Below are 115343 nucleotides of genomic sequence, written 5' to 3'. Positions count from 1 at the left end.
CGGTGAATGGTTACCACTTGGCGTGTTTGCACCCACAAAGACCGCTGGTACCCGATCCGACGTGTCGATCCAATTAGCGGTCAACAAAGAAGGCATCATTCGCGGCAGCTACACCGATACTGCGACCGGCGAAACGCAAGTCGTTCAGGGTGCCGTTGATCAAGAAACCCAAAGGCTTGTGTTTTCGGTCGGTAGCAACCAATCCAATTTGATCGAGACGGGATTGTACAACCTGACCAAGGATGAAGCCCCGGCACTAATCCACTTCGGAAGCGACAAGACCGAGCAATGGTTGCTCGTGAGTTTGAAAAACAATCAGCTTGCCGCTGAATAGTTTTGTCTCCACTCTTCCCTTAAGCTGTCCATCACAACACGACCAATCCGATGAGAATGATACGCATCACCCTTTGCATAATTGCCGTCGCAATAACCGTTCTGGCCGCAACGCCGAGCTTCGCCCAAACGCCAACTCCCGGGTACAACTACCCCATTCCCGCGAAGGTCATGACGCCTGACCGTGTGGAAACTCGGATTGGCACTTTGGAATTTTTCGACGGGCGACCGCATGAGGAAACCGTCGAGAAACTGTACGACAACCTGCTGCATATTCGCGGTGTGGAAACTTTTCTTAGTGGGATCCCCGCCACTTCGATCGAGGGCTTGCGGTTGGGCCACCTTGATCTGGGAGTCGATGCATCGCACAAGGTGGTCGTGTTTGACAAGCTCGCGGACTCCGCGCCGTTATTCCTGACCGCCAACACCGACACGGTCTATGCCTCTGCATTCCTCAACCTCGAAAAGGACGGACCCACCGTGATCGAGATCCCGGCCAACTGTGGTCCCGGGACGGTCAATGATGCTTACTTCCGCTTTGTAATCGACATGGGAGTTCCTGGGCCGGACGCAGGAAAGGGGGGCAAATATCTAATTCTACCTCCGGGTTATCAAGGCGACCTGGAAGGTCCCATCGGTGGCAAGGCCGCAGAGATCGACGGCCAGACGTACTTCGTTGTCAAATCCCCCAGCTACGTCAACTGGTTGATCCTCCGCGGCTTTCTGGTCGATGGAAAGCCGGACGCCGCGACGGCCATGTTCAAGCAGGGGCTCAAGGTTTACCCGCTGGCCAACGCATCGAACCCGCCCAAGATGGAGTTCACCTCGGGGTCGCAGCGGTTCTGGAATACGGTTCACGCCAACAACTACGAATTCTACGAGGAACTCAACCACGTCATCCAGCGAGAGCCGGTTTCGTTTCTCGATCCGGAATTGCGTGGTTTGTTCGCTTCGGTCGGCATTCACAAAGGCAAGCCGTTCGATCCGAACGCGCGTCAGAAAAAGATCCTCACCGACGCCGTTGCCGTCGGCAATGCCACCGCCCGCGCTATCGTCTTTCAGCCGCGACTCGAAGGCGTTCAATATTATCCCGACAGCAAGTGGGGCACGGCGTTTATCGGCGGCGATTACCAATGGCTCGCCGACAACGGGAAGGGTGGTCGCAACCTCGATGCCCGCACCCTGTTCTTCTATCAGGCAACGGTGAACACACCCGCCATGGTACTGAAGATGGTCGGCAAAGGCTCGCAGTACGCCTACATCACCACCGACAAAGACGGCGATTACCTCGACGGCGGAAAGAAATACACATTGAGGATCCCCGCTAACGTACCGGCCAAAGATTTTTGGTCGGTGGTGATTTACGATCCTCAAACTCGCTCCGAGTTGCAGACCAGTCAGCCTTTCCCAAGCAAAAACAACAAACGAGACAATCTTGTCGAAAATGAGGACGGATCGGTCACGCTGTATTTCGGACCCGAGCCACCAGCCGGCAAGGAACATAACTGGATTCAGACCGTTCCGAACAAGGGATGGTACCCACTGCTTCGCCTCTACGGTCCGCTCGAGCCCTGGTTCGACAAGACCTGGCGTCCCGGTGAGTTCGAACCGGTGAACTAGCTAAACCTGCTCTTCTCGCTTTCCAATACGCGAGCGACACCATGGATGAAACCAAATTGTTTGCAGCGAGCTAGACCCTGCTATCCGCGGCGGTGAAGAAAAGGGGACAGGAGTCTTGTATCTTTATCGGAACTTGTTTCTTGGGGACTCAGCGGGGCCGGAGGGTGGATTCGAGGTCTTGCTGACGAGCGATCGATTCTGCCCAAGTTGGCAAACGCCGGATAGCCGTCGGTTAGCGTTGCCGGAGTGATGGTGGGTATGGTTTTCACCACGAAATACACGAAGGCCACGAAAGTGGTGGGTGGTTTTCTTTCATGTGGGGCGTGGTTGTGAATCGCCCCTGTCTTGCTAGCGGAACGGCGCGAGCCGTCCGGTGTCACGTTGGGAAAGAGACTGTTGCCGTAGAGGGTGCTGCACCGTTTTCTTTCTCCGTGAGTAGCCCATCGGTTGACGTCGCCGGAGTGATGGTGGGTGTGGTTTTTACCACGAAATCGACGAAGAACACGAAAGTGGTGGGTGGTTTTTTTTATGTGGTTCGTGGTTGTGAATCGCTCCTGCCTTGCTAGCGGAACGGCGCGAGCCGTCCGGTGTCACGTTGGAAAAGAGACTGTTGCCACAGTGGGTGCTGCACCCTTTTCTTTCTCCGTGAGTAGCCCGTCGGTTAGCGTCGCCGGAGTGATGGTGGGTATGGTTTTCACCACGAAATCGACGAAGAACACGAAAGTGGTGGGTGGTTGTTTTCGTGTGGTTCGTGGTTGTGAATCGACCCTGCCATGTTAGCGGAACGGCGCGAACCGTCCGGTGTCACGTTAGAAAAGAACTTAAGGTGGTAACGGAGTACCGGCACCCTTGCTTCGCCGCCGCGGCGATTCTTGCCGATGCGGGCATGGGGTACACAAGCACGATCCCGAACACCACAGGCTAGATCGTTGGGCACGCCCACCGGCCTTCTTGACGCATGGCCTTGAGTATCGGCTCCGCTCGTACCTCGCTCCTAGATGTCAATGCCTACGTTGTTTTGCACCTTTCTTAGTTTGAGGTATTGGAAGCCAACGCTCCGTGTTGCCGCAGCACTTTTGCGACAGCATCGTTTTCGTTGTCGATCGCTTCATCCAACGGGGTTCGATGCTTATTGGTCCGCCGGTTGATGTCGGCACCATTGCGGATCAGAATTTCAGCCGTTCGTTTATACGCATTCGGATCCCCTTTACCTTGCGTTGAACCACCCATCGCGACCGCGTGAAGGGCCGTTGTTCCTACAATTGCATCTTGATTGACATCAGCACCGTATTTGAGTAGTACTTCAACGGCTTCGGCGCTCCCAGCGTCGGCGCCCCACGAGAGTGGTGTCAGCCACCAGGCACTCGCCGAATCGTTCACATTTGCGCCGTGTTCGATGAGACATTGGCACACTTCCGGGGCATTGTGATGTGCGGCCCAATGAAGTGGTGAAGCGCCGTGAAGTTCTCCCGGTCGATCGGAGTGTTCCGTGGCCAGCGCTGGAGACGCCTCGAGCATTCTTAACGCGTCCATGCTCCGATGGTCACGGATCAGTTCAATGAGTGTGTCGACAGCTGGCATTGTCTGGTCGGATGATTCCAAGGTGGAGTGTCCATATTGGTGCAGAGGAACGCCGATCAAGGGGCGGCGGCGAGGAATAGCCAGTTGTTGCAACCACCGGAATTCGCCGGCCACGTGCATCGGGATGTTTCGGGCAAACTCCAACATCGCGGGCTGGATGGTCGAGTCCGCCAACCGGCCTTTTAGAACCAAGGCCTTGAGCGTCGGTTGCGCTCATGCGTCGCTTCGTGATGTCAAAGCTTGAATCGTTACGTCTAACCGGCACGTAACTATTGCCTTAGGGAGATCTTTTTCTCCAGTTTCTCTTTGACTTCTTTTGGGACGACGGACGCACTGGCAGGGACAGCCATCGAAGGCGACTCGATCGTCACACGATACTCACGAAGGTACCCATCTCGAAGCATCTTTATCTCGCCTTTGATGGGAAGGCCCGTTGCGGCATCAAACTGCAGCGTGCCGGTTAGTTCGAGACCGCGTTCCTTCATGTTTTTCCAGTACTCATCGTTGGGAGTGTCGGCAAACTTCAGCGAAAACACTCTTTGCTTTCCGTCATCAGCAACGGGTTCAAGAAAGAAGTTCGCTAGCAGGAAGTCTGCGTTGCTTGCCGTCGGTATAAACCAGAAGACGTTGTGATTTCGAGTGGACAATTTGCTGTACCGTTCATCCTTCGTTTCCAAAATCCGAACCAGTTGCACGTCGGTGACAGACTCATTTGTGGTCCAACCCGCTTCACGATCAGGCTCCGATCTGTACCACAAGCGATCCGTATTGATGACCACCACATCCTCTTTTGGCATTAAGTAAACTCGACTGGTCGCCTTCGACTCACGTTCCATATCACCGCGTTTCGCAAAGGTGACTGTTGTGACGACGAATGATCGGTTTCCGGACATCTCGGACTGTGTAAACAAAGCACGCAAGGGATGTGGCGATTCAGGTTCATCGCCAATTGCCGGTGCTTGAAGCAGGCAGAAGCAGGCAATAGATGTGCAGAGAAGTCGTATCATGCTTTCGTCCTCATTTTTGGAATAACGTTGCCGGTCTCGTGCGTCAAAATATGGCAAGCAAAACCCTAGCACCGCGGGTTGAATCGTCGAGTTATCCGCCTTCTTCGGGGGCTTCGGTAGCGAGCATTTTACGAAGCACGATCGCCGTAAAGAATCGCATTAGATCGTCATCGTTAAAATCACCAGTAATCACCCCTTGCTTCTTGATGCCTTGCAGGATGTTCGGTGCGGAAACAACCCTGCCGTCAAGCAGAATAGCGAGTTTCTTGCCAACGTTAGTCGATGTGGCATTCCAAAAACGCTGGCTGCCGTCATCGGTCAGGACAAACCCGACCAGTGGTTGGCCGTTCGGATCGTCGTAAAACGATACCTTTTCGATATCGATGCCTGTCGCAACCGTGTCGGGAGAAACATAGATAGTCTCGTCTTTCGACGGCACTGTATGTTTCGTGTATCCATCGGTTGGTTCTATGACCGCCAGCCGAAACTCAAGTGTCGATTTTGGGCTATCTGCACATGCGCAGGGGGCAAGGACAAGTGTCGCAAGGGCCAAGACAAAGACGTGGAAAGGTGCGTTCATATCTGGTGACCTGTCGTATGCGTGGTGTGTTTTGAGTCAAGTAACAACGGCGGTAACCGAGCCTCCGCTAACCACCGTTGACTTCAGAAGGCGACACGTAGAAGAAAAGGTGTGATCGATTCTACCCAAGTTGAATGTTCTAGGGGGCTGCCTCGGCTGAACTGATTCGGCGAACGCGGGGTCGCCCTTGGTGACAGTGGCTGTGGTAGTGGTTCACTGTTTCGGAAGCAGCGATACAGCGATCTCATCCTCATGAAAAAGTCGCGACAAAGTTTCTCTTCCGAGCACCAACGCGCCGGAGTGATGGTGGGTGTGGTGTTCACCACGAAATACACGAGGGACACGAAAGCGGTGAGCGAGTCTTCGTTCGTATGTTTCCTGGTTGTGAATCGCCCCTAACCTTGTTAGCGGAACGGCGCGAGCCGTCCGGTGTCGCGCTCGATGAGATCGCAAGGCTATGAAAAATTCTGGCGCCTTTTCTTTCCTCCGTCGGATAGCCGTGGGGTGGCGTCGCCGGAGTAAAGGTGGGTGTGATGCTTACTATGAAATACACGAGGGACACGAAAGCGGTAAGTGAGTTTTCTTTCGTGTGTTTCCTGGTAGTGAATCGTCCCTAACCTTGTTAGCGGAACGGCGCGAGCCGTCCGGTGTCACTCCGGCAAAATGCGTGTTGCCGTAGAAGGTGCTGGAACTTTTCTTTCTCATATCGTCGTCCATCGAAAGCATTTCGGAGAAAGAAGGAAATCAATCCGTTGTTCACTCTTGCGATGCATCCGGAGGAGACTCACGTGGCGAGAGAACCAATCGAACCCCATGCGCGACCATGAATACGGATCCAACAATGACCCCACCTACATATCCCCAGAAAGCACCAAAGAACAAACCGAATGCAATCATTGAAGGTAGTGCGTTGATCGCCCGTCCGCGTTGGCCTAGCATGCATTCGGCAATCAGCATGATGACAAAGAAGGCAGAACCAACTAACGCCGACGCCGAGCGAGGATGTTTGGCACCAAAGAGAACCGCTTGCCCCAATGCGACCGATGTGAAGAATGCGACCAAGAGAAATGCTGCCATCGCGGGAAAGCTAATGGCGCGCAGCAATGCAAACACGGCGGCATATGCGGTCGTCACCACAATCGCTGTCGAGAGGTCGTATTTGCGAGGTGCCGAAAAGAGGTCGGCGCGATCCGTTGGCTTTGCGGTGTCGGTCATCAATTGCCTGTCGGTTCCGACCGGTGTCACCGGTCGCGGCCATTTTGGTTTGTATCTTCAATTGCTTGTTTCGTCCGCCGGTAGATAGCATGGCGGAACCAAAGTCTTCAACATCGGCTGCGCTCCTCCGTTGCTCCGCGACGTCGATGCCTCTGTGATTATCCGCCGATCAGTCGATTCTTTTAAAATGCATTTTGCGCTCGAAGAGTTTTCCACTCGAATCCGATTGAATGTATTCCCGTAGTTCAGCTGGCTTAGCTGTAATCGTTGCAAACTTGCTCGGCATGTTGTCGTCAGGGGAAAGCTTGTCGATTCGAATAGTTCCCTTGAGAGAGTTCAATTCGATCTGAGAGATAACATAGCTGGTGTTGAGGAACTCAATGTCGATGTCGTCACTCGACCTGCTCACTCGAAATAATGAAAAATGACGAACGCTTTCAGAATCCCAGCCACCTGGGAATTGTTGAAAGCTTTGCGGCTCTTCGAGTTCTTCGCTTATTTCTGGACATGGCAGGTGCAGATAATAATGATCGTCAATTTTCTCAAAGAAGCCAACAAGCGGCACCGATATCAGACCAAAGTCGCCGAACTCCGCCACCCAGACGATCCTGTGGAATCCGGACGGAAAATCCCTGCCTGCCGATCCGATATGAAGCCAAGACGTCTTCTTCGTGCCAGATTCGACGCACTTGAAAGCGCCGTCGAGTCCCGGAAATCGCGTCGCTTTCTCTGGATCGACAAGTGGAGATTCCAAAACCGCGCTATCGCAGCCGGCACTTGCCATTAACATAAGAAGAGCGACAAGGAAAGTTCGCAGAGATCGCAAATTTGTCTCCATGAGTCGGATAAAGAATCGATGTAAGTCTGAGGAGTGATGCGCGTTCGTCATTCCTCCAAGATAAACGACTAGCCCTGCATCGATTGTCGCCCATTTGCTCAGCAAATGGATGGCTTTGTGGGGGCCATTTGCGGAGCAAATGGGAGACGATGGACAGTGAACTGGTTTTACTTGGCGAGCAGTCTTGCCGTGGCCGTGCAAGTCCCGGTACTTGCGCGTGTCCGGTTAACCCACCATTTGCCCCCTTTGAGGGCGTGATTTGAGCTGATCTCAGATTCTGGTATGCGGTGTGCTGTCGAACCATGCTGGCGTTTCACTTCATCCCAGGCACCATTTTATCGATCAGCATGGCGCGAATCTCTTTCTTCTTTCGCTTCGCGGGACAAGACCGCGTTCATCGCCTGAGTGAAGTCGGATCACGCCGTCCTCTTTCTAGTAGGAAATGGTGACATGAGCACCAGCGACTCAGCTTATTCCAGATGGCGTCGGGACGCCAAACTCGCTGCTGGCGCTGGGCTGTCGGCAGCCATTTGTATTGGGATCACCACGTTTTTTCTGGGTTACGTCGGCCAAGCCGAAGCTCGCCAATTGATCGAAGCGATGATGCCTAATAGTCGTCTGCTGTGTTCATCTGTATTGACGGTCACGGCGACGATTCTTGCCTTGATGCTGACCATGTTGAGTCTGGGCAGCAGCAGTGATATCGATCTCGACGACATTCACTACTATCGAATCAAGTCGATCGCGTTGTACGACGCCATCGTGTTCGGCCTCACGACGGTCCTGTTTTTGATGCACTGTGTGCCGATCCACAAATCCGAGAAAATTCCAGAGTGGTGGTACCCGACTGTCTACTACGGCGTTCTCAGCGCGGCAGCAATTGTTGCTGGATCCATAGTCGGAATTGTCGCGATGCTTTATCTGGCTGTCCGTGATCTAGTCGATTTGATCGGGCTGCGCGATCGGGCAGACAAGTCCGATGCTCACCCGGAATCGGAACGGGCGCCCACAGCCGAACTGGAATGAGCAATGATGTCGATTGAGGACATGAAACTTTTCAATTCGACGACACCCTACCCGCAATCGTTGAAATTTTCCTTTGACCACCAGCAATCTTCTTCCGACCAACTTCCTGGCTCAAACCATTGAGAGTGCGTCCAACGCCACGACGGATGGTGGAGCGATCCTGACCGCGCGAATGTTGTTCGTGTGGGTAACGACGTGATCTCGGCGATCAAAGGAGCGTTGGACGAAGCCGGTGTCGACATGCCATATCCAACTAACGTGACCTTATTTCACGATCAAACCGAACCAACCGATGGTGATCGTACGAAGCAGCGTGAAGGTTGGCCCGCGGGAGACGCTCCCCCGAAGCCGCGCCCATTGGGTGCAGGCGTCGCGGCAAGCCAAAGTGAGTCGGAACAAGCTTGATAAGCCACGCCATGATGTGGCCGTTCGCTCCGCGAACGAGCGTTCCCGCAAGCATCGTTTGCGGAGAACGTCGATCGTTTCAGTGCTCTTTTTAGCGGAACGGCGCGAGCCGTCCGGTCCCGCGTCACCGGCCGGCTCGCGCCGTTCCGCTACTTTTGAAATCCGTCAGTAATACAATCGACGTCCCGCGGCGAATAGATTTACAAACTCGGAGAGACCGACCTTCGTGGGGCTGGATCAGGGATCGATGAAGAGGCGGGCAACGGTCTCACGTAATTTGTTTGTGTCGACGGGTTTGGCGATGAAGCCGTTTACGCCCAGGTTCTGTAGCTCGCCCAACGTTGCCAAGTCTGCCTTCGAACTGACGACCAGGATTGGCAGGTCGCTAAGTTTAACATCGGCTAAACTACGAACTCGATAGATCAATTCGTCACCGCCGACGTTCGGCATTTCCAAGTCTGTGACGATTGCATCGGGATGGAATTGATCCAGTGCCTCGATGGCGGCTTTGCCATCGGAAGCCATCACCGTCTTATAGCCCATCCCCTCCAACGTGCTGGCCACCAGCACGCGTGACATGGCGGTATCGTCAACGACTAGAATCGTGGCCATGTGATTGGTTGCCGGTGGGAGAAAACAGGAAGGCTGATGGCGGGTTTCGTACGCCAGGAAATTAGGCATGATCCGTGCCAAAAGAGCTGATTCGGGATGTTATGGCGCGCGAAAGCTGGCGGACGAGGCGGGGATGTGAGGGTTGCTCAATATCCGAACTCGTGGATTTCAATACAAAAACCCTCAAACAAGAGTTCTGGTACCTCTCTTTACCGAATCCCATGGGAACGCGACTTGCGTCACGATTGATTCGTCCATGACCTTTTTTCCTTGCCCAAAAGTACCGCTTTGTCTGATTCGCCACCAAAACGATTCGCGATCGAGAATTTTGAGTGGTTAGAACCATTCCAACCTTCATTGCTTTGGCGTGGGGGCACGCTGCAGACGCTTTCGATCAAGTCATTGCGACCGGAGTTAGATACCAACACGTATGAAGGTTGCGAATCGTTCGATGTGGAGGGAGATCAAACGCCGCCGGACGTGATGAGTGGGTACTATCTTCCTACGCCAGATGAAACCGATCGTCCCACGGTCATCTTGTTGCACGGCATGGGCGGTCATGCTAGGAGTGGGTACATGCGGAGCATGGCGGAGCGGTTGATCGCGGCTGGCTATCCGGTGATTCTCTGGAACAACCGCGGTGCCGGTAGTTCGGCGCGCAATTGCAGACGCTTTCATCATCCCGGTTACACGGACGATCTCAACCGTTTGGTCGATTACGTGCGAGGTGAGCGAGGGACGTGGAGTCAGAACGGCCTCAATGTCATTGCTTTTTCGCTCGGTGCAAACGTGCTGTTGCGATACCTGGCCGAGCGTGGGGCGGATTCACCAATCACCGCTGCGGCAAGCGTCTCAGCACCTTTGGACATGGAAATCACGTCGAAGAACTTGCGACGTGGGTTAAATCGCTTGTTTGATCGCTATTTATTAAAGAAGCAACGCGACGAACTGCTCCGTGATGGTGCGGAGTTGACTGGCGATGAGCGTAAGGCGATCAATGACGCCCGATCGGTTTGGGAGCTCGATGATACCTTTACCGCTCCGCATCTTGGTTACGATGACGCGTCGGAATTCTATCGCGAAAATTCAGCGATCTATGTGCTGGATAAAATTAGGACACCGACGCTGTTGTTTCATGCTTCGGACGACCCGGTCGTTGACGACGAAGTCTTTGAACAGCGGGAATGGTCAGCCGATGGGCCGCTCTTTCCGGCACTTGCCGAATCAGGTGGGCACACCGGATTCTTAGACAAGAACGGCAACCGCTGGCACGAACGGGCGAGCGTGAGGTTCTTCGACTGCATGTGCGACCGCTCCTAATTGCGATCGGGCACAGATGCTTGGTTGCCTTGCCGGCGCAGGCGATTCAGTAGCTGGTTTAAGACCTGAGGTAGGCGATAGCCGCCACTTTTGGTTTCAGTAATGACCAAAGGCAGAGCCGGTGGGCTTCCAGCGGCTGACGTACGACGGATGGCGGCTGGATGCCACCAGTACTAGTTCGCGGCACCTATCGTATTTGACAATGCTCAAAACGAATTTTGCAACTGGAAACCTAGAGTTTGCCAGCAACCAGCAAGACGATTAAGACAAGTAGGATCAAGCCGCCGACACCGCCGATGGCGACGTTCTGCATGATGGCGGCGACGATTAGGATGAGAAGGACGAGTCCAATAAGGCCGAAACGCATTTGATTTCTTTCGAGAGAGGGTGTTGCATCAAACGGAAGAGCGAAGCTACCAGCCCCCGACATTTGACGGTTGATGGTTTGGTGTGCCGAAAGCCTTCGCGCCACCGCGATGTTTGTTTGGGGTGAGTGCTAACGCAATCCTTATGCCAAGTTGGAACGGCGATTGCTTCCTCACCTTCTAGTGCTTTGTCTTGCCAGGCGTGTGGGGGGATCGAGGGACATCGAGTGATTTACTGTTCTTCTTAGCGGAACGGCGCAAGTCGTCCGGTAACGCGGGGCCAGACGGCTTACGCTGTTCCGCGACATTTGAAATCCCTCAGTATTTAAATTGACGTCCCAAGAGGCCGGCTTATGTCGTTCCGTAGAGTCGCTTAGCGGCAGGACGCAATAACTCCGGTTCAGCCCGTCCACAAGTTCAGGTGAGACAAAGCACTCGTATGGCAGTGCTGCTTTCTGGCGGACGTATCGGGTTTTTCACTTCTTACGTAGCTGAGTCTTATCGAGGTTCCGAGAGCGGGTAACGCTCGCAATTCTTCGTCTCCGAGAGATCGAGCTGTGTGAAAAGTGACGCTGTCCAATCAGGCAATTCGCAACTCACGAGGAAACAGGACATGAGCGACAGGAACAGTGAAGAACGGTCACCAGTCCCCAATGAATTGCAGCCGAGACGCCGCTTGGACATCGGATCGCCCGATCTGGCATCTCAATCACCGGCTGCGCGGGTCGAAATGCACCGCGTCCGCGTCCCGAGCGAATACTCACCGCAATCGGTAACTCACGACAATTGGACGCGGGCGATGGTGACAACGATCGCTGCGTTGTTGGTCATGGGCGCTTTGTACTTTGCTAGCAGCTTACTCGTCCCGGTTGTCATTGCCGCGCTCGCCTATTTGTCCTTGCGGCCGATTGAAACCAAGATGTGCGGATGGGGGATCCCGCAAGTTGCGGCAAGCGGGTTGTTGATTGTCGGCTTGTTCTCGATGCTCGGTCTGATCGTTGCTCTGCTTTACTCGCCGGCTCAGCGGTGGATTGCCGCCGCTCCCGAGAGCCTCGCGGAGGTGCGGGGAAAGTTTGAGTCGATTGCAGAACCACTGACCACGCTCGATCGCGCAGAGGACACGGTGGATGATGCGACCGCTCCACTGAAAGCCGCTCAGCAGCGGATTGAGGTGGCCTATGAGAAACCGTCGATGGTCGACGAGGCAACGCTAATCAATCAGACTGTCCAAATGCTCGCATTCGTCGCCGCGATTGCGGTCTTGACGTTTTTCATGCTTTCAACGGGAGATGATCTGCTCAATCGCGTGCTCGGTGTTCTGCCATCGATTTCCGCTCGCGAAGAAATGCTTGAAAAGATTGGGGATATTCAGCACAGCGTGGGGCGATACCTCGCGCAGATCACTTGCATCAATATCGGTCTCGGTGTCGCGGTAACACTCGTAATGTGGTTGGTCGGAATGCCGACGCCTGTCTTGTGGGGCGTGATGGCAGCGTTATTCAATTTCATTCCCTACGTTGGTCCTTTGGCCGCCACATCGATCGTTTTCCTTGCGGCCGCGAGTTACTTCGACACCATCGGCCGCGCCGGAGTGGTGTCGTTTGCCTTTTGGCTGACCACGGCGGTTGAAGGTCAATTCGTTACACCCGCGATTCTGGGGACGACACTGCGTGTCGGGCCGGTAGCTGTGCTGATCGCGGTCGCGTTTTGGGGGTTCTTATGGGGGCTGCCTGGAGTCTTTCTCTCGGTGCCATTGCTGATCGTGCAACGAAAAATCTTTGCAAGCTTTGAGGCCACGCACGCGTTTGCCGTGGTACTTGGTGAAGATGCGTGTGAGGCCGATGACGATTGCGAACCGATCCAGGAAGACCAGCCCATCGCGGAAACCGCAGCAGTTTAGTAACGAGTTTTCTAAAAACGCTTTGCTTGCCCCAGGCACTTACACACAAATGGAGACTGCGTCTGTTGTCGGCATGATTGCGCTCCACGATACGGCAAGTCACGGGAGAGTTTCGGTGATGGGCAGTGTGATCAAGACACCCTGTAAATTTCGCTACAGTTCTTCGGCGAAGATCCTTGTCATGACACCGAGAAACTTTCGTTTCAATGTGTCTTTAACTGGTCCGTCGACACATCGTTTGGTCAGTGTCTCGATCCAATTCGCAATTTCATCGACTTTCGACTGATTGAAAATTCCAACAACCAGTTCGTAGTTAAGAAAGAAGCTTCGCAAGTCGAAATTGGCTGAACCGGCGTAAGCGACTTCCCGATCGATGAGCAAGAGTTTGGCGTGCACCATCCTGTCAGGAAGGAGATGTAGCTTCGCACCCAGGTTATCGAGATCGACGACGTAATCTCGTCTTGCATAGTCCGCCAGTCCCATGTCGGACTCATTTGGATAGATGATCCGCACGTCGACGCCTCGGCGGGTGGCCATCGCTAGCGAACGCATGGCCATCGGCGGTGGAACAAAATAGGGCGTGACGATCCAGACACGATCTTTCGCTCGGTTGATCGCCGTCAACCAGAGATCGTCAAGAATTTCAGGTGGTCCGTCGGGACCTACCGGGATGACTTGCAGCGTCGACCGATCGTCGGCCGAATCCGAAACTTGCGGGACGGTGTCTGTCGTTCGCTTTACTTCTTCGCCGGTGGTGAAGTTCCAGTCTGACACGAAGACCGCTTCCACTTGTCGCGCGGCAGTCCCTTCAATCGCCATTCCGTAGTCAATCCAAGTATCGTCATCTGGTTCAGGCGTCATCTCGTATTCGACAAAGTTCGTGCCCCCAAGAAACGCACGATTACCGTCTGCAATTGCGAATTTGCGATGATTGCGAAAATTGAGGTATGCAAATCGAGCGAATTTTGAAAGCGGTTTGAATCGAGTCACATGTCCCCCGGCGTCGGATACCTTGTCCAACAAGTCGTCGGAGAAAAGGAATGATCCGAACCCGTCGACCATCAATCGCACCTCCACCCCAGCACGAGCCTTTTCGCATAAGCGATCAATCAGCCGGTTTCCGACGTCATCATCGATCAGGATGAAGGTATGGACGAACAATCGCCGCTCGGCAGATTCGATCAACGCAAAGAGCGAGTCATGCATTGACTTGGGAGTCGTCAAAACATTGAGCCGATTGTTGCGGCTGGGTTTCGGAATGCCGCGGATAGTTGCGATTTCGGCGATCGAGCTTTCGACTTCCGCATCGGACTCGTCCGGTTTTGGCAGAACGATTGTCTCGCGGTTGGCATGCTCGGCGGAGACCTTCTTTCCACCGAAGATCAGAAACAGAATCAACCCGATTGGTGGCGTTAGTAACAACAGTAGCAGCCAGCCAAACTTCCCCACATTGTGCTTTTCGCGGCGACGCATCGCGGTCAAAGCAACGATCGTGCAGAGCGCACCGACGAGCATCGCGAAATAGATGGAGAAGTAAAACATGGTAATGAGATTCGCCAGCATTCCTTGTGATAAGAGTTGTAAGAGGGAACCCAGGCGAGTCCCACTTCGATCGAGGTTCTGCTGGACAACGCCAAGTTCTGGCAGGCGAATTGGAGTTTTCGCCTCTCACGAAACTGAGCCTCGCGGGACGTCGATTTCATTACTGCGGGAGTTCAAATGTAGCGGAACGGCGCGAGCCGTCCGTTGACTCGGGACCGGACGGCTTGCGCCGTACCACTAAAAAAGCACTAAAACAATCAACGTCCCCCGAGGCTCAAAAAGTGGGTAACGCGCGCAATACTCCGTCTCGGAGAGACTGAGCTACGTGAAAGGTGGCCCCCATCCAGCTAGGTTCCTCTCAAGCGGTTTTTGATGTGCGGCTTTATCGAGCTTGCCGAGTACTTCTTCTTCGAGTCTTTCGGGACGCAAATCCGATGCCGTCGATCAATTTGTCAGGATCCTTTTGAATAAGCGGTTCAGCGTGAGCCATCCAAAGACAAGGAACTTCACTACTTGCGTCGCTCTGAGCATCAATGGGCCGTTTAAGTGTCGGCTCATCCGGCGACGTGGTCGTTTAGCAGCCAAGTGGAATTTGAAAGGCTGTCAGCGCTGGGTTATGAGTAACGCACGATATTGCCCGCGAGTTAGCGAAATCGGGCTCAAATTCGGCAACGAACTGCCGCTTCGCAGGGGCGATCATCGCATCGTCAGCGATTTGGGAATCTGGTGGTGTGATACTTACCAGCTTAGAAAAGATCGCGATTGCGCTTGCCTCGCGACGATTTTGCAATCAACCTAATTGCGTGCGGGGGGAGATCTACTGGTGAGATGTGCTCACAGCTTCCTGCAACGCGACACTCAGGGTTGAACGCTAAGGCGGCAACTCGCATTTCGATTTTGGAAGGAAGTTCATGTCCCCTCGACTTGCAGCCTGTTTCGTGGCCATCGCGATGACTACCGCCATGACATGCGCGATCGATTCTCACGCCGCCGAAAAGGACAGTGACGGCTACCTGCCACTCTTCAACGGCAAGGACCTGACTGGTTGGGAAACCACCGGAACCTGGGTCGTCGAGGAGGACGGTGTCCTGGCGCTGAAACCCAAGCCGGGGAAAAGGGGCATCTTCAGCTACCGATTGTTTCTCTGGACAAAGTGGACGTTCAGTGATTTCGAACTCGACTTCGAATTCAAGCTCGCCAAAGGTGGTGATAGTAGCGTGTTTCTACGCTCTCAATCTTTGGGGGGTTTCATCGAAGTGGAGCTCACGGATTCCCACGGTAAGGAGGGGCCTCTGACGACAGACGATTGCGGTGCCGTTCAGAAGGTAACGCCTCCCAGCAAGAACATGGCAAAGCCCGCCGGGGAGTGGAACCGGATCACCATCAAATGCAAAGGGGAACTGTTGCAGGTGGAACTCAATGGCGAGCAGGTCATTGATTTGGATTATGACAAGTTGGGAATATCCGTGCCGACATCCGGCAAGATCGGTTTGCAGGATTGGGGACACCCCGTTTGGTTTCGCAATATTCGCATCAAGAAACTTTAGTTGACCACATCTGGATGCTGATGCGTCTCGGCTTACTCGATCAACAAGCCGCTCAACATCGTGTCGTTCGAGGATCCATTGCGTACTGCATTTCAACATGAACGACCGTGTGTTTGCGATCTCTTAGCAATGACTGCGTCGCCGGGGCGTCAGCCGATGCGAAGCTGAGTCTACTGGCTGAGACCAACGAGCCCCGCTCCGATGGCTGCCATCACAATCGACCCCGGTATGACGGCGATTGCTGAACACCAAACGAAACGGCTGAGATGAACACCGGCAGCGCCAGGCACGAAGGCCGTCAGGTGGCCGCCCAGCCATGGAATCTGCCGGGCACCTATCAGGAAGACAGGGTGGTTCACGGGGACCCTACGGACCCAGCTGGGCGCGTTCTTGATGGCGAGCTCCAGATCGAAATCCTTGCGGGCACGATAACCCAATCCGAATTCCAAAATGGCGGCGATCCACCAAGCAAACCAACTGAGCGCCGCACCGGCGTAGAACCCGTACACGGCACCGTTTGCGATCGAAATGAAATCGGAAGGAAAGGGGGTGATTGCAACGACAATGTGCACGGGGATCGTCACTAACGGGGCACGCATGCCATATGCCTCCCGCACGGCAGCGGGCCCGCCCATGGCCGTCATCCAATTCAACAACCAAACACTCAGCACAACCAACAGCACGATCACGTAGACCGTGGGTGACGTGATCGTGCGTTTGACCCAGGATTGTTTCTTTAGCACCGGTTGGCTCTCTGTGGGCAGGAGTGTTCTCCCAAATGGTTGCGAGGGCGTCGCTGAAGACAGGAGAGCTGACGAAACAAAGCCTCTCTGACGACTCTTTAACTAATGCGCACGATACTTCTTGTCAACGACATACCGGCAGGGAGTTTGGTCTTGCTGCCGGTCAGTTCCACCGCGACCGGCATCTGAGCGGCGAATGAGCCGAAATAACGATGATTAGCATGAGCGGTCCCAATCGACGTTTCGCAGCGTAGGATCAGCCACCTCGATTACCGCCGGGGTGAAACACAGCGGCCGATAATAGCGAATTAGCGGTGGCTTGTCGGTGTTGAACTCGACCCGTAGCGGCTGGGGTGGATCATCGAAACCGCTCGCAGGCAGCCGTCCCGCAAACGAAGTACGGAGCAAGCGGGTAGCGTGAACCGAGCAAATTCCAATCCCACCATCATTCCCATTGTGCAAACAAACGGGATAGAATCGATCGCGCGTCGTTGAGGCCTTGAATCCGCACGCTCTTGGCGCTCGCGGAAGACTAAAGAAACGGGGCCGATGTCCAGAGTCTTGGTTGATGTCCTTTGTGTGATGGAACAGTGACGCACTGGGTGCGACCGGACGGCTTGCGACGTACCGCTAAGTTTTGTAGCGGCGGGACGCGAGCGTTCCGGTTCAATCAAGAACCCTGACGTTTCGGTTAGACATAGCACTAGATTTCAAACTACGATTGATTGACCGAAAAGGGGAAGCGAGTGACTACCAGCTGGGCTCATGATGCGATTGCGCGAATCGATGCGGACTTCAATCGATCTGCTGATACACATTTAATTAAGCTGCCACTTGCCGCGTTTCCAGGGATTGATATCTATCTGAAAGATGAATCGATTCATCCCTCGGGTAGTTTGAAACATCGCCTCGCAAGGTCTCTTTTCCTGTATGCAATTTGCAACGGTTGGATCAGCGAGTCGCAAGCGATTGTGGAAGCTTCCTCCGGCAGCACCGCGATCAGTGAGGCCTATTTCGCGAAGTTGCTTGAGTTGCCTTTTCACACGGTGATTCCGGCGACAACAGCCAAAGAGAAGATCTGCAAGATTCGTTTTCTCGGCGGGCAGTGTCATTTGACAGATCAGTCAGACATCTATTCTGCGGCGGCTGGCCTCGCAACGCAGTTGGATGGGCACTACATGGACCAATTCACGTTCGCCGAGCGGGCCACGGATTGGCGTGGGAACAACAACATCGCCGAGTCACTGTTTCGGCAGATGGAGCTCGAACAGCACCCTGAACCGAAGTGGGTTGTGATGGGAGCGGGAACCGGAGGAACCAGTGCCACGATCGGCCGCTACATACGCTATCAAAAACTGGCCACCAAATTATGCGTTGTCGATCCAGAGAACTCGGTCTATTACGACTATTTTCATGCCGGAGATGCCAGTCTGACGACGCCCGGTCGCTCGAGAATCGAAGGGATTGGACGTCCCCGCGTGGAACCCTCGTTTGTTCGTACCGTGATTGACCGCATGGTCCAAGTTCCCGATGCCGCTTCCATTGCTACCATGCGATTGCTCGAGGGGTGGCTGGATCGTCGTTGCGGTGCCTCGACAGGAACGAACCTGTGGGCAGTCATTAAGATTGCCGAAGAGATGAGGGCGGCGGGCGAGACAGGGAGCATTGTGACTCTCATTTGTGACGGCGGAGAGCGTTACACCGAAACCTACTACAACGATGCGTGGCTGGAACTGCAAGGGATCGACCCCTCTCCGTTCTCGGCAAAATTGCAGAGCATTCTCGAGCTAAGCGATGAGTATCCCTGTTGAGTTTTTGAAAGACAGGATCGTCTTCCTCGCACTCATCGAAAATGTGTCAGTGTGGATGGACACGGGATTAAGCGATGCTTGATCTGAGCCGGTGGCTAGTGCCCCGTGCTGGCTACCTGCTAGCTGGGCGGTAGCCGTTCTCGTGGCGTGAGGACGCGAGCCCGGCGATATGTCACGCTATTTTGCAGCGCGACACCGGACGGCTCGCACCGTTCCGCTAGGAAAGGAGGATGGCTCACGCCGTTGCACGAACAACGTCGCCGGCATTGGAAGGGTGGTCGGTGCGCTGAGCCCGCCGGTCGATTGTTGCTGGGATTCCGGTGCAGGAGGTGGTTTCTGCGGAGCGTGAACTCCATCCAACTCAGCGGCGAGAGAACTGGACCCACATCAATTCTTCCCTGAAGGTGCGTTTGTTCCAGACGAGGAGTTCCGCCCAGCCGCTTGCGTCGGCTCCGTAGTCCATGGCCATGGAAAGCGGATAGTATTGTCCTTGGTATTCACCAACCACGTAGCCGCCGACGTCTAGGATGTAGTCGCCGACCTCCATCCCAAACCGGCTCGCGGCTGAACCATTGACAATTCGAGCGAGGCGAACACCACGCGGTGCTCGTTCAGGGTAGACGCCGAAATACCAATTCCGACTGGTCGGTGCCACATTGGGATCAATCCGTATCGTCGCTCGGGCTTCACCGCGAATCGTGCGTTCCCCCTCGGCCCGTCGTTGTCCGGGCTGACGCAGACGAGGCCAATCCGCTGCACCGGAGGAGGCACCGGGGGATGTATCGGGTAAGACGCTTGGTGAAGCACCGGGTTGTGGGGTACCTCCGGCGTCTGGTCGGGTTTGCGGCGGCTGTGCAATTAACACCGAGCACATGCCGACTACGAGGGTAAACGACAAGATCATTTTGTTCATGTGATTCACTCCCAGTCAAAGTGCCAATGGATGTTTCAGCTCGGTGCACGCGAAGGCACCATCAAGCTGTTTTTTAGAGGTGGTTTGTTGTCTCGTTCTTTTGCTTTCGTTGTAGCCGCTGTCGCTCAGCGCGGTCAACTTTTTTCGTTGGATCGCTCGACCCTGCGTCCGTTTGGGATGCCGTCGGCGTCCCTTCGCCTCACCGCGAGACGATCAGGCTTGCCGCGCGATGACGAACCATGCGAGCGGTGTCTTGTATTTGCGGAACGGACTTTTGGGGGCAGCGATAACGAGGCTGCGTGAATTGTCGTTGGTCCTGTGGAATCCGGCGTTCGGTCACTCGTTGACTGTTCAAAAGACGCGTTGTCGTTGGGTCGAAAACGCGCCAAACACTCCAAGCCTTGCCCTGAGGTTGTTTCTTGAGCGTGAGTTAAAGCGTGCCCCTAAAATGGTGCGATACTCTCTGTAGGCAGGTCTTGATAACGTTTTGGGAAAGCATTTTTTGAATGCGGGGCAATTTCCCGGGGCAAACGCTATCAATCGATTTGGCGGGTTCTGTGCCCGTCGTGTTTTGAGGAGCGTGGTCTCGATAGAGACTGCTCGACTCAACACACGCGGGCCAGAACGCCTGCCAGGCCTTGGGTTAGGTACGCAGGTCAGTCTCTCGGGACGTCGGTTTAATTACTGCGGGATTTCAAAAGTAGCGGAACGGCGCAAGCCGTCCGGTATCGCGGGATCGGACGGCTTGCGCCGTTCCGCTAGAAGTAGCACTAAAACAATCAATGCCCCGAGACTGATCTCTTCTATCCAGTTTCGGCCACTTGGCTTGCGTGCTCGGCCAGGTGTGTGAGCCAGGGATGGGCGATGGTCCCTTGCTCAGTTTTGACGTGGCGCATTTCGGCTGATTTCACTCGGTCACAGGCCGTGGCTTCCAAAGTCTGGGGAAGCGGCCCGTTTCGCGATCACATCTCGGCGGCATGGATCGCCAGTTTGACGTCTTCGTTGCCGTAGATGATCGACAGGAACGCGGGAACGTACCGATCGATCATGGCGCCACCGACATACAGGATGTGGTCGATGACATCATCTTCGGGGAACGAATCACCCAGCGGCAGGGCGGTCTGGTAACGCAGTTCTCCGTCCTCAAAATCCATTTCGAACTTACCGAGTTTCAACCCGTAATTGGCTCGGGTGATCGCTTCGGCGATGAGTTGTCGGTGGCTCTCGGGAACCTTGTTGGCGGGGTGGGTGAACACCTGCAACATGGTTTCGTCGATGATCATCATGACCCGGAGGTCTCCGTGTTTGCCTTCGAAAAGCATCCGGAACAAACCGCGTTCTTCGTCTTGGTCATAAACAATCGCGCCGCGATCTAAATACGCACTGAGATGATCGACTTGGGCAGACATGTCGGTGACTCCGGGGCTAGCGATCTAAAAAGAGAAGAGCGATCCGCGGGGGGGAATCGGCAGGACAGGATTTGAAGACACGCAGAATGACGCCATGGTTCGCATGGGTGAGGGCCGTTCGTCTGGTTTGATTGTACTGAAAAATCGATGATGAGGCTAACCAGGACGCCCGCTCCGGGCCGGGCGAACTATACTTCCAGGGTGGATGCGAAATATTGATGTGTTCACGCCTCGGTTCCCCCTTTTTCCGTCCGTACAGATTCGACCGGCTGCTGCCCTGTGACTCGCGTCCTTTTGACCGCTTTTGAACCCTACGATCGCTGGCCCGACAATTCGAGTTGGCTGGCGCTGATCGAGTTAACGCGTTGGCACGATGGCCCGATCGAGCTGGTGACACGTCGGTACCCGGTTGAATTGGGTAAGATGAGCGAGAAGCTGAGGACCGACTTGCAGGAGGATTATGACTTCGCGTTGCATTGCGGACAGGCTCCCGGATCGTCTCAGCTCCGGCTGGAAGCGGTCGGATTGAATTTGCGGACCGATGGGAGCGAGATCCTCTCCGAGGCACCGGCAGCGTATCGCAGCCCGTTACCGTTGGCTGCCGCGGCGACGCGAATTCGCGAGGCCGGTATTCCGGCAACCGTTTCGCACCACGCGGGTACTTACCTTTGCAACGCCGCGCTGTTTCTGAGCCAACATTACATCCGATCCTTCGGGATGCGGACCGCCTCGACGTTCATTCACATGCCGCTGGCGCCCGCCCAGGTCGCCCGTGAGAACTCGGATTCTCCCAGCATGAGCACACCGATGGTCAGTGCCGCTCTGGCGATCCTGATTCAGGAATTATCGGACAGCCGACGGACGGTTTGAGAGCCTTCCGCCATCGATTAACGCGGTCCACGTCGAGTTGGCCCGTCCGCGGTTGAGAAGAATCAGCGGTCGCGAAACAGACGTCACCCCGGACTCCCCAGCAATCGGGTATCACGCCGCAATCGTGCAGACGTAGAGCTTCGGGGAGTTTGATCGATCCCGCGAAAGCCACCCATACCCCAGCTTGGCGGGCGTCCGACAGGAGGGAGGCGAGTTGGGCGGTGGGGAGGTGCTCGGACAGCGATTGGCCGTTCTTGCAAAAGGTGTCAATCAATAGCCGTCGGCGGTTGGTGGTGATTGCCGATGCGAGCACTCGAGAGGCATCGAGACAGTCGGCGGCCTTGTGGTCGGCATAGGCGACGGGGACCAGTTCGACATTGGGAGGCAACGCCAGCGACCGCCAAACCCGTTCCAGCTGCGTGGCGGATTGCAGGCCGCTCGGGCCGACTTTGGCAAACCGAAAATTCGGTGGAACGCGGGCCGCAAGTGCCAACGCCGATCGGGTTTCGCCGAGGGCCGCCGACAGCGATGCGTGCGGGAACAATACGGAGGCTGACATCCAGATCGCCGGATCGACCGGGGCGAGTGGTCCGTCATGGGGTTCTTTGAAATCGATCACGTCGATGCCCGTCGACACCACGAGAGAGGCTTCGGAGATGTCGCGCACGCTCACCAATAGCTGCGCGATCGATGCTGGGGCGGTGTTCGGTGCGATCATGGGGGAAGTCTAGACGAAATCGTGGGGCGATTGGAACGTTGGTGTGAGGATGATTTCGGTCGGCGGCATGGTGCGATCGTCGTTGGGTCGCGACATGAAAAAACCACTCTACCGGATCGGCAGAGTGGTTCGGTCGAACGTTCCCGCGGGTGATGAGTCACTCGCCGGTTTCGCGTTTCGAGAGTTCTACTTTTGTTGCTGTTGCAAGCCTGGACGAACTCGTTTGTTGATGTCGGTTTCGAGAACGCCGAACACCGATTCGTGACGAGCGACCGACATTTGCAACGCAGCAAGCAGTCGTTTGGCGGTGAAAAAGTTCACGATGATGCGTTGTTTGACTTGGATCGGATCCTTTGGCACACCGATTGGTTGTGGGTTCAGACCGAAGTCGATGATCAGCTCTTCGGGTGATCCGGTAACGCGGCAAAAGTTAGCGTAGGTAGCGAGCGCGTCGCGATCTTCCACTTGAACCTGAACAGGTTGTTGTGGAGGCGTTTGAGCCTTTGCTGCGGGGGATGTCGGTTCGGCGGTTGCGGTCGCGGTTGCCGATTCTGCTTCTACCGAATCGTTGCTGTTGTCGTCTGCCATCAAGTATTCTCCAAAAGGTGAGAAAGGGGGAAGGGTGGTTTGATTTCGCGTTGGGTCACATGGTAAAGATCCCCCCCGGACTCGCAACGCGAAAGCGGTCGGTGTGGGATAATAAAACTGATTTTTCAATCAGTTCGTGTCTTGAAAAGCTTTAAGCTGCGTGGGCTGCAAAGGATAGGTTGTTCGTTCGTTGGGTTAGAAATCAAAGTTAAATGTCTTGATAATGACACGCCATAATCGTTGGCCGAGCGACATCGGATCGACATGCACTTTGGCTGCACCGCGGTATCCGGGACGCAAGATCATGTCGGAGTTATCAATCGGAACGCGTGCTTGATATGAGACGCTCCGTGGACGAACTTGTCCGGTCTTGGGATCAATTTCGGTTTGCAAGTCACCACCGGTTTGGCTGGACATCGACGCGCTAGCGGCGTCCATTGGTTTCTTGGAAATCTCTTCGATGCTGCCGTGGAAGGTTTTGAGACGCAGCGAATCGAGTTTGAGATCAACCAATTGTTCTTCGCGGACGAGTTGTCGGTCGCCTTGATCGATAATCAACACGGCTTCGAAAGCATCGGGGGCGCCGATCTCGCAGATCATGTCGTCTGCGGTCAGCAAGGCGCCGCGGTTTCGTTCTTGGAGTGGTGTTCCCGTCCAACCGGGCAATCTTCCGTCACCGGGATCATTGGAGGGACGTTCGGGCGGCGGCAAAACAAACCCGTCCTGTTTTGCTTTGATGGTTAATCGATCGATCTCTTCTTGCGTCTTCTGTTTGAGCGATCGAATCGAGTAGACCATTTCTTCCTGAGTTTCGAGCTGTGCAACGACAGCGGGATCTTCTTGGGCACGTCGTTTGAGGTTCGCCAATTGCACCGATGCAAAGCGTTCTTCGCCTTGGAGGTCGGCCAATCGGATTTGCAATTCAGGGTTTTCGAGAACGGCGATGGGTTGTCCTTGGCTGACGCGTGTACCAACCGGTACGGTTTCGACGACGCGTCCGACGGTTCCCGCATAAACGGCACCCGCGCGACTGGGGCGGATTTCAAAGGCGGCGTCGATATGGTGTGGCAGTGGGATGTAGCACACCGCTGCGATCACCGCGCCGGCAACTGCCAAAGAGGTCAGGAGTGGGCCACGTTTCACTTTCGATAGTCTCCCAGGTGTGCGAATGAATTTCCAAGTTTGGATCACCGGTTGGGCGACCAATCCTGAAAATCCGATTACGGCCAAGATGCGTCCGAGTGCTTGCAGGCCGTAGGGTTCGAGAACCTGCATTACAAACCATACGATGGAAAACACCACGACCCAGCGATAAATCACGCTGGCGACGGTAAACATTCCAAACATGAACTGGTTGCGCTGCGGCAAAAACGGATCGTCCTGCAATTCCAGACCGAGGCAGGTCTTTTGAAACCAGCGTTTGAGTACTTCGGTACTCTTTTGACGCAAGTTCGGAATCTCGAGGTAATCCATCAAGATGTAGTAACCGTCGAAACGCAACAGTGGGTTACCGTTGACGAGCACGGTGCTGATGACGTTGAGGAACATCATGTTGAGACACAAATCGTTGATCGTGGTTCCCTGCTCGCTGAAGAACCAGACGAACGCAGCGATCGAAGCGAGGATCATCTCGACGTAGATTCCGCCGGCGCCGATCCAGATGCGTTTCCATTTGTTTGGCAACATCCACGAGTCGGACACATTGCAATACAAACAGGGCGTGAACACGAGCAGCATGAAGCCGATCTCGTGGCATTCACCGCCGAATTTCTTGCAACTCAGACCGTGCCCGAATTCGTGAATGACCTTCACGATCGCCATCGTCGCGGCCAGAATGATCCACCGATCGGCGGCGAAAAACTGGTGGAAGGTGGGCAGTTTCGCGTATACGGTTTGGTACTGCGTCGCCAGCAACAAGGAAGCGGCGATCAGTAGCCCGATGAAAAAGATCAACGCGGGAACGGTGAAAACCCAGCCGAAAATCGGTAGCAATCGATTGAGGATTTTTTCCGGGTCGATCCCACGGAAGCGGACGGCAAAAACGTTTGAAAGTTTGCCGAGCAGTTCTTTGTTCTTTTTGGTGCGTCCACGTTCGCGTAGTGATTTGCCCTGGCCCGGCGAGTTGCTGATCACCAAACCGCTACGGTGGAGCATTCCGATGAACTGCTGCAGGTCGCCGAAGGTGATTTTTTGTGGGGCAAACCGTTGCTCGAAACCGTCCTTGATCTGTTGCAAACTGACATGCCCGTCGAGCATGTTCAGGATGAAGTATTCCTCGTCGTGAAAACGGAAGTACTGCAACCCGACGGGCTCTTTGAGCACCCAGAAGCCTTGGCCTTGGTAGTGGTGCCGGCTCGCGGTCAGGTCAGGACGGCGGCGCACCGTGAGTGCACGCGACGAGCTGCTTACCAGTGATTCAGCAAGGGTGGCCATGAATTAAGAGACGTGGGTGTTTTGTTGGGGAGGTTGGAAATCGACTTGGTGATCGTTCTCGATCACGTTCTTGTTCGGGCAGCGTTCCTACTCAAACAGGATTTCCGCTTGCATGCCGGGTTTGACAATCCAGGCTCCGTTTTCGTCTTTGACATTGTCGATATCGATCCAAATTCGGACTTGCCGACGGAGGTTCAACTCGCTGCTGACAAAGCCGAGTTTGCCTTGGACGACGACAGGTCGTTCGCGGTCGCTCGAGGCGAAGACGCGGACCGTAACGGGAAGTCCGGCACGTACCCGACCGGAGAAAGCGAGTGCATCGACGACGCCTTCGACACGGACACGGTCGAGTTGCACGAGGGTGGCAATCGGCGATCCCGGTTGAACCCATTCGCCGCGTTGGGCGATTCGTGTTTCGACATAGCCATCAAAAGGGGCAAACACTTGCCGGCGTTGTTGTTCGTATTGGGCGATTTCGCGTTCGCTACGTTTGGCGATGTATTGGGCGCTGGCGATCTTCTTTTGCATCTCGGCCAGGTCAATCCGCAATGCCGCGCGGACCGCTTCGAGCACCTTTTTCTTCATCTCCCAGAATGGGATGGCCTGTTCGTCGTAGAGCTTCTTGTGTGATTCGGCTTCCGCATCGGCGAGTTCGCGGCTGTTTCGCGCGTCTTCGAGGTTGACGTTGTTGTCGGCCTCGAGCATGGCTTGCTTCTCTTCGGCACGTTTCAGCTCGAGCGCGAGTTTTGCGGCGGTGTCATCGACGACCGCGAGCACGTCCCCCTCGGAAATATTCATTCCTTCTTCGACGTTCAACTCGATGAGTTTGCCTTCGACTTCGGCGGGAATGTTGACATTGCGGATGTACTTTACGCTGCAATTGTCGGCAACCACTCGTTGCCCAGGAGACTGCAGTTGTGTGGAGTACGACTGTGCGAAAACACGGTCCGGCATCGTCGACCACGTGGCGATGACGGCGATCGCCGCGAGCAGAACGTTTCGTTTATTGGGCGGGGTGAAAAACATGGGCGTGTTCGCGTTGGGAGCAATGACTAGAAGGAGGAGAAGAGAAGAGAGCTCTCAGTAATGCGGCAGTCTAAAAATGGGAGCGTTGGCGTTTAGAAGATGAATTTGGCAAACCATTCGTAAACCTCGTGCAGTAGTACAAAGCCGCTCGCTCGGCGGCCGACTTTGACGTCGGCGGTCAGTTTCGTGCCGGGGCTCGGAGAGAGCTTTCGCAATTCGGTTTGATCGGGAATGACTCGCATCTTGATGATCGATCCGTGTTCCTCGCTCGCTTCGGCACGCAGCGAGATGTTTTCCACCGGCAACGTCGCAGGCAGCGGATGATCGGGGTCAGACGCCAGGATGTAGGTGACTTCGAGTTCTTTGGCGGAGTTGGCACTGATGAATTCGTCCAAGTGCCCTTCGCGTTTTTCAGGCATCTCGATTTCGAGATACATCGGTTTGCTCAGGTCAGCGATTTCCATGAGCACTTGGCCCGTCGAGATCGGGCGATTGAGCAGTAGTTTTTCGACTTCCCAAGAGACCACTCGGCCATCGATCGGTGAGCGAACGATGAGGTCGTCGGCTCGTTTCTTCTTCAACGCGAGTTTGGCGTTTTGGGCGTCGAGTTTGGTTTCGAGTTCGAGTTCTTCGCCTTCGAGGGCACGCAAGTCGGTTCGTTTTAGCGAGTCGCGTTTGGTCAATTGGCCGCGGACGCGTTGCAGTTCGGCTTTCGTGGTGTAGATCTGGCCTTCGAGTTCGGTGATCTCGACTTCGACGTCCGGATTGATCATTCGCACGAGTGGTTGGCCGGCTGTGACCATCGAGTTGTGATCAACCAACACTTCGCGAACTTCACCGTCGATCCCGGCAAAAATCTCTCGTCGTGCTTCGGGTTTAAGGGTTCCGTCGGCTTCAAGGTCGAAGTCCATCGGGACGAAAACGCCGGCAGCGATGATGCCGCAGATGAGTCCGATCACGGCGAGGGTTTTGGGCAGCGTCCGGGCGCGAAGCACCCAAGTGGCGCGGCCGAGTGTTCGCCACAGCGGCATCAGGAATAGATTGGTGTGCGCCTGCGAGTTTGCGATCGCACGGGTGCCGTGTTCGTATACCAAATCGCAACGGGTGCGGAACACGTCGGGCGGGAGGTCGGTTTCGATCTGTTCAACGATCAATGCGCCGATCACTTCACCCCGGTGTGCGTCGTCACGGTCGACCTCGCCGGCGGCGCCGTGTTCCTTTTCATGACCGAGTTTGCGTTGCGGTTCGCGAAGCGGCAGGACGGCGATGTTTCGTCCGTAGGACAGGTCGACGTAGTCTTCGAGGGCCTCTTCGATTTGAGGCGGCAAGTCTTCGGTGGTTCCGTCGTGCCAGAGCGGTTCACCGGCCGCGACGACCCGGGTGGCGAGAACGTTGAGCGCCGAGACGATGTTGGATCGATTTTCGATGGTGTCTTGGCCGCTGATCGCTTCGACGGTGCACTTGCGGCCTTTCTTGATCGCCACGCTGACGCGGTCACATCCGATTAAACGGCGACCTTCGTTGGCGACGATGTAGGCGGTTTCTTTGAGGTCGAGTGATTCGTGGGCGGCGCGGGCGAACGAATCGGCTTGTTGCCAAAGGGTTTGGCGATCACCGAGCTTGATCAGCTTTTGGCTGCGGAGCCATTCCGCGGCGAGTTCGCACATTTGTTGCAAGAACCGCAGGTAGCCCTTCTGCGTTTCCGGTGCGGTGTCGGGGCGTTGGAAGATTTCGATCAGCCCGTCTTTTTGACCGTCATGCTGCAACGCACCGAGGACGAGCAGGTACCGCGTCGGGTTGCCTTCGGCGTCGCCATCGGTCGTGCCGCTGTAAGGCGGAATCAGGATGGATTGGCCGGCGTTGGCGGCACGTTGGATCAACCGGCGGTGACGCGTGGCGTCGTCGCTGTCGTCGGCCAGGATCGAGGGTTCGGCGTTGATCTGGTACTGCAACCGCAATTGTCGGTCTTCGTCGAGCAGCCAAATCGCACCGCCGGCGGCCGCGAGTGCCGTGATGATCCGGGAAAGTAGCTCGGGGTAAAACTCCGAAGCCGTCGCTCCGCTCTTGGTCAACGCTGCGATTTCGTTGACAAGACCGCGGATCTGAGCCTTGGTTTCTTCGACCGTTTGTTGGTTGACCGACATAAGCCTAGTGATCTGGAGCGGATGAGGACGCGGGAGAAGTGAGATTCTTGGTTACGGGACGACGTTAGTTGAAACCTGCTTCCCCCCGCCACAGGAAGTTATTTCGAAACTTAGCTTTGGTGGGGTCTCTAGACCGATCACAACGTCTGTCACGAACGGGCCGTCTGTGATGAAGCGGCGATTTGCGCCGAAGCATCGGGTCAGAGCGGTCGAGAAACCGATTTGGGTGCCCTTTTTGAAAAAATCGACCAACTGAACTGGACTAGTTATACAATTTGTATAACCTGGTGTCCAGTGTTTTTTTGCGGCGAAATTCTTCGGCGACGAAGTCCGCGTTTCTTTTGGGAGCTATTTTGAACGCACCGTTGGAGCAACTCGCCGCGCTGCGGAAATCGTCTCGGCCGGGAGATGAGGCGAAACCGGTCGGCGATGCTAGCAACACGGGCGAATCAAAAGATAGGCAGGAAACGCCTGATCTCGCTGAGACCGCCGAAGCCGGCGAGACTTCTGAAACGGGCAAGGTTCTCGACGCCGAAGTGCCTGCGGAGCAGTTGCTCGAGTCGTTGCAGCAGGAACTCAATCGCATCCAACGTTCGATGCGTTTGACGTTGCAAGCCAAATTGCAGGGGCTCGTCGGTCGATCGCTCGGTTCGCTCGAACACAACCGCGCCTTAGCGGCGGCGATTCAGACGATGCTCGACCAGCACGGGTTCCGTTTGCGGTGTCAGCAGTGCGGCCATGCCGCAATCCTGCGGGTGAGTCCGCGGAAGGGGATTCCTTCGGGTGCCTTCGTGCTCGATCACACGATCGATGGCAAACGAACGTTCCACGGAGGTGGTGCGATCGTTCCGCCGATCCATTTGCTCGCGAAACCGCAACGCAAGCCACGCGGCGGGTAAACGGTCGTACCGGGCAAGAGTGAGGGAACGCGGCGACGTGTCGCCGTCGCGGTGTGTCGACGAAATGGGAATGAGAGAGATCTGTCCATCACACGGGCACTCACCCTCCGCTCCTCCTCGTTGGGCGGACTTGGTAAAACGACCGTTCGAAAGTCAGAACGTACTTTCTCGGTTCTGCCGTGTGCCCTCAACGCGTATCCCGTTTTCGCCGATGAACTCTAATCCTGAATCGACTCCCAAGCCCGCCTGTGAATTGCGGCAAGCCTTACCGACTGACGCGGCCGCAATTCACGCGTTGATGCGGCCGTTTGTTTCGCAGCATTTATTGCTCGCACGGAGTGAAGCCGAGATCATCGAATTGACGCGTCACGGTTTTGTCGCGATGCAGGGCGAACGGTGCATTGGGTTTGCCGCGGTGGAAATTTACTCGCCCAAGCTCGCTGAATTGCAGTGCTTGGCGGTTCATCCGGAGGCCCAGCGTTTGGGTCTCGGACGCCAATTGGTCGCTCAGTGTATCGATCGGGCCCGATCGTTAGGCGTCATGGAAGTGCTCGCGATCAGTTCATCGGAAGACTTCCTGCGTTCGTGCGGGTTTGACTTTTCATTGCCCGACCAGAAGAAGGCGTTGTTCTATCAGATTCGCGAACGACCTTTTGACGATCGATAGCGGGACTCCCTTTTCGCTGTTCTGACTCACCCAACCTGCTCCATCCTTCCACTGAGATTGAATCACCATGGCCATGTCACCACTCGAGTTTCTCGAATCCGCCATCAAAACGCCAAGCCCTTCGGGCTACGAAGAGCCGATTCAAAAGTTGATTGCGGAGTATCTCAAGCCTCATACCGACGAAGTATCGATCGACGTACACGGCAACTTGACCGCGTGTGTCGGACCGGCGGATTCGCCGCGATTGATGCTGGCCGGGCACTGCGATCAAATCGGTATGTTGATTTCGTACATCGACGAAGAAGGTTTTCTCTATGCCCAAACGATCGGCGGGTGGGATCCTCAGCAACTGATTGGCCAAGCGATGACCGTATGGACGGCCGATGGTCCGGTATCGGCTGTGATCAGCCGCAAGCCGATCCACCTGTTGTCGCCGAAAGAGCGCGAGGAAGTCGTCCGGTTGGAAGACATGTGGCTCGACATCGGTGCGACAAGCGGCGAACAGGCGGCGAAGGTGGTGCGAATCGGCGATCCGGTGACGTTGGATTTGCAATACCGTCCGCTGCTCGGCGATTTCGTCAGTGGTCCTGGGATGGATAACAAAACGGGTATGTGGACGGTGATCGAAACCGTCCGCCGCAGCGCCGCGGAGCAGTCGGAGCAACCACTGCAATGTCAGGTCTTCGGGGTCGCGACGGTCCAAGAAGAGATCGGACTGCGTGGTGCAAGAACCGCAGCGGCCAGGATTTCGCCTGATGTGGCGATTGCGGTCGATGTCACGCACGCGTCGGATTGTCCAACGATCAGCAAGCAACAGCAGGGCAACATTCGACTCGGCGGTGGTCCGGTGATCGTGCGTGGGCCGAATATCAACGCGAAGGTTGCCGCGAGGTTGATCGAATTGGCGGAGGCCAACGGAATTCCTTATCAGCTCGCTGCACTCGGCCGCGCCGCGCCGAACGATTCCAACGTGCTGCAAATCTCCGGTGTGGGCGTTGCTACCGGACTCGTCGCAGTTCCCAACCGATACATGCATTCGGCGGTTGAGACGATTTCAACGTCGGATATCGAGGCGGTCGCGAAATTGTTAACGCTGTTTGCCCAAAGCCTCACGCCGGCGTGTTCGTTCATCCCCGGTTGAGTGGTGACACTCAGATAGCGATTGACGCCAAACGGTTGGTGCTCAGGAAAACGGCCGTCGAGCTGCTTAGCTCAACCAGCCCTTGCGATAAAGGAATGCGAGGAGACCGCCAGCCATCAAGGCCATGAGGCCGAGGGCAAATGGATAGCCGAATGCCCAGTGGAGTTCGGGCATGTTGAGCTCCGACGCTTTGGGGTCGAAGTTCATGCCGTAGATGCCGGCCACGAAACTCATCGGGATGAAAATGGTGGCGATGATCGTGAGGACTTTCATCACATCGTTGTTCTTTTCGCCGAGCATCGCGAAGTACAGTTCGCGGACCTCGCCACAGGTTTCGCGGTCCGTGTCGGCGGCTTCGATGATTTGTTGGACATGATCTTGGCAATCGCGAAAGTACAACGCGGTGTCAGGGGAGATCAGTTCACCCTCTTCTCGCAACACATTCATGATTGCGATGCGGTGTTGGTTCATGACTTTGCGGATCAATAGGAGTTCGCCGCGGATGCTGTGTAAATGCAGCGGCAACTGGCGATTGCCACCGCTCTCGAGCATCACGCCGGCTTCATCAAGGCGTTCAGCGAACTTCTCCACTAACGGGAAATAGCCGTCGATGATCGCATCCATGATGGCGTAGGCGAGGTAGTCCGCTTTGCGTCGCCGGATGCGCCCGAGTTTGTTTGCGATCCGGTGTCGCACCGGTTCGAGACAATCGCCGGGGTGTTCCTGAATGGTGATGACAAGTCCATCGATCAGGAAGATGCTGACTTGCTCGGTTTCGAAGCCGTCGTCGCCGGTGGGCATTCGCACGACGAGGAACAGCATGTCGCCATAGATGTCGGTCTTGGCATGTTGGTGTACGTTCGCGACGTCTTCCATCGCGAGCGGGTGGATCCCAAACATGCGGGAAAGTTCTTTGAGCATCTTGGCATCGCCGACTCCATCGACGTTGATCCACGTCACATGGTCTGGACGCTCAATCGGTACGTATTCCGCGGATTCGTGCGCGGCGGCATCGGCCTGGGCGGACTTCTTCTTCGGCACGAACTGGTTGAGTTCGCTGACCGTTTCGAACTTTTGGTCCGTGTGTCCTTTCGCGTCGTAGTGGATGACGCGAATCTGTCCTTTCACGCTCCCCTTTTGCGCCACGATCGATCCCGGGACCTTGCCGACGGTATTGAGGGCGCGGCGACGGCGGCGAGACAGGAGCATGAGTTTAACGTTCAAAGCAATTACGCAGCTTCTCGGGATAGGTCGCCATTGGCTGATTCGTTGACACTCGTCGTTTCGGATGAAAGTCCGAGGGCAGTGGCTCCGGCGACCGAAGTACGGATGTGAAGGTCTCGTTGTGGGAAGGCGATTTCAATTCCTTCGGCACGGAAGGCCCGATTAATTGCGGTGTGCAATTGATGGATGACTTCGAGTCGATTGTCTAACGTCGGCAAATACACTCGCAACACCATGTTGAGAGCACTGTCGCCAAACCCTTCAAACGTGGCGTTTGGCGGAGGATCGTCCAAAGTCAGAGGGTGTTCTTTGGCGACGCTCTGCAAGATTTCGCGGGCACGTTCGGTATCGGAACCGTAGGCGACTCCGACGTTGACGACGATGCGGTTGATTTTGTCTGACAACGTCCAGTTTAACAGACGCCCGGTGATGAATTCTTTGTTGGGAACCACGTATTCCTTGCGATCCCAGTTGGTGATTGAGGTGGCCCGGATGCGGATGCGAGAAACCACACCGCTGACGTCATCGACGGTGACAATGTCTCCGACGCGGATCGGTCGTTCGAGCAAGATGATCAATCCGGCGACGAAGTTTGCGAACATTTCCTGCAGACCGAACGCGAGTCCGAATGTTAATGCCGTTGCCAACCATTGGATCTGAGACCATTGCAATCCGATGGTTGAGCAGGATGCGATCGTTCCGATCAAGACAATCGCGTAACTGACGAGAGTCGTGATCGCGTAGCGGACCGATGCGTCGACGGGGAGTTGTTGCAGCACGGACATCTCAAGAAGTCCCGGGCCGTTTCGGAACAATACGAACGTGACCGCAACGATCAACAGAGCGAGTGCGAGGTCGGAAAGGGTGATCACCGACGCGTCACGGATATCTCCGTATGAATTTCCAGTCATGTCCGCGCCGTCGTCGGTCGCTGGCATCATTGATGCGGCAATCGAGGGTACTGCGGCAGCTGATTGGACCGATGCGGTTGGTGCTGTCTTCCAAACCGGGTAGTTGTCGAGCATGCTCAACGCGGGCAACACCTGCACCCAAATCATCCACAGTCCAACCACGGAACAGGCGATCATGGCCGAGTTGATTAACCGTCGTGACTGCTGGCTTTGTGCGGTGATGTCGGCTTTCGGATCTTCGGTGACGATCCCGGCAACCAAATGCGAGGATGATTCTGTCGTGCTGACCGATGCCATGGCACGTTGTCGCGATTGCTCCATGCTGAGGTAGCGTCGACGGAGCATGAGCATGCGGAAGAACAGCGAGCGAATGATCAACAGCGAGATCACGAAACCGAACGTCGCAAACAGACGCCACGAGAGCACTTCGGCGGTGTAGTAATAACCGGCTATGGCTAAGGCGGCCAACGAAAGAGGCACGCTTGTTCCGAAGATCGACCAGAGGTGTTTGATCCGGCCGCCCCAAGGCGATTCATCTGATGAGAAGTACTCGCGAAGCACTCCACCGGGCGTCAGCAGTCGGAACATTCCGTAGGCCGCTACGACCATCACGAGTAGAAAGAACACCCGCTCGAGTGAATCACGTCCGTGCGATCGTTCGCTGACGGATAGAGTGGCGGTGACAAAAACCAGAGGCAAGGCGATCATGGTGATCGTGCGAAGTCCGCCCCGCAGCGATTCGGTGGCATGCGTGGACCAGCGGAAATGGGCTTCGCCCAGACCCATGGGGCGACAAATTTGTCGAACGAATTCCAGCACGATCCACAGCAGTGCGACGCACAGGAACCCGTTGCTAAGTGCGGCGATGAATTCGGAATCGCCCGCGACGCGGTGCAGTCGCCACGCAAACAATGCACAAAACGCAGGCCAGACCCCCGAAACCAGTGCGGTTAAGAACACGGCTTTCAAGGTCGGCAGAATGGACCGGCAATTCGCGCGGTAAGCGGTGTCACCAAAGCGTCCGATGGCGTCACGGATTTTACGGCCACGAACGAGGAGTACTGTCCAAGGCAACAGGATCAACAAGTATAGGTAGTAGCGGTTTTGAATGTCGGCGAGCAACGCGGTTCCCACTTCGACCCATTTCGCGGGACTGATCAACCATGAATCCGATGCGTCGAAGCTGAAGTCGGACATGAGAGGGCGACCGCTGCGGATCCATAACACCCGTTCGTCGATGTAGTTTTCGTAGTCGGCGACGAGCTTGATGAGTTGTTGGTCTTTGGTATCGAGTTCGATCAACTCGTCAAAGTATTGCCCGTCGCTCTTGATGAGCGTGTCGAGCGTTTCGCTGCGCCGCTGGATCAATTCTTGCGCGGCGGATTCCAGCAACGCCAAATCGAGCGCCGCGCTGTGTGCGGATTGCGTGTCGGGTTTGGGTTGGGGTTCACCGACGGTTTCGGCGAGCAATGATTTCGCATCGCCGACTTCTTGGCGTTGATCCTCGAGATCAAAGATCTCGTATTGGATGTCGTTGATCAGCGGTTGACGGAGCGAGACGGCGGCGCGTCGCTCCGACACATCGGGCAGATCTTGCTTTTGTTTGCGAAGGTGAGCGCCGATCGAGCTGGTCAGCCCCACGGTTTCAACCTTCTTGCGGGTCAGGTTGAACTGCCGGACGAGACCCTCGTAGGCTTCCGCAGCGAGTTTTTGTTGTTGTTCGGCCTTGGCTAGCTCTTCGGCGATGAACTTGGTTTTTTCAGCGAGCTTTTGATTGGTTTCGGCATAGTCTTTGAGGGACGGTGCCGCAGCGATGGCTTCGAAGCGGGCTTGTTGGATCGACAATTCGGCGGCTCGTTCGCGTGCCGTTGTGATTTCTTTTTGAAGCAGTTCGATACATTTTTCACGATGAGCCGCGTTTGCGTTGGCTACATCGATTCGCAGTCGAAGGATGTCGGCCGACTCTTCGGCGTCGTACTTTGCGAGTTCCGCTTGGAGGGCCGGGAGTTCTTTGACGAGCGTCATGCGGCGCGTGATCAATCGAACCGCGAAGGAATTCGACTGAGTCGACGTTTCCGACGAGGTGAGCAATTTTAATTGTGACGTGGTATCGGCAATTCGCTGTTCCTTGCCCACCATGAGGGTGCGGATCTCTTTGCGTCGCTGCGAGCGTGTTTGCTGATCCAATTCGGCGGCTTGCCGACTCTTCTTATGATTGGCAAGAAGCAGCTCCCATTGCGGCAGAAGCTGTTCCATCTCCGCGAGGCTGAGCCCCGGTTCGACGTTGGGCTTTTGATCTTTGAGTTCGGCGCGTTGTTGCTTGAGTTGCTCGACACGCAGAGCGACCGATTCGGTTTCGGCGGCGAGTGCGCGTGCCGTCGCTTCGTTTTCAGTAGCCGAACGAAGGTTGTTCAATGCTGCGCGGTAGTTATCGATCGCCTGCGCACGTTGTTCGGCATCGATGTCTTTACGATTCTCGAGATCGGAGATCGTGCGTTCGATCGACTCGATCGAAATCGATTGTTCAGTCGGCGCGGGGCTCGGTTCGGAAGTATCTTGGCCGACCGCGATGGAGGAGAGCGTGAGGCCGGGCTGAAGCGAGAAAAAGAAAACGAAAACGAGCGACTGAAATGATTTCAGCGTACACAAGATGGGTCACCTGGGGTGCGGGGGGAAAGGCCCCGTGACGCTAGAAAACTGCTCCAGATGGCGTCAACACTGATCCGGCGAAAACGGATTCCCGGGAGACAATATGTCGCTCGCTGGGGCTGTCTAGGAGGCCAAAAACCCGCGTCAGATGCCCGTATCGACGTGTGCGGAGTGACGTCAAAGTGTTCGTCGCAAATTTATGATTGGGAATCGTTTTTCTCTTGACCCCTACATCGAAACGGGCGTAAACAGTGGTGGATGAGTGCTCACGGCTAAGCCGCCCGAGCAAGCCGAAAACGGAATTTCGGGTTTTTCCACTCAAATATTCACGGATGATAACTCCAATGGCCCATCAAGACCAAGCTCCCAGCGGTGTACCGCTACTCGACGTCAATCGCGATAACGCTCCTCATCGCGAAGAATTTATCGAGGCCCTAACCGAGGTGCTCGACAGTGGACGGTTCCTTTTTGGGCCCGACGTCACTGAGCTCGAAACAGAGCTCGCCGGTTACTGCCAAGTTCCAAACGTGGTCGGTTGTGCATCGGGAAGCGACGCGTTGTTGCTCGCTCTGATGGCACTCAATATCGGCCCTGGCGACGAAGTCATCGTGCCTTCGTTCACGTTCTTTGCATCAGTCAGCTGCATCACCCGGCTCGGTGCGACTCCGGTTTTTGCAGACATCTGTCCCGGTACGTTTAACATCGATCCCGAATCCATTGAATCGCTGATTACGGATCAAACCAAAGCGATCATCCCGGTTCATCTATTCGGTCAATGTGCCGAGATCGATCGCATTTGCCAAATCGCCAGCGGGCATGACATCCCGGTGGTCGAAGACGCTGCCCAAGCAATTGGTGCGGCTTACAACTCGCGTCCGGCAGGTAGCTGGGGAACGGTTGGTTGTTTCAGCTTCTATCCGACGAAAAATCTCGGCGGCATGGGAGATGGTGGCATGATGACCAGCTGCGATGCCGCGTTTGCGGATCGCTTGCGGTTGTTTGCCGGACATGGCATGCGTCCGCGTTACTACCATCAAGTCGTCGGCATCAATAGCCGGCTGGATACGTTCCAGGCCGCCGTTCTGCGGGTGAAACTACGCCACCTCGGTGATGCGATCGAAAATCGCTCAACCATCGCCGACCGTTATGATCGGTTGTTGACCGAGAGTGGATTGGTCGACAACGGCGAAATCACATTGCCCGTTCGTGATTCGAATGCGTTCCACGTTTGGAACCAATATGCGATCCGAGTCGAAAACGGACGCCGCGACGAACTCCGCAGTTATCTCGCCGAACGGAAGGTCGGATCGGAAATTTACTATCCGATTCCGATGCACCAACAGCAATGCTTCGAGGGCATGGATTTCCGTCATAACGGATTGGCTGAGACTGAAAAAGCCAGTCTCGAAGTGCTCAACCTGCCGATCTTCCCCTCGTTGACCGAAGCGGAACAGTGTCGCGTGATCGAAGTGATCGGTTCGTTCTACGCTGTGGCCGCAAAAGCAGCAGCCTAGTTGACGGACGCTTTTATTGAATCGTTGCACCTCCCTGACAAACCGACGGCGTGAGCCTCGGTTTGTTTGGCGGTAAGAACCGAAGTTCCTTTTTGTTCGGCAAACTCAATAACACGTTTCACGTTGATATTCGCTTCTCATGCTCGGCTCTACGAGCCGGGCCGATCCGAATCCATTCACGGCCTTACGGCCGATCATGAAACTTTCCTTCCGCGAGTAACCACGATGGCGCGAACGGACCACTTGTCGTATTGGCCCCTTGCTGCTGCTGTCCGTTTTCGCGGATTGCTGGGGATTCTCATTGCCACGTTTGCGTTGGGGTTCCCGTGCCAAGTTGATGCCGACGGCGCGGACAATTCGTCGGTCGCAACTGAATTGATGCGAATGCTCGATGACGGCGATATCGATGCCGCCGTCGATGCGGTTTCGCAGATCGAGGTATCGAGTGCTGTGTCCTCGCGGACGCTGGCGGCAATCATTCAAACGGCCCGCAAGTGTTCGAGCGAAGGTCGCAACGAAGACGCCGCGGACGTATATCACACAGCCGCAGCCATTTGCGGGAAACTTTCGGCCGACTCCCCGGCGGAGCTGCCAGCGGAAAAAGCCGTTGCGATCTGGCACGCCGCTGCCAGCGGTTTGACCGTTGTCGGTCGCGACGCTGAGGCCCTTCGTTGGCTCCGGCTCGCGGCGAAAGCGTCCACGAACCCCTATGCGGGGCAACGTGTCGGAGACGCTCTGCTTGCGGTCGCATCAGGGGCTTTGAACGGGGCCGACAAACTGACCGCGGGCCATGCCTATCAACTCGCCATTGAGCTATTCGAGAAATCGGAAGCCGAGCATCCCAGTCCATCGATGGCGACGGCACGATTGGGTTATGCGTGGACTTTGGTGATGGCGGCCAGCGAGAGCGGTAATGCCGATCACATCCGACAATCACTGATTGCCGTTGATGAGTTTCTTCAGCGTCATCCCGACCACGACGATGCGTCGTCGGCATTGCTATTAAAACTGAGTTGTCAGACGCGGTTGGGTGAACACGACGCGGCGGATTCGACTCGGGATGAAATCATGCAAAAACATCCGCGAACGGAAGCGATGTGCGAAGTCGTTCAGCTCGCCTGTGCTGTTCGCGGTGATGACGGAGAGCCGGCACCGCTGGGTGAACCGATACGGCAGTATCTCGTTGAACATTATGACTACGTTCTTGCATCGCGACGACTGCGGGCGAATCTTGATGTGGTCAAAGCCGCGTTGATCGCGGCGGCGGTTGCGGGATCGCCTGAAGCGGAAATCGGGTACGCGGTGGCTTTGTCGTTGTGTGATCAAGTCGGAGATGCGGCCACCTCGGCACTCGAGGAACTGCACCAAAACGGTCACGACGCCGCGGCGCAGAGGATCGCGATGCGTTGGTTGTCGGCACGCGATGAGAGCACGGCCCAGCCGAATTCGGTCATCGCGAAAATGCAAAATCAATCCGGCATGTTGATCACCGGACCCGTTCGCGAAGCGGCATGTCGATGGGCCGGTCGCACGGGGCTTTGGTCGATGCTTGCGATGGCGGCGGAGGAAGAACCCGGGCTTTACGCGTCAACGAGTGATTCGTCCGCCGAGGATGAAGCGTACCGACGTGGACGATCGTTGCATGTGGAGCGACTGTTTGCCGAAGCGTTGTTGCAAACGGGCAAAACGAAACAATCCCTTAAATTATGGGAACGCATCGTCGACGGTCACGGCGCCGATGATTTTCCCACCCTGTTGCGGCTGGCTGAAACTGCCGTGGCGGTTGGTTCGGTCACTCAGGCTAGCACCCGCATTGTGGCGGCCCAATCGGCTGCAATGCAACAAGGAACCGCCACCGGTGGAAACGGCAATTCGTCGCCGGAAGTCGCGCTGACGAACTTGCTCGCCGCGTCGTTAGAGGTTCGGCAATTGAACTTTGACCGGGCCCGTGGGTTGCTTGAGCGAGTCGTGAGATCGTCGCGGGCCGATACCGACGTACGCGGCCGGGCTCAATGGTTGATCGGTGAAACTTTCTTCATGCAAGAAAAGTTTGTCGATGCGATCGCGGCCTATCGGCAGGTCGAAGCGATCGGCAGCAGCGACCAATGGACTGCCGCGGCACTCGTGCAGGCGGGGAAGTCCTTTGAACAATTGGGGAGGACACGTGAGGCCACCGTGTGTTATTCAACGCTAGTCAGTCGGTTTGGTGATTCGCCTCACGCCGGTGGCGCACGCCGACGACTCGCAGCCATGACGTCAGGCGGTTCTTCTGCTCCTAGCACGATACGACGATGATCCCCACAAAATTCTCCACACTCCAACGATGTCGCGCGGGCGGTTCGGGCAGGTTGTCCGACTCACCGACGATGCCGAAGAAACGTCCCGATTTTGCTGCGCGGTGGTGTGCCGCATCGCTGCCCTTGAGGGCAATTTGTTGGTCGTTAATCGTGGCCGCGTCCATGTTTTCAATCGCGTCGGCTCAGACGCCGCAGTTCAACTACAACCCCGGTAACGGATACAACCAAGGCGGGTATAGCGGTTCGTCTCAACCGAACACGTATTCCAATCCAGGTGGATTCGGTGCCCAATCCGCTCCTGCGGCACGCATCGCGGCGGCGGCGCCTCAGAACGGCACAGCAAATCAGTTTTCGATTCCTGCGGCGCCGACCGAAGCAGAGGCTGAACCCGAGGCGGAGTCGGCTCCATGGGAAATGCCCGCGATGATCCGAAAGATCACTGAGGGTGGTTGGCTGATGATTCCCCTCGGAGTTTGCTCTTTAATCGTGATCGGATTGTCGCTCGAGCGGATGATCGCATTGCGGCGGTCGCGAGTGATTCCCAAACCGTTCGTCCGTCGCTTCACCGAATGCGTGGAAGATGGTCAGTTGAGTTACGAAGAAGCGACGTCGATCTGCGACGAGTTTGATTGTCCGGTCGCCGAAGTGTTCCATGCTGCGGTTCGCAGATGGGGACGTCCGATGATGGAAATCGAGCAGGCCGTGATCGATGCGGGCGATCGAGTGGGTGATTCGCTGCGCCGTTTCCTACGAGTCTTTCATGCGATCAGCAACGTGACACCATTGATCGGATTGCTCGGTACGGTCTTGGGCATGATCCAGTCGTTTGAGAATCTGAGTCCGCAAGGCGGAGGCGGTCAAAGTGAGCAGCTCGCCGCAGGGATCAGTACCGCATTGATGACAACGGCGGGTGGGCTCAGCGTCGCGATTCCGGCCTATTTGGCATACATGTACTTCAGCGCGAAATCAGATCGGTATCTCGGTGAAATCGACAAGCTCTGCCAACGCGTGATCGACTGCATTTCCGCCGAAGGGCTTGAGAACGCGGGTGCGGCGAAGACTCCTCGGAAACGCCGGGCCGCTTAAACCCGATTTACTTGCCATACCCTCCTCTGAACTCTGTCTTCGATGATCCGTCGTTCGCCACCTGAAACCGCGACCATTAATCTCACGCCGATGATCGACGTGGTGTTTTTGCTCGTGATCTTTTTCATGGTGGGTAGCAAATTCGACAACGGCGAAGATCACCTGCAGGTCAACGTGCCTGGTGTGGCGGAGATGCGTTCGATGGCGAGGTTGCCCGATGAACGGATTGTTGAGTTCACATCTGCCGGAGTTTTGAGGCTCGACGGGGCGGAAGTCTCCCCCGAACAGCTCACCGGGTTGCTCCGGTCGCAACACCAAAGCTATCCGGCGCTCAAGGTTGCCGTTCGTGCTGACGACAATATTCCGTATGGCCAAGTCGCCGAAGTTCTTCAAAGGGTGCGTGCTTCCGGAGTGGATCAAATCGGAGTCGCGACCCAGAAGCGGTGAGGGCTATCGCACGACCGGATAGCTGACCACCCATCCTCATCTCACGGTCTTCTGCTCTGATTCCTTCGACTCTTCCATCAGCGGATCACTTTTGGCACAACCCGACTGCGGTTCGGTTGGTTGCTCTGCTCGCTGTTGGATTGTTGGTAGCGACGGTGATGTTGTTCCGTCGTCGCAAAAGCAGCGGCCGTGGTGCAGCGATCATCTGTCTGATCGTATCGATCGGACTGCACGTTGCGATTCTCGTCTGGGTCCCGCGACTGTCGCTGTTCTTTTCAGGCGGCGGCCGCGTCGCAGAAACGGGGGATGCGGCAGGGGAGTCACCGGTTTCGGTCGCCGTGTTTGATCCGAGTTTCGTCGAAGAAGATTTTTCGGATGCCGATTCGCTCAGCGATCAACTTTCCCGGGGCGATGAATCGGAATCGGATGATACGGCCACTTTAATCACGCCACTTTCACTTGGGCAACCGATTGCGGAGTTGCAGGTTCCGACGACGGCGCCGACGACTGCGGCAAGCGATGACGCGTCACCGCCGGAGCCCGCGGCAGATGCATTGGTAGAAGCGTTCCCGAAGAAGGTGCCTGCGTCGCTGGCGTCGACATCGAAAGCATCGCCAAAGACGTCTCCGAGCGATGTCGAGGATCTGCTCGGCGATTGGCTCGACGAAACACTCGCGGTCCCGGAAGTGCAACCGGATCCGGCGCCCGAACAAGTCGCTTCGACCGATTCGGCGGTTCCCCCCGCGACCGCACCGCCGCGAGAGACCGTCGCCGCGTCGGCGGAGACGAGAGCTCCTTCGCACGCGGAACGAGCCGACGATTCGCCAAACGCCGCGGCTCCCAAGACGCACGTCCCGGGACAGGTCGATGAAGACTTTGCCGCCCGACAAGGTGCCGCCAAATACGAGGCGCTTAACGCAACCGGCGGCGATGCTAATACGGAAGCTTGCGTGGCAGCGGCGCTGAAGTTTCTCGCTGAGCAGCAACGGCCTGATGGAGCCTGGGATCCGCTCGCCAGCGGCGCCGGACGAGAACGAGCACCGCTCGGGTTGCAACGAGGTTCAGCCGGTAAACGTGCAGAGACGGGATTGACCGGGTTGGCGTTGTTGTCGTTGCTCGGTGCCGGAAACACTCATCAATCCGGTGAGTACCGCGACAACGTTTACCGTGGGCTTGTGTATTTACTGGGCCGCCAACGCAGCGACGGATCACTGGCCGGAGACGCGTCGATCTATGCGGCCCACTACTGTCATGCGATGGCGTCGCTCGCGCTTGCCGAAGCGTCCGCAATGACGGGCGACCCTGCGGCGATCGAGGCAACCCGCCGGGCGGTGGCTTACTCGCGATCGACGCAGCATCCCGTGACCGGCGGTTGGCGTTACACACGCGGTGATGCCGGCGACCTCAGCCAGCTCGGTTGGCAAGCGATGCTGCTCGACGGTGCGCGGCGGGCGGGTGTGTTTCGTAGCCGTCACGAACTCGAAAACGATCAACGTATGCAGGACGGCGTCGCTCGATTTTTGGCGAGTGTTCGCAGTGGACGGGCAGGCGGTTTGGCGAGCTATCGTCCCGGGGAACGTGCCACACCGACGATGACAGCAGAAGCACTCGCGACGCGTCTGTTGATCGGAGAGAAGGTTCCACCGGATACGATCCGTGAGGCCGAAGCGGTGTTGTTGTCTGCTCTGCCTGGACGCACCGCAGGGCCGGACAATTTGTACTACTGGTACTACGCAACGCTCGCCCTCCATCAACTCCAGGACGACGCCTGGGAAACGTGGAACGATACGATGAAGCAACGCTTGCTCGCCACCCAGCTGCCCAGCGGCAGTTGGCCCGACTCGACGTTATGGGGCGGTTACGGAGGAACGGTTTACACGACCGCGATGGCAACGTTGTGTCTGGAAACGTACTACCGGCACCAACTGCGCAGGTAGTTTCGACTGCCGGGAGTTGGAGAAGCGGATCAGCTTTCGGGCAAATCAAAAGGTACTCTGAAAGCGATCGATCTCGACACCGATCGCCATTCAGAAGGGCTGAGGTTCGATCGCCGGCAGCGGGCTGTCGTCGCGGGCGAAGAACATCAGATGTTGCCATGGCAACGCGTTGTACTCGCGGACGAGTTTGAGGTTGGACGCCGCGTACTCTTTCATGATCTGATGTTTGGACATCTTGTGCAGCGGTTTGATCGGCACGTCGGGGTCTTCGGCGCGGTATTCCAATAAGGCGATCACGCCATTCGGTTTCAGGCTCTCGCGGATCTCCCACAGCATCGATTCCGGGTGCGAAAACTCGTGATACACATCAACGAGCAAAACCAAGTCGACTTCACCGGCAGGTAAGCGGGGATCATCGACTTTGCCGAGGATCGGACGGATGTTGTCGACGCGGGCACGAGCCATGTTTTGACGCAGCTTCGCGAGCATTTCGCGTTGGATGTCGACCGCGATCACTTGCCCATCCCAATCGTCAACGTCGTTCGCGTCACCTTGGTTTTCGCCGGGGAGTGTCTTGCGAGCACAGGCTTTTGCCATCGGCAGCGTCCAGAATCCATTGCCGCATCCCAGGTCGACGACGGTCATGCCCGGGCGGATGCCGAGTTGACCGAATGCTTCGACGGCGCTCTCTTCATCGTTTCGTTCTGGGCGGACCAACCATGAGGCACCGAGGTGCGACATCGGTTGAGCGACGATGCGACCCATGTAGGTCTTCCGCGCCTTTTCTTTGGGACGCGGGTAGGATGGGGTGGTCGTGTCGGGCCCAGAATCAGGTGTGCCCTCTGCGGATTCCGAGGCGACTGCGTTTCTAGCAGTCCCGTCATCGGCGCATAAGCACGTGGGCGGCGGGGTGAGCAGGAGCGTTGCCAAGATAGCGACAACGAAACAGCGATGGTTTGCGAGGCGACTATTCGGCCTCATCAGTGACCAGTTCGAATTGCGGTTGGAACGCTTGATCGAACGAATAGACGTCATCGAAATCTTCACGGCGATCGGTCTCGCTCTTTCGCATTTGTTCGATTCGAATCAGGTTGTACACCAACTCGCCGAAATCGCCCGTTGATTGAAGTCCCCAACGTCCTAACACCATTTTGGCGAGGTAACCATATTGATCGATCGCATAGAGTCGACACGCTTCGCAGAGTTGTTGACCGGTCAGGTGGCGGGGAGCATCGACATCGGGCTCGTCGCCCTCGCAATAACCTAGCGGTCCGATCTGATCGAGATTTTCATGAGCGTACTGCAGCGATTCGCGAATGAACTGGTACGCCTCGAGTTTGTAACGTGGGTCGTCACGAAGGAGATCCCGCATGGCTTTGAGTGGCGAGGTCATGGGCGTGCGTTTTTGGGAATTAGCGAAAATTAATTTGTTCTGAAATATTCCTCGGTCGGTGAGCAAACCACAGGCCGGGTGTATGAATTGTACTCCGCAATTCGGTTTACGGCACCGGCTGGTTTCCGATTCCGGCTCCCGAAAATGGGAAGTTTTTCTTTGGGAAAATTGCGTTTAGTATCTTTTCTTCTTGCGGTGCGGGGGCCCGTCTCCCGCTTTGAGAATCTCAATGACGTCACTCGCTGGGATCATGATCCGCCTTTTGTCCTCGGTCGTGACGATCAGCTGGCCCGCCAGGATATCTTGGGCAGCGACCCGGCAATTGCCGTCGCGGGTGAGCACCTTGCTGCCAATCGGCGGTAATTCCGAGGCGAGCGACTCATAGGTGTCAAATTCGTAGCGCAAGCAGCATTTCAGCCGTCCGCAGCGGCCCGAGATTTTGCTCGGATCGAGCGATGCCCGCTGTAGTTTGGCCATTTTCATGGACACAGGAGGCATCTTGGACAAAAAACGGCTGCAGCAAACTTCTTGGCCGCAGTCGCCGAAATCGGCCAGCAATTTTGCTTCGTCGCGGATTCCGATTTGCCGCATTTCGATGCGAGTTTGAAATTCGCGGCCGAGCAATTTGACCAGGGCACGGAAGTCGATCCGGCCTTCGGAGACGAAATACACGATCACACGTTCGCCGCCGAGCAACCGCTCGACGTCGATTAACTGCATCGGCAACCCCAATTTATCGACGTGCGGTTGGCAGGCGGCGAGGTCACGACGCGTCATTTCCGACATCTGCGACCAATCGCCCCGATCGGTCGAATCCAGGCGGCGAAGGATCCGGCCGTGGGTCGGATCCGACAATCCACCCACCGCCGCGGGAGTCGCTTCGCAGAGGACGGTGGCGATCTCCGTACCCCGATCGCTGTGAATCACAACTTCGTCGCCGTAGCGGAAGGCTTGTTTCGCCGTCATCACGCCCAGATGTCGCATGCTGCCATACCGGCATACATACTCCAGAGCGGATTCGTTATCAGAAGGCGAGGTGGGAGGAGACAAGTTCGACTCAGTAAATAGGGTTCCGAAACCATTCGCGGTTTCTAACGGAACAAGCGATTAAACGCTTCGATCGTTTTTTCAGCCGCGGTTTTGGAATCCGGCAACGGGAATGCTTCGGCGCACAAGTAACCATCGTACTTGATGTCACGCAATGCCGCCGCGATCGGTTCGAAATCGGTATGCCCCAATCCGGCCGCTCGGCGGTTCGAATCGACGAAGTGAATATGGCCGATCGCGTCGGCACCCTGCCGGAGTGCATCGGCCACATTGGCCTCTTCGATGTTCATGTGGAATAAATCGGCCAACAGTTTGACGTTCTTGGTCGAAAGACGATCGAGAAACGCGACCCCTTCGGCAATCGTTTTGATCAGGTTGGTCTCATACCGGTTGAGCGGTTCGTAAATCAGCGGAACGTTGTAAGTTGAAGCGTGAGGGGCGAGGGCTTCGAGGGATTCTGCGAGCAGATCCAATGCCTGGTCGTGATTGATTTCGCCACCAAACCGTCCTTGCATCGAACCGATGATCGCGGGGGCACCGAAGGGGCCGCCGAAGTCGATCATCGAGCGAACAAACTCTTGGGCGGACTTCCGCTTGGAAGGATCTGGATCGGTCAAGCTCAAGCCGTGTTTGACCATCCCTGCTCCGGTACCGACGGCGGCGACTTTGAGGCCGCTATTTTTGACGAGATTCTGCAATTCAGATTGTGGCACTGCATCGGGACCGGGGGCGAATACTTCGATCGCATCGTATCCGAGTGACCGTGCGTTCTCGAAAGCATTTTCGAGTCCGTCCCAATAAACAAATGGACCGCCGCGGGCTTCTTCGACGAGACTGACGGTGATTGCAGAACGGATCATTAAGTCGAGTGGGGTGGTGGGGAGAGGGGGTGGGATATGGCCGCGAGTTATACACGACTTCTCTTCAGGAGGCGAGTTCCACTGGCTCTGTAGATCGGTTAAACTCCTTCGCTCGCTCGCCCTCGTAGCTCAGCTGGATAGAGCAGCTCATTCCTAACGAGCAGGTCGCAGGTTCGAATCCTGCCGGGGGTATCTTCCGTCGTGTGTCCGCAATGATTCGACGCGGATACAGTTGGCAAATCTATTGATCGCAACGGGGCGATTGCCCCGCCTCAAGCTCCGTGAGCCCGATTCACTTGGTGACTCAGCGATCGGCTACGGCGTCTGATTGCCGGCTGGTCAGCACACCCATGCCAAGACGATTGCTGAGTCGCAATGCGTCGACACAAAACACGCGTTTGCGCACGAATGAATCACCGGCAACCGCACCGGCATCTGTCATCGCTTCGCGACTTGGGTTGCGTGGAGGCGGCGTCGAACCCGGACTCGCGTTCGGGGCTTTCGCCTGCCGTCGCTATCGCGATTAAGAATGGAAGCGATACTTGCGTGGTCTTGGCGTTCCATGACTTCGCGGTGATTCAGCAGCCCAGGATTTAGCAGCCCAAGCTAACGCCCCAATGGCTCATGAAATTCTGCCGAATTGTTTCTGACGACGTGCCAAGACCGATAGACGCGGCTGTCGTTATGCAGCCTCTCAAACATGGGAGAACGCGTCGTTTTATAGGCAACTGTCCGGGAACTCTTGCAGCATTTCGAACGGTGGCGGTTGTCTTAGACGCTACCGCTGACCGTCTGGGATACCTGCGCCTTGCTTGGGTGTCCCAGCGGCGCGGACAAGGCGACGGCGACGATCGCTAGTGTTGCGACCAAAACGAATGCGATGATGAGCGGTAGGTCACTGGAGGGGGCGAGATTGTCTTCGTTCATGAGGTTTGATTGACAGGGGACATAAAGCAAGGTCATCCAAGTGGTTTACCGGGTGGCGGAGTCGACCTTACAAGCTCCAATTATTTCTAATGGTATTTTTCCGTTTTGACGGACAGAGTTTTTTGGCAAAATTCGATGAGGGGATGAAATACCCCGAAATGTAGAATTTGCGCCACGGTCCGCCAATCCATTGCCCTGCTCAGCTTCGCCTAAAATGCGGCAAAGGAAATTGGTGAAAGTGGGATCACCCCACCGCGCGGGCGATTCCGCTGCTCTCCCGCGGGCGAGGAGTTATAATCCTGAGGCCCGCATCCCGGCCTTTGAAACGCATGAACTTACGCAATGATTTCCTACCCCGCCCGTGTTGTTGTCGACGTCTTTTTTTTCTTGGTCTGCCTCGCGGTTGTCGTGCCTTCGGCACCGGTTGAGGCCGCGGACACGCCACCCAATGTTGTGTTTGTTCTGGTGGATGATCTGGGGTATGCGGATGTCGGATTCAACGGATCCCAGTTCTACGAAACACCTCATATCGATCGACTTGCAAAACAGGGGCTAGTGTTCGATTACGCCTACATGTATCCGACCTGCTCGCCATCGCGGGCGGCGTTGGCGACAGGCAAACAGTCGTTTCGCACGGGGGTGTACACCGTGCCTGTGCTCGAAAAAGGTTCGAACCGTGAAAACATCTTTTCGCGTTGGACCGTGGGCGAGGAGCACACGATGTACAGCCAACCGCTCGCCGACGCCGGATACCGATCGATCCACATTGGCAAATGGCACCTCGTCGGGCCCTATCCCCAAGCTGAGATGGCGGCGAATTATCCACTGAAAAAGAAGCTGGGGCAGCCCAGTCCCTCTGACTTCAGTTGGGTCGAATATCACAAGTCCGAGGCGTGTCGAAAGTACTATCCCGAAGGCCGTGGTTACTTGAAGAACGTCGCGGGCACCTATCGAGGCGATCCGGCACTCGAGGTGGGCGGATACGACAGCGAAACCGGAGGGTATTTCGCACCGTTCAGCAATCCGTTCTTGGAACAGAAACCGGACGACGAATGGTTGACCGATCGACTCACCGACGAAGCGATCGAGTGCATGGGCGTTCACAAGGAAGGTCCGTTCTTCATCAACCTGCACTACTACACGGTTCACCGGCCATTGCGAGCCCGTAGCCAGAGTTTGCTAGAAAAGTATCTGAACAAACCGGGTGATCCTGTCACCGGACAAGGAACGAACACGGGAAAACAGAAGGTGCTGGAGGCCGAGTACGCAACGATGATCGAGTCGCTCGACGATAACATCGGTCGCATCGAACAGTTTCTCGTCGAGAACGACCTTCGCGAAAATACGTTGATCATCTTTACGTCCGACAACGGTCAGAACGGACGCAGCAACAATCTCTTACGCGCATCCAAAGGGCATATTTACGAAGGTGGAATCCGCGTTCCCACGTTCATCAATTGGCCCGGGAAGATCAATCCACGGCGAACGGAAGTGCCGATCATGGGGTTGGATTTCTTTCCGACGTTCATGGATTTGGCGGGTATCGACTATGACGGAGTGCTCGACGGTCAATCGATCACGCCGCTTTTTAAAGCCGATGATGCGACGTTGGAAAATCGGCCGCTGTTTTGGCATTTGGCGAGCCAGTACAAACACGGGACTTGCTCGGTCATCCGCAAAGGTTCGTACAAGCTGATTCAGTTTTTAGCCACCGGGAAACTGGAACTCTATGATCTCAGCCGGGATCCGAAGGAAGAACACAACTTAACCGCGACCCAACCTGAGACGGCGGAGCGGTTGCTCGCCGAATTGGTGCAGTGGCGGGGCGCCAATGATGTTCCGCTGCCACCCAATGCCGTGGTTGAGAATTAGTCGCGCCGGCTCGCCGGGGGCCTCGGAGCAAACGGCGAAGTTGTTCGCGATCGTTGTTTTCATCAGCCTCGCAAGACAGCACGCTTGCAACGTCGCCTCGATTGCGGGTTGGTGCCGATTGAGGTGACGGAGCTTCGCAAGACCTTTGCGGTTCCCGGTCGCGTTCGGTGTTGAAACGAGAAGATGCGCCGCGGCGGTTCTTGTCCTGCAACATGCTGGCACGCCAAACATAAATGCCCTCGTCGATAAACTTGCGTGTTCGAGCACAGTGTGTGGCAATGTTGCGATGTTACGAGGCGATTCCGTTAGTGCTCTATACAGTTGGCGTGCTGGTTAAGGGCTAATGCCAACGTGCGGGTGACAGTATTCGAAATTATGGCCAAGTCTATATGGTTTGCGTTTTGGTTCATCACTTCTGATCGTTTGCTATTTCGTCGCGGCAGACTGCCAAGGTGCAATTCGGACAAGTTCCGCTGTCTCGATTCAAGTAAGATGGTTGGCCCGGCAACATCGAAAGAAGCGAGCGTGTTATGAAGTCACCATGCGTCGTGGTTGAGCGACAGAAGTAAAGAGCAGGTCGTGTCGCTTGTCCGCGAGAACGCCGCGTGGTTGCTCGGACGAACGTAAACGATCGAACTTGAGAGTACCAAACGTTTTCATGAATATCGCAGCGCCCGTTTGCGGACTCCTCCTTGTTTTGGCATTGCCTGCAGTTTCAGTAATCGCCCAAGATGATACCGCTTGGCATGAACTTAAGTTGCAGGTTCAAGAACGTGCCGACGCACTCGATGCTCTGATCCAAAACGCGGAGCGAGAGGGAGTTTGCACGGACTACGCGTTGGTGTCCAAGCATGTCATCGCGACCTATCTGATTGCGGCGCAGCATGACAAGGACCATGTCGAAGACGTTCGCAAGATCTTTCAGAAGGTTTGGTGGTTCAAGAAGACGGATCCGAAAGAAGCCGATAATCTGCCTTGGAACGAACTGCGGTCGTGTCTCGATGTGGCTGACAACGCCATCGCCGAACTGACGCGGCAGCTCGACGGTTCGGTCACGTTATCAACGCCTCCGGATTTTTCGAGCGGGAAGATGACCTTGGACGCTGGAGCGTATCGACTCGACGGCAAGCCTGTGTTTCCGCATTCATTGGTGTGGTTGCCGGGGACGCCCGAATACATGCAGGCATTCGGTCACATCGGTGGAGCCTACTATCAGTTGACTCATCTTCGAGAAGATGGAACGGTTGCTCCGTGGACGGCGAAAGGCTTGGTTGAACGAACCCAAGACGACGTCGCCAACAACGCCGCGCCCCTGGTTCACTTGATCGGGCACGCGCCTGCGAAATGGATGGTGGAGAAATATCCTGAAGTTCAGCAAGGTGCCAGGAACTTTACGAAATACGACATTGACAACCCACTGATTCGCAATTGGATGGATCAACTCTGCGCGGGCGTCTTGCCAAAGATCACCACCGCGGCAGGCGATCAGCCGCAAGTGCATTTGCTCGCCAACGAGCCCCACTTTGCGACTCAAAAAGGCGGTTGGCTGGCGAAAAACGGCGTCTCCGATTTGACCATGCAGAAGTTTCGCGAGTGGATGGCGGCGAAGTACGTGTCTATCGTTGCGGTCAATCAGTCCCACGGCACCGTGTACGTGAGTTTTGCGGATGTGAATGTCGACATGCCGATCGATCCCGCTTTGCGAGGAACAGCGATTTGGTACGACTGGTGCCGATTCAACATGGACCGAGTGAACGATTGGTTCACCTTTTTGAAGACGACGACGCAACGGCATGATCCGCAACGGTCACCCGTTTCGATCAAAACGCTCGGACACACCTTGGGCAGTTCGGAGCGTGACGGCGGCATGGACATTGAATACCTCACCAAGCTTCAAGAGATTCCCGGATCCGACTTGCGTGTCGTTCCGCAGGGGACAACCTTCTACGGCAAGAATGAAGACGGGCGTGATACCGAAACCGGATGGGCATCACGATACGCGTACCTGTGGGTCGATCAATCGATGGTGTTGGACTTTACCAAGTCATTGTGTCCAGATCGTCCGTTTTATGATTCTGAATGGCATGGTTTCGGTACGGTCAGTTGGCGGCACTACCACATGAATCGACCTTACGTGCGATCGGCAATGTGGCTGGCGTTTACTCATGGGATGAGCATGATCAATCCTTGGCTCTGGGGTCGAGGACTCGATGGCGGGCTCAATGACAAGGCAGATCACATTGGCGAATTGGCAACGCAACCGATCGCCGTCGATGCGTACGGACGAGTGATGAAGGAACTTAACGCCCACGCCGAAGACGTGATTGCCTCGGTTCCTTCCCAACGCGATGTCGTGATTTTCTATTGCGAGGACTCCGCGATTCAAGATCCTGATTACATGCCACAGGTTGCGGACATCTACGAGGCCTTGAAGTTAACGAACATGCGAATCGGCTTTGTGACCCCGTCGGGATTGGAGCAATTGAACGAGGCGTCGCAAACTCTCGTCGTACCACCGACGCCATTCATTGCGGACGAGACGCTCGCGAAGGTCGTCCGGTTTTGCCAGGCAGGGGGGCGAAGCGTATTCGTCGAGCAAGAGAAGAGTTTTGTGAAAAACGAACTCGGATTTCAACGCGATGATGACTCCTCGATCTCTCCAACCGCCGCGATCTCGACAAAACCCGTGCTTGAATTGGCGGAAGAGTTGGAGCAGTTGTTGATGCCGTCACAGGTCGAGAGACCACTCGATTTCAAGATCACGGACGAAAACGGTGCGAAGGCATATGGAGTCTTCTTAACTCAGTCCGTGGATCCTGCGAAGGGAATGATCTCAGTCGCGATGAACAACGTTAGCAAAGATCCGCGAGTCGTGAAGTTGCGTCCGAACAAAGGCAAGTCGGGAGTCATGATCGATGCCATTGACCAAAACCGAGTCAGTGGAATCGTCAACCTCCAACCGTGTGAAGTTCGCTTGTTAAAGGCCACCTTGAAATAATCCCGCGAGATGCCGATGCCGGCCTGCGTTCGGATGCCGATCCACTGAAAATCGGGTTATCGAAACCCTAACGATATTTGAGAAGACAAACGAGTGAAAACCACCTTTTTCATGCTGTTAATCCTGTGCTGTCATTCCTGCGTTCTGCAAGGTTTGAATGCCGAAGAGGTGATCTACCTATCGGCCGCCGATACTGACATGACTCCGGTGATTCGCAAGGCGATCGAAGTCGCCGACAGCGACAATGTAAAGATTGTGTTGGAGAAGGGAACGTACTACTTTCGTCCCGACTATGCGTTTGAAAAGGACTGCGCGATTACGAACCACGGAAACGGGAGGAAACGTATCGCGTTTCCGTTTCGCGATTTGGGTTCGATCGAAATCGAGGGGAACGGCAGTGAACTGATCTTTCACGGCCAAATGATGCCGTTTCTGTTCGAAAACTGTGGACGCGTGAGGGCACGCGACATCACGATCGATTGGGATATCCCATTCACATTTCTGGGTGAAGTGGTTGCATGTAATCCTACCGAGCAGTGGCGAGACATTCGGCCGATGACGGATGGGTTTTCATGGCAACTGCACGACGGTCAATTGCGTTTTCCGGATGTAGATGGATTCAGCTATCCGTATTTGGGAAGCACGTTGGCGTTCGATGCGAAAGAACGACGCGTCGCTCATGGTGCGCTCGATTTGGAAAGCCGACCTCGGTTAGTTGAAAAACGTGCCGGAGGTGTGCTGCGTTTTCATGAAAAACTCCGGCAATATCCCGCGATCGGAACGTTGTTGAGCTCGAAGGGAGATCGCGAGCATGACCGTTATGCACCGGCAATTCACGTAAAGTCGTCGAAGGATATCCATTTCGAAAACGTGATTATCCATCATGCGCTCGGAATGGGATTTCTGATGGAGCGGTCCGATACCGCGACACTCACCGGGTGTGGTGTCCACCTTCGCAAAGGAACCAATCGCGTCATTTCATCCACCGCTGATGCGACCCATTTTTGTAATTGCCGAGGCGACATTCTTGTGGAGAACTGTCGCTTCGAGAATATGCTCGACGACGGTACGAACGTGCACGGCACCTACGTGAGCGTCGATGAAGTGATCGACACGCATGCCGTTCGAGTCAAGCTGATGCATTTCGAGCAGTCAGGATTTGAATTTGCGGGCGTCGGTGATGAGATCTGGTTCGTGCATCAACCTGATCCGGGGCGTGCATCGGTAAACGAGGTTGCTGCGGTTACGCCGATCAATGGACAGTTCGTGCAATTGAAGTTCGCAAAACCGCTGCCTCGTGACCTTGTTCCTGGTGATGTTCTCGAGAACAAAACGTGGAACCCGAAATTTACGATACGTGGATGTACCATTCGGAATCACCGGGCCAGGAATATTGTTCTGAAGACTCCTCTCAAAACCGTTGTTGAGAACAATGAGTTTTCGTCGATGATGTCTTCCATTTTCTTTCGTGGCGAAACGTACTTTTGGTTTGAATCGGGCGCCGTGAACGATGTGCTCATTCGCAATAATCGATTTCAGTATTGTGCGTACAGTGCAATGGAGCATGCGGTGCTCACGATCACACCGCGGTTGGGGGAAACGTTCGACCAGGACGTGCGGTATGACCGAAACATCCGGTTCGAGAACAACACGGTCGAAACGTTCGACAATCGGATCGTTTGGGCAGATCGCGTCGACGGATTGGTGATTTCCGGCAATACGATTCGCCAGAGCGGTGATGCGGAGTCGCTGCATCCGACGGCGGCCGCGTTCGACTTTGCGAATTGTCGCAACGTGAGTGTTATCAACAACACGTACGAAGGTGAACACACACCTCGTTTCGAAGTCGATGCGATCACCGAGAAAACGCTTGTCGCCAAAGACAACCAGGGCTTTTGATTTCTAACTCTTTCACTCGATTTTCGTTAGTCGTTGACTGACGAACTTTTACAACTCTTTTGCTTTTGTAAGTCATGATTAGATCTGCCAGTATTTTCTTGTTCGTGGCCGTGCCACTGTTGATCGCCGTGGGGTTGGTGCCGATGAAGGCCGGTGCCGAATCGCCGAACATTATCGTGATCTATGGCGATGATATCGGGTATGGCGACTTTGGTTGCTATGGTGGTGTTGGGGTAGACACGGCGAATATTGATGCCCTCGCGGCCAGTGGGATCCGGTTCACATCAGCATACTGCACTGCCGCGACCTGCACTCCATCGCGATACTCGTTGCTGACTGGGGAATACGCGTTTCGCAATCAATCGGCGCTTATCTTGCCCGGCAACGCGCCACTGATCATCTCAACCGAACGACCCACGATCGCAACCTTTTTGCGTGACAACGGCTACACAACCGCTCTGGTTGGTAAATGGCACCTGGGGCTTGGTTCGGCAGACAGTCCATTGGATTGGAACGGGGTGATCGCACCGGGGCCGAAGGAGGTTGGATTTGAATACTCGTTTAACATGGCGGCGACGGCCGACCGTGTCCCTTCGGTTTACATCGAGAACGGCCGTGTCGTGGGGCTCGATCAATCGGATCCGATCGAAGTGAACTATGAATCGATGGTTGGCGATGAGCCCACGGGTGTGTCGCATCCGCAATTGTTGAAAGTGCAAGCAGACGAGCAACACTCCTGCACAATCGTCAACGGCGTCAGTCGCATCGGATACATGACGGGAGGCCACGCGGCACGTTTTAAAGATGAAGACATGGCCGACACGTATCTGAACAAGGCGATCGAATTTATCGCCGAGCATAAAGACGAGCCGTTCTTTATGTACTACGCACCAAACGAAAACCACGTTCCTCGCGTCATTCATCCGCGTTTCCAGGGATCGTCGAGTTTGGGGCCACGCGGTGACGCGTTGGCGGTTTTTGATTGGTGCATCGGTCGATTGGTCGATGAATTAAAGAAAGCCGGCGTTTACGAAAACACCTTGATTGTGATCTCGTCGGACAACGGTCCCGTCTTGTTTGATGGGTACTGGGACGGCGCTCTTACACGGCAAGGTGATCACCAGGCGGCGGGACCCTTTCGCGGCGGCAAATACAGCCGTTGGGAAGGCGGGACGCGGATGCCTCTGATCGTTTCATGGCCGGGTAAAGTGACACCTCATGTTTCCGATGCCATCGTCAGCCAAGTCGACTTGTTTGCATCGATCGCGGCGTTGATCGAAAAACCGATGCCCGACAACGCGGGCGCGGACGGCCAGGACATCTTGCCCGCGTTGCTCGGCCGATCGGACATCGGCCGCGAATACGTTATCCAAGAGGCGTTGACTCAGATCGCGGTCCGTAAGGGAGATTGGAAGTACATTCCACCAGGAAGTATCACTGAACGCGGTGGTGTGGGAGAGTGGAAGGAAACCAAAATCGACGAACCCGGTCTTCTGTTTCATCTCTCCGAGGATCCCGCGGAACGACACAATGTTGCCGATCAATATCCAGCGAAGCTTGAAGAGCTTCGGGGGATCATTGATGACGTCGCTCCCGAAAAGGCAACCGGGAACAAGAACCTCGACAAGAAACAGCTGGGCTTCTAGCAACGCCGGCTGATTGATGTCACCGCGACAATCACGGTCGCCGTCCCTTGTTAATCATTTCCTCCATCCCAACCCGTTCCAGAAAAGAAAGGCCCCACATCGATGGAATTCATTAGAACGAACACGTCAACGACAACGCACCTCGTGTTGTGTGCTTGTATGTTGTTGGTCGCACCTTTGGAAGCAAAAACGATCAATGTGGCCGATCATGGCATCGTGCCCGGCAAGGATGTGACCTATGCGGTCAATCAGTTGCTCGAATCGGTTAAGGATGAAGCGGGGGTCACGTTGGTGTTTCCTCAAGGTCAATACGACTTTTATCCGGAAAACGCGATCGAGATGTATCGGGCGGTGGCAAACCACGATAACGGGCTGAAGCGGATCGGCTTTCCTATCTTTGATTGTGAAGACATTACGATCGATGGTGGAGGTTCGACGTTCATGTTTCATGGTCGATTGGTGCCCGTAACGATCGAACGGACCCGAGGCGTTGCCCTGAAAAATTTCACGATCGATTGGGTGCGGTCTTTTCATGCCGAGATGACGGTGGTCGACCGAGACGAATCCAACAAGAGCTTTGAGGTTGAGACTGATCCTAAAAAATACCCGTACACGATTTCAGGCGGAGAACTTCTGTTTCAACGTTATGGGCAGGACGATCCGATCGGGGCGAATATGGTGTTTGATCCAGCAACCCGTTCACCGATTTTTGAAACCAATCAGTACTCAGTGAATTCGAATAGGGCGAAAGTCACCGCGACAGGCCAAAATCGGTTTCGGATTGAAAATGCGGTCAAGCGAGCACCGCCCGTGGGCAGCGTGTTAGTTGCTTACGGGGTTCATCCGACGAGCCGTTTGTGCCAAGCGATTCACGTCACCAATTCAGCGGACGTTCGACTCGAGAACGTGACGATTCACGATGCGGGAGGCATGGGGCTGATTGTGGAACGCACCGACAACGTCACGTTGGATCATTTGGTCGTCACGTCGACCGAGGATCGGATCGTATCGACGCGTGCGGACGCGACTCACTTCATCGGTTGCAAAGGAACGATCCAGCTCGAGGATTGTTTGTTTGAGCACATGCTTGACGACGGCATCAACGTTCACGGTGCGTACGTCAAAGTCGCTGAATACTTGGGTGATCGCGAGTTTCTTTGCGAGATCAGTCACTTTCAGCAATGGGGGCTGACGTTTGCTGAGCCAGGAGACAAGATCGCATTGCTGTCGCGAACGACGATTTTGCCCTTCGCGGAGACAACGGTGGAAGACGTGAAGGTGCTTAACGAGCATCGGTTCGTGATGACGGTCGCGGAGGTACCTGAGTCCATGCCGGAGGGACCGTTGTCGGTTGAAAACCTAACGTGGTATCCCGATCTGATCATGCGGAATAACACGATCCGCGAGAACCGCGCGCGAAGCGTGTTGGTGACGACGAAGGGCAAGGTGCTGATTGAGAACAATTACTTCTCGTCGCAAATGCATGGAATTTTGATTGAAGGGGACAACAATAAGTGGTACGAATCCGGTGCCGTGGAAGATGTCACGATCCGCAACAATGTTTTTGATAACATCGGGTACGAGGCGACCGCTCGCTATCCGCTCGTCGCTTCACCATTGTTTACGTCGGATCAGCATTGGGGTGAGGCGCGTTATCACCGCAATATCAGTTTCACCGGCAATACGCTCAAAAGCTTCAACGGTTTGATTGCGAGTGCCAAGTCCGTCCAAGGGCTGGAGATTTCGGGCAACAAGATCGAATTCAGTACCGATTATCCAACCGTTGATGTTGGCGAAGCGATCGTGCTGGAGTATTGCGATGACGTGACGATCCGCGACAACAAGGTGATCGGTTTTGATCACGAGTTGAAGGTGAATGTGTCCTCCGACACCACCAACGTTAGCATCAGCAAGAACGATGGGTTGGGAGGTGGGAACGCCAAACAACCCGAAGCGAACGTCAATGATGTCGGCGCGAACTCACGGAGGCCGAACATCTTGTTGTTGTTTGTCGATGATCTCGGCTGGAACGATCTGGGTTATCGGAACTCGAAATTTGAGACGCCCAACATCGATCGCCTCGCAGCCGAGAGTGTTGATTTTCAAAGAGCCTATATCGCCAGTCCGACGTGCAGTCCCAGTCGTGCGACGTTATTAACGGGAAAACATCCGGCGCGATTGCAGATTGTTCGTCATATTCCCAACGAGACCAAATACGGGTTCGATCCGTCCGGCCGAACCGATGAAGAGTTCCATTTGTGGGCTACCGACCCGGCACAGTTTCCGTGTCGCAATTGGCTGCCCTTGGAACACACGACCTATGCCGAGGCATTGAAGAATCTCGGTTATCACAACCAATTCTTTGGCAAATGGCATCTCGGACACGAACCGTTTCATCCTATTCGACAAGGTTTCGACGAACAGTTTGGGACGAGCAACGCGGGGCATCCGAAATCCTATTACCCGCCGTTTTTTAAAAACTCGGATGTTTTGGCCGATGTGAAGGACCGGTATCTCACTGATACGCTCACCGACGGCGCCGTGAAATTCGTTGAGCAGTATGAGCGTGACCAGCCGTTTATGTTGTCCATGTGGTACTACAACGTGCATCGTCCACCGGTCCCTCGACGCGACCTCGTTGAGCATTTCTCCGCGAAGGGGTATGGGAAGGAGGATGCGGTGTACGCGGCGCAGGTCAAAGCGGTTGACGAATCGGTTGGACGTTTGCGTGATGCGTTGGCGCGAAAAGGGATCGAGGATGACACCATCGTTATCTTTTTGTCTGATCAGGGAAGTTGGTATCAGAATCTGCCACTTCGGGGCAGCAAACGAGTTGACACACTTTGCGAAGGCGGAGCACGTGTGCCGATGATGGTTTACTGGCCGGGCGTTGCGAAACCGACTCAGAATTTCAGTCTTGTCCAGTCGACGGATTTGTTTCCGACGTTGGTCGAGATCGCGGGCGGGGATCCGTCGCGATATGAAGATCTCGATGGTGTCTCACTTGTCGAAACCATTCGCCAAAACACGAAGCTCAATCGTGGCGAGCCGTTGTTTGGATACCGTGCTTATGAAGATTTATACGCATCGGTTCGCGAAGGCGATTGGAAACTGTTGGCGTATCGAAGCGGCAATGTCAGTCTCTACAATATTCCCCAAGACGAGAGCGAAGAAAATGATGTCGCCCAATCTCACCCTGGAATTGTGAAATCACTTACGCAGCGGTTGATTGAGTGGGAGAAAAGGATGAATGTGGAATCCTATTCCGGTGTGCAGTGAGATATCGACGCGATCGGAAATCTATTGATTGCTTCACTGCATTCGGCAGTGTCGAAAGAGACCCACAACGGCGAGCAACCGCTCTCATTGTGTGTCGCATTTACAAAGAGTTTTGTCGTAATCGCCACTGTGTCGAATGTTTTGCGATGTTAATATGTTGGCGCCCGAATAGTACCCTCAGGCAAATTTCACTCTATCCTTCCGTTGTGTTCTGGCGCAGGCACCTTCTGGGAACATGAAAGGATCGTTTCTTGGCGAGGCGGGTAAGGAGTGTGGGTGTTGGTTGGCATGATGCATACGACGGGGCAATCGCGTCATGCACACGCCAAAGAAGATTCTGCCTTTCCATTTCAACTTACTACGGATTCATAATCGGCATGTCTTGCAAACAACTTTCGGCTCTCATCCTCATGATTGCGATGATCGCCCCGGCAAAAGCGGAGCAGGTCTTGGTTGAGGCGGAGAGTTTCGACACGTATGGCGGTTGGAAGCTCGATACGCAGTTCATCGACACAATGGGGTCGCCGTATCTGCTTGCTCACGGCCTCGGTAAACCCGTCGCAAACGCCTCCACCACGGTGACATTTCCGAGTACTGGTGAATATCGCGTTTTCGTTCGTACGAAAGATTGGGTTGCCCGTTGGAAAGCACCCGGCCAGCCCGGGCGATTCGAGGTCGTCGTGAATGGGAAACCCATAAGCGAAACCTTCGGAACCAAAGGGGCCGAGTGGTTCTGGCATGACGGTGGTGTCGTTCAGATCGATCAACTGAAAACCACCGTCGAGCTCAATGACCTGACCGGGTTTGACGGACGTTGCGACGCGATTTTGTTCACGCAAGATGGCGCGCCACCGCCAAACACGTCGGACATCCTGCCCGGTTGGCGTCGCGAACGGTTGGGACTCAAAGAAAAGCCAACCGAAAAAGGTGGTTATCACCTCGTCGTGATCGGAGGCGGTTATGCGGGGATGGGGGCGGCCATTTCTGCCGCGAGAATGGGATGCAAGGTTGCTTTGGTTCAGAACCGACCGGTGCTAGGCGGGAATGGATCGAGCGAAATCCGTGTGTGGGCGATGGGAAACATCCGGCGAGGAAAATACCCGCGGATCGGCGAGATTGTTGAAGAGTTTTCTGATCACGCGACGAAGTCGCCGGGAACGTACGAAGAGTTTGAAGATGCTGAGAAGGAGGCGATCGTTCGCGCCGAAGAGAACATCGACCTGTTCCTCAATCATCACGCGTTTCAAGTTGAAATGGATCTCGATTCGATCCAAGCGGTGCATGCATTTGATACACGAACCGGTGAAGTCAAGCGGTTCACCGGTCGGTTTTTCGCGGACTGCACCGGACATGGCACGATCGGGGAACTCGCGGGTGCAGATCTGGAGATGACCCCCAAGGGGCGGATGGGCATGAGCAACATGTGGGCATGGGGCGAATCCGATGCCGCAGTCGACTTTCCCGAAACATCATGGGCGCTCGATCTTGAAATGGATGATTTCCCCTACCCGCGTGAACATCACGGCCAGTGGTTTTGGGAGTCCGGTTTTGACAAGGACCCGATCGATGGTGCCGAGGCGATCCGCGACTGGAATCTGCGGGCCGTTTTTGGTGCATTTAATGCAATGAAGAATCGCGAGGGTGCCGACGAGCACCGCACCGCCTTTCTGACTTGGGTGGCTTACGTCGGCGGTCCGCGTGAATCGCGTCGTTTGCTCGGCGACGTTGTGTTAACGAAAGAGGATGTGATCGAAAAACGTGACTTTAAAGATGGCTGCGTTCCGACGACTTGGTCGATCGACTTGCATTATCCCAAAGAAAAATACGCCGAAAAGTTCCCCGACAATCCGTTTATATCGAAGGCGGTTCATGATCGCCGCATCGATCGCAACTATGGCTATCCGGTCCCGTACCGGTGTTTTTACTCGCGCAATATCAACAACCTGTTTATGGCGGGGCGTAACATCAGCGTAACGCACGAGGCGCTCGGCACGACGCGGGTGATGAAAACGTGCGGAATGATGGGCGAAGTGGTTGGGCGGGCCACCAGCCTGTGTATCTTGCACGATTGCCTGCCCCGCAGCGTCTACGAACGCTATTGGGACGAAATGCACGAACTGTTGTTATTGCCTGGGAAAGCTCGCCGTGACACCGTCGATGCAAAAATCGAGATCCCAGACGATGCGATGACGGCGGCCAATGATCAAGGGATGTCGACAGGCATTGATCCAGCATCGCTTCCGGGAATCGTGATCGATGATAGCCAAGCGAAGAAAACGGGACCGTGGCGTCCGAGTATCAGCCTGGAAGGGTTCGTCGGGGCGAGCTACGTGTTCAGTCACGCCAACGACAATGCGACGATCAGGTTTGCGGCCGACGCACCGAGGACAGGCAAGTTTGCGATTCGAATCGCGTACCGACCGCACGCCAATTGCGGAGATCGGGTTCCCGTCACGGTCAGTATCGGTGATGAAACGTCGACGGTTATCGTCAACATGAAGACGCCACCGTCGGAGGGCGTTTTCCACACGGTCGGGCGATTTGAAGTCCAGGAGGGAACTCCTGTCGCCGTCACGCTTGCGACCGAGGGAGCGGGCGGTGACGTCCATGCCGACGCCGTTCAGATCGTTCCGGTCGGGAATTAGGTGTTGCCAAATCTGCTTGCAAGTCCGTTCTCGGACGTTTTTGAGGGAGATTCAATACGGCGTCTCTGGCTGCTGGTTGGCCCACTCGATCGAATCAAAACGGTCTGTGACCGCCTGAGAAGCTGTGTGCGAGATAGTCGGACCACCGTTCGGCCGAGGACAAGCGTCGACCCCACCATGGTGAGGAGGGTGGGAAAGCGGCTGGATCGGTGGTGTTATCGGAGTGTCGAGCAGCGCGGCGGGGACTCGGAGCAGGTATGATTGAGGCGGCTCCTATTCTTCACGTATCCATATTGCGAGACATCGTTGAGTTCCTCTGCCCCTGATCCTGGTCCACCGGCGCCGCCTGTTTCGCGTGGTGCACGCACGTCCGCAAACCGCGCCGCGGCTCGGGGAAAAGGCTCGGCTCCGGACGTTGCGCCGCCGGTTGCTGCGCTCGATGTCAACCAAGTCGCCGAACTCGCTAAACGCGTGATCGGGAACGTCGAACTCGCGATCGTGGGCAAACGAAAACAGTTGATCTTATCGTTGGTGGCGTGGCTCAGTGGCGGCCATATCTTGCTAGAGGATGTTCCCGGCGTGGCCAAAACGATGCTTGCCCGCGCGTTGGCGAAGAGTCTCGGTTGTCAGTTCAAGCGGGTGCAGTGCACGCCGGATCTTTTGCCTTCGGATGTCACGGGGACATCGATCTTCAATCAGAAAACGTCCGAATTCGAGTTTCGAGCCGGTCCGGTTTTTACGCAGATTTTGCTTGCCGACGAGATCAACCGGGCGACCCCGCGGACGCAGGCGTCCTTGCTTGAAGCGATGGCGGAGGGACGCGTGACGGTCGACGGAAAGACCTACACTCTCAAGCCCCCGTTTTTGGTGATCGCGACCCAGAACCCGGTCGACCACGAGGGGACATTCCCGCTGCCGGAAGCGCAGCTCGATCGTTTCCTGATGCGTTTCTCGCTCGGCTATCCGACTGTCGAAGAGGAGCTCCGGATGCTCGACATGTTGCAGCGCACCCATCCCGTCGACTCGCTTGAAGCGGTTGCCACGGCGGAGCAGTTGGTCGCCGCACAGGCTGCGATCCGTGAGGTTCACGTCGACCCGCGGGTCCGTCATTATTTATTGCAGGTGGTCCATCAGACTCGTCATAGCGAGCATCTCGCGTTGGGTGGCAGTCCGCGGGCGACAATCGCGTTGTTTCGATGTGCGCAAGCGATGGCGGCGATTCGAGGGCGTAGCTTCGTTTTGCCCGATGACGTCAAGAAGGTTATCCCGCCCGTGATGAACCACCGATTGATTTTGCGTCCCGAAAGCCGATTGCGGAAGCTCACGACTGAAAAGGTCCTCGACGAGGTGCTCGGTGAGATTGCCGTGCCCACGATCCACGCGTGACATCATCCGCCGTGAACGAAACACCCCGCCCAGCAGGACCGAACTCCGCCGAAGACGCATCGGGATGGTTTACGATCATCGCGGTGTGTGCAGCGATCCTGGTTCTGGGCATGGTCGCCGGTGCGGGACTATGGATGATGGCAGCGGTTACTGTGGCGATGGTGGTCGGTGCGGGCGCGGTCGTCTCGTCGCAGTGGTCCGAGGGCGTTGTCGCGCGCCGGGAAGACCTGCCCGAGGAAGGACGTGATTTAGAAGTCTTGATCGGTTCCCGCGTTCCGATTTGCGTTTCGGTAACGAACAACGGTCGGTTGCCAGTGGCTTGGGTTTTGGCGGAAGATTTGTTGCCGCGTGCCGCTGGCGGTGAAAGTATGGAGTTTGACGATGCCAGTGCGCGGGCGAAGATGCCGGCGTTGAGTGTTGACGGGGCGCGGCTCGCGGTGATGGCACTTTGGCCGGGACAGACCAAGCACCTTCGGTATGTCGTTCATTGCCGGCGACGTGGCTATTTTCAGATCGGACCGACGGTACTGGAAACGGGGGATCCGGTCGGCATGTTCCGTCGTTATCGGTTGGGGACGCGACCGATGTTTGTCACCGTGCTACCACGGATCGAGCTGATCTCCACCTATGAGATCGGTTCACGGAGGCCGATCGGCGAGATCCGCATCCGGGCAAACGTGATGCCCGATCCGACGAGGTTGCGAGGAATCCGGCAATGGCAAACCGGCGACCCGATGCGCAGCGTTCACTGGGCCGCGACGGCGCGGACAGGCACCCTGCATACAAAAATTTATGAGCCTTCATCGGTGATCGGGGCGACGATCATCGTTGACCTACACGTCTCGACCAATCCGGACCGCAACGAACCCGTGCGAACCGATTTGAGCATCGTCGCTGCGGTTTCGATCGCGGCGGCACTGCATGACGCGGGCGAACCGTTTGGGTTAGCGACCAATGGTCGCGATGCGGCAGACCGAGTGAAGACCGAAGGGTTTCTGGGTGACCACCGAATCGGAGATCATTTCGAAGTTCGCGATGCAGCCGGACAAGCCGCCGCGATGTTGGCCAAGAATGATCGTTTGCGACCGGTCATGATCGACGTTGATCGAGGTCCCGCTCATTTGAAAGAGCTGACACGGACGCTGGCACGTTTGGAACGCACCGATGGATTGACGTTGCCTGATTTTTTGATCGAAACCGAATCACGTCTTTCGAGCGAAACGACGTTGCTCATCATCCTGCAACAGGCTCCCGCGGAAACGGTCGCCTCGCTAGTCAATTTATCACGCCGCGGATGGGCGATTGCCGTCGTACTCAATACGCTCGACGTCGACGACTACACACGCTTGGCGGCTCCGCTTCTGGCGGAGAATATTCACGTGTCGCATCTTTCAGATCAGGACAGCATCCGTGATGTCTGTCGCGAACAGATGATGCGTTAACGTATGAAACTAGCGCCGCGACGCGGCGCCGTACAAGCTTCGCTTGCTCGCCTTCGGTACGGCGATCGGGGTGGGTTGGATGTCAAACGGGAAGCGTTCTGCGACACACTTCACCGGGATGCCTTGCGTCGTCTGTTGTTTGACGTGTTCGGCCAACTTCGGATCGAGGTTGAACGCGCGATACTCGTTCATCACACGAAGGATTTCGGGTGTGTACTCGAATCCACCGTTGGGGAGTTCTCGACCGAGCGTTTCAAAACTGCCGATCGTTACGATTGATTGCGTGCGGTCGTGGAACTGATAGGCTTCGATTCCATCAGCACGCAACAGGGTGACCATGCGGTTGGCGTCGGCGCCACAGCGTTCGAGTCGATCGCCGTTGGGGATGAATGTCTTGTCTTTTTTACCGTCAACGATGGTGTTGAATCCCGAGAACGTCCGCACAACCACGGTGTATTTCCCTGGGCAACTCAACAGGTTGTGTTTCTTGTCTTCGTTCAAGCTGCGGACGAACGAATCGACTTGAGGAGCCTGGAAGAAGTCATCCGGTAGCATCGGGTTGCGGGTCAGGAACGCATTGCCCATCGAGCCGAGTTTTTTATCACCGAAGCGTTGGGTGAGTTGATGGTGCAATGCCTTGACAGCTGTGACCGGGTTGCGGAGGTCTGTTTCGGCAGCCATTTCTTTTTCGTCGCCGAAGACTTCGCACGAAGCAGTTTTGATGCGTTGCAGGTCTGAGTCGATTTGGGGGTGTTGCGAGGAGTCGTATTCACCCACAAGCACGGCGTGCGCCTTGTAGCGGATTTGGTTTTTGTACTTCATCCGTCGCTGCGGCATGGATGATCCGCCGGAGGTTCGGATAGGCGATCCGGGGTTCACGTCACCGGAGAAATCAAAGTCTTCCTCGTAGACGAATGCGGGCAGTTTCAGGTCTCTGCGAATTTCGAGTACGAGCCGTTCTGCCCGTTCGTGGGAGCCTTCGCCGACAAAGGTATGAGCGAGGATCATCCAGGGGCCGTCTTCCTGGGTCAGCTCGTAGGCTTTCGACGCATCGGCTTCGACGTTATTGTTTCCACGGGAAAACATCCTCAACAAAGAAGGGCCGTCGGCGAACGCCGCAGACGCTGAAATCGCCATCGTCGCAAGTAGCAAGGCGGCGAGCCAGCGAGGGTTCAGTAACCTGTTCATGGGCATCTTGGTCATGGAAGGCACTATCCTGATATCGGTGTTCTATTGATCACTCGCCGGCGCCGTACAACGGATCGGCGGTGGTGGAGGGGTTCGACTCGTGATGATCGGGCTGGAATTGGTTGACTAGCAAATTTTCAGAAGCCGAGTAAAGAGTGACTCGGTAAATGCGTGCGTGTCGAGGCTCCCAAAAGTGCGGGTGGGGGGAAACACGCTAGGTTCACCTAGCCTCTCCAATTGAGTTACAATGCGACTAGCTTCTTTCTCTCCAAGGTAGGAAAAACTGATGTCAATTAATCCTGAAACATCGCGACGTTTGACAGTCAACGCCGCTTTCCTCAAGGACATCAAGGAAGACAACCGCGACCTCAAGATCCTGACGGATCGATTGCGACACTTAACGCAACCGCTCGAGGCAGCTGCGAATCACTGGCCTGAGTTGATTGCATTATTTGCGGATTTGCGGGACCAACTGGCTCTGCACTTCGGGTTGGAAGAGGCGTACGGGTATTTCGACGAGGCGGTCGGTGCGGACGCCGGACTTTCCATCACGGCAACCGATTTGCGGGCCCAACATGCGGTGTTGTTTGAGGAGGTACGGCATCTCGCTGAGGCTGCGGCCGACGCCTGCACCGGGGACGCGCCGATCGAGGGAACGACCCCCGAGGTGACGACCGCCCAAGAGAAGATCTTGCGGCGTTTTAAGGTGTTTCTCGAGCAGTTCCATGAGCACGAGGAAGCCGAACTGAAGTTGATCTTGGACGCACTCGACGAAGATCTCGGTGTGGGCGATTGATCCTCAGATTCGACTTGAGTCAAAATCCGAATTTTTCTAAGGTTCGCGGCTAGTCGCCGCTCTTGCGTCACGTTTGGTCAAAGATGACCCTCCGGGATTGATCGCAACCGGCTCGATTTTTCGAACCGCTCGGATAAAGGAGTGTCCGCTCATGTCGAACCCAGCATTACTCGGCTCAATAACGCATACTAAAGCCCACCCACCATCCTCACCGGGGACGCTGCTGCGTTACCGGTTGCGACGTTCGCTCGTATTGGTGGCAGCGATCGTCACCATTTCCGCCGGACTGCTGCAAATGCGAGTCGAGGCGGCGGAATCGTCGGTCGTGGCGGTGGTGAACGCCGACCCGATCACTCGCGATGCACTCGGGCGTGCGGCACTGCAACGTTACGGCACCGATGTGCTCGAAAATCTAGTAAACCGACACCTGATTCTTCAGGAGTGCAAACGTCGCGGAATCAACGTCACGTCCGAAGAAGTTCGTGCCGAGGTGATTCGCGTCGCCAAGAAGTTCGGGCTCTCGGTCGATGCCTATCTGCAACTCCTCCAAGACGAACGCAACATCTCGCCGGAACAATACAGCAACGAAATCATCTGGCCGATGCTCGCCCTGCGAAGCCTCGTGGCGGACCGGGTGGAAGTCAGCCAGGAAGAGTTCAACCGCGCGTTCCTGTCGCAATTCGGTGAAGCGGTGAAGTGCCGCATGATCATGATCGGTGATCAACAGAAGGCCAACCAGGTTCACGCCCAAGCCAAGGCGGATCCAGACAGCTTCGTGCGTTTGGCCAAAGAATACAGCGAGGATGAAACCAGTGCGAGCGTTGGCGGACTGATTCCTCCAATCCGTCGCTACATGGGAGACTCCCGTTTGGAAGAAGCGGCTTTCGCCTTGGCCGATGGGGATGTTTCGCCCGTCATCCAAATCGGTGACCAGTGGATCTTCATGCAAGCGGTTCGCCGGATGCCCGCGACCCATCCGAGCCCGCAAGCACTTCCCGCGATCAACGAACAGATCAAGGATCGGATCCGCGACGAGAAGATGAAATCCGCTGCATCCGAACTCTTCGCACAACTTCAAAAGCAGGCCAACGTGGTCGCCATCCTTGGAGATGACGCCGCCGAGAAACAGTATCCCGGCGTTGCCGCGATCATCAACGGACAACAGATCTCGATCGCTACGGTCGCTGCCGAATGTGTCAAACGGCATGGCGAAGATGTGCTCGAAGGCGAGATCAACCGCAAGTTGCTCACGCAAGCACTCAAACAAGCCGGCAAGACGGTCACTCAAGTGGACATCGATGCGGAGATCGCCCGCGCTGCGATCAGCTATGGATACGTCCGCAGCAACGGTCAAGCCGATACCGATGCGTGGTTGGAAGCCGTGCTATCGCAGGGCGATGTCACCCGCGAGTTGTATATCGAAGACTCGGTTTGGCCGAGCGTCGCCCTCAAGATACTTGTCGAGAGTGGCGTGACGGTCACGCAGAAAGACCTCGAACAAGGGTTTGCATCCTCCTTCGGGCCGCGTGCGGAAGTGTTGGCCGTGGTGTTGTCGGATCAGCGTACCGCGCAGAAAGTATGGGAGCTGGCACGAGACAACCCAACCGACGCGTTCTTCGGTCAACTTGCTGAGCAATACAGTGTCGAGCCGACTTCGTCGAGCAACTTTGGCAAGGTGCCACCCATTCGCCAGTTCGGTGGGCAATCCGCGATCGAAAAAGAAGCCTTTGCGATGAAACCCGGTGAACTCAGCGGTATCATCGCGACCGGTGACAAGTACATCATCTTGCGTTGCCAAGGATTCACCGAACCGGTGGTCGACGACATCGAAGCGGTCCGCGATGAATTGCAACGGGATCTCTTTGAAAAGAAACTCAACATTGCGATGGGGATCAAGTTCGATCAACTCAAACAGTCCGCCGAGATTGATAATTTCTATGCCGTCGCGAAGTCGCAGCCACGGGTAGCAACCCGACCTGCGGGCCGTTAAGCAAGGTTCGACGACAAATTCATGTCTGACGCGACAGGCGATGTGTCTGTTGCGTCAGGCTATCGGTCAACGTCGGTCCCACCGCTGTCGCTGGACTCAGCGGACGGATGGGCGCCGTTTCCGCCGAACGCGAACGGTGGTTCGGTGATGGATGCAAACGCGAGCGAAGCGGATTCGCGGAGTGCCATTGGGCTCCGCGATCACGCTTTCTTTCGTCTCGTGCGGCGGACTCCCGGATGGATTGGATGTGACGCGTCCGCCATCGAACTCCTGGAGACTAGGATTAGGTCCATCAGGCGTCGTGCCGGTGTGGCGATCTGGAGTGACGAAACTCCGCGGTCGTAGGTCACAGAGATTGTGGCCAGAAAGCACCAGGGCAAGCGAGGTTGGATGCCGCAATGCCTGCTACTTTGCACGCTCTGCAGCGACTATACTTCCGCTGTTGTCAGATTAGGACCGGCCTTGGCACCGCTAAAACCCGACATGCCGTTCGCTGAAAATCGGACACATCCACGCCGATGAGAGAGTGATCGGCGGCCAGCCAGGACAGCCGTCGCCCTCTCAGCACCCCACCCTCCCAAACTCTTGCTCTGATGGACGTTATGGAAAATCGAAAGAAATTACTTGTTGCCGGAATTCTCACTCTCATCGCGGCCGGGATCGGGTTTGCGGTGCGTGGTGGGTTGCTCGAAATTTGGTCCGCGCAATACGGATTCACCATGACAGAGCTTGGACAGATCACCGGTGGTGGTCTGGTCGGTTTTGGCGCCGTGATTTTATTTGCCGGTTTTTTGATCGATACGATCGGTTACAAGCGGCTGATGTTGATCGCGTTGGTTTGTCACGTCATCTCGGCGGCGATGTTGTTTGCGGCCACGCCGGTGTTTAACGCCAGCGGTAAGGAAGCGGTCTATGCGCTGCTGTATTGGTCGATGTTTATATTCGCCATCGGTAACGGGATTTGTGAGGGCGTCATTAACCCTCTGACTGCGGATTTGTTTCCTGAGGCAAAGACTCACTATCTCAATATTTTGCACTCGGGATGGCCAGCGGGTTTGGTGATCGGTGGTGTGATTGTGTTCGCCAAGGGGCTGGTCGCCTGGGAGATTTTGATGGCCACCTTCCTGGTGCCCGTCGCGGTCTATGGATTCATTATCGCGTTTGAGACGTTCCCCAAAACAGCGGCCGAACAGGGGGCGACGTCTTATGGCGGGATGATTCAGCGATTGATCGGACCGTTTTTCTTGATCCTTTTGGTCGCTCACGCGTGCGTCGGCTATGTCGAGCTCGGGACAGACTCGTGGATCAACAAGATCACGGCCAGCATCCTGAGCAGTGCCACGCTCGGTACCGCGTTGTTCATTTACACTTCGTTGTTAATGACGATTTTGCGATTTTTTGCCGGTCCGATCGTGCACCGTATTTCTTCGCTGGGGTTGTTGTTGGTCAGCGCCTTGATTGGTGCTCTCGGTTTGTATCTGATCAGTACGGGTACGAACGTTTACTTCATGTTCTTCGCCGCAACGGTTTATGCGGTCGGTAAAACGTTCTTGTGGCCGACGATGCTCGGCGTGCTTGGTGAGCGTTACCCGCAAAGTGCCACGATCGGGATGGCGATTATGGGCTGCGTCGGAATGCTTTCTGCGGGAGCTCTCGGGGGACCCGGTATCGGTTACAAGCAGGACTATTTTGCGTCGCACCAATTGCAAGCAGTTGCACCGGAAACGTTTGCACGGGTGAAAGCCCCCAACGAAAACCAATTCCTGTTTTTCCCAGCGATCACGGGGATCGACGGAGCCGCGGCAGGGATGCTCGGTGACAGCGGTGCGTCCATCGAAAGTGAGCGTGAAATCGCGGGCGACGCTTGGGGGACAGAGAAGTTCGAGGAGCCACGTAAACAATACGAATGGTGGCAAGCAAACAAAGCGTATGCCGATGTCGATGCGAAGCCCGTCTCGGAAGCCACTTTGTACGGCAGTCGGATGGCGTTGCGTGTGACGGCGCTAGTGCCGTTGACGATGGCGGCGCTGTATCTCATCCTGCTCCTAGCCTTCAAGAAGCCTGAGCATATTGAAGAAGAGATTGTGGAAGAAAACGAAGCCATCGGGGCCGTTTAGCTTCCTGGTGCCTCGTTCCCATTCCCCCCGCGAGCGGTTTTGACTTTCATCGGATTTGTTCTGAAGAGTTTGCTGAGACGCCCTTTCCGGACGTTTCTGACGCTCGCTGCACTCGCCACCGCGATCGGTTCCGTCATGGCGCTGGTCGGGGTGGCCGATGGGTTCGCGGACTCCTTTCGGGGAGTTTATGAATCCCATCATGTTGACCTCGTCGTATCGCGGCAGGGCTCGGCTGATCGACTGAGCAGTTCACTCACCGATGATTTTCCTGAGCGGATTGCCAAGGTCGATGGGGTTGCTCGATCGGCAGGCGTGTTGCTGGAAACGCTCTCCATTGAAGACGAGCAGATTTATGGCATCCCCGCGATGGGATTGCGGACCGACGGTTGGCTGTTTGAGGATTATGACCTCACGCCACCGCCGAAGTCCGAAGCGGGTGATGCGAAAGAGGCCGATACGGTTTATCTGGGCCAGAACCTCGCCGATCGGATGGAAGCCAAGGTCGGTGACGAGATATTGTTGTTCGATGAGTCGTTTCGAGTCGGCGGGATGTTCCAAAGCGGTAGCATCTGGGAAAACGGCGCGATGATCTTGCCGCTGGCGGCATTGCAGCGGCTGACCGGGCGCGAGGGGCAACTGACCTACATCAACGTCGTGATCGACGAGAGCATCCGCAATGACGGCATCGATTCGGTGGTTGCGGGCATCGAAGCGATCGATCCGAAATTGCTCGCGCTGCCGACCGACGATTTCGTGGATACCGACCGGCGGATGCAGATGGCGGGCTCGATGGCGTGGATGACATCGGCGATCGCATTGCTCGTCGGAGCGATCGGTACGCTGAACACGATGATGACGAGCGTCTTGGAGCGAACCGGAGAAATCGGTGTTCTGCGGGCGATCGGTTGGCCGACCCGCCGCGTGGCCCTGATCGTCGTCTTGGAATCCGTGATCCTCGCTTTGGTAGCGACATTGATCGGTGGGATCGGTGCGGCGATTTTGTTGTCGGCGCTGTCTTCGACGGAATCAGCGGCAGGCGTTTTGCAACCCTCGATTGCGTGGTCGGTGTGGGTGCGAGGTGCGATGATCGGGCTCGGCATCGGAGTCGTGGGAGCTCTGTTGCCGGCTTACCGAGCGACCCGTTTGCATCCGACCGAAGCGCTCCGCCACCAAGGTTGATCCGCAGATCGCGACGGCAAGCAAACGTCCGGGACGGCAGTCCGGGTTTGACGTCGCACCCCAAAAAAACACCTTCAGTCACGAGGCGAAGACAGGTGCCATTCCCGGTGGTTTCTTCACGCGTCCAGCCGTGTCTCCGGTCGTCGCTAGGATTCTGTTTCCGCGTGTGAGTTTGCTTCCGCGTGCGAATTTGCTTCGAACCGCTCTAGCAGGCGATACAACTTGCGTCGGTGAATCCCCAGTCGACGGGCCGTGCGGGCTTTGTTGCCGTTTTCTTGAGCGAGCACATCCATGACGTGGGCGCGGGCGATGTCGTCGAGTTTGACGGTTGCCGGTGCCTCACTGCTGGCCGTTGGGATGCCTCTCATTTGACCGTTCGCGTGATGAGGAGCAAGTGCTGGCTGTGGCGAGGGTGTTCGCGCCGGAAGAGGGGCGGAACCGTCGAAGCTGTGGATGATTTCGTCAGGAAGGTCATCCAGAGTAATCGTATTACTGTCGGCGAGTATCATCGCGCGTTGCAGGACATTGATGAGTTGCCGGACGTTGCCGGGCCATTGATATTGCACGAGCGCATGATGTGCCGCGTCATCAATATGCCAAGGCGGTGTGAGGTAATGATGAATCAGTTCGTCGACATCGCCGTCACGGTCCCGCAGCGGTGGCAGGTGCAACGACAAAACATTAATGCGATAGAACAGGTCTTCGCGGAATTGTCCGTCGCGGACTTCGATTGAGAGATCGCGGTTGGTCGCAGCGATGATGCGAACGTTCACGCGGAGTTCTTTGTGGGAACCGATCCGACGCATCGACCCGTCTTCGAGAACCCGCAGCAGTTTCGGCTGAAGCGACAGCGGCAGTTCGCCGATTTCGTCAATGAAGAGGGTTCCGCCATCCGCGATCTCGAACAGGCCGGGCTTATCGGCGGTCGCTCCGGTGAACGAACCTTTGGTGTGACCGAACAATTCGCTCTCGACGAGCTGTTCGGGCAACGCGGCGCAGTTGATCGTTACGAAGGGTTTGTCGCGCAGACGGCTGGACAGTTGGATCGATCGAGCAATGACTTCTTTTCCGGTACCGCTTTCGCCTTGCAGCAAAACGGGTTTGTCGGTCGGACCGATCTTTTCAATCATTCGCGTGACGTCGCGCATCACGGGCGATTTACCGATCAACGGGATTCGCGGGCGGTCGCGAGAGATGACGGCTTTGAGCTGCCGGTTCTCTTTGCGCAATTGTCCAAGATCGCGGGCCAGTTGGCAGTGATGCTCGAGGTCTCCGAGGGCACACGGTTTGGTCAGGTAATCGCAGGCACCGAGTTTCATTGCGGATACGGCGGATTCGATCGTGCCCTGACCGGTGAGAATAATCACTTCCATTTCGATCTTGGCCTGCTGCACCCGCTGCAACAGCTCCATGCCAGACATGCCGGGCATGTTCATATCAAATACCGCGACCTCAAACACCTCTTGTTCGCACAGGCCCAGGGCTTCGGCCCCGCTGGCAACCGCGGTGACGTGATGTCCTTTTCGCTGCATCCATCGCGCGCAGGTCTCACGGAAATCGTGTTCGTCTTCGACGAGCAGCAATTTGATAGGTTTCTCGGTCATCAGTTCGGTAAACTTCGGAAAGAGCAAATTGACGTGCGATCAGCGATCGTGGGGCAGACGGATTCCTACGTCTTGGTCCGCTGAATCGATCCCTCGCCCGCAGAGAGCGAAGTGCGTTCCGCTGGGATGGGACCGATCAGGTGAATGGCCGGCACGCGGACACGATTTCGAATCGAAAATGAAGAAAACAGCTGTTTCGGCCGTCTTTCTTGCATTTATCGAGCAGGCCATTGCCGCTAATCATTCTCCCCATGACAATGGAACGGGGCGTCACGGGAATAATGAAGTGTGCATTATCGCACGTTTCTGGCGTGTCGCACACCTGGTAAAACTGTGCGGTGCATCTCAGGGTGAGATATTTTGTCGCCCGATTCTCCGTCGGCGAAACAGATTTCGGAGTTTTTCTGAGCGAAAACAACGTTGCATTGCGGGCGTTCCGCCAAACTGATTGGGCCGATTCGTGGCAACGGCGAACAGGAGATCGTGCGTGGGCACGTTGCGTGCATAGCGACGTGGCTTCCAACGGAGGCAAGGTTCCGCAATGAGGTCGTGATGTGGGGCAACGAACATCCGATCCGTCCAAGATCCACACGCGGTCAACCATGGAACTCGTACCGGAAATCCCCGGGAAGATTGATCAAACACGATGGAGTACGAATTAACGATCTTGCTGGTGGAGGACGATGCGGATACGCGCGGGAACCTTCAGGACATTTTGGAAATTGACGGGCATCAAGTCTTGGTTGCGCCGTCGATGGCCAAGGCCCGCAGTGTGGTGGCCGATCAGCAGGTCGGTTTGATTCTGCTGGACCGTCACTTGCCCGACGGAACGGCCGACGATTTTTTGCGTGAGTTGCAGAGCCTTGCGTCAAACGCCGAAATCATTGTTATCACCGGATACGCGGATATGGACAGCACGATTGCTGCGTTTCGAGAAGGAGCGGTGGATTACATTCTCAAACCGATCAACGCGGACGCTCTTCGCAAGAGTGTTGCGAGAATTGCAAAACGTCGACAAATCGAAGGCGAGTTAGTTAGAGAACAGCAGTTTGCAGATGAAATCTTGCAGACGGCCGAAGCGGTTGTGTTGGTACTCGGCCTCGATGGCAAAATCGTGCGTTTCAATCCCTACTTCGAGCGTATCTCGGGGTGGAGTTTATCCGATTGTCGTGGCCACGATTGGTTCGAAGTTTGTCTGCCTACTCGCGAACGAGAGACGATCCGACAAGTATTCCTGGATACGAAGCGCGACATTGATACCAGTGGCAGTATCCACCCGATCTTGACGCGTGACGGACACCAACGTCAGATCCGTTGGTCCAATGCGACACTCAAGGATGATCAGGCAAAAACATATGCGGTTCTCGCAGTTGGCGTGGACGTGACGGATTTATTGGCGGCACAGGAACGGGCCTTGCGGTCGGAGCGATTGGCAACGATCGGACACACGATCACCGGATTGGCGCACGAGAGTCGCAATGCGTTGCAGCGAATTCAGGCGGGGTTAGAGATGTTGCAGCTCGACCTCGATGATCGTCCGGAGGCAAGACGTGATGTTGATTCGATTCAACGGGCGACGCACGATTTGAACAACTTACTAGAAGAAGTTCGCAATTTCGCCGCGCCGATCCATTTACAGGTGGAATCAGCGAGTTTGCCGGAAATATGGCGACGGGTTTGGCGTCATCTTGCGGTATCGCGTGAAGGGCGAGACGCTCGGCTCGAAGAATGCATTGCCGGTGAAGGCTGCAAGATGCGGGTTGATGTGCTTCGTCTCGAACAGGTATTTCGGAATCTTTTTGAAAACTCGTTGGCCGCGACCGACGACCCGGTTCGGATCAAAATCGATTGCCAGCGTAGCGACACCGATCATGTGCGAATCTTGATCTCCGACAACGGACCGGGGCTGAACATCGAACAACGTGAGAAAGTGTTCGAGCCTTTTTACACAACTAAAAGCACCGGCACCGGGTTGGGAATGTCGATCGTGGCGAGAATCATTGAGGCGCATCACGGCACGATTCGCGTGATCGAGCCGCCCGAAACCGGGGGTGATTCGAAGCGTGCAGGGAAGGCGGGCGCCGGCGGTGCTGTTTTTGAATTGTGTTTACCACTATCTTTGCGGTCGTCATGAAAAATCAGCAAGAAGCCGTTTTGGGGGCGCTCTTAAACACCGCCGTTGATGCGATCATCATCATGAATTCCGTGGGGACCATTCGCATTGTCAATGCCGCGATGGAGCGTATGTTCGGCTATAGCGAGGAAGAAGTCGTCGGGAAGAATGTCTCGATGCTGATGCCCTCGCCCGATCGGGAACGTCACGATGGTTATCTCGCCAATTATCGTAAAGGCGGGCAGCGAAATATTATTGGGATCGGACGTGAGGTGAACGGTAGAAGAAAAAACGGCACTGTGTTTCCCTTGCACTTGGCCGTTAGCGAACTCGAGTACGATGGCGAAGTGTTGTTTACGGGGATCCTGCGTGACATCACCGATTTAAAGAAAGCGCAAACCGATTTAGCGGCCATCAATGCGGACCTTGAGCAGCGTGTCGAGGAACGCACGCAACAATTGAGAGCTGCCCAGTCGGAATTGGTAAAGAAAGAGAAACTCGCCACGCTCGGACAGGTCGCCGGCGGGATCGCTCATGAAATCCGGAACCCGCTTAATGCGGTGAAGACGTCCGCCTATTTCCTGCAGCACGCGAGGAATCTCACTCCCGAAAAGCTCACCGAACATCTCCAACGCATCGATCGCCAGGTGTCTGTGATCGACAACGTGATTTCGGCGTTAACGGATGTCGTGCGGATGCCGGCACCCCGCAGCATGGCGTGTCCGCTAAAGGAAATGATGAGCGACGCGATCGAGTCATCGTCATTGGGGCCTGCGATCGAGGTCGACAATCGGATTTCGGAATCGTTGCCGTCGTTATTGGTTGATCAGAACCAGATGCCGATCGCGTTTCAGAATCTGATTCGCAATGCACGTGATGCCATGTCCAGTGGCGGACGACTGACGCTCGATGCAGAATTAGTGGATTCTACGAACGACAGATTGGCGGTCGATGTCGACGAGGAAGCCCCTGTCGAGTCGGCGTCGAGTGAAGTATCAAAGAGGATCATGGTCACGATTGCCGATACCGGTAGTGGGATCGCAGCGGACCGAATCGATCAAATTATGGAACCGTTTTTCTCCACGAAGGCTCGGGGGATGGGGTTGGGACTTGCCATCACAAAAGCCATCGTTGAAAAAAACAACGGGAACATCACGGTTGAGAGCACACCGGGACAGGGCACGAAATTTCGGATCGTGCTGCCGGTTGCATCCAGTCTCAACACCGATGCCGCGCACCGCTGATATTAATCGTCTATGCCATCCACAAAAAATTCAGTTCGTATTCTCGTTGTCGATGATGACGAGGACATTCGTAACAATATCTGCGACATCCTTGAAAACCTTGGGTACGCCGTCGACATGGCAGCCGATGGCGCCGCGGCGATGGATTTGGTGCGACGTCAGCGCTATGACATCGCCCTGTTGGATTACATGATGCCGGGCATGAGCGGCGTCGAATTGTATCGGCAAATTCGACAGGTTCTGCCTGATCTCATTGCCATCATGATCACCGCGTACGCGGGCGGTGACGGTGCCGCTCAAGCATGTGATGCGGGAACGTGGCGCGTGTTGCCCAAACCGGTGGACTTGCAGGCGTTATTGCCGCTGATCGATGAAGTCAGCCGGTGGCCCATCATCTTGGTGGTTGATGACGACGAAGCATTCTGTGAGAACGTGTGGCAGACACTGCGGAACCATGAGTACCGCGTGAACCTCGCGCATACTGAAGCCGAAGGGGTTGAGAAGGCGGGACACTCGCCTTATCAAACGGCGATCGTAGATCTAGGGCTCAAAGGCGGCGACGGGCGTCACGTGATTGATATCGTCAAACGGGTTCGGCCGGATGCGCGACTGCTGGTTGCGACCGGAAATCGGGATCATGGTGAGCAACTCGCCAAAGAAGTGGAGGGGCTGTGTTACAAGCCCGTCGACATGGACGAGTTGCTGCGTTTTCTTGATCGCTCGCCTCCGGGACAAGAAACGAGTTCTTGAATTCGAGATTCGGTTAGCGGCCGGTTGATGAATTCCAATCTTGCGAATCATCTGAGAACTCGCGGGCTGCCGTTAGAAAATTCTTAGCGGAACGGCGCGAGCCGTCCGGTCTCACCACAAGTTTGAGTGCTTTGCATTACCTGAACGTGCGGTTTGCTGGAACCGGAGGGCTCGCGTCCTTCCGCTAGAAAACGTTTGGCCAAACGACGCAAGTCGTTGAGGTTTGCCCGCGTTTTTATGCTGGTAAAACAACTAGTGAACCGCTTCGGTCGCTGAGCCGCAGGGGGAGGAGTGCACGCCGAGGTCGGAGAGGAGTGTTCCGGTGGTGCGGCTGATCCGTACCAACGCGAGGCTATACCGACTCCGGTCTACCGCGAGTTGATTCCTTGACCGGACGAGTTCTTCAGTGGCATCGATGAGAAACTCCAGTTGAATCTTGCCCGCTGCATACAACGCTTCGGATGATTCGAGACGTTGTTGCCCCGCATCGACTCTGGCGATGGAACTTTGCATCGTGACGTAGGCAGATTGAATTTCGGCGATCGCCTCTTCCACCTCATACGCGACGGCGCGTTCCTGTTCGCGGAGGACGGAGCGTTCCCGTTGGAGTTGCAGGGACGCGTTGCGGATCGCCGCCTTGGCTTGTCGACGCTGGGGGGAGACGCCCATTTCAACGCCGAACTGCCATTCCTGATGATCGAGGGAGAGCAAGTCATCAGTTGCCGACGAGAATCTCGCTCCGTCACCGTCTAGGTCATCACCAAACCCGCGAAGTCGTGTGCGACCGATCAGGTCGAGTTGCGGCAACATGAAGTTTTTGGCGGCGAGTAGTTTGAGATTTCGATTTTGCAGTTCAAGACGCTGGCGAGAAAGTTCGCTGCGATGCGTCAAAGCTTTGGCGACAGATGTCGGTAAGTCGAATTCGAATCGAGCCTCGGCGGGGGAATCGACCGGGCGGAGGAGTTCAAGGTTGGTCGGGGGCAGACCGATCAATCGTCTTAAGGTTCTCTCGGCGCTGTACAGCCCGACTGTCCCGTCGCCGCCGCCGAGTGCGGCTTGGACCTCTCGTGTGTAGCGATAGTAGGTCGCTCGGCTTTGGGCTTCTTTGTAGGCCTCTCCACCCATCAGTCCGGACTGCTTTTTCGACAAAACGGTTTGCCAAATGTTGTAAGCGACTTCACGGGCCTGGACCGCGGCGTCGTACACGGCGTACTGCCGATGCAGATCCCAATAGGCGGTGTAGAGTTCGAGAAAGTAGTCACGCAGCGCGATGTTAAAATCAGCTTGGCTGATTCGAGTGTTGATCCGTGCGATCCAAAGCCCGTTTGAGAAATTGAATCCGGGGCGCGCATTGGGGCCAGCGATCAAATTGAATTGTCGTCCAGCGCCTTGCAGGAGTGGTTGACGGACACCGAACTCGAGCTGGGTCTCCCAATAGCTGGGGAAGCGATTCCCGGTGCGATTGTTGGAGTCGTACGTGTAAACGGACCCCAGCTCGAATTGCGTTCCCCATGTATTACGCTTTCGCCATGTGGAGTTCAGTTCCGCGTAGTCTTGCACGAGTTCCTGGACGTCGCCGCCGAGCGTCGCGTTGTTGAAGACTCGGTCGTTGTTTTGTGTCGTCAAGCTCGAGGTGATTTGGCTGTCGAATTCCGCCAACGCGGCGGCGGGGCCGAAGAACGGATCGGTGGCTCGGATGGCCGGATCGTAGGTGGTGGTGACCGAGTTCGGCGAGTTGAGGACGCGGACACCGAGTGAGCGGATCACTTCGCTGTGCTGCATCGCGAGTATCAGCAACTCAGCCTGGGAGAGATCGCGGAAGAGATCTGGGTTGACTCCAGCGTGACGCACCCCGAAGTGAGCGTTCTCGCCGATGACATCGAGGTCCAGGGTGTCTGCGGATAGGACGCGATTGTCGGTCAGCGACACCATCTTGAGGAGACGCTCGGTGTCGGGATGGGTTTCCTTCCGAGACCGCGGATCGGGTGAATGGTTTGGGGACAGCGGTTCCAGCTGGATTGGTGCCGACAGCGACGCTTGGGGGACGATGGGCGTCTGTAGGATCACGTTGCGTTCACTCGTTGTCGGTCCTGAGTCGTGCGTTCCCGATCGACAGCCGACCACCGCGAGTGCGAACGAGGCCAAGAGCGGCAGGATCACCAGGATGGTGAAGTGGTGAGTACGACGTGGTGATTTCGATTTGCCGGTGTCACGCCAACGCGCGCGGACAGCCATGCCAATGCGTGAGCGCACCGGCCGGCAAGTCGCTGAACGTTGAGATCGTGCGGGCAAATTTGTCACGCGTGGACAGTACAGAGAAAACTCGACAAACTAGAAACGGATACTTACTAACCACTAATCGACATTTGACGCCAAAGCCGGCCATCGCCCCGCCGCTGAGACGCTCAACCGTTATGACCCGTCACGCAAACCAGGAACCTTGATGCGCAATTCGTCCGAGTCATTCTCATTGTTTTCGATGATAATGGCGACGTTGCGGCATCGCCGTGCAGTCAACGCTGCGGTCGCCATCGGGGTCGCTACCGCAACTGCCGTGATTACCGGCGCGCTGTTGGTCGGGGATTCGATGCGTGGGAGTTTGCGGGAGTTGACCATCGAACGGCTTGGGCGGATCGAATCGATTCTCGCTCCCGGACAATTTTTTCCGATTGAGAGCGTCAAGCTGCCCGCAGGGTCGAGTGAATCCACGACGGCGAGTGTGATCCTGTTTCCTGGCGGAAGCGTGGAAACCAAAATCATGCCTGGTGCCGAGGGTGCTGAGTCCTCTCAAACGGGTCTTCCACGAACGCGGCGACTCGGTGGGGTGCAGATCGTCGGTATCGATGACACTTTCTGGGATTTAGATTCAACCGGCGTTCGACCTAACGCGATGCCGGATGAAAACAGTGTCGTGCTCAACCAATCTGCCGCCGACGAACTTCAGGTCCATGTCGGTGATGAAGTCACATTGCGTTTGCCGGTGGAAGGGGCGGTTCCCGCCGACAGCCCGCTGGGAAAACGCGATATTCAAAGCGAAGGACTGCCGCGGATGAAGGTGGCGGCGATCGTTCCAGATCGCGGGCTTGGGCGGTTCTCGTTGATGGCGAGCCAGGCGGCGCCGAAGACCGTTTTTGCATCGCGTCAGCTCGTTGCCGAGGTGCTCGACCGGGAAGGGCAAGCGAACGCAATTTTGTCAGACCGCACACTCACCGAGGACGACGTTGACCTTAATTTGGAATCGCTCGGTTGGAAGTTGCAGCGAGTCGATATTGGTGAAGCGAATCATTACATCTCGCTGACCAGTGAAAGTTTGCTGTTGCCCGAAGACGCGGTGGATGAAATTGTTTCCGCGTTACCCGCTGGTGATGTCACCTCCGTCATGACGTACTTGGCCAACGCCATCGAACGCGTCGAAACGAGCGAAGGTAAGCCGGGCGAAGTCGAATCGGCTGACGATGATGAAGCGGATATTGACGAAAGCGTGAGCGTGCCGTACAGCACGATTGCATCACTTGACTCCGGCGCAACGCTTCGTCTGGACTATGCTCTGCCCGCCGAGGCAGAAGACTCATCGGCGATCCCGATCGTGCTCAACGATTGGGCGGCCGATCGGTTGAGGGTCAATGTCGGATCGCAAGTGCGAGTGTTCTTTTACGAACCGGAAGTGGAAAACGGGAATGAGATCGAACGATCGTTCAACGCAATCGTTTCTGCGATCGTTCCGATCATTCGGCCAGCGAAGCCGTATCGACGCAAGCGTGAAGCTGTCTATGACAAACCGGTGACGCCGTACAACGATCCGAATTTGACTCCCGAAGTTCCCGGCGTGACGGATCAAGATTCGATCAGCGACTGGGACTTGCCCTTTCAATTGGACCGCAAGATTGATCGCGCCGATGATGACTATTGGAACGAACATCGGCTGACACCCAAAGCGTTTATTCCGTTGGCCGTTGGCCGGGATCGGTTCGGAAGTCGGTTCGGCCAAACGACGGGACTTCGAATCAATCCGAAGTACGACCTTGCAGAACTGGAGTCAAAGATTCTCGCCGCGCTCGAGCCGGTTCGTAGTGAGTTGGGGTGGACACCGCGATCGATCCGCAGCGAACAACTCGCCGCCTCAAAGGGGACGACTCCATTTGACGGATTGTTTCTCGCCTTGTCGATGTTTGTGATTTTGGCCGCGATGATGCTGATCGCGATCCTATTGCGGTTGGGTGTGCTTCAGCGGATTGACGAATTCGGCACGTTGCTCGCCGTCGGTTTTTCGCCGCGACGGGTGATGGCCGTGGTGCTGGGCGAGACTGCGATCACTTCCTCAATCGGTGTGGTCATCGGTGTGCTCGGTGGGATCGGTTATGCGGCGTTCGTTCTGTGGGCGTTAAGGTCGTGGTGGGTGGGAGCAGTGACGGTTCCCTTCTTGCGTTTTCATGCATCGCCGATGTCGATCGTATTGGGCGGCTTTTCGGGTTGGCTCGCGAGCATGGCAACGGCGACGTGGACGCTGCGTTTTCTTTTGCGATTGAACCCGGCCTCTCTGTTAGGCGGTCGGCGGATGTCATTGGCCGGCAAGCAAACGCACGGGCAAACCGACAACCGCGGTCAATCTTCTTGGCGGCCGGTCGTGGTTGGTAGTCTGCTCGTTGCCGCAATTGCGGCTGCGGGTTTGGGATCACGCGGCGGGGCGCAAGAGGCGGCGGGTGGATTTGTCGGCGGTGGAATGTTGTTGTTAATCGCGGCTCTATTGTGGATCCATTCGCGATTGGGGGCACGTGCCGCGATTCAACCCTCGCTGCGGACTTTGGCCACCGCCAATGCCAGACGCAGTCCGCTGCGAAGTACGCTGACGATCGGATTGGTTGCCACGGCCGCCTTTTTGATTTTGTCCATCACCGCGTTTCGCATGTCACCTACCGAGCAGGGAACGGGCGGGTTTGACTTGATCGCCGAAGCGGGAAGCCCCATCGCTCGAGACCTCAATGATAAGATCGTTCGTGGTGACTTACTCGGGCGCGATGCAGAACTACTTGACGGTTCGACGATCGTCGCGTGTCGCATGCGATCCGGCGACGACGCGAGTTGCAACAACCTTTATCAATCTTCCCGTCCGACCGTGATCGGTATTCCAGCGGATGTTGGCGTCGCGTCGGATTCAGATGCCATTGGATTGAATCGTTTTGGTTGGGCGTCTTCTGCGGCATCGGACCCTGCCGAGACTTGGCAATTGCTTGATCGTCCTGGAAAGGGGACAGTCGATGATCCAATCCCTGTTGTCATCGATCAAAACACGGCCATGTGGAGTTTGCAGATGACTGGTGGGATCGGACAAAGGAAAACGTTCGACTACGGTGCGGGGCAATCGCTGACGTTTGAAGTCGTTGGCTTGTTGGCGGGCTCGATCTTGCAAGGCAAGCTTTTGATCGGTGAAGACAATTTTGAGTCGGTGTTCCCCGACGAAAGCGGATATCGATACTTTTTGATTCGTGGCGGTGAGGGCAATTCCCCTGAGGCGATTTCCGATGCGATGGAGTCGCGATTGGTCGACGTCGGAATGGACGTCAAATCGGCTACGCGAGTGTTGGAGGAATTGCTGGCGGTGCAGAACACGTATTTGCGAACTTTCCAGAGTCTCGGTGCGTTGGGGTTGCTGCTCGGTACGATCGGATTGGCCGTTTCGCAACTGCGTAGTGTGTTGGAGCGGCGCAACGAACTCGCCGTGATGCAAGCGGTTGGGTTTACCCGTACGCGACTCGCCAAGTTGGTTCTCGGCGAGAATCTGTATTTGCTGTTGATGGGGATGGGATGCGGGGTTTTCACGGCGATTGTCGCGGTGTTGCCGTACATGTGGATGACCGGTAACTCAGTGCCGATCGCGGAACCGCTGTGGATTCTCTTGGGCATTTTGGTTTTCGGAATGCTCGCCGGGATGATTGCGGTTTGGCGGGTGACAACATTGCCGCTTTTAGAATCGTTAAGAGCCGAACATGCTGCGATTGAACTTTGATTCGGCTTCCTCGCGTCGCGAATTGGCGCGGGATGAGGCGATGTTGCAGTGGGCCGATTCGGTCGTCGAAAACGGCGGCGAGGGGGCGCATGCATCAGCGGGAACTGAGTTGTTTCGTGTCTGGGCATTTGCCGAACCGACTGTGGTTTTGGGGCGCAGTTCACGGATCAACGAGGAGGTTGATCGAGGGTGGTGTGCCGAACGCAACATCGACGTGTTAAGGCGATGTACCGGGGGAGCGTCTGTCGTCGGTGGCCCGGGCTGTTTGATGTACAGCGTTGTCGTTGGCGTGCCCGCCAATGGTGGTTTGCGGAACATCGATGCGGCCCACAATTATGTCATGCAACGAGTGCTTGCCGCGGTTCGGGTGCAATTGCCTGAGGCGGAGCGAGCGGGCACGTGTGATCTGATTTGGAACACACGCAAATTTTCTGGCAACAGTCTGCGGGTGGCACGTCATCACTTGCTCTACCACGGCACGATTTTGTTGGATGCGGACTTGGATTTGATCGCCGAATGTCTCGCTTTCGCACCGCGGCAGCCCGAGTATCGCCGTGGGCGTCACCATCGGGACTTCATCTGCAACGTTGATCTCGACGAGGGCCTGCTATTGGATTCGCTATCGCGTCAATTTGGGGCGGATGGGGCGTCTGCGGGGGCGATTGCGCAAGGCAATGGTATGGACGTTCATCAGAGGGTGGAAGCGATCGCAGAGGATTTAATGCAATCGCGATATGGCGTCGCGAGTTGGCATGAGCGAAGATGACGCAGGTGCTAGTTTTGCCCATTGCTGGAATTCTTAGAAACAGTATTCTTTGTGGTTTCATGCACAACGAATGGAACATTCACAACGATTGTTCGTTCCTGAAATTGCAGCTTCACCATCACATCAACATGGAAGGATTCATATGAAGACGCGAATTCCCCTGAGCCAGGCCGAAGAAGAAGCCCGACTGCGTCGGGAGCGGCTTGACTTGAGCATCGCCGAGATGGGTTTGTCGGTTCGGACCACCAACTGTCTTGAAGAAACCGGTATTTTGACGGTTCGTGATTTGCTTAACGCGACTCCGCGTCGTTTGCTGAAAATCAGCAACTTTGGCGAGAAGACGTTGGACGAGGTGTACGACGCATTGGAGCAACTCGGATTTTTCCGCCCTGGTCGTCAAGTCGTGACTTCCAAAGCCCACTAAGAGTCTGGCTTTTCCTCCGTGCGACGGTCTCGATCAGTCTGGCAGTGGCGTCCCTGGAGCAAGAAGCTCGGGCGTCGGCTGCGTACGGGGCCGTTTCGTGGAGTTTTGGGTGAACTGGCGTTCTACCTTGGGTTGATTTTTGCCGGCGTGTTTATTCTCACGCTGGTGTTGGTAGCCCACTGGATGGTCCCTCGGATCGGGATCGACCTGCCCGAGGAAGCCCGTGTGGTGCTGGATTCCGATCTGGCACGTGGTGGCGGGCATCATTGGGGGCGATGGATCGTCGCGATCATTTCGGTGGCGGCGATCGGCTCGGGAGCTTTCGGTTTGGGGTACCGACTGATGCACCTGGGATTTAGCCAAGAGCGGATTTCGGCTCAAAAAGGCCGGCTTTCCCGCTGGAATGCCCCCGCGCCGCCTGGTAAATCCGATGGCGACGCCGGGGAGATGAGTCAGGAGGAGGAGAGCAAACCGAGTGGCGAGTATCCCAGTTTGCCTGCGGTGCCTCAGGGTTTGGCCCTCGACGAGAGCCTGGGTGAACGCTTGCAGTACCGGCTCGCCTCGGTGTCAACGGGCCGCCGGGCCGTGCTAGGGTCCGCGTCGTTGGCGTTGTTGTGGAATTCGGTTTGCGTCGTGTTGTTGGCCGTTGCGATCTCGGGATGGTGGTATGGTCGCCCACGGCCCGTGTTAGCGATGCTGCTTGTACCCTTCACGGGGGTTGCCGTTTGGGCGTTAAAGTCGTTTCTCCGCCAGGTCCGTCAGATCGCGGGGGTCGGCCCGACGGTGGTGGAGATTAGTGAGCATCCGCTCGAACCAGGCGGCAAATATGAGCTATTTATATTGCAGATGGGGCGAATGCGATTGCGGACTTTGCGGGTTAATCTGGTTTGCGAAGAGGAGTCGTTTTTCCGGCAGGGAACGGACGTGAGATCCGATCAATACGTCGCCCTTTCCAAAGAATTGCTTGTTGAAGGGCCCGTTCGTGTTGACCCACAGACCCCTTGGGAGCAACAATTGGAGTTCGAGCTGCCCACCAATGTGATGCATTCCTTTTGTGCAACGAACAATTCGGTGAGGTGGCGATTGATTGTTTCAGGAGAAGCCCGCCCTTGGCCATCGTTCTGCCGAAGTTTCCCGCTCGTCGTCCATCCGCCGCTAATGGTTCCGCCAAACAGCCCGCGGTGAATGTATCGTTGTGTCGTGACGACGCCACGTACACGGCAGGAGGATATTTGCGAGCGAGTTGGCGGGTGAGTCGGGTGAGTATCGAAGAACTCAGCAGCGTCGAGGTCTCGGTGCTGTGGTATACCGAAGGCAAAGGCGACGAAGACCTCAGCGTGCATTACTTCCGTCGATATGATGGTCCTGAATTGCGGCAACTGGGGATGGTCGATAGCCTGCCGATCGAGTGTCGATTGCCGCCTTCGCCATTGAGCTATCGTGGTCATCTGTTGAAGATTCAATGGGGCATTCGGGTCCGCGTCTTTGTTGAAGAGGGGCGCGAGGCGGTTGCCGAGCATCCTTTTTATCTCGTCGCACGCAAGCCCGATCCGGACGCACTCACTGAAACGAGTCGGATGGACCTCCCATGTCTCGATCAACCGATTAAGACACCGTTGCACCGGAGATTGCCGGCGGTGCTGCGTCGTTGGCGAGCACGCCGTCGAGAGTCTGCTTCGTAGAGCCGATCAACTCGACCGGGTTAGTTTTTCGTCGGTTCGCTGGCTAGCAGTTTGGCGCGTCGTTCGATTCGCTGAAGCCGCATGAAGATCAGCAGTGACAAACCTGCTGAGGAAAAGATCAGGCACATGATCATGATCTGATAGCGGGCGGCGATTAGAGGCGAGACACCCGCGAGGACTTGTCCGGTCATCATGCCTGGAATCGAAACCACGCCGACGGCGTACAGGCTGTTGGTGATCGGGATCAGTGCGACCCGGACGGCGTGATCCGGGTCACTGTCGGTATCGCCGTCGAGGCGTTCGATTGCCAAAGAGAGGGCATTCATGCAATTCGAAAATGTCATCCCTGCCAGCGGGATCAGAATTTGTGGGCTGTACCACGGATCCACATTCAACACGCCGAAAATGACCGTGGCCAGTGAGATGCCTCCGCCGAGCGCGACCGATGTGAGTACTTGGGCGTAACGGCGGAGCGGACGTTTGTTGGACGTGCGGATCGCGATCGCCGAGGCGGCCAACATCATCACGCTCAGCGTCGCGAGGCTGACCCATGCTTGATCCGATTTGAAGAGAAACACGAGGATGTAGCCGACCAGCGATAGCTGGATCAGCATCCGGGCGAGTCCTTGCACGGATGTCCGAACGGAGTGGCCGTCGTAGACCAGCCAAATCAGCAGTCCGAGCACGGGGGCCAAGGCGATCGCCAGACGCGGCAAGGAAATAGGGTCAGCCATTGAATCAGCTACCGAGAAGGGATTTTCGTAACAGCTCGCATCGCGTCGATGGGATCGTAGGCACGGTCGACAGGGTAAAGGTAATTCCGAATTACTTCGAGCCACGGTGGGCCCGGTCAGCATCCGAGATCGAAGTGGCCACTGGGCCAAGCTGATCAAACGCGGCGATCAAGTTGGACGGTCCGTTCGTAAGGACGGGATCGGTACAAGGAGCGACCGGCATTCCGCTGGTGGAGGGGAGCTTTAGGGAGCGTTCTCCAGTAATCGACCGCCGATTTGGGATCGCGCTACGTTGGGTCAACGATAGCTCTGGGGCGGGCCGGTGTCCATGTCGGTGAGGCAACCTCCCGCGTGGCGGCGAATCTCGGCTCGCGGTGACGCTACAATACGATTGCCGAAGGGGAAGAAGCCTGTTCGAACACGCCCCCTTAAGTGAATGCGGCAAGAGGCAGACTCCTTGACGAACCAGACCTGTTTAAGCCGTAATGAACGCAATGCGCACTGATCCCCATCGCCAACGATTGCATGATGACCTCCGCGGCTTAGTCGACGGAGAAGTGTTGTGCGATGAAGTTTCGTTACAGCTTTATGCGTCCGATGCGAGCGTTTATCAAATCCGACCGCTTGCGGTGGTGAGGCCTCGATCGGCAGCGGATATCTCCGCCACCGTGACTTATGCGGGTGACCATGGATTGGCGATTCATCCCCGGGGCAGCGGCAGTGGTGTCGCCGGGGAGTCGCTCGGTCCGGGAATCATTTTGGACATGTCCTGTCATCTACGTCGGGTGACGTTGCATGAGGACGGCGGGACCGTGACCGCGCAAAGCGGCGCGACGCTCGCGAGCGTCAATCGGTTACTCGCCCACTCGGGCCGGTGGTATGGGCCGGATCCGGCGACGCGGGCGATCACAACCATGGGGGGAGTGATTGCCTCAAACGCGTCGGGCAGCCATTACTTACGGAGTGGTTCTGCTCGCGACACGCTGGAATCGGTGCGGGTGATCAATGCCAGCGGCGAGCTCGTCGAGTTCTCGCAGCATCCTCCCGAAGAGTACATGATGTCTCCGTCGGACGTTGGTGATCAGCCCGGAGTTGCGTATCGCAATCGTGTCGCACGAGGGCTGCGTGAGATCCGCAATCAGTTCGCGATCCCGCTGCAATCTCACGCATTTCGCTCTCCCGCGAGCAATGGCTACCGCCTCGATGATTTCATCGATTCGTCGGACGTGGTCGATCTGGCTAAGTTTTATGCCGGGACGCAAGGCACGTTGGCGGTGATGGTCGACGCAACGTTTCGAACGGAATTGATCCCGGCGCATCGCGGTGTGGTGTTGTTGTTTTTTCGACGACTCGATTCGGCGATGCGGGCTGCCGTCACGGCGCTGGACCATGGTCCGATTGCCTGCGACGTGATGGACCGCCGGTTGTTGCAGATCGCTCGCGAAGGCGAAAAGCGATTTGCCGATCTCGTCCCGCGAGAAGCGGAGGCGGGGATGTTGGTCGAGATCCAGGGTGAATCTCTCGGCGACCTTTATCATCGTTTGGGGATTCTGCGCCAGACGTTAGCCACGGGCCCCGATGCGGCGTTTTCATCCCAGGACACGGTGCAGAATCAGTTGCGAGATTTGTTTTGGGTGTTGTTTCGCCGCGTGATCCAGCGTCAGTATCGCGTGCCCGGGCGAGCAATGCCGCTCCCGTTTGTCGAGGACATCTATTCGCCTCCTGAAACGTTGCCGCAAATGTTGGTGGCGGTGCAGGATGTGCTCAAACGATTTCAAACGACGGCGACGGTGTTTGCGCATGCAGGGCACGGTCAATTGCACGTGCGTCCTGTGTTGGATCTCGCCAACGAAGAGGATCGCCGCCGGGTACGACCACTCAGCGAAGCGATCGCGGAAGTCGTGTGGCGTCAGGGCGGACAAATCGGTGTTGAGCACGCGGCCGGATTGAGCCGTTCGTTTTTGATGCCTACCCAGTTCGGTGATTTGTGGCCCGCGATGGGACAGGTCAAACGCTTGTTCGATCCGCAGCATCGGTTTAATGCGGGCAAGTTGTTCGGCGCCGTATTGCAGAAACCTGATGAGAACCTACGACCGCTCAACCACACGATCGAAATCGTGGAAGCGGGACGGAGCGTGTTGCCACTGCGACGTGGGGAAGATCCAACGGTTTCGCTTGGAACCGTTGGTCATGCGGCGGAACCGGTAAAACGAACGTCGCCAGAATCCACTTCCGTGATCAGTGGCGACGATTCCAAAACTGCTCAAGAATCGGAAAGACGCCTCGCTGAATCAGCTGCGTCGAAACTCGTAGCATCGTTATTGCCGCACGAACCGCCTCCCCAGTTGGAAGTGTTGCAGCAATGGCCAGGAAGTTCCCCGATCACCACGACGACTCGACAATGCAACGGCTGTGGTCGTTGTCGCTCGCACAGTGATGATGAACGGCAGTGCCCGATGTTTCGGATCTCGGCAATGGAGGAGGCATCCCCTCGCGCTAAAGCTAACCTGCTTCGCGGTGTGCTCAGCGGTGAGTTGAACGTAAACGAATTGACCGGAGAGCGGGCCAAAGCGGTTGCCGATTTGTGTTTCAACTGTCACTCCTGTCGCGTCGAGTGTCCCGCTTCGGTTGACATTCCAAAAGTCGTCGGTGAGATCAAGGCTCAATACGTTGCCACCAACGGGATGCCGTTGTCGGATTGGTTGGTCGGACGACTGGACGTGGTTGCGGCGATCGGATCGCGGGTCGCTTGGCTTGCAAACTTTTTGCTCCGCCGCCGGTCGATGCGTTGGTTGGGCGAGAACCTGTTTGGGTTATCGGCCGCTCGAGACATTCCGTCATTGACCAACGAAACGTTTGTGCGATACGCGACCCGTCGGCGGTGGCACAAGTCATCCCCGCATGGTGGATTGAAGGTTGTGTATTTCGTCGACCACTATGCGAACTATCACGATCCAGAGATCGGTCGCGCGCTGGCAGAAATTTTGCAGCACAATCGGATCGGTTTCTATGTGCCGGTCGGGCAAGGCCTCAGCGGCATGGGGCGGATCACGTCGGGCGATTTGAAAGGTGCCCGGCGGGTGGCCAGACGAAATGTGCGGATCCTGGCTGACGCGGTTCGTCAGGGGTACACCGTTTTGGCGTCGGAACCAGCGGCGGCGTTATGCCTCAAGCACGAATATCCGAATTTGCTCGATAGCGAAGATGCCCACCTCGTGGCACGACATTCCCACGAGGCGTGTGAGTACCTTTGGTCGCTCCATGAGGAGGACCGACTTGAACTCGAGTTTCAACGAATCGATCACCGCGTGATCTATCATCAACCGTGCCATAGCCGGGTGCTCGATCGTGAGTCTTCGGCGGCGAGATTGATGCGTTTGATCCCTGGCCTTGAGGTTGAGACGATCCACAAGGGGTGCAGCGGGATGGCCGGCACGTGGGGACTTCAACGCAAGAACTATCGCAATAGTTTAAGGATCGGCTGGCCGATGATCTCCGCCGTTCGCAGAGCCGGTGACGCGGCGCCAGCGACCGAGTGCAGCGCCTGCAAACTGCAGATGGAACACGGTGGAAATTACTCCGCCGTCCATCCGCTAAAATTGCTTGCACATGCGTATGGCCGAATGCCACGTCCGGTTCTGCGCGGTGAATCGCCCACGAATTAGTCGTCCCGCATCATGCGGGCGAAACCGACCGGCTGGTCGTACTAAATGTGGGCACCGGTCACAGCGCAGAGGCCGTTATGACTGCGGAGGTCGGACGTCTTTGGTCGCACCTGCACCGGTCTGTGATGCACGACGGTTTTCGCGTTGAATCGCATCGTACACCTCTTGTCGGTGCACCGGAATGGATTGCGGTGCCTCGATGCCAAGGCGAACTTTGTCGCCGCGAATGTCGACAATCGTCACAACCACGTCGTCACCAATCATGATGCTTTCGTCGCGGTGTCGGGAAAGGACGAGCATAATGTCCTCGGTTTGATATTTCAGGGGGGAAGATCAGTGGGACCAAATTGGTTGGAATCGTGATGCGTTCGGTTCGGCAATCCTTGCCGTGATCTGCATTCCATCGCAACAATCGAACGAGGTCTGTAAAGTGGAATCAACACCATGTTGACTCCGCCTCGCTAAAAGAGTGATCGTCGCGATGACGTCGTTTTGTCCACGATCCGCTTAGAAGGTCCACACTTACCGGTCGTGCGGGTTCGCACTATTAGCGACCAGATTGTGAAATGGTCATGAAGGTTGTGCGGATGTTCAGCTTTTTCCAGATTCAACGCAAACAGCCGATGGACGCGAGCCCTCGCTTAGGAACGGAATCGCTATGCGTTCCGGAACCTTGAGGGCGCGTGTCCATCGGCTGATGTCGCGTTGGATAATGTGTTCGCTCGCTTATTGGCGAGGCTTGTGGCCTGGGCAGATACGCCCATGGGCAGTTTGCGAGGGTTCGTGCTCGTGTTAGGCGGCCCGGACTTGCGATACCGGAAGCGGCTGCGCCGTTGAACGGGCAATCGTCGGCAATGGCTGACGAAGCGGTCGGTCGTCGTTGGTGATCACTTGGCAGCCCAGACGGCGATCCAAGTTGATCAGCAGCGGTGCACGCAAATTCGTGGTCAGCTTGCCGACGTGTCCAGCAACGGTGGTCATGATGTAGACTTCCGCGCCGCTGGTGAGGTGCAGTCCGGCCAAGTCCCGGCGTCCGATGTGAACGCGATAATCTGGGAAAAACGCACGCGGGCTGACCACGGCCATGGCTCGATCGCCGCGAGCGGCGGATTGCAACCACGCGACCGAATCGTTATCCGGATCGGGGAGCAACGCCCATTGGTGCAAGTTTTCCATCCCGACAAGACCCTGCGGGAATAGGAACAACTGATCGGCGTTGAGTTCGAGGGTGCCGAAGCGATGGGTATCGATCCGCATGGCTGAGTTCCGGTAGGGCAAGGTACATGCACGAGGTGAAAGTAGCGTTATGTCTCTCATCGGCTGAACCGCCGATGGGGGATAACCGATTCCAGCAAATAAATCGAAAAAACCGTCACAACCGGCGCGGCGCTTAGAGATAGTTCAAGACGGTCAGGCTGGACGTTTGTCCGATAAACCGCATCGACGCTTCAAGCGACGCCTGCCGAGCCCCGAGGTCGCTGATCACGGTCGCCAAATCGGCATCGAGTTCATTGGATAATTGAGATTGCAACAGAACGTTCTCGTCTTCGATCGCAGACCGCATCTCATTCAAGCTCTGAGTCCAAACGCCCACCCGGCCGCGTGTCCGGCTACTGGTATCGAGGTCGGTGTCGAGTTGAGTCTGAAGTCGGCCGATTTCGGCGATGTCACCGTCTCGTACCGCTCGTTCCAAACGCAACAACGTGTCGATCGCACCTCCGGCTTCGCGAGGGCGATAATCCTCGCCCGTCAATCGCGATACTCCTACGTTGAGTTGAGCGACCGCTTCGCTTTCGCCTGGTTTGATCCATCCCAAATAGGTGCCCGCGTCACTCAAACCGGGCTGCGTCACTGTGATCGGTTGGGTACCGGTCGGAGCGGTAAGTTGCAGGCCGTTTCCGACGGTATTGAGGGCAATTCGAACGCGGCGGGTGTCTTGGTTGTCGGGATGGTTGGCCACGAGGTTCATGACGTCTTGGATCGTCGCTGCACCTTCGAGTTCGAATTCGAGATCGATCCCGTCGGGACGTGTGATCACCAGATCAGGCCCGTTCGGATTCAATGACAAACCCAGTCCGCCGGCGAGGTCGCTGAGCAACGTATCCGCATCGGCGGTTCGGATCCCGAGTTCCGATGCCGCAATGCCGCCATTTTCGCCCACGCTATAATCGACGCCGGAGTACAACGCGCGGAGTTCGATTCGTCCGTTGACTTCGTCGAGTTCCGCCCGCACGCCCGCGTCGCTGCGGTTGATCGAAATCAATACGTCGCCGATCGTTTCGGCGTCGTCGAAATCGATCGTAAAACTCTGCTCTCCACGCTGGATGACGAGTCCGGAACTGAGGTCCAACCCCGCACCGCTGGCCAGATCACTGATGTTGGTCGACGCCGTCACGCGCGGAGACAATCGATCTCCCACCAGCGGCGGTGCACGGTATCCCAGCGGGTTGGCGATATCCAAATCCTGGGCCAACGAACTGCCTTCGGCATCGATTACCGCGAGCGTCCCGGGGAGTGCATCGGCATACTGAATGGAGATCGAATCGGTTCCCAAACTGACGCCAAGTGCACGACCGCCGAGTTCCACGGTTCGTAGGACATCGACGACGTCACCAATGGTTGCCGCGTTTCGCAAATCGAGCTCAACGTGGTTATCACCATCGGACAACGTGATCACGCCGGGTTCCACTCCGAGTCCCTGACGCAAGTCGACCAAGCGAGTGTCTTCGTTGATCCCGGCATCGAGTGAATGACCGGTTTGAAATGTTCCTCCGACCCCAATTGCGGTTGCTCCGGTGACGGTGAACGAGGATCCCGTACCGCTGCCAAGTTTGGTTTGACCGACTGCTTCGGTTCCGTTAAACCGCACGGTGTCATTTTCGAACTCCAACGCGGCTTGGTTTTCGAGCACGCCACCGAGCAATTGGTGGTCATTGAACATCCCGTTGCCTGCCGAAACGATCGACTCCATCGATTGTCGAATCGTCATGGCGAGCGCCTCGCGTTGGTCCTCCGACAAGATACTTTGGGCCCCCTCAACGGCAGCGCCGCGGGCTTCGATCAACGCGTTATCGACCCGATTAAGTACGACGTCGGTGGATTGGTAGAACGCTTCGGTCGCGTTGGCGTTTCGAACCAGCTGCTCGCTGTACGAAATTCCACGCTGATATCCGATTGCGCGGCTCGCCGCTGCGGGATCATCGCTCATCCGCAGCACCCGCCGACCGGTACTGAGTTGGTCGTATTGCCGCTGAATGGCGAGCTGATCGTTGTTGAGCTGATACAACAGACGTTGGTTGTTCAGCGGTGTGCTGACGCGGTTCGTCGAGACGGGTAACAGAGCCATCTAAGTTGCGATTCCATCGTCGTTAAAAAGGGGCCGAAACTCCTCCGAAACCATCAGAGCACGTCCGAAACGAACTGTCCGAGGACTGGGGCACCCATTCCCTGCATTCGGAACAAATCCTAATACAGCACGGTGTCATCATTTCTTTCGGCATAGTTGTGAGTCGAACTCAAGCTGAAATGCTCGAGGGTTTCCCGACGAGCCCGCCTGGATGCTGCTAGACTCGCGGTTTCAGCCCGTTGTGCGTCGCTTTGGCGGTCATGGGATCTTCGGGCCAATGGTGTTTCGGGTAACGGCGGCGGAGTTCCTTGCGGATTTCTTGGTAGGTATTTCTCCAAAAACTCTCAAGATCCTCGGTGATTTGTTGAGGACGTCGGTTTGGACCGAGAAGATGCATCTGCACGCTGACCTTGCCTCCGAGGATCCGCGGGGTGCGCGGCCATCCAAAGCATTCTTGGATTTTTGCTTCGATCCAAGGCGGACGATCGACGCTGTAACCGACTTGCACTCGGTTGCCGCTTGGCAAAGTCAGGTGCGTCGGTGCTTCGTTTTGAACCTTCTGCCAAAATTCATAGCCGATCAAACCGACGAGATGATCCTTCCAAGGGGCTCGCCGCAGTTCGGCAAATGAACGCCGGCCATGACAGAGTTCTTTGCAAACATCGCTCCACAAGTTATCGACGTTGCCCTGCGGGGATTCCTCGTTGGAATAGCAGTATTCGAGGACCAAGCGAATCCGATGAAGTGCGGCGTCGAAGTCGGTTTCTTTGCCGGGTGTGGCATCCGGCATCACACGTTCACGGCGAAGAACAGCGGCGCGGTATAGTCGCTCGGCCGTTGCTTCGTTTGCCTCGCACGCGACCGGCGTTTCGCTCAGGACGAGATCGATGTAGCGTCGTGTTGCGCGGCAGACGATGGTTTCCCGTTCAGGATCGAAATCGACGTCGACACCTTTGACGATTCCTGTCTCGGGTAACCAAGACTCGTCGATTTCCACCGCACCGCGGACACGGGATTCGGTTGCACTACCATCAACGTCATAACAGAGCAAGAACTTCGAGGTGCGATCGATATCCGCGAGCTTGGATAATCCGAACACGCCCCGACGCCCGACCATCACGCCGCGATCCTCGTCGCCGGGCCGTCGCATGACCACGCGATCTGGATACGCAGCCAGGATCGCCTGGGCAACTGCCTCGCCGTCCGAAACGGGACGCGGATTCGATGAATCATCCGCTTCAATCGAACTACGAAGTGACGGATGTTCGAGCGACCGTTTCACTTGTCGAACGATGCTCTGAAAACTTCGCCCGGTCGAACGCGGATGTTTGTCGATCCATCGGATCTTCTCCGCCAGCGACGTGTCCGACCAACCTTGTATTTCGTTTTCGAGTGGATCCCGTTCGCTGAGCAACGCCGCGCCCGCAGCCGCCTTCGCGGTTCCGATCGACTGCGCCACCGCGACCGCGAACCGGGCGATTCGAGGATGCAGCGGCAATCGAGACAATGTGCGACCCAAGGGCGTGATCCGGCCGGAGTCATCGAGTGCACCGAGACCGACCAGCAATCGCGTGGCGGCTTCGATCGCATGTTCAGGGGGCGGCGTCAGCCATGGGAATTGCCCATCGACCTGTTCTCCAAGATTCGCTAGTGCCAATACGGAGGCTGACAAATCTCCGCGTGAAATTTCGGGGGCATCGAAGGCGTCTCGCGTGCGATGTGCTGCCACCGACCACATCCGATAACACACGCCCGGAGCGGTCCGTCCGGCGCGACCGGCACGTTGGTCCGCCGACGCGATCGAGATCGGTTCGGTTTGCAAACGGGTGAGCCCGAGTCGCGAATCGAGCATCGGGATTTTGGCGAGCCCCGAATCGACGACCGTCGTCACACCCTCAACTGTTACGGATGTTTCGGCGATGTTCGTTGACAGAATGATCTTTCGCGGTCCCGTGGGATCATTCGCAATGGCCGCGTCTTGCTGCATCGGTGTCAAGGAACCATGCAGGGGAACGATCGAAAACGTGTTTTCAAGATTAAGACCGCGAAGAACATTTCCCACGCGGTGGATGTCGGCGAGTCCCGGAAGAAAGACCAGGACATGGCCGACGGTTTGACGAGCGGCCTCGACGATCAACGGCGTCAATGCATGTTCGAGACGCTCGCGTGAGTTCGTCTCGTGATGCGAAATTTCAACCGGATAGCTTCGTCCCGAACACTCCAGCGACCGTGCCGCGGGCCCGAGAAAGCTTGCGATGGGTTGAGGGTCGAGGGTGGCCGACATCACGATCATGCGAAGTTCATCGCGGAGTTGTGTTCGCAATCGCTGCGTCATGGCGAGTGCGAGGTCGAGTTCAAGACTGCGTTCGTGGAATTCATCGAGAATCACGCACGACGTCTTCTCAAGCAGCGGATCGAATTGCATCCGTTGTAAGAAGATGCCTGTTGTCATGAGCAGGACCCGAGTCGCTTCGGTTTCCTTACGATCCAGTCGAACGTGATAACCGATCGTTTGTCCGATCGGTTCACCGAGTTTCCGGGCGAGGAACTCGGCCACGCTCCGGGCGGCGAGACGGCGCGGTTGGACAACCCAGATTTGCCCGTCGTCGATACCCGACGCGCCGTGGAGTGCGAGCGGAACGCCGGTTGTCTTTCCGGCCCCTGGAGGGGCTTTGAGCACGACCGGATTTCCCGCCGCGATGGCCTCAATAAGCTGCGGCAGGATTTCGTCAATCGGTAGGGAGGGGCGTTTCATCTCAAGCGTGTTCCGCGATTCGAAATTCCGTTTTGTCGATCGCTCAACACGAGACTCGGCCGAGTCCCGCGGCGTCTGTTATCGATCGCCGCGTAATGTCAGCGTCATCCACCCATCTTTTACCTCAGCGGTATCGAAACTTAAATGACCGAGCCGATCGGCGGGAGGATCGAGGTCGAAGCCGTCGATGGTCTGCTCTTTGGGAACGTCCTTCTTGAGTCGCCGGGCGACGACATTCTTCAGCGTGTAAAAACGAACGCCGGCGCGTCTGTTTTCAGGTGGTGTGACTTTGGGGTCATCGAGCAATTCAAATTTCACGTTTCCAGCCTCAATTCGGACGTGGTAACGAAGCGTGAAGTCGACCGCGATCGGGCTGGCACGCCCCACCTGAAATCGGTCGCAGCGAACCACTAACTCCAGCGTGTCGTTCTCGAACCTCGCCTTGACCGGTAGGTCATCGGTTAGTTCGATCAAAATGTCGTCGGGGATCTCGTCGTCCTGCTCTTCCGAGATTGGGAGTCCGGCGGACTTAAACAGCGCCGAGAAATCGGAGATCGTTTCGCCAGCCAACATTCGCTGGGCGACCCGTTCGACGACAGATTCATGAAGCTGAATCGTCATGTCAGGATCGGCACGCGGTGAAAACGTTGGCAGATGCGGAATGATCGGCGGGGGTGACAATGGAGGGGCACCGAGTCCAAAACCGCCGTTGAGTGTCATGTCGATTTTCAGTTTCTCCGCACTTCCAACAAAATGAAAGTCGATCGGCCGGATGTCGGCACGATCCATGGCCGCGAGTACATCTGATTTAAAGTCCATCTCCGCCTCAAGGATTTCTTGGGCAACGTCTTCCATAAACGATTTGCTAAACCGTTCAACGGCTCCGATGTCGAGATTGCGTTGGGATTCGGGCTGCTTTTTCTCGATCACGTTGGTCGCGATCTTGCGAATCAAACGGCTGCCGACGCCGTTGCGCCGCGTGGACACGTGACGCGTTCGCAGATGGGTCGAAGAGGAAGTCTGAATCGGCAGGACGGTGAACCCGTTGGTGCTCAACATGACCGGAGTTTGGGCTCGCATCAGGGTGTTCCCGATCAGACCGAACGAAACCGGACCTTCGGATCCATTCAAAGTCGATTCGATATTCCCATCGAACAGGATTTGGCATTGGGGAGGTTGGTTGTAGCTGATTCCGGTGAACACTGAATTCACGGGAGCCATGTAGGCGGTGCCGATCACCAACGCTCGTCCGGTGATTCGCCGACCGTCATCACATTCGTCGATGGGTTTGATTTCACGGATCGGACGCATAGTCACGTGACGCATCGCGGCGGCCGAAATGCTCAGCCTTAAGTTGGGACGCGACCAAGATGATTTCGCGTAAGGCGTCCAAGAAACGGCTTGCCCATATTGATCCATCCACGAGGCCAACGGCAATAACTCGCGATAAAAGGCTAGATCGTTTTGATGCGGGCTCGCCAATAGTTCGACGATGGCATCGCGGCGGCTGTTGAATGACTCCTCGAGGGTCGCATCCACCATCAGTTCGCTCGCCAACACGACGTCCTTGATCGATTCACGCAGCCGAGTGATCACGCCACGCTCAAGTCCTTCATGTTTCCCTATCAACCGAGCGGCGACGACGCGGATCTGTTGAATTTGTTCGAGATAGTCGGTTTCCGATTCACTCGGTTCGACATCTGGGGCATCAAAATCGATCGGCGCAAACGTGGGTGTTGGTAGTGTGGTCAGCAATTCACGAAGTTCACCCAATTGCAGGAACTGCTTCCATGCCTCGGCGTTGCTGCCTTCGCCGAGATACAGGACCAATTCGTTAAGTGCATCGAGTGCCTGGTGCCGGGCGGACTCGAATTCGGAAGACGTGGGACGGTCAAACGTGACGTTCGCAATGCTGGGATCGCTAAGCGTTTGTGCTTGGAGCTGATGTTCGGTGGCGAGCATCGCCAGGAGGCATGCTAGTCCGGTAATCGTCCATCGTCGTCGTTTCGATTCCCAGCACGCGGTTACCCGCCGCTTCTGGACATCGGCGATGTTTGTGGACAAGAACCGGTTGAAGGGATGCATTCTCATGGGGATCGTTCTGCGTTGGAATCACGTGTTCCGTCGCGCATCGGATGAGGCGAGACGGACGGGCCGGCAAAATGGGAATGTGGAGCGTTACTCGGAGTCTTCTTCGAACGCGACCGCAAAGATCTCCCAACCCGTGTCGGTGTTTCGACTGATGACGGCGAGGTTGTTGAGATAGTTGCGGACAAAATCGTAGGATGGCATGACGGAGAAATCGATCTCCTCGACCGGTTGATCCGGCGTTTTGCTTTTCTCTTGTGTGTCATCACGGAGGAAGATCGAACGTAGCATGGTTGCGTAGACGCTTTCGACCTTCTCCAACCCTTTCACGCCTTGGGATCGCAGAACCTCGTACGTGTTTCGTGCGTCGCGGTCCATCCGCGCGATCGAGACGCCGATGGAATCGGCGTGGCGTTCGTCAGCGATGACTTGTTCGAAGACGCGATAAACGGCGGTGTCGGTGAGTGGTGATTTCTTGCGTTGTAGAATCAGCTTTTGCAGCGTGGACGCGTGGGTGCAAAACCAAAGTCGACCATCGGCAACGATCAGTCCCGCTTTCGTGAACGGCGTCGTGTCTTCATCCACCACTAATTTGATTTGCCACATTTCGTATCGTTTGCCCGGCAAGCGAATACGTCGTGCTTCGGGGTCGCCGACGAACATGTTGTACATCATCGCGGCAACCGACTGCTCGTTTTTCGCGGGGTCTTGGATCTCGATCGATACGACCGTCGATTCGATGTTTTGCTTGGCGTCGTCGGTCGAATAGATGACGACTTCGGGGCCGATGACTGGAAATAACCCGTCGAGAAGATCGACTTTCAGTTCTGTCTTGAGGTCTTGCATTGTTCCGGCGAAGGCACCTGGAGCGTCCGTGACGTCATCGTAGACGTCCTCGACGTGCGAGATCATTTCGTCGAGGTTCCAACGGACAATCGTGGCAACGTTCGCCTCGTCGCTGACCCATGATGGCATGCCCAATGTGCCGGGATCGAATTGGAACATCTCTAGTGCGTTCTCGCGTGTCGGCGCATGAATCAGAGTACGTGACTCCAGGTTGCCGGTCGTTTGGTTGATCCAAGCTCGACCTGCTATCGACTGCAGCCCCGGAAAACCGTGACGCATTGGAAATGGAATTTGCGTTGTTGGTTCGGTGCTGGCGGCTTTCTTTTTGGATAGTTCCTCTTTAGCGTTTGCCGTCTTTTCACTGGCTACCGCAAACGCGATCGGATCGAGGTACCAGCGCAGTAGCGTGGGTGGCGAGTCTTGCAGTTCTAAAATGGTGCGATTGAATCCGGCCTTGTCCACCAGGCGATCGCTCGGTGAAGACTCGTTCGAATTGGCGGTGGATGAAGTTTCAGCGGAATGTTTCTGCCAGCGATCGATCAATTGCCTGGCAATGCCGACGTCTCCGCTGATCATCGCGTGGTTGCCGAGTGTGGCGAGGACCAACTGTTCGTCAATGTTCTTTAACGCCAACTGCACGGTGCCGGAGGTGGCGGGAGTTTCTTCTTTCGCGCCGCGTTCGTTCAAAAGTATGGCGGTGGCTTTGACAAAGGCCTCGGCGGTGGTGGCGTTTGGTGTTTGAACAAAACAGGTGATCGATAGTTCGCCCTCCTCCGTAGTCAGCCCGGCGATGATGAACTCACCGGCGATTTCTCGATCGATCTGCTCAAAGTCCAATCCATACGAATCGATCAAATAGCTTTTGCTGCGCCGGTCGGTTTGCTCGCGAAAGGGTTGCATCTCCTTGGTTGCCATCAACCGGATCATCGGCAACTTGTTGAGACTCGCCGCGGTCGACGCCCAGTCCGGTGTGTTGATCCAGAGCATCGTGTCGGCTGGCAAGATTGCTGTGATCGAATCGGCGAGACCGGCAGGTTCGGAGCCGATTGATCGCCCCACAGGCTCAGCGGAGATTGCTTGTTGACCGAAAACTCCTGCGATGCCGACACTAATCGCCAGGGTGACGACTAGCAAAAGAGCTGATGAGATTTGATGTCGAGGCATGATGTGGACTCAGCAGGGCGTATCAAGAAAAAGACGAGCGATCGGTTGCTGTTCAATATTCAAATTCTGAAGGCCGGTGCCTATGGGGAGTCGTCGAATGGCCCCAGGCGGTCGGCCGCAATTCTCCCATAGAGGGAGCGTAATTCCTCGGAATCGGGATGAACAAACTTTTTGACGATTGAGCGAGATTTTTGCAGGTCGCCGTTCTTGACGTGCTGCATCAGGCCAAAAATCAGAGCAAATCCCGACGAAAGATCGCGGTCATCGAGCTTTTGAGCCAGCCGTTCAAACGAAGTTTCATTCCAACTGCCCGTAAACGCCGCCAGGATAAACGCCATCTCGTTCCATCCGATCCGGTCTTCTTGAAACGCCGACATCAATTGTCCGCAGCGTTCAAACAGGACTTCGTCGAGTTCGGGATAGGTTTGCAGCGAGGATTCTCCGTCCAACGTTAAGTGCACGATCGCTTGATAGAGGATCAGTGTGACGCCGCTGGTATTGGTCTGCATCAGTGGGATTTGGTGCAGTAACGTGGCGTCACCGACGGCGCGTCCTCTCGGGCCGGAGAAGCATTTCTCCGCAACTGTTTCGATCCATTCATCGGGAACCTGTTCACTGTTGAAAACCATGTTGCGTACCGCCACATCGCTCAAACCCGAACCGGCAAACAACTCTTTGACGATCTGCTGCCATTCGATCACCGAGTACCCGTTCGTGCGGGCGGCGAGAATGGGTTCGGGCGTTTCGGTTTCCAGAACCATGATGGCTCCTTTGGCGCTGACGATTAACGCGGGATCACTCCGGAAGGGGCCCCAATTACGACGTCGGCCTTGCAGCCACACTTCTTCCGCGGCGTCGAGGTCTCCGCGACGTTCGTAAAGGATGCCGAGAATCCCACATGCTTCGCCGTAGTGTGTGGCGTGAATTCCCTGTGGAGGAGTTTCCGGATTCACACGCTGCAAAAAATACGTCAAGTCATCAATCGCTTCTTGATCGTTATTCTTATCTTCGGCATAGAGGAGTCGCGCGCGATCAATCAACAACGGCAAGCGGGCTGTCGGAATCCGTTCGCGTTGCTCACCGATCGCACGAACAAGCAACGCTTTGCCCTCGGCATAACTTCCGTCGAGGATGTGAAGCCAGATGCGATCGCGAATGATCGTGATCCAGTCGAGCGTATCGGATTCAGGATCAGCAGCCATCTCTTCGATGAGTCGTTCGAGGATCGGGGCCGCGGCCGCCCGGGCTTCCTCCGGTGGAAGTTTCCAGTCGTATCGCAACGCATCGGTTTTGCGCCAATATGCCAATCGACGCCATCGTGGGTTGTTGCTGAGCAACTCGATCGTGCCTTCGAGTTCCTCAAGATCGCCTTCGTTGCCAAACAGCACCCGGGTGCGTTTGCCGGGACGCAATAGCTCTTGGCTGAAGGATTGCCGTTCGACTTCGGGGATGAGTGACTGAACGTCCTCGAGGTCGTAGTTGACACGCAGTCGTGTCAGCACCCAATCCGCCATGGCCCGTTCGTCGGGTTGACGGAGGTAATACAGAAACAGTTTGACGCCGGCATACAGGTACCACTGACGCACGTTCTCCGATTCGACGCCTTCGGGGGCGAATTCCTTGATGACTTTTTTAAGAACGATCGGGTATTCATCAGGATCTAAAAATTCGAGCGTCAAAGCGGTCTTCGCGAGTGCTTCGACGTTACCCGGCAACTGTTCGTAGAATTGTCGCGCGGCGACAAAGTCGCCCTCGGCAAAGGCGCGGTCTCCCTGCTCGATCGGGTCGGCGACCTCGCGGGCGTGAGTGTCGACATCGCCTTGGCTGGCACTGTCGGAGACCAACCGGTCAACATTGGCCCGGTCACGCTGGGCTTCGACCACAATCTCCTGCACGCCCATGTCGGGTGGGCAGATCAAGCCGATTTGGCCGGGCTGATCAGGAGGAAGCGGAAACAAATCTTCGAACCGGATTTGTTCATCATCGATCTGGAAAGTCAGCAGCGTTCCACGTTCACGCCTCGCAGTCAACTTGGGTAATCGATCGCCTGACGCGTCGGCACGCACGGGCAGCGAGACGGGTTGGACACGCAGCACGTCTTCATTGCGGATGATAAATGCCGTCAAGCTATTGCGGCGATTCGCTTCCGCGATGCTGGGGCGGGCCTCGCTGTCATAGATCGGGTGATAACTCTGGTCGGCGAGTAGGAACTGATAACCTGACTTTTCTTCCGAAGTATCTGACGATTGCGAGAGGACGATGCCGACGCTGCGTGCTTGAGCGGTATCGCCAACGAATTGTGCGGATACCTGAACGTTACCGGGAGGTGTGTCGAGCAGCGGAATCGATTCGAGCGTCGACGTATTGCTGGTTCGCGTCGAGATGCCGTGTTGCACAACAAATTCCGATGCATCCAAGTCCGGTAACGGGACGGGATACCACTGGGCGATACGATCGCGCGCCAATTGATCGAGGCGATCGACTTCGTCTTGAAAACTGGATAGTTCAGGATAAGGAAACGTTTTGGCAAGCCGCTCGACTTCGCTGACCAAATAACCGTGCAGTTCGCGGTTCATCCGGCGCCGGCTGAGTTGTTCGATACCCGAGGTCCAGTTGCCTAACAGCGACAGCCGGCGATTGGTGTCTTCGAATTGGCGCGTCTCATAGCTGCGTAGTGTTTCGATCTGATCGATAATTTTGCGACTCGACTCAACCAAAGACTCCGGCGGTGTGACTCCGCGTGGTGAGAGATCCGGTTCTCGTTGTCGTTGTGTCTCGGCGTGAATCGCGCTATCGAATTGCTGTTCGAGTTGGCTGATTTGCAAGTAACGTCGGGTGCGGTCGAGTGTCGAACGCGTGACGGCGTAGAACGCGGTCGAAAGCAACGTCAACGTCAATAGCGAAATCCCGGCAGTGACTGTGATGCCGCGATGTTTCCGCATCCACCGACCCGCGCGATCGGGAAACGACTCGGGCACCACGCTGACTCGCTCGTCGGCCAGTTCGCTTTCGATGTCTTGAGCGAGCAGGCGTGCCGACGCGTATCGCTTGTTCGGATCGACCGCCATTGCCGTGCGACAGATCGCGTCGAGCGTTTTGCGAGTTGCCGGGCGAACTTCGATCGGCGGTGGGATTTCGCCACGGCGAATCCGACGGATCAATTGGGACAACGGCATCCGTCCCTGGTCGCCCAGCGGTGCGGTACCGGTCAAGATGTGGTACAGCGTCGTGCCGAGACAATAGATGTCGGTGTGCGGACCAATCTTTTCGATGTCGCCAGAGGCTTGTTCGGGGGCCATGTATTGAGGCGTGCCGACGGCGCGGCCGGCGCGTGTTTTGCCTTGGCCGTGGACGTGGTCCGAATCCGCACCGCCGTCCACCCAGTCCGCCTTGTCGCTCTCGGTTGATGTGTCGCCTTTGACTTCCGCTGCGCCGATCTGCTTTGCCAAACCCCAGTCGACGACGAGTGTTTCGGCGTACTCGCCGAGCATCACGTTGGCGGGTTTCAAGTCACGATGGATGTAGCCGCGCGAGTGCGCATAGTCGATCGTGTTGCACACGCTGACGAAACGATTCAGAAGATCACGGAGTCGCCGGTCGAAAATGGTCGCGTTGGGCGAACGATGCAGCTCTTTGATGGCATCGTCCATCGCGGTGCCGGAAATGAACCGCATCGCATAGTAGGGACGTCCGTCATCATGTCGCCCCAACGCGTAGACAGGCACGATACCGGGATGTTCCAGACGCCCGGTCACTTCGGCTTCGAAGACAAACCGTGCTTGGCTCTCGGGGAGATCAGCGTATCGGTCTTGAATTTCCTTGACGGCCACCTGCCGTTTCAGTTCGGTGTCTTGGGCAAGAGATACTTGGCCCAGACCACCCTTGGCATGAGGTCGCAGGACCCGGAATCGCATCCGCGTTCTTGCGGTGGAACCAGCAGAGTCTGGGCCCGCCTGCGTACCCAGCTCATCCACGTCTCCGTGCGTGACCAAGGATTGCTCGATACGAGTGGAAAACTCGGAATGCTGAGCCGGATCGTCATCCGGTGCGTTGTGGTCATCAGGAATCCGCGTTGAAAACGGGTCGGCCTCGGATTCGTCAAGATTCATGAGTCATCGGGCGGTCAGCGGAGTAGGATTCTAAATAATACGCATTCCAAATTTTCGGTCCCCGCTCCGTGCTTGTCAAACGTCCGCTGGAACATCGAAAATCACATGTTAACTCATCTGGGGATGATTCCGGTCGTCATTGTCGCGAATGCACATGCCGATTGAGTTAAAGGTAATACTGAGAGTGTGAGATTCACTCACCAGCTTGATTTCCCGCCAATCCAGCCTCGATAACGTTCCAAGATGAATTCTTCTCAATCCGAACATCTCTCTTCGCAGCCTGATGCCATCGAACTGAGTGTCTATACGGGAGGGCGACGTCGTTTTTGTGTGAAGATCGACCGGACGGTGGACGTGGGACGACAACGCAGCGCCGAGTCGCCGCCGTTTCACTATGAGAATCATGGTCCAGACGCTCGGTTAATCGTCGCCGACCGTCTCGAAACCCAAATCTCGCGGTCGCATGTCGAGATCTCGCCTCAGGCCGACGGTGAGATCATGCTGCGCAACACAACTCGAAATTGTCGGATCACGATCGATCCGGGGCGCGAGTTGATGCCGGGGAAGACCTGTTACGTTCGCGGACACGTTCGCCTGCACCTGCATAACCTGACGCTCGTGATCCAGCCGCAGAAGGTGAGCGAACGGATGATTTCGTTGGGAACGCCAAGTCCTCTGACTCGAGCCAATTTGCAGCGACCGGCATCAGGTAGTGGTGACGGGCGGACGTCACTGGTGGCGACACTCGGATCGAGTTTTGATGCCGAGCAAGGCGATCAGTTAATGGTTTGGCTGAGGACAATCGCAACACTTTTCTACTCAGCGTCCACCAACGCTCATTTCTTGGAAGACGCGTTGTACGCGATCGATTCGGTCATCGGACTTGAGCAGGCGATGGTGTGGCATCGTCAAGACGGCACGTGGCACATTCGCAGTTGGCTATCCGATGGCGAGATTCAATCGCAACTGACGGACGCTGCCGGCCAATTCGGCATCGCTCCAGCCAAGGTGCTCGAACGGATCACCGAGTGGAAACAAACCGTGCTTTACCACTCCGAAACAGACACCGAGGAAGAGATCGGAATCGACGAGGCCGGTGATTCACAATATGCCATCGTGGCGTCGCCAATCATGGATACGCAGGACCGCGTTGTCGGTGCCCTGATGGGGCTCCGACGTAGTCGGAATCAGCACGGTGAACGACACGAACTGATCTCAAAACTCGAAGCCAGTTTGATCGAGTTGATCGCTAGCGGAGTCCGGTTCGATCTGATCGCGGCCGAGGACGCACCCGACAGGCCTAAAACAGATTGATGGGGTCGCCGACGTGTGCAGACGCTTGGTAGGCGAGCAATGCGTTGAGCAATTCGATTGCCATTCGTGATTCGAGCGTTACGCCGGCGCGGACACCGACGCAAGGGTCGTGTCGACCTTTAGCGAGTTCAAAATCGATGTCCCGGAGGTTTTTGGTCACCGACTTTTGCGGCAGGTTGATCGTGGAGGTGGGCTTGAAACCGACGCGAGCGACCAACGGATTCCCCGTCGTAATTCCTCCGATTAATCCGCCATGTGTGTTGGACTGATAACCGTCGTGTCGGATCGGATCGTTGTTGCTGCTGCCGGTGCGTTCGATCACGTCCGCACCTGCGCCGATCTCGCAAGACTGGACCGCGTTGAGTCCACCGAGCGCGCCCATCAAACGTACCTTTAAGCTTTGGTACAACGGGTTGCCCAGCAATGGTGGCACGCCGACGGCGACGACTTCGACGGCGGCACCGAGTGAGTCTCCTCGGCGACGCGTCTCTTTGATCAATTCGCCCGCTGCGGTGGCAAACTCGGTATCGATCGATGGGATCTCCGCATCGTCGAGGTCGCTTTGGATCTCGCCTGCGTTGTCCAATGTGAGTTTGTCAGCCAGATTCGCCGACGCTTTTAACGTTCCGACTTGGCAGATCGACGATAGGATGCGGACACCGAACAGTTGTTCCAGGATGATCCGTGCCACGCTGCCGCCGATGACATCACTGATCGTGCTGCGATAACTCGACCGACCGCCACCGCGGATATCCACAAACCCTTTGGATTGGTGGAATTTTACGAGGTCCGTATGGCCGGGCCTGACCTCTCCATCGGGGCCAGTGAATTGGGTGTAGTCACCCGACTTTTTACTGGTCGACAACACGATCGCGGCGACCGGTTCACCGGTGGTGAAGCCGTCTTCGTAGCCATCGGTGTCGAACGACGCTCCGTCGACCTCAACGGATAGTTTGGATCCGCCGAGCAGGATGTCGATATCGTCGCGGTACAAACCGGACAAGAACACAACCTTGTCCTTTTCGTTTCGCGGGGTTCCGTGTTTGTTTCCGCCGGGACGACGGCGATCCAAATAGGGTTGCACGTCGGCGCGACGAATGCGGTGTCCCGGTGGGCAGCCATGAATGATCGTGGTGACGGCCGGACCGTGTGATTCACCAGCGCCGGCGACGGCGTAATAAGGGCCGCCTAGGATTTCCATTGCAACCCGGCTCCGGCGAGACGTGCAGCCGTTTCCGCCATCAAGGCATCTTCGGCGGCTTCGTCGTCGGCGATGTACGTGACGCTGAATCGCAGGAACGCCCCCGCGTCATCCCATGGCACGGTGACGATTCCGAATTGTTCGATCAGGAACCGAGTGGCATCTTCCGCGGCGGCAAAGGTTTCACCGGACGTGGAACTGGTAGGTGCCTTGGTGTAAAGGAAATACGTACCGCCCGGCATCTCGGCTTCGAAACCGGCATCTTTGAGGACCTTGACAAGTTTTTCCATCCGACGGCGATACTTGGCCCGAATCCGTTCCGGAATCGAATCGTTATCGAGCGCCGCGGCGGCGGCTTTTTGTGTGGCAATGAATTGACCGCTGTCACTATTATCTTTGACGTCCGCAAATGCTTGCACGATCAGAGGATGCCCGGCGACGAATCCCATTCGCCATCCGATCATGTCGTATCCTTTGCTCATCGAGTGCACTTCGACTCCGACATCGAACGCGCCCGGAGTTTCCAGAAAACTTTTGGGCTTGCCGTCGAACGTCAACATCACGTGCGCGGCATCGTTGACGACAACGAATTCTTTTTCCTTGGCGAGTGCAACGACCTTTTCGAAAAACTCGGTCGGGGCGGTGCCACCGGTTGGCGAGTTGGGATAGTTGAGCACCATTAACTTGGTGCGACGATAGATGTCGTCTGGGATCGCATCGAGGTCCGGCAGAAAATTGTTTTCGGCGAGCAATGGCAGCTTGTAGACTTCGCCGCCGTAGTATCGCGTGTGGGTTCCCGCGACGGGGTAACCGGGCACGGTCATCATCGTGATGTCGCCGGGATTGATGAAGCATGCGGGTAACATCGCGTAGGCGGGCTTGCTGCCGATGCAGTGATTGATTTGCGTGGCCGGATCGAGTTCGACGCCAAAGTTGCGTTTCATGAACCGCGCGGCGGCTTCCTTGTACTCGGCGACACCGTTGTCGGCGTAGCCGCGATTTTCAACGCGGTTGATCTCACGCTGCATCGTTTCGCGGATGCTCTCGTCGGCCATCGAGTCGTTTTCGCCGATACCGAAATCGAGCAATTGCCGTTCAGGATGGTCGGCAAGTGCTTTTCGCTTGGCACGTTTGATCTTCTCGAACTTGTAGATCTCGGTTCCCTTGCCGTAATTCGCTCCGCCGATGCGCTCGGCGAAAAGCGACTGAAAATACGGGTCTTTGGCTTCGGTTTGGGATTCGGCAGGCGCGGTCGACATGAGCGGATGGGGGCGGCGGAGTTGGGAAACGTGTGAAAACGAAGGCGGCGGGAAATCAAGAGATTCCCGCCAATCTGCCCCCATGTTGTAGTCGGACACCCCAAATTCGTCGAGGGTGACCGCCGGCGAGTACCGTCGGCTGCTAACCCCCGTTTTCACGTGGAAATGGGGGGATGGTGGGTGCGGGTGTCTCCGGTTTCGTCAGCGGTAAACGGATTTCAAAGTCGCTGCCTTGCCCCGGTTCGCTCCGCACGGTGATGGTTCCTTGGTGGAGCCGCACGATGCTGTGGCTAATCGAAAGCCCCAATCCGCTGCCGCCGGAATCGCTGCGGCTACGATCCTGTTCGATTCGGTAGAAACGGTCGAAAATCTTGCCGAGGTGTTCGGACGCAATGCCAGGGCCGTGGTCGACGATATGGATATGAGCGAAATCGCCATCCGCGGTCAGCGTGATCTGAATCGTTTCCCCGATGGGGCTGTGGGAAATCGCGTTGCCCAAGACGTTGCGGATAACCTGGGCGAGTTGAGTGGCGTCGCCGTGAACGTGAATCGATTGCTCGAGCGCGTGCTCAAGTAAAAGTGCTCGTTTCGTCGCAAGCGGCTTCAGTTCTTCGATAACCCCGAGTACGGTTTCCGTAATCTCGATCGTTGTGAAATTCGGCTGCATGTTTGCATCAAGTCTCGCGAGCGTTAGCAGCGATTCAACGAGATCGGTCATCCGCCGAGTCGCCCGTTGGCAAACCTCAATCGTTTCGCGGTAGTCGCTTTCACTGCGAGGTTTCGAGAGTGCGAGTTGTTGATGCATGTTCATTACCGAAAGCGGCGTTCGCAATTCGTGGGACGCGTCGGACGTGAACTGTGACTGGCGTTGGAAGGCGGCTTCGAGTCGTTCAAATGTTTGGTTGAGAGTGTTGGCGAGGCCGGCGAACTCGCGATCCATTGATTCCGCGTTCACGCGATCGGAAAGTTGGCTAGCCGAAATTCGCTCGGCGACGATCGCGATTTGTCCAATTGGCGCGACCGCACGCCCCGACGCGAGCCATCCGCCGAGCAACCCGACGCCGAGTAACAACAGTCCGATTCCTGATAGTATCCACGCGAGTTCCTGCAGATCGCGGAAATCGGTCCCGAGATATCGGCCTGCAAGCACGATCGAATCGGCCGGGCCTTGCACGAACGCTTCTCTCCATTCGCCTTGAAAGCGATACGTGATATCGGAGGATGCATCTTGTGGCGGGTAATCGACTGCCGGTGGGATTCGTTCGAACGCATGAGTTGATGATTTCAGTACGCGGCCGTCGGTTGCAATGATTGCAAAGTAGGGTGCTTCGAATCGGTGACGGATCCGTCGAGGCGTGAACGTATCGGGGACACGCAGCGATTCCCAGATCTCGCTCGCAATCGTTTTGTTTGTAGGATCAGGCTGCTCGCCAGAACCGATGTTCGCGAGAATATCGACTGGCATTGCGGCGAGTTGCGAAGAGAGCACCTCGACGGCGGATGATAACTCGCGATCAATCTCTCTCATCCGCCATCGGCTTTGTTGCCAGTAGGCGGCTGAGGCGAACCCGACGATAACGAGCGTCAGGATCGCCGCGTGCCAGATCTGGATCCGGAGGCGAAGTGATTTAATTGCCAACGAGATACCCTTCGCCTCGGCGCGTTTTTACAAAATCTTTGCCGAGTTTGGAACGAATCCGTGAGATATACACGTCGACCAGATTGGACATCGAGTCATGGTTTTCGTCGAACAGATGGTCGTAGATGAACGTGCGTGTAACGAGTCGTCCGCGTTTCATCGCTAACAACTCAACCAAAGCGTACTCGCGAGCGGTCAACTCAATCGGCTCGTTATCCTTCGTCACTAACCTAGCGGTTGTGTTAATGGCGAGGTCACCGAATCGAATGATGGGATCGGCCACCTCGTGACTGCGTCGGATGATTGCTCGCAACCGCGCGAGTAGCTCGGAAAGATCAAACGGTTTGACGAGATAGTCATCTGCTCCGAGGTCGAGCCCCGAGACACGATCATCCACCGTGTCGAGGGCTGTCAAAAACAAGACGGGTGTCGATTGTTTGGTTCTCAACTGCCGTAGGATTTCCCTGCCGCTGAGATTGGGCAACATGATGTCCAAGACGATCGCGTCATACGGCCATGCCATCGCTCGAGCGAGTGCTTCGTTGCCTTCACTCGCGTGGTCGACCGCATAGCCTTCCTCACGCAACGCCTGAGTCAAGCCTAAGAGCAAATCGGGATCGTCTTCGACTACCAATACTCGCATCGACGGATTGCCTTTTAGGTGTTCGTTGCTTGTTCAATCGTAATCGAAGCGATGCGTCCATTGCTTTCAAGGTCTTCGCCGAATTCAAGTTCACACTTCAGTTGCACGTCTTCGAATCCCGCGACACGGATGCGTGGTGTGGAGATGTATCCCGCTCCACCATTGTCGACCCGGACACTCAAGAGTTTTCCGTTTTCAATTACCGGAGTGACGCTCGCTTCGCGATGTTGCCAAAGTTCTCCGCTTTCGGGGCGATATCGATACCAATTCGATACTTCGTCCAACCGATCATTCGTGACGCCGTGGGGTTTGAGTGCATTCATCAACACTTCCTTATTCGCACGTGCGCGTTGCGGGGTGGGGTGACCGCCGCGGGCAGGTTGCACCTTCGAGAAGGCTTGGCGAAAAACATCGTCTTCCACGCCGAGGGCGGCCGCGATCAGTTTAACGGGTCGGCCGCCATCTCGCGGGTCCGTTTTGTAACCTCGGTCAATCACGACCTTGCCAACTGGTTGCTTGCTCATGTCAATCTCCTTGTGGGATGCGTCAGCCGTGTTGTTATTATTCTCGCGGGGAGGAGCGAGGTTGCCTTGGGGACGGTCGTTTGGTGGGGCGTTGGGGCCGGGGTGTTTGGGACGCGGCAGTTCCTCGTGGGTCAGCTTTCCATCGCGGTTGTTATCCATCTCGTGCAGCATCGGGGTGGCTGCCTCGATTTCATCACGCGATAGTTCGCCGTCGTGATCGTTGTCGAAAAGTTCGAGCAACGGATGAGGTGGGCGTTCGTGATCGTCAGCGTTGGTGTACGGATGGTTGGCCGGCGGCGGACCGGGACGCCTCCCGCCATCGCTGCATTCGTATCGGTTTAGATCGCGACCGTTCTCATCTCCAATAGGATGCGTCTCCGCCATTTGACTCCATGCGAGGGCGCTGATCGAGCAGAAGAGAAAAAGGACAATTGCGGTTCCGATTCCTTGTAGTTTCATGTTTTCGTCCCAGATACTTGGTTGTGCGTTCAGTGTCGCAGCGTTTTCTGCGATTCCGAATGCATTCTGCCATCCGAACCTGAAACGAACGTGAACGAATGGCTGTCGTGAAAAAGTTTTTTGTCAGTGAGTGGTAATGAAGAATAAAGTTGCGAGCCGCGTCGGGGTGTTTTTTCGCCGTCGTCGAAGCTCAAATGCGGTCCGTCTATTACGAGACGCTACGTGAGCACTTACAATGTGGGACCGCCCATTTCCCACCGATTCCTCAGCGAGGCCCACCATGTCGCATCTGATTTCCCGTCGTAACATTCTTCGCGGCGCAGCCGCCGCGTCGGCAAGTGTCGCTTTCTACCATGGCACCTCCCCCCGACGCGCGTCGGCCGCCGACAGCCCCAACGAAAAACTAAATATCGCCTGCATCGGAGTGGGGGGGCGCGGGGCGGCAAACGTGAGCGGTGTCCGAAGCCAGAACTTGGTCGCGATGGTGGACGTGGACGAACAGAGAGCGAGTGGATCGCTCCAGAGATTTCCGAACGCACGCCGGTTCACCGACTTTCGCAAAATGTTCGACGAGATCGGTAGCAGCCTCGATGCCGTGGTGATCAGCACGCCGGATCATACGCACTTTCATCCCGCCTACACGGCGATGCAGTTGGGATTGCACGTCTATCTCGAAAAACCACTCGCGCACACGGTTTACGAAACACGCACGTTGTGTGATCTCGCACGCGAGAAGAAATTAGCAACGCAACTCGGTGCACAACGTCACGCGATCCCGAACATGCATCGTGTCGTTGAGCTAATTCAATCGGGCGCGATTGGCAAAGTGACTGAGGTTCACAGCTGGGTTGGTGGCGAACGTGGGATGCCACCGATCCCCACTGGCACGCCCGATGTTCCGGCCACGCTCGATTACGACTTATGGGTCGGTCCGGCGAAGTATCGTCCCTATCATCCGACCATTTGTCCGTACGGATGGCGTTTCTGGTGGGAGTATGGAACGGGCGAAACAGGGAATTGGGGATGCCATATTCTCGACATCCCCTACTGGGCTCTCGGATTGAAGACCCCCGTGCGAGTCGACGCGGTGGGACCAGACGTGGATGCTGAGCGGACGCCCAAATCGATGCACGTCACCTACCGCTTTGCCGAGACCAATCAAGGTTCACCGGTCGATCTGCATTGGTACCACGGTTCGCCGCAAGACGTGATTAAAAAACACGGCGTTGATTTGAAGGGGGCAAACACAATCTTTGTGGGGGATCAGGGTGTTTTGATTTGCGGTTTTAGTAATCGCAAACTGTATCCCGAAGAGAAATTTGCCGACTTTAAGGCACCTGAACCGTTCATTCCCGATTCACCCGGTTTCTACAACGAATGGATCTCCGCTTGCAAAGGCGGCGAAGCGGCAACGTGTCACTTCGGCTATTCCGGACCGATGGCGGAAACCGTGTTGCTGGGAAATGTCGCCTACCGGGCGGGCGGCTTCGATTGGGATGCCGAGTCGCTGCAAACCGTCGGCAACACCGCCGCTCAAAACCTGATCCAAAGCGTGTATCGTAAAGGTTGGGAGATCGGCTGAAGATAACGCCGGTCAGCGGTCTGGGCGAGCAACGGCGCGGACGATTTTCCTGTCGTCAAAAACAGCATGTGTCAGAGCAGGCCTTGATCAACTCGCGTTGATCGGGGCATCGATTCGTCACGCCCCAGCCACGTGCGACGGGGGGTTTTGCGACGCTTCTCAGAGCCGAGTGTGGAACGCGCGAACGGAGTCAAACGCCAACGGTAGAAAGCAGCTAGAGCATCTCCAAAATTGAGATCGCACGTAGGGTCAGTTCCAGCCGGTCAGAAAACGAGGCCGCCCGTTGGGAAGTGAACCTACGTCGTTTACAAAATTGCTCTAGATGTTTTTCCGTCTCTGTGTACTGGTTCAAAAGTTCTTTGGCGTTTGTTCCTTTTATTTCACAGGTGAAAGCGTGCTTTTGGGATGTGTGATCTTAGGCGGTCGCCGATTTGCGGCTTTGGAGTCTCGGATTCGATCGTGGTAATAGCTCGGTAAGGATGTCGTATGCGGGGTGGGCGTGTCCTCGGTGCTGAACAAAGACTTCTCCAAAATCAAACCCGCTTTCTTGACCACGTCGCGATGAATATTCCCGCATGGCGATCAGGTACTCGTCGATTCCGTTGTGTTGTCTTAGCCAGCTTCGTTGGCTCTCATGGCATGCCAGCATTCGCGACTTGAGTTCGAACTGTTTCGAGATGTCAATCCGCGTCGTTGGCTCGATCGGATCGCCCAATCGGTCGACGCCGCCGTGGCCGTCGCAGTAGTAGAGATAGGGAACCATCGATCCTGGCAGGAGTGGGCGGTCAGATGCGTTGGGCGTGGCATAGACGAAGCTCGCGGCGCGACCGAGCTGGCCGGTGACTTCATGGTCCGAATGGTAGTCAGACATCGGCATCGTAATCACGACGGAGGGCGCGACCTCACGAAACAAATCGATGCTTTTCTGCAGCGCCGTACGGTCGCAAACAAGACGTCCATCGGGCTCATGAAGACAGTGGTAGGTGGCGCCAATGAGTTCCGCGGCTTTGACGGATTCTCGTATGCGGATTGCTGAGATCTCTTCAGGGGAGAGCGTTGCCGTCCCACAGTCCCCTGCGGTTGCGGTCGCGATGTGAATTTCCCAGCCGAGCTGACTGAGTCGAGCCAGCGTCCCGCCGCAAGCGATCTCGGCGTCATCGGGATGTGCCATGAAAGCCAAGACGACTTTGCGAATTGGGTCGGGCGCGGTGTCTGCCATGCTGCGGTGTCCTGTCTGCAATGTATGTGATTGATATGCGTGGGATCGCTCGTGTCTGCGATGCCCTAGCTGAGGCTTAATTGTGCGGCGGAGGTTTCGTCTAACCAGAATTCCACGTTGCTGTGGTGATGTAGGAAGGTCGCCGGCACGGACTCGCTGACTGTGCCCTCGGTTGCCCGAGCGACGATGCTGGCTTTGCTGCTTCCGAAGGCCAGCAAGATGATTCG

The 115343-nt window shown here is 56.2% G+C and carries 84 protein-coding genes and 1 tRNA gene (2 of these 85 cut by a window edge); 41 read left to right on the top strand and 44 right to left on the bottom strand.

Going from position 1 to position 115343, the window contains the following annotated elements:
• Nucleotides 1–334, top strand: the final stretch of a protein-coding gene (locus NB063_RS27530; RefSeq protein ID WP_250932270.1) for a YybH family protein. It extends 779 nt beyond the left edge of the window; the window shows 334 of its 1113 coding nt (coding positions 780–1113); its start codon lies off the left edge, out of view; the stop codon is at nt 332–334.
• A gap of 50 nt (nt 335–384) precedes the next feature.
• On the top strand, nt 385–1953 hold the full coding sequence (locus NB063_RS27525; protein ID WP_250932269.1) for a DUF1254 domain-containing protein: 1569 nt from the start codon (nt 385–387) through the stop codon (nt 1951–1953).
• Nucleotides 1954–2982: 1029 nt separating this feature from the next.
• Here the strand turns inward: NB063_RS27525 and NB063_RS27520 are convergent.
• The 5 genes from NB063_RS27520 to NB063_RS27500 form a co-directional block, all read right to left on the bottom strand.
• Nucleotides 2983–3681, bottom strand: coding sequence for an ankyrin repeat domain-containing protein (locus NB063_RS27520; protein ID WP_250932268.1), 699 nt, complete (start codon nt 3679–3681; stop codon nt 2983–2985).
• Between the two features lie 122 nt (nt 3682–3803).
• Nucleotides 3804–4427, bottom strand: coding sequence for a hypothetical protein (locus NB063_RS27515; RefSeq protein WP_250932267.1), 624 nt, complete (start codon nt 4425–4427; stop codon nt 3804–3806).
• A gap of 205 nt (nt 4428–4632) precedes the next feature.
• On the bottom strand, nt 4633–4980 hold the full coding sequence (locus tag NB063_RS27510) for a SecDF P1 head subdomain-containing protein (protein ID WP_250932266.1): 348 nt from the start codon (nt 4978–4980) through the stop codon (nt 4633–4635).
• A gap of 897 nt (nt 4981–5877) precedes the next feature.
• Nucleotides 5878–6336: a hypothetical protein gene (locus tag NB063_RS27505; protein ID WP_250932265.1), complete on the bottom strand. Its 459-nt coding sequence runs from the start codon at nt 6334–6336 to the stop codon at nt 5878–5880.
• Nucleotides 6337–6505: 169 nt separating this feature from the next.
• Nucleotides 6506–7126, bottom strand: a complete 621-nt coding sequence (locus NB063_RS27500) for a hypothetical protein (RefSeq protein WP_250932264.1) — start codon at nt 7124–7126, stop codon at nt 6506–6508.
• 498 nt (nt 7127–7624) lie between these two features.
• On the opposite strand from NB063_RS27500, the gene NB063_RS27495 reads away from it, so the two are divergent.
• Both NB063_RS27495 and NB063_RS32365 read left to right on the top strand, forming a co-directional pair.
• Entirely contained in the window at nt 7625–8200 is a 576-nt protein-coding gene (locus NB063_RS27495) for a hypothetical protein (protein ID WP_250932263.1), read from the top strand.
• Between the two features lie 73 nt (nt 8201–8273).
• Nucleotides 8274–8399, top strand: coding sequence for a hypothetical protein (locus tag NB063_RS32365; RefSeq protein ID WP_261367626.1), 126 nt, complete (start codon nt 8274–8276; stop codon nt 8397–8399).
• A gap of 443 nt (nt 8400–8842) precedes the next feature.
• Here NB063_RS32365 and NB063_RS27490 read toward each other — a convergent pair whose 3' ends face one another.
• Nucleotides 8843–9217, bottom strand: coding sequence for a response regulator (locus NB063_RS27490; protein WP_250932262.1), 375 nt, complete (start codon nt 9215–9217; stop codon nt 8843–8845).
• Nucleotides 9218–9487: 270 nt separating this feature from the next.
• On the opposite strand from NB063_RS27490, the gene NB063_RS27485 reads away from it, so the two are divergent.
• Nucleotides 9488–10537: a YheT family hydrolase gene (locus NB063_RS27485; RefSeq protein WP_250932261.1), complete on the top strand. Its 1050-nt coding sequence runs from the start codon at nt 9488–9490 to the stop codon at nt 10535–10537.
• A gap of 232 nt (nt 10538–10769) precedes the next feature.
• Here NB063_RS27485 and NB063_RS32360 read toward each other — a convergent pair whose 3' ends face one another.
• A complete protein-coding gene (locus tag NB063_RS32360; protein ID WP_261367625.1) occupies nt 10770–10904 on the bottom strand; it encodes a hypothetical protein in 135 nt (44 codons plus the stop codon).
• A 611-nt stretch (nt 10905–11515) separates the two neighbouring features.
• Here NB063_RS32360 and NB063_RS27480 point away from each other — a divergent pair.
• Nucleotides 11516–12802 (top strand): AI-2E family transporter, encoded by a 1287-nt coding sequence (locus NB063_RS27480; protein ID WP_250932260.1) that lies wholly within the window; start codon nt 11516–11518, stop codon nt 12800–12802.
• A 153-nt stretch (nt 12803–12955) separates the two neighbouring features.
• Here the strand turns inward: NB063_RS27480 and NB063_RS27475 are convergent, their stop codons facing one another.
• Nucleotides 12956–14344 carry a phospholipase D-like domain-containing protein gene (locus NB063_RS27475; protein ID WP_250932259.1) on the bottom strand — a complete coding sequence of 463 codons (1389 nt, stop codon included), beginning with the start codon at nt 14342–14344 and terminating at the stop codon, nt 12956–12958.
• Nucleotides 14345–15255: 911 nt separating this feature from the next.
• Between NB063_RS27475 and NB063_RS27470 the strand changes: the two genes are divergently transcribed.
• Complete coding sequence (locus NB063_RS27470; RefSeq protein ID WP_250932258.1) at nt 15256–15891, top strand: 3-keto-disaccharide hydrolase; 636 nt, start codon at nt 15256–15258, stop codon at nt 15889–15891.
• Between the two features lie 170 nt (nt 15892–16061).
• On the opposite strand, the gene NB063_RS27465 is transcribed toward NB063_RS27470, so the two are convergent.
• Entirely contained in the window at nt 16062–16634 is a 573-nt protein-coding gene (locus NB063_RS27465) for a TVP38/TMEM64 family protein (protein WP_250932257.1), read from the bottom strand.
• A gap of 746 nt (nt 16635–17380) precedes the next feature.
• Here NB063_RS27465 and NB063_RS27460 point away from each other — a divergent pair.
• Entirely contained in the window at nt 17381–18445 is a 1065-nt protein-coding gene (locus NB063_RS27460; protein WP_250932256.1) for a PLP-dependent cysteine synthase family protein, read from the top strand.
• Nucleotides 18446–18806: 361 nt separating this feature from the next.
• Here NB063_RS27460 and NB063_RS27455 read toward each other — a convergent pair whose 3' ends face one another.
• Together NB063_RS27455 and NB063_RS27450 are read right to left on the bottom strand one after the other, a co-directional pair.
• Nucleotides 18807–19358, bottom strand: coding sequence for a PDZ domain-containing protein (locus NB063_RS27455; protein WP_250932255.1), 552 nt, complete (start codon nt 19356–19358; stop codon nt 18807–18809).
• 962 nt (nt 19359–20320) lie between these two features.
• Entirely contained in the window at nt 20321–20767 is a 447-nt protein-coding gene (locus NB063_RS27450; protein WP_250932254.1) for a YbjN domain-containing protein, read from the bottom strand.
• Between the two features lie 279 nt (nt 20768–21046).
• On the opposite strand from NB063_RS27450, the gene NB063_RS27445 reads away from it, so the two are divergent.
• Entirely contained in the window at nt 21047–21637 is a 591-nt protein-coding gene (locus NB063_RS27445; protein ID WP_250932253.1) for a pyroglutamyl-peptidase I, read from the top strand.
• Here the strand turns inward: NB063_RS27445 and NB063_RS27440 are convergent.
• From NB063_RS27440 to NB063_RS27420, 5 genes are all read right to left on the bottom strand, one after another.
• On the bottom strand, nt 21579–22355 hold the full coding sequence (locus NB063_RS27440; protein ID WP_250932252.1) for a (5-formylfuran-3-yl)methyl phosphate synthase: 777 nt from the start codon (nt 22353–22355) through the stop codon (nt 21579–21581). The genes NB063_RS27445 and NB063_RS27440 overlap by 59 nt on opposite strands.
• 186 nt (nt 22356–22541) lie before the next feature.
• The gene (locus NB063_RS27435; protein WP_250932251.1) at nt 22542–22943 is read right to left on the bottom strand and encodes a DUF3467 domain-containing protein; all 402 of its coding nucleotides are present in this window, start codon (nt 22941–22943) and stop codon (nt 22542–22544) included.
• A 195-nt stretch (nt 22944–23138) separates the two neighbouring features.
• Nucleotides 23139–25376: an HlyD family efflux transporter periplasmic adaptor subunit gene (locus tag NB063_RS27430; RefSeq protein ID WP_261367624.1), complete on the bottom strand. Its 2238-nt coding sequence runs from the start codon at nt 25374–25376 to the stop codon at nt 23139–23141.
• Between the two features lie 87 nt (nt 25377–25463).
• A complete protein-coding gene (locus NB063_RS27425) occupies nt 25464–26402 on the bottom strand; it encodes an efflux RND transporter periplasmic adaptor subunit (RefSeq protein WP_250932250.1) in 939 nt (312 codons plus the stop codon).
• A 92-nt stretch (nt 26403–26494) separates the two neighbouring features.
• The gene (locus tag NB063_RS27420; protein ID WP_250932249.1) at nt 26495–28546 is read right to left on the bottom strand and encodes an efflux RND transporter periplasmic adaptor subunit; all 2052 of its coding nucleotides are present in this window, start codon (nt 28544–28546) and stop codon (nt 26495–26497) included.
• A 287-nt stretch (nt 28547–28833) separates the two neighbouring features.
• On the opposite strand from NB063_RS27420, the gene NB063_RS27415 reads away from it, so the two are divergent.
• From NB063_RS27415 to NB063_RS27405, 3 genes are all read left to right on the top strand, one after another.
• A complete protein-coding gene (locus NB063_RS27415) occupies nt 28834–29445 on the top strand; it encodes a hypothetical protein (protein ID WP_250932248.1) in 612 nt (203 codons plus the stop codon).
• A gap of 211 nt (nt 29446–29656) precedes the next feature.
• Nucleotides 29657–30112 (top strand): GNAT family N-acetyltransferase, encoded by a 456-nt coding sequence (locus NB063_RS27410; protein ID WP_250932247.1) that lies wholly within the window; start codon nt 29657–29659, stop codon nt 30110–30112.
• Nucleotides 30113–30185: 73 nt separating this feature from the next.
• Nucleotides 30186–31253 (top strand): M42 family metallopeptidase, encoded by a 1068-nt coding sequence (locus tag NB063_RS27405; protein ID WP_250932276.1) that lies wholly within the window; start codon nt 30186–30188, stop codon nt 31251–31253.
• A 66-nt stretch (nt 31254–31319) separates the two neighbouring features.
• Here the strand turns inward: NB063_RS27405 and corA are convergent, their stop codons facing one another.
• Together corA and NB063_RS27395 are read right to left on the bottom strand one after the other, a co-directional pair.
• Nucleotides 31320–32462 (bottom strand): magnesium/cobalt transporter CorA, encoded by a 1143-nt coding sequence (corA, locus tag NB063_RS27400; protein WP_250932246.1) that lies wholly within the window; start codon nt 32460–32462, stop codon nt 31320–31322.
• Between the two features lie 20 nt (nt 32463–32482).
• Entirely contained in the window at nt 32483–36037 is a 3555-nt protein-coding gene (locus tag NB063_RS27395) for a mechanosensitive ion channel domain-containing protein (protein WP_250932245.1), read from the bottom strand.
• Nucleotides 36038–36381: 344 nt separating this feature from the next.
• Here NB063_RS27395 and NB063_RS27390 point away from each other — a divergent pair, with 344 nt between their 5' ends.
• Together NB063_RS27390 and NB063_RS27385 are read left to right on the top strand one after the other, a co-directional pair.
• Nucleotides 36382–37551 (top strand): DegT/DnrJ/EryC1/StrS family aminotransferase, encoded by a 1170-nt coding sequence (locus NB063_RS27390; protein ID WP_250932244.1) that lies wholly within the window; start codon nt 36382–36384, stop codon nt 37549–37551.
• 225 nt (nt 37552–37776) lie between these two features.
• The gene (locus NB063_RS27385) at nt 37777–39846 is read left to right on the top strand and encodes a tetratricopeptide repeat protein (protein ID WP_250932243.1); all 2070 of its coding nucleotides are present in this window, start codon (nt 37777–37779) and stop codon (nt 39844–39846) included.
• Here the strand turns inward: NB063_RS27385 and NB063_RS27380 are convergent.
• Nucleotides 39827–40012, bottom strand: a complete 186-nt coding sequence (locus tag NB063_RS27380) for a hypothetical protein (protein ID WP_250932242.1) — start codon at nt 40010–40012, stop codon at nt 39827–39829. The genes NB063_RS27385 and NB063_RS27380 overlap by 20 nt on opposite strands.
• Here NB063_RS27380 and NB063_RS27375 point away from each other — a divergent pair.
• The 3 genes from NB063_RS27375 to NB063_RS27365 all read left to right on the top strand — a co-directional run bounded on the left by NB063_RS27375 (nt 40011) and on the right by NB063_RS27365 (nt 43318).
• A complete protein-coding gene (locus NB063_RS27375; protein ID WP_250932241.1) occupies nt 40011–40934 on the top strand; it encodes a MotA/TolQ/ExbB proton channel family protein in 924 nt (307 codons plus the stop codon). The genes NB063_RS27380 and NB063_RS27375 overlap by 2 nt on opposite strands.
• Nucleotides 40935–40976: 42 nt before the next feature.
• Nucleotides 40977–41381, top strand: a complete 405-nt coding sequence (locus NB063_RS27370) for an ExbD/TolR family protein (RefSeq protein ID WP_250932240.1) — start codon at nt 40977–40979, stop codon at nt 41379–41381.
• A 158-nt stretch (nt 41382–41539) separates the two neighbouring features.
• Complete coding sequence (locus tag NB063_RS27365; RefSeq protein ID WP_250932239.1) at nt 41540–43318, top strand: prenyltransferase/squalene oxidase repeat-containing protein; 1779 nt, start codon at nt 41540–41542, stop codon at nt 43316–43318.
• 90 nt (nt 43319–43408) lie between these two features.
• On the opposite strand, the gene NB063_RS27360 is transcribed toward NB063_RS27365, so the two are convergent.
• The 4 genes from NB063_RS27360 to NB063_RS27345 form a co-directional block, all read right to left on the bottom strand.
• Entirely contained in the window at nt 43409–44299 is an 891-nt protein-coding gene (locus tag NB063_RS27360) for a class I SAM-dependent methyltransferase (RefSeq protein ID WP_250932238.1), read from the bottom strand.
• On the bottom strand, nt 44286–44711 hold the full coding sequence (locus NB063_RS27355; protein WP_250932237.1) for a Minf_1886 family protein: 426 nt from the start codon (nt 44709–44711) through the stop codon (nt 44286–44288). Before NB063_RS27355 ends, NB063_RS27360 begins: the two co-directional genes overlap by 14 nt.
• A gap of 174 nt (nt 44712–44885) precedes the next feature.
• A complete protein-coding gene (locus tag NB063_RS27350; protein ID WP_250932236.1) occupies nt 44886–45761 on the bottom strand; it encodes a PSP1 domain-containing protein in 876 nt (291 codons plus the stop codon).
• A 41-nt stretch (nt 45762–45802) separates the two neighbouring features.
• On the bottom strand, nt 45803–46618 hold the full coding sequence (locus tag NB063_RS27345) for a sugar phosphate isomerase/epimerase family protein (RefSeq protein ID WP_250932235.1): 816 nt from the start codon (nt 46616–46618) through the stop codon (nt 45803–45805).
• 118 nt (nt 46619–46736) lie between these two features.
• Between NB063_RS27345 and NB063_RS27340 the strand changes: the two genes are divergently transcribed.
• A tRNA-Arg gene (locus NB063_RS27340) sits at nt 46737–46810 on the top strand.
• Nucleotides 46811–46922: 112 nt separating this feature from the next.
• Here NB063_RS27340 and NB063_RS27335 read toward each other — a convergent pair.
• The gene (locus NB063_RS27335) at nt 46923–47060 is read right to left on the bottom strand and encodes a hypothetical protein (RefSeq protein WP_250932234.1); all 138 of its coding nucleotides are present in this window, start codon (nt 47058–47060) and stop codon (nt 46923–46925) included.
• A gap of 329 nt (nt 47061–47389) precedes the next feature.
• Nucleotides 47390–47545, bottom strand: a complete 156-nt coding sequence (locus tag NB063_RS27330) for a hypothetical protein (RefSeq protein ID WP_250932233.1) — start codon at nt 47543–47545, stop codon at nt 47390–47392.
• A gap of 342 nt (nt 47546–47887) precedes the next feature.
• Between NB063_RS27330 and NB063_RS27325 the strand changes: the two genes are divergently transcribed.
• The 8 genes from NB063_RS27325 to NB063_RS27290 all read left to right on the top strand — a co-directional run bounded on the left by NB063_RS27325 (nt 47888) and on the right by NB063_RS27290 (nt 64712).
• Complete coding sequence (locus tag NB063_RS27325; protein WP_250932232.1) at nt 47888–49417, top strand: sulfatase; 1530 nt, start codon at nt 47888–47890, stop codon at nt 49415–49417.
• Nucleotides 49418–50075: 658 nt separating this feature from the next.
• A complete protein-coding gene (locus NB063_RS27320; protein WP_250932231.1) occupies nt 50076–52415 on the top strand; it encodes a beta-galactosidase in 2340 nt (779 codons plus the stop codon).
• A gap of 93 nt (nt 52416–52508) precedes the next feature.
• Nucleotides 52509–54314, top strand: coding sequence for a right-handed parallel beta-helix repeat-containing protein (locus NB063_RS27315; protein ID WP_250932230.1), 1806 nt, complete (start codon nt 52509–52511; stop codon nt 54312–54314).
• Nucleotides 54315–54388: 74 nt separating this feature from the next.
• Nucleotides 54389–55960, top strand: a complete 1572-nt coding sequence (locus NB063_RS27310; RefSeq protein WP_250932229.1) for a sulfatase family protein — start codon at nt 54389–54391, stop codon at nt 55958–55960.
• Between the two features lie 102 nt (nt 55961–56062).
• A complete protein-coding gene (locus NB063_RS27305; protein ID WP_250932228.1) occupies nt 56063–59239 on the top strand; it encodes a sulfatase-like hydrolase/transferase in 3177 nt (1058 codons plus the stop codon).
• A gap of 377 nt (nt 59240–59616) precedes the next feature.
• Nucleotides 59617–61884 (top strand): FAD-dependent oxidoreductase, encoded by a 2268-nt coding sequence (locus NB063_RS27300; protein ID WP_250932227.1) that lies wholly within the window; start codon nt 59617–59619, stop codon nt 61882–61884.
• A 306-nt stretch (nt 61885–62190) separates the two neighbouring features.
• The gene (locus tag NB063_RS27295; RefSeq protein WP_261367623.1) at nt 62191–63270 is read left to right on the top strand and encodes an AAA family ATPase; all 1080 of its coding nucleotides are present in this window, start codon (nt 62191–62193) and stop codon (nt 63268–63270) included.
• Nucleotides 63271–63281: 11 nt separating this feature from the next.
• Entirely contained in the window at nt 63282–64712 is a 1431-nt protein-coding gene (locus NB063_RS27290) for a DUF58 domain-containing protein (protein ID WP_250932226.1), read from the top strand.
• 9 nt (nt 64713–64721) lie between these two features.
• Here NB063_RS27290 and NB063_RS27285 read toward each other — a convergent pair whose 3' ends face one another.
• Nucleotides 64722–65915: a hypothetical protein gene (locus NB063_RS27285; protein WP_250932225.1), complete on the bottom strand. Its 1194-nt coding sequence runs from the start codon at nt 65913–65915 to the stop codon at nt 64722–64724.
• Nucleotides 65916–66186: 271 nt separating this feature from the next.
• Between NB063_RS27285 and NB063_RS27280 the strand changes: the two genes are divergently transcribed.
• Entirely contained in the window at nt 66187–66696 is a 510-nt protein-coding gene (locus NB063_RS27280; RefSeq protein WP_250932224.1) for a hemerythrin domain-containing protein, read from the top strand.
• Between the two features lie 295 nt (nt 66697–66991).
• On the top strand, nt 66992–68686 hold the full coding sequence (locus tag NB063_RS27275; protein ID WP_322975316.1) for a peptidylprolyl isomerase: 1695 nt from the start codon (nt 66992–66994) through the stop codon (nt 68684–68686).
• Between the two features lie 59 nt (nt 68687–68745).
• Here the strand turns inward: NB063_RS27275 and NB063_RS32355 are convergent, their stop codons facing one another.
• Nucleotides 68746–68874 carry a hypothetical protein gene (locus NB063_RS32355; protein ID WP_261367622.1) on the bottom strand — a complete coding sequence of 43 codons (129 nt, stop codon included), beginning with the start codon at nt 68872–68874 and terminating at the stop codon, nt 68746–68748.
• A 405-nt stretch (nt 68875–69279) separates the two neighbouring features.
• On the opposite strand from NB063_RS32355, the gene NB063_RS27270 reads away from it, so the two are divergent.
• Both NB063_RS27270 and NB063_RS27265 read left to right on the top strand, forming a co-directional pair.
• The gene (locus tag NB063_RS27270) at nt 69280–70803 is read left to right on the top strand and encodes an MFS transporter (protein WP_250932222.1); all 1524 of its coding nucleotides are present in this window, start codon (nt 69280–69282) and stop codon (nt 70801–70803) included.
• A gap of 69 nt (nt 70804–70872) precedes the next feature.
• Complete coding sequence (locus NB063_RS27265) at nt 70873–71982, top strand: ABC transporter permease (RefSeq protein WP_250932221.1); 1110 nt, start codon at nt 70873–70875, stop codon at nt 71980–71982.
• A 146-nt stretch (nt 71983–72128) separates the two neighbouring features.
• On the opposite strand, the gene NB063_RS27260 is transcribed toward NB063_RS27265, so the two are convergent.
• Nucleotides 72129–73586, bottom strand: a complete 1458-nt coding sequence (locus NB063_RS27260) for a sigma-54-dependent transcriptional regulator (protein ID WP_250932220.1) — start codon at nt 73584–73586, stop codon at nt 72129–72131.
• A gap of 646 nt (nt 73587–74232) precedes the next feature.
• On the opposite strand from NB063_RS27260, the gene NB063_RS27255 reads away from it, so the two are divergent.
• Genes NB063_RS27255 through NB063_RS27245 form a run of 3 tightly spaced genes read left to right on the top strand, consistent with a single transcriptional unit; the run spans nt 74233 to nt 77693 of the window.
• Nucleotides 74233–75720, top strand: coding sequence for an ATP-binding protein (locus NB063_RS27255; RefSeq protein WP_250932219.1), 1488 nt, complete (start codon nt 74233–74235; stop codon nt 75718–75720).
• Nucleotides 75717–76943, top strand: coding sequence for a two-component system sensor histidine kinase NtrB (locus NB063_RS27250; RefSeq protein ID WP_250932218.1), 1227 nt, complete (start codon nt 75717–75719; stop codon nt 76941–76943). The genes NB063_RS27255 and NB063_RS27250 overlap by 4 nt, the downstream gene beginning before the upstream one ends.
• Before the next feature lie 12 nt (nt 76944–76955).
• Nucleotides 76956–77693 (top strand): response regulator, encoded by a 738-nt coding sequence (locus NB063_RS27245; protein ID WP_250932217.1) that lies wholly within the window; start codon nt 76956–76958, stop codon nt 77691–77693.
• 252 nt (nt 77694–77945) lie between these two features.
• On the opposite strand, the gene NB063_RS27240 is transcribed toward NB063_RS27245, so the two are convergent.
• Nucleotides 77946–79928 carry a TolC family protein gene (locus NB063_RS27240; RefSeq protein WP_250932216.1) on the bottom strand — a complete coding sequence of 661 codons (1983 nt, stop codon included), beginning with the start codon at nt 79926–79928 and terminating at the stop codon, nt 77946–77948.
• Between the two features lie 208 nt (nt 79929–80136).
• Here NB063_RS27240 and NB063_RS27235 point away from each other — a divergent pair, with 208 nt between their 5' ends.
• From NB063_RS27235 to NB063_RS27215, 5 genes are all read left to right on the top strand, one after another.
• A complete protein-coding gene (locus NB063_RS27235) occupies nt 80137–83697 on the top strand; it encodes an FtsX-like permease family protein (protein ID WP_250932215.1) in 3561 nt (1186 codons plus the stop codon).
• Nucleotides 83678–84463: a lipoate--protein ligase family protein gene (locus tag NB063_RS27230; RefSeq protein WP_250932214.1), complete on the top strand. Its 786-nt coding sequence runs from the start codon at nt 83678–83680 to the stop codon at nt 84461–84463. The genes NB063_RS27235 and NB063_RS27230 overlap by 20 nt, the downstream gene beginning before the upstream one ends.
• 142 nt (nt 84464–84605) lie before the next feature.
• On the top strand, nt 84606–84887 hold the full coding sequence (locus tag NB063_RS27225; RefSeq protein WP_008674900.1) for a DNA-directed RNA polymerase subunit alpha C-terminal domain-containing protein: 282 nt from the start codon (nt 84606–84608) through the stop codon (nt 84885–84887).
• Nucleotides 84888–84905: 18 nt separating this feature from the next.
• A complete protein-coding gene (locus NB063_RS27220; RefSeq protein WP_250932213.1) occupies nt 84906–86072 on the top strand; it encodes a hypothetical protein in 1167 nt (388 codons plus the stop codon).
• The gene (locus NB063_RS27215) at nt 86069–86569 is read left to right on the top strand and encodes a hypothetical protein (protein WP_250932212.1); all 501 of its coding nucleotides are present in this window, start codon (nt 86069–86071) and stop codon (nt 86567–86569) included. Before NB063_RS27220 ends, NB063_RS27215 begins: the two co-directional genes overlap by 4 nt.
• A gap of 20 nt (nt 86570–86589) precedes the next feature.
• On the opposite strand, the gene NB063_RS27210 is transcribed toward NB063_RS27215, so the two are convergent.
• The gene (locus NB063_RS27210; protein WP_250932211.1) at nt 86590–87303 is read right to left on the bottom strand and encodes an ABC transporter permease; all 714 of its coding nucleotides are present in this window, start codon (nt 87301–87303) and stop codon (nt 86590–86592) included.
• Between the two features lie 494 nt (nt 87304–87797).
• On the opposite strand from NB063_RS27210, the gene NB063_RS27205 reads away from it, so the two are divergent.
• A complete protein-coding gene (locus NB063_RS27205; protein ID WP_250932210.1) occupies nt 87798–90968 on the top strand; it encodes an anaerobic glycerol-3-phosphate dehydrogenase subunit C in 3171 nt (1056 codons plus the stop codon).
• A 75-nt stretch (nt 90969–91043) separates the two neighbouring features.
• Here the strand turns inward: NB063_RS27205 and csrA are convergent, their stop codons facing one another.
• The 7 genes from csrA to NB063_RS27170 all read right to left on the bottom strand — a co-directional run bounded on the left by csrA (nt 91044) and on the right by NB063_RS27170 (nt 105276).
• Nucleotides 91044–91268 (bottom strand): carbon storage regulator CsrA, encoded by a 225-nt coding sequence (gene csrA / locus NB063_RS27200; protein WP_250932209.1) that lies wholly within the window; start codon nt 91266–91268, stop codon nt 91044–91046.
• Between the two features lie 492 nt (nt 91269–91760).
• Nucleotides 91761–92225, bottom strand: a complete 465-nt coding sequence (fliW, locus tag NB063_RS27195; RefSeq protein ID WP_250932208.1) for a flagellar assembly protein FliW — start codon at nt 92223–92225, stop codon at nt 91761–91763.
• A gap of 133 nt (nt 92226–92358) precedes the next feature.
• Nucleotides 92359–94314, bottom strand: coding sequence for a flagellin N-terminal helical domain-containing protein (locus NB063_RS27190; protein ID WP_250932207.1), 1956 nt, complete (start codon nt 94312–94314; stop codon nt 92359–92361).
• 217 nt (nt 94315–94531) lie between these two features.
• The gene (gene hrpB, locus NB063_RS27185) at nt 94532–97069 is read right to left on the bottom strand and encodes an ATP-dependent helicase HrpB (RefSeq protein WP_250932206.1); all 2538 of its coding nucleotides are present in this window, start codon (nt 97067–97069) and stop codon (nt 94532–94534) included.
• Nucleotides 97070–97147: 78 nt separating this feature from the next.
• Complete coding sequence (locus NB063_RS27180) at nt 97148–99160, bottom strand: hypothetical protein (protein WP_250932205.1); 2013 nt, start codon at nt 99158–99160, stop codon at nt 97148–97150.
• 87 nt (nt 99161–99247) lie between these two features.
• Nucleotides 99248–101167 carry a hypothetical protein gene (locus tag NB063_RS27175; protein WP_250932204.1) on the bottom strand — a complete coding sequence of 640 codons (1920 nt, stop codon included), beginning with the start codon at nt 101165–101167 and terminating at the stop codon, nt 99248–99250.
• An 80-nt stretch (nt 101168–101247) separates the two neighbouring features.
• The gene (locus NB063_RS27170) at nt 101248–105276 is read right to left on the bottom strand and encodes a serine/threonine protein kinase (protein ID WP_250932203.1); all 4029 of its coding nucleotides are present in this window, start codon (nt 105274–105276) and stop codon (nt 101248–101250) included.
• 243 nt (nt 105277–105519) lie between these two features.
• Between NB063_RS27170 and NB063_RS27165 the strand changes: the two genes are divergently transcribed.
• Complete coding sequence (locus NB063_RS27165) at nt 105520–106590, top strand: hypothetical protein (RefSeq protein WP_250932202.1); 1071 nt, start codon at nt 105520–105522, stop codon at nt 106588–106590.
• Here NB063_RS27165 and NB063_RS27160 read toward each other — a convergent pair.
• The 5 genes from NB063_RS27160 to NB063_RS27140 all read right to left on the bottom strand — a co-directional run bounded on the left by NB063_RS27160 (nt 106577) and on the right by NB063_RS27140 (nt 112315).
• Complete coding sequence (locus NB063_RS27160) at nt 106577–107791, bottom strand: chorismate synthase (RefSeq protein WP_250932201.1); 1215 nt, start codon at nt 107789–107791, stop codon at nt 106577–106579. The genes NB063_RS27165 and NB063_RS27160 overlap by 14 nt on opposite strands.
• Nucleotides 107779–109050: an LL-diaminopimelate aminotransferase gene (locus NB063_RS27155; protein WP_250932274.1), complete on the bottom strand. Its 1272-nt coding sequence runs from the start codon at nt 109048–109050 to the stop codon at nt 107779–107781. Before NB063_RS27155 ends, NB063_RS27160 begins: the two co-directional genes overlap by 13 nt.
• A gap of 142 nt (nt 109051–109192) precedes the next feature.
• Nucleotides 109193–110689 carry a sensor histidine kinase gene (locus NB063_RS27150; RefSeq protein ID WP_250932200.1) on the bottom strand — a complete coding sequence of 499 codons (1497 nt, stop codon included), beginning with the start codon at nt 110687–110689 and terminating at the stop codon, nt 109193–109195.
• Nucleotides 110679–111332 carry a response regulator transcription factor gene (locus NB063_RS27145; RefSeq protein WP_250932199.1) on the bottom strand — a complete coding sequence of 218 codons (654 nt, stop codon included), beginning with the start codon at nt 111330–111332 and terminating at the stop codon, nt 110679–110681. The genes NB063_RS27150 and NB063_RS27145 overlap by 11 nt, the downstream gene beginning before the upstream one ends.
• Nucleotides 111333–111346: 14 nt before the next feature.
• Nucleotides 111347–112315 carry an EF-hand domain-containing protein gene (locus tag NB063_RS27140; RefSeq protein ID WP_250932198.1) on the bottom strand — a complete coding sequence of 323 codons (969 nt, stop codon included), beginning with the start codon at nt 112313–112315 and terminating at the stop codon, nt 111347–111349.
• A 280-nt stretch (nt 112316–112595) separates the two neighbouring features.
• On the opposite strand from NB063_RS27140, the gene NB063_RS27135 reads away from it, so the two are divergent.
• Entirely contained in the window at nt 112596–113897 is a 1302-nt protein-coding gene (locus NB063_RS27135; protein ID WP_250932197.1) for a Gfo/Idh/MocA family protein, read from the top strand.
• Nucleotides 113898–114312: 415 nt separating this feature from the next.
• Here NB063_RS27135 and NB063_RS27130 read toward each other — a convergent pair whose 3' ends face one another.
• Nucleotides 114313–115116: a PIG-L deacetylase family protein gene (locus NB063_RS27130; protein WP_250932196.1), complete on the bottom strand. Its 804-nt coding sequence runs from the start codon at nt 115114–115116 to the stop codon at nt 114313–114315.
• 65 nt (nt 115117–115181) lie between these two features.
• Nucleotides 115182–115343 carry the end of a glucosamine-6-phosphate deaminase gene (nagB, locus tag NB063_RS27125; protein ID WP_250932195.1) on the bottom strand. Its footprint extends 627 nt past the window's final position, so the window shows 162 of its 789 coding nt (coding positions 628–789); the start codon falls outside the window, past its right edge; it ends in the stop codon at nt 115182–115184.

The organism is Aporhodopirellula aestuarii (assembly GCF_023701485.1).
Classification (GTDB): Bacteria; Planctomycetota; Planctomycetia; order Pirellulales; family Pirellulaceae; genus Rhodopirellula; species Rhodopirellula aestuarii.
Note: the sequence above shows the minus strand (reverse complement) of the source record. Positions and strands in the feature narration are given on the sequence as shown.

Bases quoted from the DNA above. Each gene is read 5' to 3' on its own strand.
- NB063_RS27525 (WP_250932269.1), top strand. From the start codon at position 385: ATGAGAATGATACGCATCACCCTTTGCATAATTGCCGTCGCAATAACC.
- NB063_RS27520 (WP_250932268.1), bottom strand. From the start codon at position 3,681: ATGTTGGAGTTTGCCCGAAACATCCCGATGCACGTGGCCGGCGAATTC.
- NB063_RS27515 (WP_250932267.1), bottom strand. From the start codon at position 4,427: ATGTCCGGAAACCGATCATTCGTCGTCACAACAGTCACCTTTGCGAAA.
- NB063_RS27505 (WP_250932265.1), bottom strand. From the start codon at position 6,336: ATGACCGACACCGCAAAGCCAACGGATCGCGCCGACCTCTTTTCGGCA.
- NB063_RS27500 (WP_250932264.1), bottom strand. From the start codon at position 7,126: ATGTTAATGGCAAGTGCCGGCTGCGATAGCGCGGTTTTGGAATCTCCA.
- NB063_RS27495 (WP_250932263.1), top strand. From the start codon at position 7,625: ATGAGCACCAGCGACTCAGCTTATTCCAGATGGCGTCGGGACGCCAAA.
- NB063_RS27490 (WP_250932262.1), bottom strand. From the start codon at position 9,217: ATGGCCACGATTCTAGTCGTTGACGATACCGCCATGTCACGCGTGCTG.
- NB063_RS32360 (WP_261367625.1), bottom strand. From the start codon at position 10,904: ATGCGTTTCGGCCTTATTGGACTCGTCCTTCTCATCCTAATCGTCGCC.
- NB063_RS27480 (WP_250932260.1), top strand. From the start codon at position 11,516: ATGAGCGACAGGAACAGTGAAGAACGGTCACCAGTCCCCAATGAATTG.
- NB063_RS27475 (WP_250932259.1), bottom strand. From the start codon at position 14,344: ATGTTTTACTTCTCCATCTATTTCGCGATGCTCGTCGGTGCGCTCTGC.
- NB063_RS27470 (WP_250932258.1), top strand. From the start codon at position 15,256: ATGTCCCCTCGACTTGCAGCCTGTTTCGTGGCCATCGCGATGACTACC.
- NB063_RS27455 (WP_250932255.1), bottom strand. From the start codon at position 19,358: ATGAACAAAATGATCTTGTCGTTTACCCTCGTAGTCGGCATGTGCTCG.
- NB063_RS27450 (WP_250932254.1), bottom strand. From the start codon at position 20,767: ATGTCTGCCCAAGTCGATCATCTCAGTGCGTATTTAGATCGCGGCGCG.
- NB063_RS27440 (WP_250932252.1), bottom strand. From the start codon at position 22,355: ATGATCGCACCGAACACCGCCCCAGCATCGATCGCGCAGCTATTGGTG.
- NB063_RS27435 (WP_250932251.1), bottom strand. From the start codon at position 22,943: ATGGCAGACGACAACAGCAACGATTCGGTAGAAGCAGAATCGGCAACC.
- NB063_RS27430 (WP_261367624.1), bottom strand. From the start codon at position 25,376: ATGGCCACCCTTGCTGAATCACTGGTAAGCAGCTCGTCGCGTGCACTC.
- NB063_RS27425 (WP_250932250.1), bottom strand. From the start codon at position 26,402: ATGTTTTTCACCCCGCCCAATAAACGAAACGTTCTGCTCGCGGCGATC.
- NB063_RS27420 (WP_250932249.1), bottom strand. From the start codon at position 28,546: ATGTCGGTCAACCAACAAACGGTCGAAGAAACCAAGGCTCAGATCCGC.
- NB063_RS27410 (WP_250932247.1), top strand. From the start codon at position 29,657: ATGAACTCTAATCCTGAATCGACTCCCAAGCCCGCCTGTGAATTGCGG.
- NB063_RS27405 (WP_250932276.1), top strand. From the start codon at position 30,186: ATGTCACCACTCGAGTTTCTCGAATCCGCCATCAAAACGCCAAGCCCT.
- corA (WP_250932246.1), bottom strand. From the start codon at position 32,462: ATGCTCCTGTCTCGCCGCCGTCGCCGCGCCCTCAATACCGTCGGCAAG.
- NB063_RS27390 (WP_250932244.1), top strand. From the start codon at position 36,382: ATGGCCCATCAAGACCAAGCTCCCAGCGGTGTACCGCTACTCGACGTC.
- NB063_RS27385 (WP_250932243.1), top strand. From the start codon at position 37,777: ATGGCGCGAACGGACCACTTGTCGTATTGGCCCCTTGCTGCTGCTGTC.
- NB063_RS27375 (WP_250932241.1), top strand. From the start codon at position 40,011: ATGTTTTCAATCGCGTCGGCTCAGACGCCGCAGTTCAACTACAACCCC.
- NB063_RS27380 (WP_250932242.1), bottom strand. From the start codon at position 40,012: ATGGACGCGGCCACGATTAACGACCAACAAATTGCCCTCAAGGGCAGC.
- NB063_RS27370 (WP_250932240.1), top strand. From the start codon at position 40,977: ATGATCCGTCGTTCGCCACCTGAAACCGCGACCATTAATCTCACGCCG.
- NB063_RS27365 (WP_250932239.1), top strand. From the start codon at position 41,540: ATGTTGTTCCGTCGTCGCAAAAGCAGCGGCCGTGGTGCAGCGATCATC.
- NB063_RS27360 (WP_250932238.1), bottom strand. From the start codon at position 44,299: ATGAGGCCGAATAGTCGCCTCGCAAACCATCGCTGTTTCGTTGTCGCT.
- NB063_RS27355 (WP_250932237.1), bottom strand. From the start codon at position 44,711: ATGACCTCGCCACTCAAAGCCATGCGGGATCTCCTTCGTGACGACCCA.
- NB063_RS27345 (WP_250932235.1), bottom strand. From the start codon at position 46,618: ATGATCCGTTCTGCAATCACCGTCAGTCTCGTCGAAGAAGCCCGCGGC.
- NB063_RS27335 (WP_250932234.1), bottom strand. From the start codon at position 47,060: ATGACAGATGCCGGTGCGGTTGCCGGTGATTCATTCGTGCGCAAACGC.
- NB063_RS27330 (WP_250932233.1), bottom strand. From the start codon at position 47,545: ATGAACGAAGACAATCTCGCCCCCTCCAGTGACCTACCGCTCATCATC.
- NB063_RS27325 (WP_250932232.1), top strand. From the start codon at position 47,888: ATGATTTCCTACCCCGCCCGTGTTGTTGTCGACGTCTTTTTTTTCTTG.
- NB063_RS27320 (WP_250932231.1), top strand. From the start codon at position 50,076: ATGAATATCGCAGCGCCCGTTTGCGGACTCCTCCTTGTTTTGGCATTG.
- NB063_RS27310 (WP_250932229.1), top strand. From the start codon at position 54,389: ATGATTAGATCTGCCAGTATTTTCTTGTTCGTGGCCGTGCCACTGTTG.
- NB063_RS27305 (WP_250932228.1), top strand. From the start codon at position 56,063: ATGGAATTCATTAGAACGAACACGTCAACGACAACGCACCTCGTGTTG.
- NB063_RS27300 (WP_250932227.1), top strand. From the start codon at position 59,617: ATGTCTTGCAAACAACTTTCGGCTCTCATCCTCATGATTGCGATGATC.
- NB063_RS27285 (WP_250932225.1), bottom strand. From the start codon at position 65,915: ATGACCAAGATGCCCATGAACAGGTTACTGAACCCTCGCTGGCTCGCC.
- NB063_RS27280 (WP_250932224.1), top strand. From the start codon at position 66,187: ATGTCAATTAATCCTGAAACATCGCGACGTTTGACAGTCAACGCCGCT.
- NB063_RS27275 (WP_322975316.1), top strand. From the start codon at position 66,992: ATGCGAGTCGAGGCGGCGGAATCGTCGGTCGTGGCGGTGGTGAACGCC.
- NB063_RS32355 (WP_261367622.1), bottom strand. From the start codon at position 68,874: ATGGCACTCCGCGAATCCGCTTCGCTCGCGTTTGCATCCATCACCGAA.
- NB063_RS27270 (WP_250932222.1), top strand. From the start codon at position 69,280: ATGGACGTTATGGAAAATCGAAAGAAATTACTTGTTGCCGGAATTCTC.
- NB063_RS27260 (WP_250932220.1), bottom strand. From the start codon at position 73,586: ATGACCGAGAAACCTATCAAATTGCTGCTCGTCGAAGACGAACACGAT.
- NB063_RS27255 (WP_250932219.1), top strand. From the start codon at position 74,233: ATGGAGTACGAATTAACGATCTTGCTGGTGGAGGACGATGCGGATACG.
- NB063_RS27250 (WP_250932218.1), top strand. From the start codon at position 75,717: ATGAAAAATCAGCAAGAAGCCGTTTTGGGGGCGCTCTTAAACACCGCC.
- NB063_RS27245 (WP_250932217.1), top strand. From the start codon at position 76,956: ATGCCATCCACAAAAAATTCAGTTCGTATTCTCGTTGTCGATGATGAC.
- NB063_RS27240 (WP_250932216.1), bottom strand. From the start codon at position 79,928: ATGGCTGTCCGCGCGCGTTGGCGTGACACCGGCAAATCGAAATCACCA.
- NB063_RS27235 (WP_250932215.1), top strand. From the start codon at position 80,137: ATGCGCAATTCGTCCGAGTCATTCTCATTGTTTTCGATGATAATGGCG.
- NB063_RS27230 (WP_250932214.1), top strand. From the start codon at position 83,678: ATGCTGCGATTGAACTTTGATTCGGCTTCCTCGCGTCGCGAATTGGCG.
- NB063_RS27225 (WP_008674900.1), top strand. From the start codon at position 84,606: ATGAAGACGCGAATTCCCCTGAGCCAGGCCGAAGAAGAAGCCCGACTG.
- NB063_RS27210 (WP_250932211.1), bottom strand. From the start codon at position 87,303: ATGGCTGACCCTATTTCCTTGCCGCGTCTGGCGATCGCCTTGGCCCCC.
- NB063_RS27205 (WP_250932210.1), top strand. From the start codon at position 87,798: ATGCGCACTGATCCCCATCGCCAACGATTGCATGATGACCTCCGCGGC.
- csrA (WP_250932209.1), bottom strand. From the start codon at position 91,268: ATGCTCGTCCTTTCCCGACACCGCGACGAAAGCATCATGATTGGTGAC.
- fliW (WP_250932208.1), bottom strand. From the start codon at position 92,225: ATGCGGATCGATACCCATCGCTTCGGCACCCTCGAACTCAACGCCGAT.
- NB063_RS27190 (WP_250932207.1), bottom strand. From the start codon at position 94,314: ATGGCTCTGTTACCCGTCTCGACGAACCGCGTCAGCACACCGCTGAAC.
- hrpB (WP_250932206.1), bottom strand. From the start codon at position 97,069: ATGAAACGCCCCTCCCTACCGATTGACGAAATCCTGCCGCAGCTTATT.
- NB063_RS27180 (WP_250932205.1), bottom strand. From the start codon at position 99,160: ATGAGAATGCATCCCTTCAACCGGTTCTTGTCCACAAACATCGCCGAT.
- NB063_RS27175 (WP_250932204.1), bottom strand. From the start codon at position 101,167: ATGCCTCGACATCAAATCTCATCAGCTCTTTTGCTAGTCGTCACCCTG.
- NB063_RS27170 (WP_250932203.1), bottom strand. From the start codon at position 105,276: ATGAATCTTGACGAATCCGAGGCCGACCCGTTTTCAACGCGGATTCCT.
- NB063_RS27165 (WP_250932202.1), top strand. From the start codon at position 105,520: ATGAATTCTTCTCAATCCGAACATCTCTCTTCGCAGCCTGATGCCATC.
- NB063_RS27160 (WP_250932201.1), bottom strand. From the start codon at position 107,791: ATGGAAATCCTAGGCGGCCCTTATTACGCCGTCGCCGGCGCTGGTGAA.
- NB063_RS27155 (WP_250932274.1), bottom strand. From the start codon at position 109,050: ATGTCGACCGCGCCTGCCGAATCCCAAACCGAAGCCAAAGACCCGTAT.
- NB063_RS27145 (WP_250932199.1), bottom strand. From the start codon at position 111,332: ATGCGAGTATTGGTAGTCGAAGACGATCCCGATTTGCTCTTAGGCTTG.
- NB063_RS27140 (WP_250932198.1), bottom strand. From the start codon at position 112,315: ATGAAACTACAAGGAATCGGAACCGCAATTGTCCTTTTTCTCTTCTGC.
- NB063_RS27135 (WP_250932197.1), top strand. From the start codon at position 112,596: ATGTCGCATCTGATTTCCCGTCGTAACATTCTTCGCGGCGCAGCCGCC.
- NB063_RS27130 (WP_250932196.1), bottom strand. From the start codon at position 115,116: ATGGCAGACACCGCGCCCGACCCAATTCGCAAAGTCGTCTTGGCTTTC.